We start from the raw sequence: 115,343 nt of genomic DNA, 5'->3' as shown, positions 1-115,343 counted from the left end.
GCTTGATATTTATTTAACAGATGTTCAAAGAAAGGTGCAATTCAAGGATTATCCAGGTGAGCATCCTGTTAAATTTATTCTGAATTTTAAAAAGATTTTTCCAAGTGTCATGGAACTTCTTTTGCCGGTGCTTCCAGATGATGAAAATCTGGAAGAAATGTCTTGGGAGTCGACCAGCGGTGACTTTGAGACTTTCCAAATGTTGTTAACCGGTTGGGGCATTATTGAACTGCGTTTAAAGGCGATTAGCCAGTTTAAAGATAAAGCATTTGCGGATCGTTTGGTTAAACAAGCCCAGCAAAAGCGTAAGGACTATCAAAAGCAGCAGTCAAAACTAAGTACAGTTGAACTGGACTATCTGTTTATGCACGAAATGCATGCACTGATCGATGCAGAACTGGTTGAACTAGGTGAGAAATTCTATTTACCGACACTACGTGAGCTGTGGAAAAGTAAAGTATCAGCTCAAGTTTTGAATGCAAAATTTTAATTTAAGTTTATAGTTTTCATTGCTAAAAATTAGTCCTCCATTCTTGGGGGATTAATTTTATCTGTAGCCTAAGCTTTCCTTCATGATCGGAGATGCTTGGAAATAGCCTAAGCTATATTATTAGATTCTCTTTAACAGGGATCTTCAAAAAATAAACCTTATAAAAATAATGATTCCTAGAATTTCGCCCGAGAACAGAGCAAGATAGCCCACTATTTATCCTAAAGTATTTTCATTGGGCAGTAATTTTAACCTTTGTTTAAAAAATAGGTGAAAAGAATTAGTTTTAGCTAAAAAATATATAAAAATATCAAGCAAATAGCCTGGTAATTCTGTCTATTATTTTTTAATGTATATAAGTTTTATTTTTAGATAAGCTAAAAGTTTAATTGATTAGCTGTGCTTCACAAAAATAGCTAAAGGTTCCAATTTTCCCGAAGATATATCCCAGGATTTTTAAAAATGTCGAATCAGTTTTTAGATTTAATTACTAAACGCCGTACTATTTATGCCATTGGCAAGAATATTGAACAATCTCCTGAACGTTTAACTGATTTAATTCAAACTGCAATTAAACAAAGTCCATCTGCTTTTAATTCTCAGTCTTCACGCGCCGTCATTTTATTCAACACAGAACATGAAAAGTTTTGGGGCATCGTTGCAGATAAATTAAAAAGTTATGCAAAAGACGAAGCAAGTGCAGCAAAAACCACTGCTAAAATGGCCAGCTTCGCTGCTGGTGTAGGTACGGTACTGTTTTTTGAAGATCAAACAGTGGTACAAGCGTTGCAGGAGCAATTCCCGTCTTATGCGGATAACTTCCCCATCTGGGCAGAGCATTCTACTGCGATTGCGCAATTTGCCACATGGACAGCATTACATACTGAAGGCCTAGGTGCATCTTTACAGCATTATAATCCGATCGTAGATGAGCAGGTGCATGCTGAGTGGGACATTCCAGCCAACTGGAAGCTTCGCGCACAGCTGGTCTTTGGTTCAATCGAAGGCGAAACACATGCCAAAGATTATCTTGCGGACGAAGAGCGTTTTAAAATTTTCAAATAAGCCTGAAATTCATATCTGCGCTTAAACAATTTTAAGCGCAGATATTTTAACATCTCGACGAAATCCTCATCAGCATTGCTAAAATTCAGTTAAAATAGCGTGCTAATGCAAATAAATGAGTAATATCGAATGTCGAAAAACACGCAAAATCTATCACCTTTACAAGAACTGATCGCAGAGCAAAAGTTACTTTGTGAAGAAGTAGGCTCAGCTTATGTTGAAGTCACGGGTGATGATGTTGTTGCTGTGGCCGTACATACCTTAAAGCAGGATCCGATAGTTGGTATTCGTAAAAAGCCTGAGACAGCGGAAAATATCAGCTGGTATATTTATGGCGGAGAACCTTCAAGTGAAGATGCTTTTGAAACGATGACCGTACGTGAATTACAGGACATCGCACCAGAAGTATTACCATATCTTGCTCTGGAAACAGGTTTTCGTTTCATGATTGATGCCGATGATTATGAAGATGTCTGGAAAGAAGAAATCTAAATGCTAAAAAAATCATCTTTCATTTGTGCAGGATTGTTATTCTTACTGAATAGCATGGTCTTTGCAGAACCACTTTCACAAAGTGCGTATGACCAGTTTATTTTAGAACAGACTAAAATCGTCAATGAAACCAAGCACATTTTAGATGAAGATGATCCAAAGGCCGATGCCAAAACCCAACGTCAGGCTTTCTGTAATCGACTGAAAGCCTATCAGGACATTCAAAAAGTTTCTGAAGAAAATAACAATCTGGATATGGCGCCCATGATGGCTATGGTCGCCAAAAGTTTTCTTGATCGACAGGATCAGAGCCTGAGTAAATCAGGAATGACCACCACCTTATTCTGTAAAAATAGGGATGTTGAATAGGGCGAGTGGTACTTCTTCTCATCACGCATTAATGAAAATAAAGAGAATATTATTATTTTAATCTTGGCTGGATTTTGACCAAAAAATATCATCTTAAATAAGATGCATCTATCTGTAGGGTTTTTTGTAAAGTTAAACTAAAGTATAAACATGATTGTTACTCATTATCCCGGGGATATATCCGGGAAATAAGAAAATTGATAACTATAATTTAATAATTAAACTTTAATATTTTTCTAAGCTTTGTCGAGAGATCTTTTAATACTGCATAATATTGTTGCTTGATCATGTCACACATAAGCATTATAGAAATGACTTCATAACGAATAGCGTGAATTTTGTCCTCCTATATAAATGAATGGTATTCCAAGCAGGGTAGTGAAGTTATATCTTATATTTATGCTACAAAACTAATCCTGTTGTATTTATAAAATAGCCTAAGTATTTTATATATTTTAGCGGCAAATATCCCTGTTAATTTATTACATGCTCTAAAACGAAAAAAGGAATGTATGTACAAATTTCTGTTATACAAAATAATGGGCTAACTTTGAAAAAGTAGTGGGATGGTAATCTATTTGTTCTAGTATCATCCTTATTCTGAAATTAAAAATAAAATATGGGTGCGATTTCTCTTAATCCCAAGGCTATTTTAAAAATGTATTAGATCGTCTTTTATATTGATGGGGCATTTTTCTTTAATTCAAATTAATAATTAAGCTTTGAACACTTTTAATCTGATGATGAATTTAGCCTAAGCAAATTGATCAACCTGCTACAAATAGCCTAAGTAAATTTTTATTTTAAAAATTTGGCAATTGATTAATTTTCAATATCAACCCACTATTAACATTTAAATCAAGAAATCACGGAATTCTCAAATGATCCTTAACTATCAATTACACCATCATGAAACTTCAACAGTATCTCCAATGATCTTTATTCATGGTTTATTTGGTAGTTTGAGTAATTTAGGAGTATTGGCTCGACATTTTTCTGAACAGAGAACCGTGATCCAAATTGATGTGCGTAATCATGGTCTTTCTGGTCATAGCTCTGATATTAACTATCAGCTCATGGCAGAAGATGTATTGGAAACTTTATCCAGTTTAAATGTTCATAAGTTTGTCGTTGTTGGACATTCTATGGGTGGGAAAATTGCTATGAAACTGGCAGATTTAGCTCGTGAACAGACTGAAAAACTCATCGTGCTTGATATTACACCGATCCAATATCATGAAAGTCATCATGCTGAAATTTTTAAAGCCTTATTTGCAGTACAGCAAGCAAATGTTGCTTCACGACTGGAAGCAGCAAAAATTATGCGTAAATATATTCATGAAGAAATGGTGATTCAATTTTTATTAAAATCCTTTAATAAAGGGCAGTGGCTGTTTAATGTTCAGGCTTTATTTGATCATTATCCAGATATTATGGCTTGGGAAAAGGTCGAAAAAATTAATCGGCCAGCCTTATTTCTGCGTGGTGGTGATTCTTTTTATATCTCAAAACCAGAACATTTTGCAGCAATTAATGAACAGTTTTCTCAGGCAAAAATCGAAGTTATTGAAAATACCGGTCATTGGCTACATGGTGAAAAACCAGATGAAGTCATTAAATACATGCAAGCATTCCTTAATTAAGTAATATTTACGGATGTAATGTATGTACCTGTAATTGACCTTCATGGATCAGTTGATGCGCCATCTCAGCAGTTTTCTTTAAACCGGGCATACGATATTCAGTATGTCCGAAATCTTTAATGGATTTCCAGCGGCCGCCCCAGGTCAAACCCACCGATTCAGCGACCTGACCATATAATTCATAACCGCGCATGGCCCAAGGATCACGTTCTGTAATGACTACTTTGCCATGCCGTTTAAAGGCAATATCTGCAGCCAATCCAAATGCCAAGGTAGGTCCAAATCCCAGCAGATGTTCGGAAATAATGGAAAGACATTTTGATTTTAATAAATCATCATGGCGACGATGGCCAGGTTGACCACGGCTGGCATGCGCCATACCTGAAACACCATCTTGATTGAGCTTCTGTAATAACCGGGTAATTTGACGGGTTGAAAGATTAAGGATTTCAGCAGCACGGACTTGTGTAATACGATGATCTCGAACGTCTTGCAGAACAGCAAGACGTTGAATTTCTTTGTCAGACATAGTGATCAGCATCTATATTTCATATCCAGTCCATGATGTTTAAACCATCATAAACTAGACATTTTTATTGGTGAGAATATAGACATTTTGAATGGTGAGTAACAAGACTGATTTCGTATAATGTATATTATGTTAAATAGAATATCCAAGACTGTGGCCTACGCAACCTCAGTTGTTGCCACAGCTCAGCATCGTGAATCTGCAAAATTATATTCACGATGCTGAGTATCCTAATGAACATATTTTCTGTCATAGCTAATTTGATTTTGAGAATCTGCGGATAACTTTTTATTATCAGAAGACATAATCAATTACCCCAAACAACGTGTTAAATGAAAAGAGATATAGTTTGCAATATTGCTGCTTTTTAAGCTTTGCAATATCTAAAGCATTTTTTTGCTATTTGTTAATTAGATAATTTCACAAAAGTTTTATCTACTTGCTCTTTAGATAAATTTTAATGAATATAATAATTACTAATTTATTCAATAATTTCAGATGTTTGATTAAATATAAAGCTATATCCTAAAAGGACATAAAAGCTATGATAGAAATGGTTGCTCAAAATGTGAGAGATAGAATGCTGTAAACCATAGGCGGTATTCTGTTCTATTAAGATTTAGACAATGGCGGTATCTAGTTTTACTTAAAATCATGTCAATCACAGCTCTATGAATAATTGATAAATCTCGAATGCATTCTGTTATTAAATGTTGAGACCGAATGCATAAAGCTAGAAAGCCTCTAAGATATTTCTAAACTTTGTACAGAAAAAGGGAAAACATGAATAACTATCCTGAAACCCCTGCTTCAACTGAAACTCAAGATCATCAACCTGGTGTGCAAACCAAAATGGATCCTGCACCGGAAGTCATCAAACCGAATTATAAAGGTAGCGATAAACTTAAAAGTAAAATCGCCCTGATCACAGGTGGCGATAGCGGTATAGGTCGGTCAGTCTCGGTCTTGTTTGCCCGTGAAGGTGCTGATATTGTGATTTGTTATCTGGATGAAGATCAGGATGCTCAAGATACCAGAAAGATGGTAGAGGATGCAGGACGGCGTTGTTTACTGATCAAGTGTGATTTACAAGATCAAGATGAAATCAAGAAAATGGTTGAGCAGACGCTTCAGGAATTTAAAACCATTAATATTCTGGTCAATAATGCCGGGGTTCAATATCCGCAGAAAAGTATTAGCGATATTTCTCCTGAGCAACTTTTTAAGACCTTTAATGTGAATATTCTGTCGATGTTTCACTTGACTCAGGCTGTGATTCCGCACATGCAAGAAGGTGACAGCATTATTAATACCACAAGTATTACCAGTTATCATGGACATGATGAACTGATTGATTACTCAAGTACCAAAGGTGCCATCACCACATTTATCCGCAGTCTTTCCACCAGTTTGTTAAAAAATAAAACCGGGATCCGGGTCAACGGCGTAGCACCCGGCCCCATCTGGACTCCCCTCATTCCAAGCAGTTTTGATGAAGAACAGCTCAAAGAGTTCGGTAAACAGACACCCATGGGTCGGATGGGCCAGCCTAGTGAAGTCGCACCTGCGTATTTATTTCTAGCGAGTGAAGAAGCCAGTTATATTTCCGGTCAAGTCATTCATGTTAATGGAGGCAGTATCATTAACGGTTAATTAGAATTTGAAGATAACAGTCAGTGAGAACCGTTATCTTCATTCATTTATTCTTCAGGTTTCCTATCACTTAAAAGATGCTGGTTTTATAAAATAATTTCAACAAATACATGACAGATATTTACCGCCATAGAAACAGGTCATTGTTATAGTAATTTTAGCCAACCTTGATGAGGACAGCAATATGCCTAGAGGTGACAAATCCGCCTATACCGATAAACAAAAACGGCAGGCCGAACATATTGAAGAAAGCGAAAAAGAACGCGGTCATTCTGAGGAGGAAGCCGGACGTATTGCCTGGTCTACTGTCAACAAGCAAGATGGCGGTGGCAAGAAAAGGAAAAAATCCCATTAATAATAGGAAGTTAGGGTAAAATCCTATGTTGAAAGCTCGGCGAAAAACCCTCTCATTACTGCGTATGAGAGGGTTTTTAATCTGAATCTTTAATATGTATTTTCTACGCGCTGTTGAGTCCAAACCGGCCAGAGTTTTTCCAGCGTTTTTTCAAATTTCGAATTATCGGTTTGCCATTGTGGATTTTTATCTTTATCAATAATCAGTGCACGTACACCTTCAATAAAGTCGCCTTGCTCCAACCAGACATCCTGTAGATCTCGCTCCAGTTGCATACATTTTTCCAGCGATAAGTTTTGTCCGGCCTGCTGTAACTTCAGACTCGTTTGCTTGGCCATGACTGGACGTTGCTGCAAGATGACCAGCATTTTATTGGCCCACTCCTGATCGGTGGCGCTACTTGCATGTGCCAAACTCTGTTCGATCTCATCGAGGTTTGGATGGCCAAAATGCTGACTAATCAGATCTGCACGTTTTTGCAACTCGCTTTCTACCGGATGGGTAATGTACGCACTGATGATTTTTTGGATTTCAATCTGATTTAATACCGGTGCAGCAATCAATGCGGTTTCCAGTTCAGCAAAATTTTCACTCGGAACATGATAATCGACCAGATCCAGATATAGCGCATCACTGCTGCTGATCTGCTCCCCTGTCAACGCCATATAAATGCCTACATCATCCAGTCGGGAGAGAAAGTGGGTGGCTCCCACATCCGGGAAAAATCCAATCGCGGTTTCTGGCATGGCAAAGCGTGATTTTTCACTGCTCACTTTAATATGACAGGCTTGAGCCAGACCAAAGCCACCGCCCAGAACATAACCATCCATCATCACGATGACAGCCTTTGGAAAATTGCGCAGTGTGCTCAGCATGCTATATTCAGTGGCAAAAAAATCCTGATATTGGGTATTGCCTGCCTGATAGCTGTCATACAGATAACGGATGTCTCCTCCGGCACAGAATGCCTTGGGACTGTTAGAATTGATCAGAATCGCTTGCACCGCTGGATCATGGCGCCACTGATCTAGTTGTGACTGAATCCCTTGAATCATCCGCAGGGTTAAGGCATTTAAATGACTGGTGCGGTCCAGGCTGATAATGCCTAAACGTCCTTGTACCCGAATCGCTAAATTATTTTCATCACTCATTTTATTTTCCTATTTTTGTTTTATTGATGGGTGAATTTGGCTGGGCGTTTTTCGACAAAAGCCTGCATGCCTTCCTTTTGATCAGCACCGGCAAAAATGGAATGGAATATCCGTCGTTCAAAGCGTAGACCTTCGGCCAGACTGACTTCAAAAGCCCGATTAATTGATTCTTTAATCATCATCACGGCCGTAAGCGACTTTTCAGCAATTTTTTCGGCAGCTTGCAGAGTTTGTTCTAGTAACTCTTCTTTGGCAAAGACACGTGCCACTAACCCACTTTGCTCGGCTTCTTGCGCGCCCATGTGACGTGCAGTCAGACACATTTCCATGGCTTTGGCTTTACCAATCGCCAAGGTTAAACGTTGCGTTCCGCCAATGCCGGGCAATACCCCTAAAGTGACTTCAGGCAAACCAAATTTTGCATTATCAGCGCAGTAAATAAAATCGCACATTAAGGCCAATTCACAACCACCGCCCAAGGCATAGCCACTCACCGCAGCAATTAAGGGCTTACGGCGCTGGGCAATCCGGTCGGCCAGACTGAAAAAATCATCCAGATAAATTTGCGGAAAGTTTAAATCTGCCATTTCTTTGATATCTGCACCTGCAGCAAAGGCTTTTTCCGAACCAGTGATGACAATACAGCCAATCTGCGGGTCTTTTTCCAGCTGATCCAGCGCCTGATTCACTTCAACGATCAATTGATTATTCAAGGCATTTAAGGCTTGTGGACGATTTAAAGTAATCAGCCCGACCCCGTTACGCTGTTCGAGTAAAATAGTTTGCCATTGCATGATAAAAATCCCTTTAAAATTATAAACTACGTGCAATTACCAGACGCTGAATATCGCTGGTGCCTTCATAAATCTGACAAATACGCGCATCGCGATAAATGCGTTCAATCGGAAAGTCTTTCAGATAACCGTAGCCACCAAAAATCTGTAAGGCCTTGGAACAGACACGTTCTGCCATTTCCGAAGCAAAGAGTTTGGCCATAGAGGCTTCGGTTAAACAGCTTTCACCTGCTTCCTTTTTACGTGCAGCAAAATGGACCAGTTGTCGCGCCGCTTCAATTTCGGTGGCCATGCTGGCCAGCCTGAAAGAAATCGCTTGCTGTTCAAAAATCGGTTTGCCAAAGGCCACGCGATCATGTGCATAAACAGTCGCTTCTTCCAATGCAGCGCGGGCCAGACCCACTGCTTGTGCGGCAATGCCGATCCGTCCACCTTCCAGATTGGCCAAGGCAATTTTTAAACCTTCTCCTTCTGCACCGAGTCTTAAACTTTCATGAATGCGGACATCGGTTAAAGCAATCTGACAGGTATCCGAAGCATGCAGACCGAGTTTTTCTTCGACCCGAATCACTTCATAACCGGGAGTGTCGCGTGGGATTAAAAATGCACTCATGCCTTTTTTTTCCGCACTTGGATCGGTCACGGCAAAGACAATAATCATCCCGGCATTATGACCCGAGGTAATAAACTGTTTGGCGCCATTGATAATGTAGTGATCGCCATCTTTGACTGCACGGGTTTTAATCGCTGCAGCATCCGATCCGGTATGCGGTTCGGTCAGGGCGAAAGCACCAATCATTTCCCCTTGAGCCAAAGGTTTTAAAAACTGCTGCTTTTGCTGTTCCGTTCCAAACTTCAGAATCGGCACACACCCCACCGAGTTGTGTACGCTCATGATGGCGGACGTTGCACCATCTGCCGCTGCCACTTCTTCGAGGGCCAGTACATAAGCCAGCGTGCCTGTCCCTGAACCGCCCCACTCTTCTGGAATCAGCATGCCTAAAAAACCTAGCTCACCCATTTGAGACAAGGTCTGTTTAGGAAATATGCCTTTTTGATCCCACTCGCCGGCAGAAGGTTTAATCTGTTCCTGAGCGAAGCTTTTGGCCATATCCTGAATCAGTTGTTGCTCTTCCGTAAATTGCATGGATTCTTCCTTCAATCTCTTTATTCAATATTTTTATTCAATCTGCTGGCTTTGGCTGGTTATGCGGTCTTTACCTGCTGCTTGTTGATTTCCTGATTACGCAGTAAGAAACGCTGAATCTTGCCACTCGGGGTTTTTGGCAATTCTGTGACGAATTCAATTAAGCGCGGATAGGCATGCGCAGATAAACGCTTTTTCACAAACTGGCCTAGTTCTTCTTCCAGATGAGATGAAGCTGTAAAATTATTCGCCAGAATCACAAAGGCTTTAATCACTTCGGTACGTTCAGGATCAGGCACGCCAATGACGGCGGCTTCGATTACCGCATCATGTTCCAGCAAGGCACTTTCCACATCAAATGGCCCCACGCGATAGCCTGAGGTGGTAATGACATCATCACTACGTCCAACAAAGCTCATACTGCCATCAGCATGAATTTCCGCAGTATCACCGGTTAAATAGTAATGTCCAACAAAGGGCGATTTACGGCTTTCTTCATAACCTGAGAACCACATCATTGGGGATTGACTGATATCCACTGCCAGGACGCCCGGAACATCAGCCGTTAATTCATGACCTTGTTCATCGACGACTGCAATCCGGTAACCCGGGCTGGCAAAGCCTGCCGAACCTGAACGGACCGGATGTTGTAGCGCATGATGATTACACACCACCATCCCGACTTCAGTCTGGCCATAATGGTCATAAATTGGTACATCCAGCACTTCTTTAAACCAGCGGATCACTTCCGGGTTTAAAGGTTCTCCAGCACTGCTGACCACGCGCAACTTGCCCCGTAGCTGTGCCATCTGTTCAGCATCTGCTGCCATCATCATGCGGTAAGCGGTCGGCGCACCGGCCAGATTGGTAATACCATATTGCTTGACAATGTCGCAGACACTTTCGGCATTGAAACCACCCTCATAAAACAGGGTCGAGTGTCCGAGCAATAACGGGCCGGTAATCCCATAGTACAAGCCATAAGCCCAGCCCGGATCAGCAATATTCCAGAAAGCATCATTTTCGGTTAGACCGATGGCATTGTGCATATAGCCGGCAAAAGCAATCAGGGCTTTAAGTGGAACTTTTAAGGGCTTGGCCGGTCCAGTGGTTCCAGAGGTAAACATCAATAAAAATGGCTCATCGATACTGAGCATTTCCAGTTCACAACCTTCAGCCTGGCGGTTTAACACAGTCCAAAAACTGAGGTCCTGTGGATAACGCTCTGCCTCGGTTTCAACATGTACGGTGACGATCGTGGGACAAGCACTAAGATTGGATAGTTTCTCCCGATTCGCCAGATCAGTCACTACCAGCTTGCTTTGCGCCAGCTGAATGCGATGTTCAATAGCTTTGGGACCAAAGGCCGTAAATAAAGGTTGATACACTGCACCAATCCGCCAGGTCGCTAAAATGGTAATGATCAGCTCCGGAGTCCGCGGTAATAATCCGGAAACGCGGTCGCCTTTGCCAATGCCTTGAGATTTTAAGAAATTTGCAAACTGGCTGGAATATTTCTTGAGTTCGCGAAAGCTATACTGTTCTTTACGGCCATCTTTACCGTACCAGTGTAAAGCAATTGCATCGGAGTCAGCATGGCGGTCGCAACATTCATAACAGGCGTTCAGCGCCTGCATCGAACCGGACAGATACTGCTTTGCCACTGCATCTAAATCAAAATTTTCAATTGTTTTTTGATAATCTAACATGTTAAACCTCAGCCTGAATTTATCGTTATTACTGACAAAGTATTGTTGATGAAGCGAATCCTTGCTCCATCTGGATATTTTAAGTTTTAAGCAGGTGGCGTGGTGTATTGATGCATGATGCTGGAAAAATCCAGATGCGCATCCCCTTCCTGACAAAGCTGTTGATAGAGTTTCTGCACCATGCTACCCAGAACCACCGGTTGGTCCACCTGTTGCGCTGCATCGACAGCCAGGCCCAAATCTTTAAGCATCAGCTGTGCTGCAAAACCATCGGTATAACCCCGTGATGACGGTGCATTGGCACAGATATCCGGCCAGGGATTATAGATTTCAGAACTCCAGCAACGTCCGGTGGAACTATTGATTACCCCGGCTAGTGCTTGCGGATCAATTCCCAGTTTGGCCCCAAGTGCCATGCCTTCTGCAACAGCAGTCATGGAAATCCCCAGAATCAGGTTATTACAGATTTTTGCAACCTGTCCTGTTCCCACCGCACCACAATGCACCAGATTTTTGCCCATACAGCCAAGGACCGGTTTTACGGCCTCAAAGGTGGCATCGTCTGCACCCACCATAAAGGTCAAGGTACCGTCTTTGGCGCCCAAAGTCCCGCCAGAGACTGGCGCATCGCAGACGCGAATCTGTCTGGCCTGCGCTGCTGCAGCAACTTCCTGAATGGTTTGCGGGTCAATGGTACTGCTGTCGACACACAAACTGCCCGCCTGAAGCACGTTCAGAATACCGTGCTCACCAAGATAAACTTCACGTACATGCTTGGCTGCAGGCAACATGCTGACCACAATATCTGCCTGTTTTGCGGCAGCTTGTGGACTGTCACAAACGATACCGCCCGCTTCGGCAAAATGCTGTAAAGCGACTTCACTCAAGTCATAACCAAAAACCTGATGCCCTGCCTTGAGCAGGTTCTGCGCCATCGAGCCGCCCATGTTGCCCAAACCAATAAATGCAATCTTCATGCTGATGCTCCTTAACGCAGGCTAATCGTGGTATTGACACCGGTGGTTTCCTGGTCATCTTCAAACCATCGGCTGGTAATGGTTTTGGTCTGGGTATAGAACTGCACTGCCTGCTTGCCATAAGGACCTAAATCCCCCAGTTTTGAACCACGCGAACCGGTAAAGCTGAAGAACGGCACAGGTACAGGAATTGGAATGTTAATACCGACCTGACCGATATCAATCTGGTGCTGGAATGTGCGTGCAGTATTGCCATTTTGGGTAAAGAGTCCAACGCCGTTACCGAATGGATTGGCATTAATCAGCTCAATCGCTTGTTCTAAAGTATCAACATGTATGATCGCCAGTACCGGACCGAAGACTTCTTCTTGATAAATGCGCATATCGGTCGTGACCTGATTAAAAATCGTTGGCCCGACAAAATTGCCTTTTTCATAACCCGGAACATTTACATCACGGCCATCCAGCAGCAGTTCAGCGTCCTGTTCAACGCCACTGTTAATTAAGTCTATGACACGGGCTTTGGCACGGGTCGAAATCACTGGCCCAACATCAGTATTCGGTTCATGCCCGGCATTCACCTTTAAGGTTTTGGTTTTAGCCACCAGTTCATCGACCCAGTGCTTGGTGTCCCCGACCATCACGGCCACCGAAAGCGCCATACAACGCTGACCGGCTGCACCAAATGCTGCACCGACCAACGCATTTAAGGTCTGTTCTTTATTGGCATCCGGCATCACCACGACATGGTTTTTCGCGCCCATCATCGACTGTACACGTTTACCGTGCTGGCCGGCCAGATTGTAGACATGCGTACCCACAGCGGTTGAACCGACAAAGGAAATGGCTTTGATGTCACGATGGGTACACAGCAGATCCACCACTTCTTTACCGCCATGCACTACATTCAGCACACCAGCAGGTACGCCTGCCTCAATTGCCAGTTCCACCAGCATCATGGTCGATAGCGGATCCTGTTCCGAGGGCTTTAAGACAAAGGTATTACCGCAGACAATCGCCATCGGGAACATCCACAGTGGAATCATCGCCGGAAAGTTAAACGGCGTAATTCCCGCACAAACACCGAGTGGTTGCTGCAAGGTATAGGTATCGACCCCACGTGCCACACCTTCAACATATTCACCCATTTGTAGTGAACCAATAGAACAGGCATGCTCCACCACTTCTAAGCCACGCTGAATGTCACCTTCGGCATCAGCCAGGGTTTTGCCCTGTTCCGCCGTTAATACTTGGGCAATACTTTTTAAGTTAGTACGAATCAGATCCTGCAGCTTCAACATAATCCGCATACGTGCCTGAATCGGGGTTTGGCGCCAGCTGGCAAAGGCATTTTGTGCGGCAGCAATCGCGGCATTGACTTCTTCTGCAGTTGCAAATGGTACCTGACCCAAAACTTCTTGAGTGGCAGGGTTGATAATATCTTGCCAATGACTGGTTTTTGATTCGACAAATTCACCATTAATGAGGAGTTTTGCGGTGGTGAATCCGGTACTTTGCTGTGGATGATGAATGGCGTTCATGGTCGCTCCGTGCTGGTTTGTTATTGTCGTTGTGTCTGCCTTTACTGGCTGTTTTAAACGTATTATTTTTACGCTGTTTCAGCAGACTAACAAAGAACACTTTGACCACCAATAGAAATTGATGCACGATAGATGTGCAAATATGCACAGGAATTTAACAGGATGTTAAATAAAAAATGAAAGTAGATTGGGATCATTTACGCTTTTTTCTGGTTTTAGCACGTGCTAAAACGCTCACCAATGCAGCACGCTTGATTGGGGTTGAACATAGCACCGTAGCGCGGCGGATTCAGGCTTTGGAAAGTACTTTAGGTACGCAATTGTTTAAGCGCGAAGCCACCGGTTATGAACTGACCTCGGAAGGTCTGGCACTGGTGCCACGTGTCGAAAAGATGGAACAGTCCTTTATCCAGATTGACAAGCGCCACGACCCTTTGCAAGGTCGGGTCCGGATTGGTGCGCCAGAAGGCTTTGGCACGGCATTTTTAGCCCGTCTTTTGGCAGAATTTTCCCAGCATTATCCTTTGCTGACCATTGACCTGATTCCGGTACCGAAAGCGATCAAACTTTCACATCGAGAAGCCGATATTGTGATCGCGATTGACCGGCCCAAATCTGGACCCTATATCATTACTCGTTTGTCTAATTACTGCCTAAAACTGTATGGCAGCCAGCATTATTTACAGCAAAATCCGGAAATTAAAAAACTGGAAGACCTCAAACAGCACCGTTTTGTTGATTATATTGATGATCTGGTCTATAGCACTGCACTATATTCGCTGGAGCGTCTTCCCTTACAGGTCAGTGCCTGTTTTCGCAGTAACAGTATTCTGGCGCAGGAAATTGCCGTGCGTGCAGGTGCCGGGCTGGCTATTTTGCCGAAATTTCTGGTCAATGATAAAAGTGAACTGAAAGAGGTGCTGGGTCATCAACTCAGTTTTACCCACACTTTCTGGATGCTAACGCTGGTCGATCTGCAACATGAACCAAAAATTAAACTGGTCTGGGATTTCTTGCGTAAACAAGCCGATCTTCAGCAAGACCTGTTAATGGGCAGATGAATATTGAACACACTGTTCACTTTGCAAGGCTACGTACTTTAGTTAAATCAACTGAAACAACAACGTATCGATACAGCAAATGAACGTATCACAACATTCCTGACGCTCATGACTTGTTAAATTAACAGTCGATCATTCGCGATGTTTTTTAATGAGCTACAGGAAAATAATATGAAAATCTTGATGGTACTGACTTCACATGACCAGCTGGGCGATACTGGCAAAAAAACTGGCTTCTGGTTGGAAGAGCTAGCTGCGCCTTATTACACCTTTGTCGATGCAGGCGCAGAGGTAGTTTTGGCTTCTCCTGCAGGTGGTCAGCCACCATTAGATCCAAAAAGTAATGAGCCGGATGCGCAAACCGAAACCACCAAACGCTTTGAAGCAGATGAGGTGGCCATGCAGGCTCTTGCTAATACACATAAGTTGAGTGAAGTCTTAAATCAGGATTTTGATGCCGTGTTCTATCCGGGTGGTCACGGTCCATTATGGGATCTAGCCAAAGACCAGAATTCTATTTCTTTAATTGAGCAGACTTTACAGGCAGATAAACCTGTTGCGCTGGTCTGTCATGCACCGGGTGTACTTCGTGAAGTCAAAGATGCCGAAGGCCGTTCTATTGTAGAAGGCAAGACAGTCACCGGTTTTACTAATACCGAAGAAAACGGCGTAGGCCTAACCGATATTGTGCCATTTTTAGTGGAAGACATGCTGAAAGAAAAAGGCGGGAAATATTCCAAAGCTGAGGATTGGCAGGTGCATGTACAGCAAGATGGTTTACTGATTACCGGGCAAAATCCGGCCTCTTCTGCTGCAACCGCAGAAGCTTTATTAAAATTATTAAAATAGAAGTTAATCTAAAATTCATATTAATCTTTTAGATCACTTCTTTTTAAATAAGAAAACCCTGAATGATGCAAGATTATTCAGGGTTTAATTTTTGTATATTCAAAGATTTAGTTTGTTTAAACTGCCGTTGAGGCAATATGCTGTGCCAGTAATTCTCTGAGTTTAAACTTCTGGATTTTTCCAGATGGCGTCATGGGAATATCCTCCCAGATTTCCAAACGTTCTGGAAGATACTGCATAGCCAGATTATGGGTTTTCAGGAACTCTACCAGTTCATTGAAGCTTAAAAGTTGAGCCGGCTCTTTCAGCTTGATGATTGCACAGGCACGCTCGCCCATTCGTTCATCTGCATAAGCCACTAAAGCTACTGTTGCAATATTCGGGTGTTTATAGAGCAATGATTCAATTTCTGCGACCGGAATATTTTCTCCACCACGAATAATCACGTCTTTCTTACGTCCGCAAATCCGGATATAGCCCTGCTCGTCCTGATAGGCAATATCACCAGTATCAAACCAGCCTTCGGCATCCGTATCATTCAAATGTGGACGTTTTAGATATCCGCCAAAATTTGAACAGGTGCGGATCATCAAACGCCCGGATTCATTCACGGCTTTGGTCTGACCTTTTTTATCCACGATCTTGATTTCCACACCTGGCAAAGCGATGCCATCAGTATTGAAAGAGCGTTCATCCTCATCTTCAGGTCGAGTCAGCGTCACCGCACCACATTCGGTCATACCCCAGGCTGATATGACTTTAACACCCAGAGTTTCCCGGGCTTTTTGCACTAATGGACCGGGAATGGGTGCACCGGCACACAGGAAAATTTTTAGTGAATCGACTTTATCATGCTGTTCTGCCACGGTATTGGACAAATCATTCAAAAATGGGGTCGAGGCCATGGTGAAATTCACCTGATGCTGATGAATCAGATCCACGGCTTTGGCTACATCCCAGACATCCTGTAACACCACTTTGGTATTCAGCTGAATTGGCATCATCAGGCCATACATAAAACCGGTCTGGTGCGCCATTGGTGACGCCATTAACACTACATCATTTTCGGTTAAATGCAGACGCTCGGCATAAGGGACAATATTAGAAAATAAGGTGTTGGCGGTATGCATCACGCCTTTCGGTTCACCGGTCGTGCCTGAGGTAAAAATCAGCTGGGTAATGTCATCCGGGCCAGATTCCAGGCTGTCCAGTTCAGCAACTGCTGAAGCATCTTGTTCCAGTCCATGATTAAGTAACAGATGATCAAAATTATTCTCGCCTTCCCCATTAACCACAACTACATGCTTCAAGCTATCCAGCTTGTTTTGCAGCTGATTGGCCAATTGTTCATGATTGAAGTTGCGGAACGTTTTAGGTACAACAAAAACTTTGGATTCACCATGCTTGAGCATGAATTCCAGTTCACGTTCACGGAAGATCGGCATAAGCGGATTGAGTACTGCACCGATACGGCTACAAGCCAGATATAACAAGGTAAACTCCCACCAGTTCGGTAACTGGCAAGACACCACATCATTTTTTTCAACACCGAGTTGTCTCAAGCCCAGTGCAATTTTATTGGTCATGTCCCAAAGCTGCTGATAGCTGAAAGTCTGTTCAGTTTGATTCTCGACTTTAACGCTTACTAAAGCTGTTTTGTCCGGATTCTTTTCTACGGCACTACGTAAAAAATCAAGAATCGTTTGATTTAACCAGTATCCCTGTTTGAGCATGGCCTCTTTTCTGGCCGGGATCAGAACCGCATCGAAATCCATTCGCTTACTCCTCATTATAATTTTAGTTCAGGCCTGTGCTTATTTTCCTTAAGCTGGTACAGCCTTACGTCCTGCCTTATGCCGCGCAATAATCATTTTCATGATTTGTGCTGTTCCATCACCGATCTGGAAACCGAGTACATCCCGCATACGCTGTTCCATCACACCACGGTCATAACCGGCATGACCAAAAGTCAGCAGACATTGATGAATTACATCATAGGCCAGTTTTGGCCCCCACCATTTACACATGCCCGCTTCAGAGGTATGTGGCAGATGATTGTCTTTCAGCCATAAGGTTTGCAGGCAAAGTAAGCGTGCAGCTTCAACCTGAGTTTCGTATTCAGCGAGTGGATGCGAAACTCCCTGAAAAGCAGTCAATGGCTGACCAAAAGCTTCGCGTTGCGCGGCATATTCCCAAGCTTCATCCAGACTCACCCGGGCAACGGCCAAAACCTGTAAACCGATCAGAGCACGAGAAAAATCAAAGCCCTGCATCACCTGCACAAAACCTTTGTTTTCATCCCCTAGACGGTGATTGACTGGCACACGAACATTGTCAAAAAAGATTGAACCGCGACCGATCGCGCGCTGACCATGACAGTCAAAACGTGTGGTACTGATACCCGGTAAATTCATCGGAATCAAGAGCGCTGTCACGCCATGGGCGCCATCTTCATTGGCACCAGTACGGCCAAACACTACAGAAGCATCTGCCTGATCAGCTGCGGAAATTGAGGTCTTTTCGCCGTTAATCACATATTCATCGCCATCACGTTCAATCTTTAAACGTAAATTCGCTGCATCAGAACCGCCTCGCGGCTCGGTCAAGGCAATTGAGAAGATGGCCTCGCCTGCAGTGAGTTTTTTGAGCCAAGGCTCAACTACTTCAGGCTGACCATGTTCAGCCAGAATCTGCCCATTTAGGGAAGCAAGCAGGTTGATATAGGAAAAACTTAAATCCGCTTTGGCAATCGCTTCATGGATAATTCCAGCCGCCAGTCTGCCCATGCCCTGACCGCCGTACTGTTCCGGTAGTTCAGGTGCAATAAAGCCCATTTCCCCCATCTTTTTGACCAGATCACGGTCAAAGACTCGGCTTTGGTCGCGTTCCAGAAAGCCGGGAGCAATATATTTCAGGGCAAATTTTTCTGCTGTTTCTGCCAAAAACTCGAGTTCTTCAGTGATATAAGGATTCTTTTTCATGGAGCAGTCTCCTTATTTGGCATATTTACGGAATTCAGGCTGACGTTTTTCTTTCAGTGCATTGACTCCCTCACGAGACTCCTCAGTATCGTAATAAAGTTTCAGCGCATACATGCCCATGCCAGCAATACCCGCCTGATGTGCGGTATCCATATTGAAACTGCGTTTGGCAATTGCAATGGCAGTCGGACTACGCTGACAGATTTCTTCAGCCCAGGCCTGCACTTCGGCATCCAGTTGATCGGCCGGTACGCATTTATTCGCCAGACCCATTTCCACAGCTTCCTGACCAGAATAACGGCGGCACATATACCAGATTTCACGGGCCTTCTTCTCACCTACCACACGCGCTAAAAATGCCGTGCCATAGCCCGGATCAACCGATCCCATTTTCGGACCAACCTGGCCAAAAATGGCTTTGTCTGAACAGATGGTCAGGTCACAAATGGTTGCCAACACATTGCCACCGCCAATAGCATAGCCCTGTACGCGTGCAATTACCGGTTTAGGTACATCGCGGATGGCGGTATGCAACTCTTCCATCGGTAAGCCGATCGTTCCACGGCCATCATAATTGCCATCGTGTGCAGACTGGTCACCACCGGTACAGAAAGCTTTCTCACCCGCGCCTGCCAATACAATTGCACCCACGTTACGGTCATAACCTGCTTTATTCAATGCCTTGATCAGTTCGTCACAGGTGGTGCCACGGAAGGCATTCATTTTTTCCGGACGGTTAATTGTGATCCAGGCAACACCGTTTTTAACTTCATATAAGATATCTTCAAAATTCATTTTCTTTACATCCTGTACTGTTTTTATCTATCTGATTGAACTGTGTTTATTATGAGATTTAATGATGATGTCCGTTTAACCGTTCATGGTTAAACCGCCAGAAACACTGAGTACCTGCCCGGTAATAAAGCTGGCGTCATCACTCAAGAAAAAGGCAATGGCAGAAGCTAAATCATCCGGCTGACCCAAGCGACCCAGCGGAATGGCACGAATAAAGGCTTCACGTAATTTTTCCGGATTTGATGCACCTTCAGTCACGCCTGCAAGCAAAGCCGTATCGGTGGGTCCCGGGCAAATCACGTTTATTTTGATGTTGTGACGTGAGTGTTCACGTGCCAGCGTTTTAGAGAAAGATAACAAGCCGCCTTTACAGGCCGCATAGACTGCTTCACCTGAAGAACCGACCCGAGCTGCGTCAGAAGCAATATTGACAATACTGCCGGAATTGCGTTCAACCATGCCTTTCAGCACTACAAAATGCATATTCAGCATACCGACCAGATTAATCTGGATCAGTTTTTCCCATTCCTGCGGATTGGTTTTAACAAAAGGTTTAAAAATATCCCAGCCGGCATTGTTGACCAGTCCATCAATTGGACCGAGTTCAGTTTTGGTTTTTTGAACCGCCTGCTCAACCACGTCCATTTGGGTAATATCACACTGAATTGCCAGTGCCTGACCATATTGATTGATTTCATTTGCCAGCTTTTCAGCCGCTTCCAGATTCATATCGAAAATGGCAACTTTGGCGCCTTCCTCTGCCAGACGTCGGCAGGTGGCTGAACCAATTCCGCCTGCTCCGCCTGTCACAATCACAACCTTGTCTTTTAGTCCTTTCATTGCTCATCCCTACGCTATTTTGTTGTCGAATTTAATTGGCTGTTGTTTTAATTCGGTGTGTTTTATCTAAAATAGAAAGAGATTGAATTTATGTCAATGCATTTACATAAAATAATAATTATAAATTATTATTTATATATTTATCATTAACTTAATATTTTTAATTATTCAATGTATTGACCTATATTGTTTTTTGGCTTTAGATTAATTTGAATCCGACTTCACTCTAGGGCCAAATTATGTCTTTTGCATGACAGATAATTTATTCCTTTAAAATTAGGAAGAAAACCTTAGATATTTGACGAGTGAGCGCAATGGAAGTGAGGAGAAAAAGAGAGATTTCCAAACCATAAAACTGATTGACTCAGAATTTAAATAGGAAAATTTCTGCAAAAACACTATGATTTTTAAATCAAATTATAATAGAAACTGGTTTGTGCGAAAAAGCGATAGGTTATACTCTGCGCGGCTCGGCTATTTCAGTTTTGAGGATGTCCAATATTGTGAGTGATACGTTGTCAAAAAAATATGATCAATCCTTATATTCTGCTCATAACCGGCTTTTTTTCCGGCTGTTTCAGGTGGGCAACAGCCTGGACCGCAAGTGCCTCAATGAGCTAAAAATATCTCCAGTACATTGGGCCGTGCTGGGTGCTTTGTCCCGTCCAAAAGTTAAATCAGGAATGTCTTTTTCTGATCTGACCGAATATCTTGGGGTAAGCCGGCAAAACCTGGACGCAGTATTAAAGCGTCTGGAACGTGATGGTCTGGTGGAGCGGGTCATTAGTGAACAGGACCGGCGCGCTAAAATTGTTGCGCTGACGGCTGAAGGCTTGGAAACATGGGACAACTTGCAAGCTGATTTCTTTGATTTTTATGGTCAGGCCTTAAATAAACTGGCCTTTGATGATGTGGTTACCCTGATTCATCTGCTCAATAAAGTAAATGATGGTTTGAAAAGTATTCATCTGCATAAAGAAGCAGATCAGGAATAAACAAATAGAAATTCAGCTTTAATTGAAGAGTATAAAAAAGAGCCTGTATTCAGGCTCTTTTTTTGAAGTTGAAATTATGCTTTTTGTGGATCGTATTGACGGTCTTTGATGAAAATCCCGGACACTGCCCCACACAAGAAATAGGCACCGCCCATAATCAGGAAGCCTAGACCAATTGAACCACCGCTGGCTGCCGCGCCAATAATCGCAGGTGCAAACATGGCGCCAATACGACCTGCATTATAAGCACCCCCTACTGCAGTACCACGAATCGAAGTGGCAAAGCTTTCCGTCATATAAGTGGCATTAATCGCATATGGAATACCATACAGGAATCCAAAGAAAATCAGCAGATAGGCAATGTTATCTGGCGTATTGAATAGCACAATCACGGGCAGGAAAATCGCCGTTCCAATTGCTCCAAACGAAAAGACAGCGCGTCTACCCAGACGGTCTGCAGCAAAGCCCGCCAGAATTTTTCCGAAAATCATGGCTACATAGGTACCAATCATATAGCCTGCCATGGATTTAAAATTCATGTGCAATTCAGATTCCAGATATGCCGGCATCCAGTTGTTTACGCCATAGTAGCCAAATTGCAGAAAACCGGCCGTAAAGATCCACAAAATAAACATTCTGCGATTCGCAGGATCCGCGAAAATCTCTTTGACTGTGCTTTTTTTGGCGGGTTGCTGTGCTGTGATTTCAGCTGGGGCATATAGACGCTGCAAACGTGCACGCTGCCAGGATTCTGGCTCAGGAACCAGTTTCTGGATAAAAATCGCCATAACCGAGGGAATAATGGCAATAAAAAACAGGGTTCGCCAGCCATATTCTGGAATGATCCAGCCTGCCAGTACAGTGGCCACAATATAACCGACGGTCCATCCTGCCTGTAAGGTACCTAAAACCGTGGTGCGATATTCAGTTGGAACATATTCAGCCATGAGCGTATTGGCTGCAATATATAAAGAGCCTATGCCAAAGGCAGAAAGAAAGCGTAAAACAGCAAATTGTTCAAAGTTCTGTGCAAAGCCTAAGGCTGCGGTCAATATGGAAAATACCAGAATCGAAATGACTACGGTACGTACACGGCCCAGACGGTCACAGGCCCAGCCACCCATAAAGCCACCAATCGCCATACCTGCTAAGGTAAAACTGCCTAGTGTACCGGCCTGCAGATTACTGAGACCAAACTCTGCTTTCAGGCTATTTAAACTGAAAGACAGCAGCAACATGTCCGCGCCATCTACCAGTAAAGCCAGAAAGGCGAAAATAAAAGCAATTTGCTGCGTTCGTTTGGTCGTAGGTTTAATCTTTTCTAATTCTCTCGCTAAATCCGTCATATTTAAATCTCTGTTTTCCTATCCTTAGGTTTTCATGATCTTTTATATTTAAAGCTATTCCGCTAATGAATATGCTTTAAGGCTAATCCGTTTTTAATTCACTTGATTGACTCCTTTTTTAATCCTGTCTGGGAGATCGCTTTTTCCTTTTTATCAGTGACCTCTTGTTCTTCGTTCATACTTATATTTGCATCAGGCTAAAGAAAATAAGATGAATATTCATCATTTTAGATGTTTTATTTTGTTATACGAAATTTATTATCATAAAATTGATTGTTCTTTCATTTTCATATAGCTTTAAAAAGAGGGATAAGAACGATATGTCATTTGAATATGATCGAACAGGGAGCGTAATAATGGGTGCCTTAACAGGATTTCGTGTACTGGATTTAAGCCGGATTTTGGCTGGGCCCTGGTGTAGCCAGATTCTGGCTGATCTGGGTGCAGAAGTGATCAAGATTGAAAAACCGGATCATGGGGATGATACCCGTATCTGGGGACCACCTTGGCTTAAAAACAATCACCAGCAAGATACCCATGAATCGGCTTATTACCTGTCAGCCAACCGTGGCAAGCATTCGGTTGCAATCGATTTATCTACACCTGAAGGTCAAAGTATTATCAAAAAACTTGCTGAACAGAGTGATGTAGTCATTGAAAACTATAAAGCCGGTTCGTTGAAACGATATGGGCTGGATTATGAAAGTATGAGTCAGCTAAATCCGCGACTGGTATATTGTTCTATTACCGGTTTTGGCCAGAACGGTCCGCGTGCTCAAGAGCCGGGCTATGATTTTATCGTTCAGGGAATGGGCGGCATGATGAGTGTCACTGGCGAACGTGATGACTTGCCCGGTGGTGGCCCGCAAAAAGCAGGTCTGGCCTTTGCCGATTTGACCACCGGCTTATATGCCGCAATTGCCATTCAGGCGGCTTTGTTGTCCCGTGAGAAAACCGGTGAAGGTCAGTATATTGATATGGCGCTGTTAGATACCCAGGTCGCTTCCCTCTCTGTTCTGGCCATGAATTATCTCACCTCAGGCAAAGTCCCCGGTCGCTTCGGAAATGCACATGCCAATATTGTGCCCTATCAGGTGTTTAAAGCCCAGAAAGGTGAATTTATTATTGCCTGTGGTAATGATCTGCAATTTAAAGCTTTGTGTCAGGCCGTTGGTTTGGATAAGGTAGCAGAAGATCCTCGCTTCTTGAAAAATTCAGGCCGTGTCACACATCGTGAAGAACTGACCACAGTTCTACAGGCTCATTTCTATACTCGACCGGCAAAAACCTGGGTGGATCTGATTCATGCGGTTAAAGTGCCGGTAGGAATGATCAATGATCTGAAACAGACTTTGCAAGAAGAACAGGTATTGGCACGTGATATGGTGATTCAGATGCCACATACCTTAAGTGAAGATTACACCTCAATCGGTTCACCGATTAAACTTTCCAAGACACCGGTAGAATATAAAAAGGCCCCACCTTGTCTGGGTGAAGATACCGATGCCATTTTGAGTCAATATTTAAGTTCTGCTGAAATAGAAGAACTAAAAAGCAAAAAAATCATCCAGCAGCGATAAACCTGCAAGTAGTAAAAAAGGAATCTTTTGATTCCTTTTTTATTTTGACTATGGTCAGATTTTCTATTATTGCTTAACAGGCTTTGTCACTCGGCTGAACAGTACGAGGCAGTTCACGACGCAGAATTTTTCCTACTGCAGACTTTGGTAATCCAGCCACAAACTCAATGTATTTGGGCAATTTATAACTGGTCAGTTGCTGCTTCAGATAAGTCATGACTTCATCTTGGGTCAGAGTTTCATCCTGTTTCACAATAAATGCCTTGGGTACCTGTCCAGACTTTTCATCATCAATACCAATCACTGCACATTCCAGTATTTTAGGATGTTTGGACAGCACGCCTTCCAGCTCATTTGGATAAACATTAAATCCGGAGACCAGAATCATGTCTTTTTTGCGGTCCAGAATGGTGATATAGCCTTGTTCGTCCATACAACCGATATCACCTGTCAGGAAGAATCCATCTTTGGTAAATACCTGTGCTGTTGCTTCGGGTTGCTGCCAGTATCCTTTCATCACCTGTGGACCACGTATGGCGATTTCTCCAGCCTGATTAAGTTCTACAGGTTTTCCTTCATCATTCAGAATCAGAATTTCAGTCCCTGCCAATGGCAAGCCAATCGTGCCACTAAATCGCCGGCTTAAAGGAGGGTTAAAAGTTGCAGTTGGTGAGGTTTCAGAAAGTCCGTAGCCTTCATAAATCTGGCAGCCTGTAACCTCATGCCATAACTCTGCCGTATTTTTCAGAATAGATGCTCCCCCGCCGGTTGTGGTTTTCAGGTTTGAATGATCCAGTTCACGAAAACGTGAATGATGCGCCAAAGCATTAAACATGGTATTCACCCCGGGGAAAACGGTCGGTGGATGTTTCTGGTATTGATCTACCAAAGCATCCAGATCTCTCGGATTTGGAATCAGAACATTGGCGAAACTACGGCTTAAACCATAACTGAACAGGCAGATGGTAAATCCATAAATGTGATACAGCGGCAAGGCACAGAATACATATTCATTTTCAGTGGCATAGCGGTCACCAAAATGGCTGATAAATACGGTACTGTTCTGGGCGATATTAAATAAAATATTGCGATGGCTCAGTTCTGCACCTTTAGAAACACCTGTGGTACCTCCCGTGTATTGCAGAATGACCGTATCTTCCTGATGCTGTACAGGTGTTTTGAAATCAATAATTTCTACCTGATTTATTGCCTGCCTAAAGTCAAAGAACTGTTTATCCGGATATTGTGTTGCCTGACTATAAATAGCACTTTGCTGCTCTTGAATAAAATCCGGCGAATGCGTCGAAATAACATATTTGAGTTGAGGACATTCCTCTAATGCTGTTAATTGCTCCAAAGTCTGTCCAAGGATAATCAAGGCTTCTGCACCTGAATCCTGTAGCTGATGATAGAGCTCGCGCTGGGTGTACATGGGGTTGACATTGACCAGCACATAACCGGCCCGAATAATGGCAAAGGTCGCGATTGGATATTGAATAATATTCGGTAACATCACCGCAATACGGCTGCCAGCAGTCAGCCCAAGACTCTGTAAATAGCTAGCCAGTTTCTGGCTATACACATCGATATCGTGATAGCTGAATTTGCGATCTAGATAGATAAATGCGGTTTTATCCTGAAATTTTACCAAATTCTCAGCAATTATCGTGCTCAGGGTTTTCTCAGGATCTGGCCGGGTAAACTCCGGATTGATATTCCACTTTTTATATTCTTCCATCCATGGCTGACTGCTCATGACTATACTCCTGTCCTGGATTTACAATTATTTTGTATTATTTAAACCATAAGATTTTGATTTTAATTAAATATTTTTACACCACTTTCTGCTGTCTCGATTCAACATACTGGTAGTGATAACCGCTACGAATAAAATGCTGATTTTTATCCCTAAATGAATGGGCATAATCCGGCCAGACCAAAGTCAGCTTGCGACTGACCGGGTCCAGATACCAGCTTTTACAGCTTTCCGATAACCAGACACTACCTTGCGAAAGCTGCTGTAGCTCCTGCATATAGCTATTTTCAGCTTCTTGATCTGCTTCAAAGACCTGAATCTGTTCCTGCTCAAAAAACTGCAAGGCATCCAGCACCAGATCAAACTGGGTTTCCAGAAAATAAAGTGCTGAATTATGTCCACTGCCTGTATTTGGCCCATTCAGGATGAACAGGTTTGGAAAGTTGTGTACGGTCGTTGACTGATAACCCTGCATACCGCTGGACCATTGCTGTTCCAGGCTTAAACCCTGTTTACCCACCACCTTTGCGGCATAGGGTGGACGTGCCGCTTCAAATCCTGTCGCAAATACGATGATATCTGCAGAAAATTTATTTCCAGCCTGGCTTAATACACCGTCTTTCATAACTTCTGCCAATGCTGAGTCTTCAAGTGTGACATTTGGTTTTAGAAAAGTCGGATAATAATCATTAGAAAGCAATAAGCGCTTACAACCAGGTTCATAATTCGGCGTAAGTTTGCGCTGTAATTCAGGATCTGAAATCTGATGTTTTAAGAATTGCAGGCAGTTTTTCTTGACCCGCTCAATCTGGCTTTTCAGATTACGGCGCTGGGCAAAATTGTATTCATTGCCCCAGAACAAGGAATGTCTGAGGGCCGACATACTGTCCGGATCTTTGCGGAAAAGCTGTTTTTCTGACTCAGAATAAGCTCGGTCTGGTCGGGGCAAAATATATGGCGCACTACGTTGCAAGACGGTCAGGCTTTTGGCTGTTTTGGAAATTTCCGGCACAAGCTGGATGGCAGAAGCACCAGAACCCACCACAACGACATGTTGATTTTCCAGATTCAGCTCGTGGTTCCAGCGCGCGGAATGCATCACTTGGCCTTCAAATTCTTCCAGCCCCGGAATTTTCGGGAGATGCTCATCTGCCAGATGCCCGGTTGCGGTAATTAAAATCTCAGCCTGATACAGACCTATAGAGGTGTGAATTTCCCAGATGCGTTCTCGTGCATTCCAGCTGGCCTTTTCCAGTTGGGTATGAAAATTAATATGGGGCCGGATATTTTCCTGATCACAGCATTGAATTAAATAGCGCTGAATTTCTACCCCTTGTGGAAAGACACGCGACCAGTTGGGATTTTTAATAAACGAGAAAGAATATAAATGGGAAGGTACATCACAGGCGACTCCGGGATAGGTATTGTCACGCCAAGTACCGCCCACTTCTGCTGCACGTTCAATGATTTTAAAATCGTGGATGCCCTGCTGTTTAAGGCGGATTGCCATTCCCAAACCACCAAAACCGCTGCCTACAATTAGAATCTTGCTGCGCTGTCCTTTAGCTTGCATTATTTATCTCCTTTAAGGCATATAAGGCTGGATTTTTTGATTCACCGGATATTGTTCTGGATGCTGGCTAAACTGGTTTACCAGTTGCACCACTTCGGCTGGCGCTTCGACATAGAGCGCATGTCCTGAAGAAATTTCGATATAGCGACTGTTCGAAATTGAAGCAAACAGCAGTTTAGCTTGCGCTACAGGCACCATGCGGTCTTCACGGCAAGCCACAATCAACGTCTCTGCACGAATCTCAGGCAAGATCGATGTAATATCAATGCGATAATTCAGTTCACGCTGTTTGGCTGCATCTTGGGAAGGTTTGACAAAGCGTGCCAGATCCAGCACCTGCTGTTCGCTTCGTGCAGACAGATAATCATCGCTATACAGGCAATAATTGACAAAATGAGGCAAGGCCGCAGATTGTTCAGTAAATAACTGTTGCCAGATAACGGTACGCAGTTGTTGCACCGAGCTAGTTTTGGCCCAACCGGCTAACAGGATCAAACGCGCTACGCGCTGTTTTAAACTGGCTGCTACTTGTGCAGCAATCACTGCACCGAGTGAATAGCCGACCACTGTAATGGTTTCATCTTCTGCAACCACATGCTGAATCAGTGCTTCAACTTGTTGGCTAAAATCGGTCACCGCCAGATCGGCTTTATCTGGGGTATGTAAATCAATGGATAAAACCCGTTGATGAATACCCAGCATCGGAAAAATATAACTGAAATGCTTGTCGGTATTTCCACCGGTGCCATGAATCAGAATAATGGTGGGAAATGCAGAACGCTGTCCGACTTCATGAAAAGTAAGCTGCAGATCAGCATAAGGACACTGTTGAGTAATCATGTCTAAATCCATATAGACTCCTGATCTTGTTATTTTATGGTTTATTCAATATCCGAGAATAAATCTCAATATTTGAATTGGGTGAGGATGCAAAAATTATTAAAAAAGACCCACGACACGAGTATCGTGGGTCAAAAGGTTTAATCGAATTTGAACTCTTCAGGTTCAAGTAAAAACAGGCTTTCACCACCTGCCTGAATATTGGCAAAGTGGGTTGAAGTTCTTGGCAAAATACGTGCAAAGAAGAATTGTGCAGTTTTGATCTTGGCTGCATAGAACGGATCAGTATTGCCTTCTTCAATTTTCTGCTGCGCAGTAATTGCCATTTTCAGCCACAAATAAGCGGACACGACATAACCAGAGAAATATAGGTAGTCAACTGATGCTGCCCCAATTTCATTGGCAGACTGTTGAGCCTGCTCCTGAATGGTTCTGGTTAATTTCAGCCATTGTTCAGTCAACTGGCTGACTTGTGCAACTTGCTGGCTGAACTGGACATGTTGCTGATGCTCTTTTACAAAGCCCTGAATTTCATCGGTTAATGCGGTCAGCAAACCCAATTTTGAGCCCAGCACTTTACGCGCCAGCAAGTCAATGGACTGAATTTCAGTAGTTCCTTCATAGAGGCTGGCAATACGTGCATCACGGGCAATCTGTTCCATGCCATGTTCAGCAATATAACCGTGACCACCGAAAATCTGCATACCATGTTTAGCCGCTTCTATGCCGGTTTCGGTCATTAATGCTTTGGCAATAGGGGTTAATAATGCCAGACGGTCTTCAGCTGCTTTCTTTTCTTCCGGGCTGTCAGTGGCTTCAGCGATATCGGCATAGGTCGCCAGATAATATGCAAGTGCACGTGAACCTTCTGCAAACACCTTTTGAGTCAGCAGCATGTTACGTACTGCCGGATGCACGATAATCGGATCTGCAGGTTGGCCTGGCGCTTTCGCACCTTCAAGTGAACGCATCGCCAGACGGTCTTGGGCATAAGCCAATGCCCCCTGGTAAGAAGACTCTGCTGCTGCCAAGCCTTGAATGGCTGTACCGATACGTGCCGAGTTCATAAAGGTAAACATGCAGTTTAGGCCGCGATTTTCAGGCCCAATCAGGAAACCTTTGGCATTATCAAAATTCAGCACACAGGTTGCGTTACCGTGAATGCCCATCTTGTGTTCAAGAGCGCTACATACCACGCCATTACGGGAAGCCACATTACCAGCTTCATCCAGATTGTATTTCGGCACAATAAACAGCGAAATACCTTTGGTTCCCGCAGGTGCATCTGGCAAACGTGCCAATACGATATGCACGATATTTTCAGCCAGATCATGTTCACCGGCTGAGATAAAGATTTTCTCGCCACTGATGCTATAGCTGCCGTCTTCATTTGGCACTGCTTTGGTACGGATTAAACCTAGGTCAGAACCGGCATGAGATTCAGTCAAGCACATGGTTCCAGTCCAGCGGCCTGCAATTAAAGGTACCAGAAACTTCTGTTTCTGTTCATCGCTACCGTGGTGCTCTAAAGTACGCATGGCACCATGGGACAGGCCTGGGTACATGCCCCAAGACCAGTTCGTTGCGGTAATAATTTCAGAAATGGCAATACGGTATAAGGTCGGGAAGCCCTGACCGCCATATGCTTCGTCACCAGTTAATGAGGTAAAACCGAGTTCTACATATTTGTCATAAGCTGCTTTAAACCCATCCGGGGTAGTTACGACGCCATCCTGCAAACGGCAACCCTGCTGGTCGCCTGTCGCATTAATCGGTAGAAGTTCGTTTTGGCAAAAGTCCGCAGCGACTTCCAGATATTGCTCCATAATATCCATAGAAACCTTGTCTGCGAATTTTGCATAGCCCTGATATTTCTGTTCAACGTTTAACAGGTCTTTCAGGACAAACTTCATGTCTTTTAATGGCGCAATATAATTTCTCATCGTAATTCCCTTGTATGAGTTCTAATTTGTATATTTATGACAATTAATTTCATAATACGAAATTATGTTTTAAATCCACTATAATATAATTTAAAGAATAAAATCTAGTCATTCGATGAAATTTCCCATTTAAAAATAAAAAATATACAGGATGAAAAAAGCCATTCATGGTGGAATGGCTTTTCTATTCAGCGACTTCACTAAAGTTGATTAACGTGGAAAAAATTGAGCTAAACGTTGCTGAACAATCTGCTCTGCCTCCTGCATGATATTTTCGATCAGCGCCTGACAAGTCGGAATGTCATGAATCAATCCCATCACTTGACCTGCAGTCAGTACACCAGCATCAATATCGCCATTTTCTAAAGCGAGCTTGCCTTTTAAACCGCTGACATAGGGACGAATCTGTTCAAATTGCAGGTTTGGATCTTCACTCATTTTCACCACAAGATCAGATACCGCATTTTTGGCAACACGGGCAGTATTCCTGAACTGTCGATACAGCAGATGTGTCGCCCTTTCATCATTATCGACATAGAACTGTTTGATGTTTGAATGGATCGGCGCTTCCTTAGTGGCACAAAAGCGTGTACCCATATTGATGCCTTCAGCACCTAAAGCCAAAGCTGCGACCAGACCACGGCCATCAGCAAAACCGCCACTGGCCACAATCGGCACAGTAAGCTGATCCGCAGCGGCAGGAATTAAAATCAGGCCAGGAATATCGTCTTCACCCGGATGGCCCGCACATTCAAAACCATCAATCGAAATGATATCCGCACCGATTCTTTGTGCTGAAAGCGCATGACGGACGGAAGTACATTTATGAATGACAATAATGCCGTGTTGCTTAAACGCCTCAATATGTTCATGTGGCTTGTTGCCTGCTGTTTCTACGATTTTGATACCGCTTTCAATGATCGCCTGTCGGTATTCTGCATATGGCGGCGGATTCACAGCGGGCAATAAAGTCAGATTGACCGCAAAAGGCTGATCGGTCATTTCTCGGCAGCGTGCAATTTCCTTGACCAAGGCTTCAGGCGTCGGTTGAGTCAATGCCGTTAATGTTCCCAAGCCACCTGCATTAGATACGGCACTGGCCATTTCTGCGGTACCGACCCACATCATGCCGCCCTGAATAATTGGATAGCGAATGCCTAAAAGCTCGGTAATACGGGTCTTAATTTTCATAAATGCTCTCCTTAGCATCCGGTAAATTGTGCAGGGCGTTTTTCGACAAAAGCCTGGACACCTTCTTTATAGTCCTGACTGCTCAGAGCCAGATATTGCAGGTTTTGTTCCAGCTCCAGTTGCTGGTCTATGTTATTTTCAGCACTGCGTTGCAAGGCCTGTTTGGTTAAAGCCAGCGCATAAGTCGGCTGTTGAGATAATCGCTGTGCAATGTCGTCGATATAAGCATCAAATTCTGTATCTGGAAGCATTTTCCAGATCATGCCCATTTCGGCGGCCTCTTTGGCATGCACCGGTTCGCCTAGAAAAGTGAGTGCCATGGCACGTGCATAACCGATTAAACGTGGCAACATCCAGGTGCCACCGGCATCAGGAATCAAGCCAATTTTAGAAAAAGCCTGAATAAATCGGGCACTTTCCTTGGCAATGACCAGATCACAGGCCAGTGCGATATTGGCACCTGCACCGGCAGCCACACCATTCACTGCTGCAATCACCGGTTTGGGACTCTGGCGGATCAGGTTAATCAAGGGATTATAGTATTTGGCCAGCGAGCCTTGCGGTGGCAAAGGCACATTGCCGAGCTGTCCAGCACGTTCTTTTAAATCCTGTCCCGCTGAAAATGCCCGGCCATTACCGCGAATCACAATTACCCGAATATTCGGATCTGTATTCCAGTTTTTCAGCACCTGTTGCACTTCCTCATGCATTTGCTGGTTAAAACTGTTGAGTGAATCCGCGCGGTTAAAGCTTAAGGTTGCGACGCCTTGCTGAACCTGAGTTTGAATCGTTTCCCACATCATCAATTTCCTTATTTTTCCGGTATCCCTACAATTAATAGCCTTTATTGACATCTACCTGATGGCATAAATCCAGCCCGAGATTTAAACGTCGGTCATTTTCTAGAATCTGTTCCACCACCACAGACATAGGTGCATGTGAAGCAACATGTGGTGTAACAACGATCTTTTCATGCTGCCAGAATGGATGTTCAGCAGCTAATGGCTCCTGTTCAAATACGTCGACAATTGCGCCACGGAGATGACCTGAATCCAGTGCATTGAGTAGATCCTGCTCGATTAAATGCTGCCCACGACCCACCTGAATAAGAGCAGCGTGTTCAGGTAACTGTTGAAATAATTCAGCAGAAAGAATACCGGTGTTTTCTTCAGTGAGTGGCAGCAGATTAATCAATATCTGGCTGTGGGCCAGGAACTCGGAAAGCTGTTCTTGGCCTACATAGCTTTTGACCTGAGCAATCTCTTTTGGGGAATTGGACCATCCAGACACCTGATAGCCCATGTCGGCAAAACGTTTTGCCACATAACCGCCCATATGGCCAAGGCCCATAATCCCGATCTGGATATGATGACTATAACTTTGACGATACTGTTTCCATAACTGCTGCTTTTGCTGCTGGATCATGCGGTCAAAATAACGCTGAAAATACAGCACACCCCAAAGCAGATAATCAAACATGCCTTTTTGATGATGTGGATCCAGTACCCGGCAGACTGACTGGTCAGATCTAATCTCGTTTAAATTTAAATGTTCGACTCCTGCAGCAATCGAATGAATCAGACCAAGTTCTGGAAGTTGTCGGAGTTTTTCTAGATCTGGAAACCACGAGGCTGCTGTGGTCGCCAGTTCTGCTTCCGGGCTGTCCAATGTACAAAAACTGCCCTCAGGGGCATATTTCTGAAAAGACTTCACCAGAATTGCTTCAATATTCGGCACAGTACTGGATATCACAATCATGATGCATACTCCGTATATTGATGCTCAATCAAAGACAAAGCGGCCTGCCAGGCACGCTGTAAAATCGGTTCAACTAAAGGACTAGCGAACTGCTTGGCGGTTTTAATTCGTACATCTTCACTTGGATAATGCAGTTCGGCACCGCCGCTTAAGGCCTTCACCTGTGCCTGACAGGCACGCTCTAGAAAATAGATTTCATGAAAGGCCCGTGCAATGGTTTCGCCCGCCGTTAAAAGTCCGTGATTGCGTAAAATCATGGCGCGATGGCCGCCCAGGTCCTGAATCAGGCGTTCTTGTTCATCTGTTGAAAGTGCCACGCCTTCATATTCGTGATAGGCCACCTGCTGATAAAACTTCATGGCGTGCTGGGAAATGGGCAGAAGTCCGTGTTTCTGTGCAGAAACTGCTATGCCATCTGCGGTATGCGTATGAATAACACAGTTCAGATGAGCATGTGCTTCATGAATCGCGGCATGGATGACAAAGCCTGCCATATTCACCGGCTTATCCTGTTCATAGCTTTCTACGACCTGCCCTTCATGATTAATCTTGACCAGCGTTGAGGCACACATTTTTTCAAAAGCGACACCATACTGATTAATCAGAAAACAGTCAGGCTGATCAGGGACTCTTAAACTGATATGGGTATCAATTAAATCAGTCATCCGGTAATGCGCAATAATGCGATAAAGCGCTGCGAGTTCACAACGTGCCTGCCATTCAGCATCTGTGACGAGATTTTTTATTGTCATCGTTCCATCCTGGAAAAATATAGCATTTCGATCACTATCTGTTATATCATAATTTTAGAAAAACAGAATATTATTTCATAAGGCGAAATAAGTCATTACAAGGAGTTGATATGCCAATATCACAATTAAACGGACTTGAATATCTCACCGCAATTAAAAATGGGGAAATTCCCAGTTCAGCCATGAGTGAAATTATTCCCATGCGTCTGACCTTGGTGCGCGAAAACTATGTGGAATATGAGGTGCGTCCTGATCAGCGCCATTACAATTTACAGGGTGGTATTCATGGCGGCTTTTGTGCAACGGTTCTAGACAGTGCGACTGGCGCTGCCGTGCATACGACAGTAGATGCAGGTGTCAGTTTCTCGACCATTGACCTGAATGTGAAAATGCTGAAAGCGATGAAAAGCGGCGAAACTTATACAGCTATTGGTGAAGTCATCCGGATCGGGCGTAATGTACTGACCTCAGAAGGCCGAATTATCGATAAAGAAGGTAAAGTTTATGCCTTTGGGTCGGCAACATTATTAGTCACTGGTCGTAAGTAATCATTACACTGATGTAATCAATCCCTGTATGTGCAGGGATTTTTTTATTTTGAAAAAATCCCAATAAAAAATGCCATGCATATCATAGATACATGGCATTAAGGCGATTACTTAAGCTGTTATGCAGCTTCAGGATTTTCAATCACCATCGCCAGACCTTGACCCAGACCGATACATAAGCTGATCACGGCATATTTTTTACCAGTACGCTGTAATTGACGCGCAACAGTTAAAGCCAAACGCGCACCTGAACAGCCCAATGGATGGCCAATTGCAATGCCACCACCATTTGGGTTGACACGCGGATCATCAAAAGCCACATCCAGACCTTTCAGGCAAGATAACACCTGGCTGGCAAATGCTTCATTGATCTCGATAATGTCCATATCATCTAGCGTCAAACCTGCACGTTTTACAGCTTTCTTGATCGCTTCGATTGGACCCGCCCCCATGATGCGTGGCTCAATGCCAGCGGCTGCAGAAGACAGGATACGAGCTAAAGGTTTTAAGCCATACTGTTCCTGAACTTTTTCACTGCCGATAATCAATGCTGCAGCGCCGTCATTGATACCTGATGCATTACCCGCAGTCACCACACCACCTTCGAAAAGCGGTTTTAACTTGGATAATGCTTCAAATGTTGAAGATGGACGTGGATGTTCATCTTCAGTCACTAATTTAGGCGGTAATTTACGTCCTTGTGAAACTTCAATCGGCGTAATTTCACCGTCAAAGAAACCTGCTTCTTTTGCAGCTTGATATTTCGCTTGTGATGCAGCAGCAAAAGTATCTGCCTGTTCACGCGTAATACCAAACTCTTCAGCAACGTTATCACCTGTTTCTGGCATGCTGTGCGCGCCAAACTGGTCGGTGAATTTACGGTTTGGGAAACGTGTACCAATCGTAGTGTCATAGATTTTGGCATCACGTGAATATGCACTTTCAGCTTTACCCATTACAAACGGTGCACGCGTCATACTTTCTACACCACCTGCAATATACAGCTCGCCTTCACCTGCAGTAATAGCACGTGCTGAATCAATTACAGCACCCAGACCTGAAGCACAAAGACGGTTTACAGTTTGACCTGGAACGGTCACTGGCATACCTGCAAGCAGTGCAGCAAAACGAGCCACATTACGGCTGTCTTCACCAGCCTGATTCGTACTACCAAAGATCACATCTTCTACGTCCGCTGCTGGAATACCGGTTTTTTCTAGCAGATTTTTAATGACTGTTGCTGCCAGATCATCTGGACGTACACTTGCCAGACTTCCGGCATGGCGACCGATTGGTGAACGTAAACCATCATAAATATATGCATTTAACATGAGTGTTATTCCTTTAACTTTTTAATTAATGTGTAGTATGAACAAGAGGTAAACCGAGCTGAACGCGGCGGCGCAACCAAGGACTTGGACGGTAACGCTGGTCACGTGTAATCGCAGTCATGCGGTCTAAAATCTTCAGAATTTTTTCCGCACCCAGTACATCGCCCCATTCAATTGGGCCGTATGGATAACCAAGGCCTAATTTCACGGCAACGTTGATGTCTTCTACGGTTGCAACACCTTGCTGGGCAATATCACAGCCGAGATTCACGATCATTGCCAAAGCACGTTGCGCTACAAAGCCGACGCTTTCCTGAATTGTGCTTGCAGTCACGCCATCCAGATTGAAAATAGATTGTGCTGCATTTACCAGTTCAGCTTTGGTCACAAACGTTGGCATTAAAGTACGGTGTTTATTTAAGCCGTAAAGCAGATCAATACAGACTACTTGCTGCGGAGACACCTGATAGCGGACTGCGGCTGAAGTTGCATCTTCACCATAAGTCGCAATCAGAATTAAAGCATCTGCTGAAGGTGCGTCAGTTTGCTCGATCTGGATGTTGAACTGCTGCAGATATTGCTCAAGCGCCTGAAGGTCTTCGCTATATTCTGTGCCTAGCCAAACCGATGGATATTGATCCAGCTTTTCAACCAGTGTTGGAGCTACATCACCTACTTTGCTCCCTGAGGTATAAGCGTAAAAACCTTTACCAGTTTTACGGCCTAGCTGTTTAGCAATAAAACGCTGGCGGGTAATCACGCTTGGGCGGTAACGCGCTTCTTCATAATATTGATGATAAATCGATTCACTCACCGGATGCGAGACATCCATACCGGTCAGATCACCTAATTCAAACGGCCCCATCTTGAAACCGATTCCGTCACGGTAGATCCTGTCAATATCATAAAATGGTGTGACATTTTCATTCAGAATTGCATAGGCTTCGCTACCAAAGGCACGGCCGGCATGGTTAATGATAAACCCTGGAGTATCTTTAGCTTTGACCGGACGATGACCCATTTTAATCGAGAGCTGGGTTAATGCTTCAATAATGTCAGCACGGGTATTAAAGCCTTCAATCACTTCGACCACTTTCATGAGTGGGACCGGATTAAAGAAGTGATAACCGGCAACACGTTCTGGCTGCTCACAGTTGGCAGCGATTGCACTGATCGACAATGAAGAGGTATTAGATGCCAGAATCGCCTCTGGTTTTATCATTCCTTCCAGTTGCTGCATCAGTTTTTGCTTGATTTCCAGATTTTCAATAATCGCTTCAACAATCAAGTCACAATCTTTCAGGTCTTCTAGCTGCTGGGCAGTCGACAGATGAGCAATATCTTCAGCGGCTTTTTCATGGCTGAATTTACCTTTATCTGCCAAGGTATTTAATGTTTTGGCCAGTTTATCCTGTGCCTGTTCGGCTGCCCCTTCTTTGGCATCAAACAGTACCACATCATGACCAGACTGAATCGCGATCTGGGCAATACCTGCACCCATCGTGCCTACACCAATAATACCGATTTTCTGAATCTGAATACTCATGCTTATCGTCCCTGATAATTCGGTTTACGTTTTTCAATAAAGGCCTGCATGCCTTCTTTTTGATCTTCGGATGAGAACAGCATCTGGAAAGACTTACGTTCCAGGGTAAGTCCGGCATTAAGCGGCACATCTTCAGCCAATAAAGCCACTTCTTTGATTTGCTCTAGAGCAATTGGCGGCATTTTCGCTAGGCCTTCCGCCATCTTGATAGCTGTAGCAAGGGTTTCACTGTCTTCAGTCACCTGGGACACCAGACCAATTTGATAGGCTTCCGGTGCAGGCACCAGACAACCCGTCATGATCATTCGCATGGCATGAAATTTGCCCACTGCACGGAATAAACGCTGGGTACCACCTGCACCCGGCATAACACCCACTTTCACTTCAGGCTGACCAAACTGGGCACTTTTCCCGGCAATAATAATGTCCGCATGCATGGCCAGTTCACAGCCACCGCCAAGTGCATAACCATTGACTGCTGCAATCACCGGTTTTGAACACTGTGCAATCGCCTGCCAGTAACGTTCAGTCCGACGTTGCATCATTTGAATGGTTTCAGCATTGGCCAGTTCTTTAAGATCGGCTCCTGCTGCGAAATCTGTTTCACCACCCGTAAGAATAATGGCACGGACATTTTCATCATCATTCAGTTGCAAAAAAGCCGCCGCAAGTTTCTGACGCACTTCTGTATTCAGGGCATTTTTCGCTTCTGGTCGATGAATTTTAACCATCGCTACATGAGTTGAAATTTGTTCTATTTGAACGACCTGTTCCATTAAAAAACTCCATTTATTTTGTATAGCGAAATTTTATTTTATATAAAACTAAGGTTTCTCAAGCTATAAATCAAGGATTTTTAACTCCAGAATTCAAAAAAGTTATTTTTTACTAAAAATAGAGTAAAAACTCTTGTTTAGATGGTTATTTTGTGATTAATTGATTTCGCAATACGGAATTAAATATTTTAAATGCAATCTGATTATCCATTTAAATGAATAATCACCATAAGGCAGAACTTAAAATTAATTTACGAAATCAAATTTTCCAGCAATGAGATGATTTTGATTTAGCGTAATAAAGTGAAAAATCGAATGTAGCCTGATAATAAATACAGCGGCTGTAGCGTTCAGGAGCAAGTCTGTTAAATCAGGAAAACTATGTTTCCGTGAGGAAGAAAAATGGATTTAGCGGTAGCAGAGGAAATGCTACTTTTAATATATAGAGGATATAAGAATGACAAGCGATACCATCGTAACAGGAGACAATAAAACCGATGTCTCCTCCACGGATACCATCAAACAGGCGCCAAAACGTCTATGGATGACGGCTTTTGTCTTTGCTTTTCTGATTTTGCTCTGTGACGGTGCAGATATCGGGATTCTGGCTTTCAGCCTGACCAGTCTGAAAGCTGAATGGGGACTAACTTCTGTACAGGCTGGTGCTTTAGGAAGTTATTCTCTTTTGGGTATGGGGATAGGAGGTTTTATTGGTGGATGGGCATGCGACAAATTTGGACGTGTCCGCGTCATTGTCCTGGCAACCATCGCCTTCTCGATCTTGTCCGCCTACTCAGGTTTTGCGCAGTCGTATACTGAATTTGCAATGTTACGTACCCTGTCCTGCTTAGGTCTGGGCTGCTTGTATATTGCCTGTAATACCTTGATGTCTGAATATGTGCCTACCAAATACCGTACCACAGTGCTGGCAACATTGATGACTGGCTTCACTCTGGGTTCTCTGGTGATTACCATGCTTTCAGGCTGGATCATTCCTGAGTTCGGCTGGCGTATGTTGTATTGGATTACGATTGCACCTTTAGCACTCGGTATTCTCATGCACTTTATGGTGCCTGAACCAGAATCGTGGAAACGTGTTCGGGAAATGAAAAGAACTGGCCAGATCGTGGATAATAATGCGAAAAAAGGCAATCCATATATCACCATTTTAAAAGATAAAACACACGGCAGAATGTTTATCTTATGGTCATTCAGCTCAGGTTTTCTCTTATTCGGTTACTTTGGGGTGAGCAACTGGCTGCCAAGTTATCTGGAAGCGGAATTAGGGATCAAATTCAAGGAAATGGCGATCTATATGATTGGTACTTTCTTGACCATGATATTCGCCAAAATCATTGCAGGTTATGTTGCTGATAAAATTGGTCGCCGTATTGTGTTTGCTTTCGGCACCATGGGAACAGCGCTATTTATCCCTGTCGTGGTGTATATGCATAATGCCGATAACATTGGCGTACTGATGCTAATCTTCGGCTTCCTGTACGGTATTCCATATGCCATCAATGCAACCTATCTAACCGAAAGTTTCCCGACTGGTGTTCGTGGTACAGCGGTGGGCGGTGCATTCAATATTGGTCGTATCGGTGCAATCTTCGCGCCAATTACGATTGGTTATCTTGCGATGCATGGTTCGATCGGTACAGGTCTGTTGGTAATGGGTGCAGCATATTTCCTATGCGGTTTGATTCCTGCCCTGTTTATTAAAGACCGTTTATACGATCCGCAAAAAGCAGAATAAACCCTACTTCGGAAGGCAGGTCAAATCGCTGCCTTCCTCACTTCAAATATTTACAACACGTCAGTATAGAAAGGTCTCCTTTCATTCAGGATTAAAAATTTCTTTAGGGATTAAGAAATGAAAAAATTAGTTTTAGCGACATTATGTGGTATTGCTTCAGCACAGGCATTTTCAGCAGAAGCTTCTGAAGACCGTATGCAATTTCTTGAGTCACAGTTAAAGCAAATCCAGGCAGAACTAGAACAACAAAAAGCCGCGCAACTTGCATTAAAGAACCAGCAGGAACAAGCCAAAGCGCAAGACTCTAAAACGCTGAGTTCAATGGTAGATAATGTCGATGTTTATGGCTTGATCCGCTTTGATGGTGCAGTCGATTTCAAAAGTACTACTGAAGCCCGTGGCCGTACCATTAACCAGATTAATAAAGTACCTTTTACTGAACCGGATTCTGTACGTTCCGATTTTACTGCGGCTGCCAGCCGGATTGGTTTCCTGGCCAAAGATCTAGGAGGCAATCCGAATGTTTCTGCTCGTTTAGAAGCCGACTTCTGGACCAACAATGGTAAAGGCGATGGTGGATTACGTATCCGTCATGCACACTTAAAATACTATAACTGGACGTTTGGTCAGGCCTGGTCATTGATGTCAACACCAGAGATTAGCACTGAAGCTGTCGACTACAGCTTGTTCCTGGGTGGATCAGTCTTACGTACACCTCAGGTGAGCTATGCTTTCAAACTTGATCCGGAAAATACCTGGAATGTCGGTCTGGAGTACATGGCCGGTGGCGATCGTTCTTCTGCCTTACCTGCCTTAAGCACTAAATATGTTCATCAATCAGGCCCTCTTCATTTATTAGCTCAAGGCTTTGTCAATCAAAAGCAAGCGCAAACAGATACAGGTGATATTGAAAAAGTTGGCTGGGGTGTGGGCGTTGGTGGACGTTACCGTTTAGATGATCAAAACTCAATTCAGGGGAACTATTTCCATATGGTCGGTGATCAGCGTATTGCAGCTTTCTTGACTCAAGGTTCAACAACCGATGGTGCTGCCTGGGGTGGCGATTATTCAGTCGATCCAATCAATAATGAACTTTTACTGAATGAGTTCAATAGTATAAATATTGGCTTCACACATAAATTTACGCCGAAACTACGTAGTAGTATTAATGCCAGTGTTGTTGATTTTGATGATTCCAGCGACTATGCACGCGCGAATCCTGAAACCAATAAACGTTTAACGGACTATGTGGCCAACGTGATCTACTCTCCTGTTCCAAAGATTAATCTGGGTGCAGAATATCATCATGGCAAGCGCGAAACCTTTGACAATAAGGAAGCAGATATTTCGCGTATCAACCTTTCTGCCAACTATAGTTTTTAAAGCCTCAGGAGACAAGGATGTCAGCCCAAGGGCAAATTTCACGCCGTTTCATGTTCATGATGGCAATGACCTGTGCACTCTGCGCAGGTTGTAATTATTTTAACCAGCCTTTGATTTATTCTATTGCAGAGGATCTGCAAATTAGTGTAGCTCAGTCTGGCTGGACTGTAGTGCTGACCCAAATTGGCTATGCCACCGGATTATTTTTATTTGTCCCCTTGGGGGATTTATTTGAAAAACGGCTGTATATCTGCAGTTTGATGTTGTGTACCGGACTGGCACTTATTGGGCTTTCAGCCAGTACCAATCTGCATATGTTATATGGCTTTACTCTGCTCGCCTCTTTTTGTTCGATCACCACCCAGATTCTGATTCCTTTTGCCGCCAGCCTGTCGCAACGTGATAAAAGTGCCGAAGTCGTTGGCCTGCTCATGAGTGGTGTTCTGGTTGGTATTCTATTTGCCCGTACCGTGGCCGGACTGATTTCTACTTTATGGTCCTGGCATGCGGTATACCTATTTAGTGGTTGTGCAATTCTTCTGCTAAGTCTGGCCATGTGGTTCCAGTTGCCGAGTGCCAAGAGCCAGTTGCAGATGAATATATTGCAAATTTATCGCTCACTATTTACCTTTGCCCGAACAGAACCCATGCTGATCCGGCGTAGTATGATCGGAGGTTTGGGTTTTGGCATGCTGAGTATTATCTTTACTACCATGACTTTTATTCTGGCTGAAGCACCGTATCATTTTAATGATTTCCAGATTGGTCTCATGGGTATTGTGGGTGTGGTCGGCATCTGGTCCTCTCAATGGACCGGTAAAATGATTGGCAGGCATCGGGAAAAATGGATTGCGCATCTGGCCACATGCGGACTGATTCTGGCCTGGATTCCCTTATTCTTTGCCCAGAATTATTTATGGATTTATATCCTGGGCTTGATTCTGGCTTATTTTGGAATTTCCTGTTTGCATGTCTTGAACCAGAATCTGGTCTATCGAATTTCAATGCAGGCTCGCTCGCGGATTAATGCCATCTATATGACCTGTTATTTTTCAGGTGCCGGTCTGGGGGCATTTTTATCGCTGCATTTATGGAAAAGCTATGGCTGGTCTGCCTGTGTCATTTTAGGTTTTATTTTTGCCGTGTTGATCTTTTTGATTAACTATTATGATTTAAACCAAGAAAGAAATTTAGCCAATATTCAGCCTGAGCCTTAGATACTGTTAAAAACCTTTGGGGTTAAAAGCTTATTTTTTTATCCCGCTTTCTGTACCGAGCATAAATTATAGAGATGATACGCTGATAAAATAGAAAAATTCTTTAAGCCTGTTTAACGTTTCCTTTCTATCTGAAGAGCGGTTGAAAATATTGATATCTTAACTTTTAGAGTTAATTCAATTTACTATTTTCCATTGCGAGATAAACAGGCTTCAATTCAGTTAAAGGTGCAGGTTTTGCATAAAAGAAGCCTTGTAGCAGATCACAACCCTGTTGATAGAGTAAACTGGCTTGACTTACGGTTTCGACCCCTTCCGCGACAACTTCCAGATCCAGCTGATGGGCTAGATGAATAATCGATTGCACAATTGCAGCATCCTGACCATCGAGGGTCAGCTCTTCAATAAAACTACGGTCTAACTTGATTTGATTAATCGGCAAGCGACGCAGATAACTGAGACTCGAATAACCTGTGCCAAAGTCATCAATGGCGACCTGTACACCTAAAGCACGCACTGCTTTCAAAATTTCTATGGTTCGATCTGCACCATTAATGATGACACCTTCCGTGATTTCAATTTTAAGTAATTCCGGCGGTAATTGACTGAGTTCAAGTGCATGTTCAAGCACCTGCAAAAAGCCTGCTCTACGGAATTGCAAAGGAGAAATATTCACCGATACCGTGATCTGGCTATTGTGTGTCTTGTTCCACTCGGCAATATCTAAACAGGCCTTTTCCAATACCCATTGACCTACACTAATAATTTGCCCAGTTCTTTCTGCAAGTGGAATAAAAATCGCTGGGGAAATATAACCCTGCTGTGGATGGCACCAACGGATTAAAGCTTCTACACCTGTTACCAGTCCAGTTTCAGGATGAACCAGCGGCTGATAGAACAGGTCAAAATTTTCTTGATTGATCGCTTCCATGAGTTCCAGACGCAGATTGGTATAGTCTATTTCTGCGACAGGCTGCATTCTGGTTTTTTCATACCACTGCCACATATTACGACCTTGTCTTTTGGCTTCCTGCATCGCCAAAACAGACTGGTAGATCAATTCAGAAGAATGATGGATCGAACTGTCATCTGCCACAATACCAATACTGGCACTTAAATGTATTTTGTACTGATCAACAATAAACAGCATGGAAAGAAGATCAAGAATTTCTCCGGCGATCGCCTCGACTTCAGTATGCTCATCTGTCCCTGAGAGCAGCAAAATAAATTCATCTTCAGCGAAGCGGCATAGCACATTATTGCCTTGAACAAATTTTTGCAGCCGCTCGCCTACAATTTTGAGAATCTGGTCACCCACCAGATGACCTAAGCTGTCATTGATATTTTTAAAATCATCCAGATCTATATACAGCAAGACTAAAGGTTGTGAGCTCTCGTGCTGTGCTTCAAAAATATTTTCCAGAATCTGTTTGAATGCATACTGGTTCGGTAAACCGGTTAAATGGTCATGGGTATGCTGATGCTGAATATATTCTTCGTGAATACGTTGCTGGGTAATATCTTCCTGAATCCCCAAAAAATGGGTGCAGGTTCCTGTCTGGTCAAAAATAGGACCTATAGTTAAACGATTCCAGAACCAGCTACCATCTTTACAGTAACTTTTTATAGTCACCTGAATTTCTTTTTGTTCTTTGACCGCTTGCTTGAGTAATGCAATCTGATCCGGATCAGTATCTGGACCCTGTAAGAAAAAACAGCTTTGTCCTAATACTTCTGCTGCTGTATAACCGGTGAGCTTTAGAAAAGCCGGATTTACATACACCATTAGCCTTTCTTCAGAGACATCGGTAATAAAAAGACTATTCGGACTGGCCTCTACCCCCCGTTTTAATAATCGTAGAGACTCCTTGTTTTCACGCGATACAGTAATGTCTCGGGCAATGCCAATAATACCGGTGACTTTCTGATTTTGAATAATCGGTAAATTGGTCAGATCCAGCCATAAGATATCGCCTGCAACATTATAAATTGGAAGTTCATAATGTTGAGATTTACCTTGCGCCGCTTCTGAAAATGAAACGTTAGCAAGTTCATGGAATTCGGGCGGTATGAAGGCACAATAGTGCTGACCATGGATTTGCGCTTTAGAAAAACCTGTAATTTCTTCGCAAGCAATATTGGTATTAAGCACATGTCCCTGTAGGTCAAGTTCAAAAATAATATCTGGATGATAGGTATAAAATGAGCTGTATTTTTCATTAAGCTCATGTCTTTTTTGACGTTCTTGATCAAGCTCAATTGCCAGAGCAACTAATTTTGCCGCTTGCTGTAAAAGCTGAATATGATGTTCAGTCGGTATTTTCGGTGTTCGATAATAAGTGGCAAACGTTCCGTACAAAATATCTGAAGCATTAATAATCGGCATAGACCAGCAGCTAGACAATTTTTCTGCATTTACCAAAGCACGGTAAGACTGCCAGTTTGGGTCTTTCATTAAATTCGGACTAATGACCAACTGACGTAAGAAAGCAGCTACGCCACACGATCCTTGATTTGGCCCAATTTTCAAATCTTGAATAGCATTACAGTACTCTTTTGAAAAGTGCTGTTTGCCACTTATAACATTTAAAGTTTGGGTGTCATCCTGATAGAGCATAATGGTGACAAGCGCATCTGGAATGCGCGATTCAAGCCACTGGCTAATGACATCGAGGATAGGCTTAAGTTCAGTATGGCGACCAATCAGATTAAAAATATGAAAAATTTCTTGATCATCACAATTATTATTCATTCAGACTATCACCTTCCTTAGCTTCTTAACATTTTAGACTTATTATTAAAATAATCATTAGCAAAAGTTTGTATTTATATCTTTAAAATACGGAAATACGGAAATACGGAAATACGGAAATACGGAAATACGGAAATACGGAAATACGGTCAATATTACGTGTATTTTATAATAATTCTAAAATTTAAAAATCACAGCCGAAGCTGTGATCTAAAACTATACTTTTACTTAATCAGAATATTGCGGACTTATTTTTAGGCTGCTTGTTGACGACTGTCCACTAATTTACAGCCTGTCTGCTGTTGTAATTCTTCAAAGCTTAAGCCATCCACTATTTCAATAACCTGAGCTTGTAGGTCTTTTAATTCAATCACACACAAATCAGTATAAATACGGTTGACACAATGTTTACCTGTTAGAGGATAAGTCAGTTCTTCAACAATTTTTGCCTCACCGTTTTTGGTCACATGTTCCATGCAAACATAGACACAGCGAGCACCCACTGCCAGATCCATCGCACCGCCTACAGCAGGTACAGCATCAGCATTACCGGTATGCCAGTTCGCCAGATCACCATTAATAGCGACCTGAAAAGCCCCCATGATACAGATATCCAGATGCCCGCCTCGCATGATATCGAAAGAGTCGGCAGAATTCATAAAACTGCCACCTTGCAACATGCTTACGAGTTCTTTGCCGGCGTTAATCAGATCATCATCTGCCTGTTCAGGATCACTCAATGCAGCAAAACCTAAAACGCCATTTTCCGAGTGTAGAATTACTCCTTGTTCAGGTTTTAAATAACCTGCTACGCGTGTCGGTAAACCAATACCCAAATTTACAAAAGAGCCGGTTGGAATGTCTTGTGCAACTTTAGCTACAATCTGTTCACGACTACGTTTTTGAATATTCATTATTTAATATCTCCAACCTTGACCACATGCTGTACAAAAATTCCTGGCGTTACAATGATCTCTGGATCAAGTTCTCCCAGTTCCACAACTTGATGGACTTGTGCAATGGTGGTTTTTGCTGCTTTGGCCATGATCGGACCAAAATTCCGTGCTGCCTTACGGTAGGTCAAGTTGCCCCACTGATCTGCCTGATTGGCATAAACCAAGGCATAATCAGCATGTATCGGATATTCCAGCACATAATCTTTTCCATTGATATTACGGGTTTCTTTACCCTCAGCTATTTTGGTACCAAAACCGGTTGGAGTAAAAACAGCTCCTAAGCCTGCACCGGCTGCCTGAATACGGCAGGCCAGATTGCCTTGTGGCACCAGTTCCAGCTCAACTTTTCCGGCTTTATACAGATCTTCAAAGACGGTTGAGTTATTGGCCCGTGGAAATGAACAGATCATTTTTTTAACCAGTCCAGACAACAGCAGATTGGTTAGACCACGATCTCCAGAAGCTGCATTGTTGTTAATAATGGTTAAGTCTCTAGGACCAAAGTCAATTAATGCTTCGATTAATTCTACCGGCTGACCTGCCAGGCCAAAACCACTGGTCATAATGTGTGCACCATCAGGAATTTGCTTAAGTACCGTCTCGATATCCTGCGTGATTTTATTCATCATATTGCTTCCTAGCATGTTCTATCTATATTACGAGTGCAGATTAATCTGCCTTTTGTGGATCAAATAAGCGGTCTTTAATAAAGAAAGCGGGTATCAGGCCGCAAAGAAAATAGGCAATGCCCATAATCAGTAAGCCGGTACCAATTGAGCCTCCTTGAGCAAAATAGCCAATGGTAAGAGGTGCAAACACCGCACCCAGTCGGCCTACGTTATATGCCCCACCCACTGCTGTTCCACGCACTTTGGTGGAGAAGCTTTCTGTCATGTAAGTCGCATTAATACCGTATGGAATACCATAGAGAAAACCGAAAAATAACATCAGCCAGAGGATATTATCCGGCGTATTACCAAAGACAATCACAGGGATAAAAATTGCAGTACCCATAGTGCCGAAAGCAAATACCGCACGACGGCCAATCCGGTCAGCGATAAAACCGGCAATAACTTTGGTACACATCATGATCAGGAAAGTCCCGATCATATACATGGTCATTTCTTTAAACTTGATTCCCAGATCAGTCTCTAAATACGCCGGTAGCCAGTTGCTGACTCCATAATAGCCAAACTGTAAAAATGCGGTACTGAAGGACCAGAGGATAAACATGCGGCGGCTAAGTGCATCTTCAAAAATCATTTTAAAAGTATTTTTTGGTTTTTCCTGCAGAATACCACTGGCTTTTGCATCCAGGCGTGCTTTACGCGCATCTAACCAGGCTTTCGGCTCAGGCACCAAGAAGTACATCGCGAAGGCCAGTACAATTGGAATAATGGCAATATAATAGAGGTATCGCCAGCCAAATTCAGGCAATAGCCATCCAGCCAGAACAGTTGCGACCACCGAGCCTAAAGTCCAGCCAGTCATAAGCGTTGCCAATACTGTAGAGCGATATTTGGTGGGTACATACTCTGCCATGAGTGTGTTACAGGCAATATATAGAGCACCTAGTCCAATCGCAGACGTAAAGCGCAGCCATTTGAACTGATCATAACTTTCTACGAATCCTAACCAGAAGGTTAATGAAGAAAATAATGCAATGGCAATGACGATCACACGAACCCGGCCAAAACGGTCACAAGCCCAGCCACCAAAAAAACCGCCGATAGCCATGCCTGCAAGCGTCCAGCTCCCTAAGGCACCGGCCTGCATATTACTTAATGAAAACTCTTGTTTCAGACTGGTCAGACTGTAGGCTAATAACGCAATATCAGCACCATCAACCAGTAATGCTAAAAATGAGAAAATAAAGGCCAGAATCCAGACTCTTTGCTTGGGTTCGTTTCCACCTTCCACTGGGTGTTGTTGTGAACTGATCGTATCCATAATGCTCTTTCTACTTTTCGGCACTCCTGTGCCTTTTTAAAACGCATATTTCACTTAATTATTTAGGTGAAATATAGAATATTTACTGATCATTACCACACTTGAACAAAGTGGTATGAAGATGATTTTCAAAGTTCTTGATAAATTTTCTCTGCAGAAATCACGTAGCAATACATTGAAAGATGTGATTAAGCACAATTCTTAAACCCGTAAAACAATCTAGCCAGCAATGCTGGCTAGAGGTTGATGTCAGGTTTAGTTGCAAAAGGCTGCAATTCCGGTTTGTGCACGACCTAAAATCAGGGCATGTACATCATGGGTACCTTCATAGGTATTTACCACTTCCAGATTAACCAGATGACGGGCCACACCGAATTCATCGCTAATGCCATTTCCACCCATCATGTCACGGGCCAAACGGGCAATATCCAGTGCCTTGCCGCAGTTATTACGCTTAATTAAAGACGTACCTTCAACTGAAGCAATGCCCTCATCTTTCATGCGGCCAAAACGTAAAGCCACCTGTAAGCCAAGGGCAATTTCAGTTTGCATATCTGCCAGTTTCTTCTGGATCAGCTGATTCGCAGCGAGTGGTCGGCCAAACTGTTTACGGTCCATGGTGTATTGATGCGCGGTATGCCAGCAGAATTCTGCTGCGCCCATCGCACCCCAGGCAATCCCGTAACGGGCACTGTTCAGACAGGTAAATGGACCTTTTAAGCCACGTACTTCTGGAAATGCATTTTCTTCCGGTACAAAGACATTATCCATCACAATTTCACCGGTGATTGAGGCACGTAGACCCACTTTGCCGTGAATTGCTGGAGCAGAAAGCCCTTCCCAGCCTTTTTCTAAAATAAAGCCACGAATGTCACCGACATTGCCTTCAGCAGATACTTCTTTGGCCCAAACTACAAATACATCGGCAATCGGGCTGTTGGTAATCCACATTTTTGCGCCTGTTAAGCGGTAACCACCCTCGACTTTTTTAGCACGGGTAATCATGCTACCCGGATCAGAACCATGATCTGGCTCGGTCAAGCCGAAGCAACCAATATATTCACCGGTTGCTAATTTTGGTAAATACTTTTGCTTTTGCTCTTCAGAACCAAATTCATTAATGGGTACCATCACCAGAGAACTTTGTACGCTGGCCATTGAGCGATAACCTGAATCGACACGTTCAACTTCACGGGCAATCAGACCATAACTGACATAATTTAAACCTGCACCACCATACTGTTCTGGAATGGTTGGGCCTAGCAGACCAAGTTCACCCATCTCACGGAAAATGGCCGGATCAGTTTTTTCATGGCGGAACTGTTCCAGTACACGCGGCATCAGTTTGTCTTGACAGTACGCTGCCGCTGCATCGCGGATCATGCGCTCTTCTGACGTCAGTTGCTGTTCGATTAAAAACGGGTCTTGCCAATCAAATCTAATTTTTGTCGTCATTTTAATATTTCCTTATTTTAAAATTATGAGATTAGGCGGTTGCCTGTTTAATCATTTCACGCGCAATAATAATTTGCTGGATTTGTGTGGTTCCTTCATATAAACGGAACAAACGCACATCACGGTAAAAACGTTCAATTGAATATTCACTGATATAACCCGCTCCGCCATGAATCTGCAAACAGCGATCAGCTACTCGACCACACATTTCGGTTGCAAACATTTTTGCACAAGAGGCTTCAGTCGTAACATTTTGACCAGCATCACGCAGACGCGCAGCATCCAGCACCATACATTTGGCTGCATAAATCTCGGCTTTAGAGTCTGCCAACATACCCTGGATCAGCTGGAAATTCGCAATGGGCTGACCAAACTGTTTGCGTTCCACTGCATAGTTAAGTGCGTCTTCCAGCATACGCTCTGCCATGCCCACGCTATAACCGGCAATGTGCAGACGGCCCTTATCCAGCACACGCATAGCTGTTTTAAAGCCAATTCCTTCTACACCGCCAATCAGCTGATCTTTATGCACTTTACAGTTATCAAAAATTACATCACAGGTATAAGAACCATGCTGACCCATTTTCTTGTCAATTTTACCTAGGCTTAAACCAGGTGTGCCTGCTTCAACTAAAAATGCTGAAATACCGCTAGCACCTTTAATCTCTTGATTGGTACGTGCCATCACGGTAAATGTCGTGGCGCGTGGCGCATTGGTGATGAAGCGTTTAGTTCCGTTTAAAATATAATAATCGCCGTCTTTGACAGCGCTGGTTTTTAAAGCAGCAGCGTCTGAGCCTGAATCCGGTTCGGTCAAACAGAATGAACCAATAATTTCGCCCGTGGCATAACGCGGTAAATATTTCTGTTTTTGCTCTTCTGTACCATCAATTACAATGCCACTTGAGCCAATGCCGTTGTTAGTACCAATTAAAGAGCGAAAGGCAGCCGATGTATGACCTAATTCCATCGCGACCAGAATTTCTTCTTCCATGGTAATGCCTAAACCACCATATTCTTCAGGAATCGTCAGGCCAAACAAGCCCAGCTCTTTCATCTGTTCCACAATATGTTCAGGAATGGCGTTGTTCTCTTCTACTTCATGCTCAAGAGGCACCAGTTCATTTTTTACAAAATCGCGAATCGTTGACAGAAGTTGGTCTAGCATTTCCGGATCACGAATCATATGAATCTCCATGGATATAATTTAGGTAAATTCCTTTACCCTTATTTTTGTTTCGTATTACGAAATAAATAATCATATAAAATCATTTTGAGCAAGTGAAATTATTAAAAATTTTATATTTTAACTAAAAAATGAAATTTTTCTGGTATTCCAGTTAATTTATGTTTAAGATTTAATTTCACGATACGAAATATTTTGATGGATGATTGTTTTATTTATCAGTTTTTTTTGAATAGATAATTAAACCTTTTTTCTTGCTGTAATATTTATCGATCACTGACTCTTTCGGAGAAATCGAAACTTTTTAAATGTGTTGGCTACGTATTAAACCTCAAAAACTAGATGATTTTATATTGTCTTCAAAGTTGGGTAACAGGATTCTTTTCGACCACAAATAATTTCGGCACTTTTTCCTATATTTTATCTTTTGTAGAAGTGTTTTATTTTGTATCGTGAAATTATGTTGCTATCATATTCATTAATTTAACTTTAATTGCCCTGACCATGACAAAAAATAAAACTGGTGAAATTCCCAACTTTGATGAAATCCGTTTAGATCCGATTTCACATATTCATAGAGAAAATAATCCTCAATTTATTGCGTCTATTGCGCGTGGATTGGAAATCTTGCGTTGCTTTTCAGCGACCAATCAATTGCTTGGTAATCAGGAAATTGCACAATTAACCAACTTGCCCAAGCCGACTGTAGCGCGTATTACCAGCACCCTGGTTTCTTTAGGTTATTTAAAACAACTGCCAAATACCACGAAATATCTATTGGATGTTGGTGTATTGGCTTTAGGCTATGCAGCTTTGAGTAATATTTCTGCACGGACTCAGGCTTATCCGTTTATGGAAGAAATGTCACGCTATTCCCAAGCCCCTGTGGCAATGGCTACCCGTGACCGTTTGAGCATGATTTATCTGGAAGTGGTACATACAGAATCGACGCTGACCATGCGCCGCCCTGTCGGTTCGACTTTACCGATTCATAGCAGTGCCATGGGACGCGCCTGTCTGGCAGCGATGGATGTAAAGGAACGCGAATATTTATTTGACGCGATCAAGAAAAGAAACGAAGATCAGTGGCTAACCATCAAGCGTAATCTGGAACGTGCAATCCGTGATTATCAGGATTATGGCTACTGTCTGTCTCTAGGTGACTGGGCAAAAGATGTGAATTCCGTGGCAGTTCCACTAGTTCATCCCAAACATGGAATTTTAACATTTAACTGTGGTGCTCCAAGTTATCTGTTAAACCAAGAAAAACTGGAAAATGAAATTGGACCACGTCTGATTCACATGGTGAATAATATTGCGATGAATCTCAATAACATATAAAAAATTAATCATCAGAGCGACATTAAGTCGCTCTTTTTATTGAATACTCAGTCTACACATCTTCTTACTTTACCCAGAATTTGCCGCAAACCTTTTTTAATGCTGTGAAATAGATAAAGTCCTATTTCAAATAAAAAGATCAAAAATAAACTTCATAACCGATTTAGATAATGCTATAAATATCGTATAGCGAAATTGGATTTTACATTATGGAAGATATAATAAGAGAATCGATGGAGTTTGACGTCGTCATCGTAGGCGCAGGCCCTGCGGGTCTTTCTGCTGCGATCAAAATTCGTCAACTTGCAATTGAAAACAACTTAAACGATCTGTCCGTTTGTGTCGTAGAAAAAGGCTCCGAAGTCGGTGCACATATTCTGTCTGGTGCTGTGCTTGAACCGCGTGCCATGAACGAGCTGTTCCCAGACTGGAAAGAACAGGGTGCCCCGCTGAATGTTCCGGTGACTGAAGATAAAACCTTCTTCCTGCTGTCAGATGAAAAATCACAGGAAGCACCACACTGGATGGTGCCTAAAACCATGCACAATGATGGCAACTATGTCATCTCGCTCGGCAACGTGGTGCGCTGGTTAGGCCAGAAAGCTGAAGAACTCGAAGTGTCAATCTTCCCGGGCTTTGCCGCCTCTGAAATTCTTTATCATGAAGATGGCACAGTCAAAGGCATTCAAACCGGTGACATGGGTATTGGTAAAGATGGCGAACCAACACATAACTTTACCCCGGGTTATGAACTGCATGCCAAATATACGATTTTTGCAGAAGGTTGCCGTGGTCATTTAGGTAAACGTCTGATCCAAAAGTTCAACCTGGACAAGGACGCGGATCCGCAACATTACGGTATCGGCATTAAAGAGCTTTGGGAAATCGATCCTGCCAAGCATAAACCGGGTCTGGTGATGCACGGTGCCGGCTGGCCACTAAATGAAACTGGTTCTTCAGGTGGCTGGTGGTTATACCATGCTGAGAATAACCAGGTGACTCTGGGCATGATCGTAGATCTGTCTTACACCAACCCGCATATGTATCCCTTCATGGAAATGCAGCGCTGGAAAACCCATCCATTGATCAAGCAGTATCTGGAAGGTGGTAAGCGTATTTCTTATGGTGCGCGTGCTGTGACCAAAGGTGGTTTTAACTCATTACCAAAATTCACCTTCCCGGGTGGTTCTTTGATTGGTGATGATGCCGGCTTCCTGAACTTTGCCAAGATCAAGGGCTCACACACTGCAATGAAATCCGGCATGCTCTGCGGTGAAGCGGTGTTTGAAGCGATTGCTGCCGGTGTAGAAAAAGGCGGTGATCTGGCGGTGGCACGTGTAGTGGAAGGCGAAGATTTCTTTGTCAAAGAACTGACCACGTATACCGACAAGTTCAACAACAGCTGGCTGAAAGAAGAGCTGTATAACTCACGTAACTTCGGTCCTGCCATGCACAAGTTCGGTCAATGGATGGGAGGTGCATTCAATTTCATCGACCAGAACATATTTAAAGTGCCGTTCACCCTGCATGATCTGGTTCAGGACCATGCTGCGTTAAAAACCCAGGCAGCTGAAAGCTTCAAGCCGAACTATCCAAAACCGGATGGTAAGCTGACCTTTGACCGTCTGTCTTCGGTGTTTGTATCGAATACTGTGCATGAAGAGAACCAGCCAGCACATTTGAAACTGACCGATGCTTCAATTCCGGTAGAAGTAAATCTACCGACATGGGATGAGCCTGCGCAGCGTTACTGCCCGGCGGGTGTTTATGAGATCATGGAGAATAATGATGGTTCAAAAGGCTTCCAGATCAATGCAGCCAACTGTGTGCACTGCAAGACCTGTGATATCAAGGATCCGTCCCAGAACATCACCTGGGTAACACCGGAAGGTGGTGGTGGTCCGAATTACCCGAATATGTAAGGTAATTCCTGTGAAGAAGAAAAATATATTTATTTCTCACATTCACATACCCAATCTTGAAGCAGTTAGTACTAACACTTCACTTTAATTTTTTAGGTAATCCCAGTTCCCTCGGGAGCTGGGATTAATAAATTTTTAAATAGAAAAATAGAAAAATAGAAAAATAGAAAAATAGAAAAGATTGCATATAGGGTCACAGATAAAAATGGCCTACTCGAAACCGAGTAAGCCATCTTTAAGATTTAAAACAAATGACGAAAAATTTTAGTCATTCTTCTATGGATTATTGCTGAGCCACAAACTTGGCACGCGCTGCATGCAATTTCTTATAGCTGTCAATTAAACGTAGATGACGATCCAGCCCTTCAAGCTGCATGTTGGTTTCGGTCAAACCATAGAAACGGACTGTTCCTTCAATTGAACCTAAAACGGCATCCATACGGGCATCACCAAACATACGACGGAAGTTGTGTTCATAATCTTCCAGTTCCATTTCATCATCCAGAATGACCTCCAGAACGACATTCATGCACTGGTAGAACAGGCCACGTTCAACGGTATTGGTATTGAACTGCAGGAACTGCTCAACCAGATCTTTGGCTTCTTCAAATTGCTGCAAAGCCACATAAATCAGCAGTTTCAGTTCAAGAATAGTGAGTTGGCCCCATTCAGTATTTTCATCGAACTCGATACCGATCAAGGTTTTGATTTCGGTATAGTCATCCTCATCTGCTTCTTCCAGACGCTCAACCAATGCTTCCAATTGTTCATCATTCAGACGGTGCAGATTCAGGATATCTTCACGATATAACAAAGCCTTGTTGGTATTGTCCCAAACCAGATCTTCTACCAGATAAATTTCCGAATAGCCCGGTACCAGAATACGGCAAGCTGTTGCACCTAGATGCTGATACACCGCCATATAAACTTCATGGCCCATGTCTTCCAGAATCGTGAATAATTCCTGAGCTTCGTCCGCATTCGAATTTTGAGCGTTATTAGTGAAATCCCACTCGACAAAATCATAATCTGATTTCGCGCTGAAGAAACGCCAAGACACTACACCGCTCGAGTCGATGAAATGCTCAACAAAGTTATTCGGTTCAGTCACTGCATTGCTGCTAAAAGTTGGTTTTGGCAGATCATTCAGGCCTTCAAAACTACGGCCTTGTAACAACTCAGTCAGACTGCGTTCTAATGCCACTTCAAAGTTAGGATGGGCACCAAATGAGGCAAATACACCACCGGTACGTGGGTTCATCAAGGTGACACACATGACCGGGAACTGACCGCCTAAAGAAGCATCCTTGACCAGAACCGGGAAGCCCTGTTCTTCCAGACCTTTAATGCCTTCAACAATTTTTGGATATTTTGCCAGAACATGCTCAGGCACATCCGGAAGTGTGAGTTCACCTTCCAGAATTTCACGTTTTACCGCACGTTCGAAAATTTCAGACAGACATTGTACTTGAGCTTCAGCCAGCGTATTCCCGGCGCTCATCCCATTGCTCAGGTATAAGTTTTCAATCAGATTGGACGGGAAATAAACGGTTTCACCATCAGATTGACGTACAAATGGCAATGAGCAGATGCCACGAGCCTTGTTCCCAGAGTTGGTGTCATATAAATGTGTACCCAATAATTCATCTTCAGGATCATAAATTTCACGGGTATGTTCATCTAAAACTTCTATAGGTAGTTCGCCATTCGGACCTGGCTGGAACCATTTTTCATCTGGATAATGCACAAATTCGGCATTGGCAATATCCTCACCCCAGAACTGGTCGTTATAGAAGAAGTTGCAGTTTAGACGCTCAATAAATTCACCCAAGGCAGATGCCAGCGCACTTTCTTTGGTCGAGCCCTTACCATTGGTAAAACACATTGGCGACTGCGCATCACGAATATGCAATGACCAGACATTCGGCACGATATTACGCCAAGACGCAATTTCAATCTTCATGCCAAGGCCTGCCAGAATTGCAGACATATTGGCAATGGTTTCTTCCAGCGGAAGGTCTTTACCCGGAATGAAAGTCGTATGATCAGAAGCCAGACTTGGCATTAACAAGGCTTGAGCATCTGCATCGATACTTTCCACTTCTTCAATGACAAATTCAGGACCGGTTTGAATTACTTTCTTGACGGTACAACGGTCGATCGAACGTAAAATTCCTTGGCGATCTTTTTCAGAAATATCAGCCGGCAGTTCCACCTGAATTTTAAAAATCTGTTTATAGCGGTTTTCAGGATCAACAATATTATTTTGCGAAAGGCGGATATTATCAGTCGGAATATCACGTGCTGCACAATATACTTTGACAAAATAAGCCGCACAAAGTGCCGACGACGCCAGAAAATAATCGAATGGGCCAGGTGCCGAACCATCGCCTTTATAGCGGATCGGCTGATCGGCAATCACCGTGAAGTCATCGAACTTGGCTTCCTGGCGTAGATTATCGAGATAATTGACCTTAATTTCCATGTGGATACCTAAATATTCTTATGTGCCGTCACGGACAGATAAGATGCTGAATCTGAATATACAAGCCGGTTCACGGAGGAGAACTTGAATGAAAAATAGAAAATGGTCAGGTTATGCCATTTGACTAAGTGTCTGGATAACGCTGCCGAGAATGGCCGCTATTATAGAATTATTTTATGAAATTGATAATGTTTGTCTGAAATTCTGGCAGATTAAACTAGGCCCTCAGTCTTTCCTGAGCTACAGGAGCATGAATCTACTTCAAGTCATGAATTATATGATCAATCAAGGTTGCGGATGAGGCAGATTTTCACCTGCCTAGTCTGAGATAATCTTAGAAATCATAACTCAGGGCAAATACTGCAAGATTACGCTGCTTGTCAGCATAGCGGTCATAACCGCCAAAGATATATTCACCCGACACACTCAACTGCGGTAAAAGCGCATAACTGAGTCCGGCAGAAGCATAACGAAAGGTAAACTGCTTTTCGGTATCGCCCAGTTCACCGCCCTCATATTTGCCTTCATCGTTAAAATAGCTCCCTGCTGCCGTAACGCTGGCATTCAGGCGATCATTCAATTGATGGCTCAGGTTAAGTGTATAAAAAGTATCGCCCTGATTGGCATAAGCCACATCATAGAGATAGGTTGATACGCTGGCACCGATACTGGTCTGATCATTCAACGTACGACTTACATTTAAACCCAGCTCATTTCCGGTAGTATGCTTGCCGCCCGGATAATAATAGGTTGCGTTCCATAGATCCCAGTCATAATTTTCGCTGCTATGGGTATAACCCACCAGAAAATCATGCTCGAATTTGTCTGAACGATGTCCCTGACGCCCCTGCACTTCTGCATAAGAATATCCAAGCGTAGATCCCCAATATCCGACATAAAAATTGCCGTAAGCTAGATTCAGCCCTGCCTGTACAGCAACGTCGTCATTTTCAGGTGCATTGGTCAAACCACGGGATACATATTTGGATACCACACTCAAGTTTCCGCTTGCTTCTATTTTTTTTACTTCCGCATCATCGGCATAACAGTAAAAACTTGAAACAGCAGCGCAGCCAAACAGCACTGTTTGATTGAATATTTTCATAAAATATAAAATGTATTAAGCAAAGCGGAGATAAAATCGAAAGCAGTCGAGGTTTTATCTCCGCTTTGGGACAAAATTGAAATTCGCTTTACTCCTGCTTTGCTAGACAACAGGAATAAAACCATGATTTAAGCGCGAGGCGCCTTGTAAAAAGGTGCAGATGAAGGCGCAAGAGCAGGCTTGCCACGAATATGGTCTGCCAGTTTTTCAGCGATCATAATCGTAGTTGCATTGAGGTTGCCGGTAATGATCAAAGGCATGATCGAGGCATCAATCACGCGCAGACCCTGCATTTCATGTACGCGTCCATAACCATCGACAACCGCCATGTCATCCTCACCCATTTTACAGCTACACGATGGATGATACGCGGTTTCTGCATGATTACGAACAAATTCATCAATTTCAGCATCTGTTTGTAGATGTTTTCCCGGACTGATTTCTTCACCACGATAGGGATCTAATGCCGGCTGATGCATGATTTCCCGGGTAATGCGGATGGCATCGCGGAATTCACGCCAGTCCTGCTCGGTACTCATATAGTTGAACAGAATACTTGGATGCTCAAACGGGTCTTTGGATTTCAGACGAACACGGCCACGTGACGGCGAACGCATAGAGCCCACATGAGCCTGAAAACCATGTTCATGAATGGCATTGGTGCCATTATAATTAATCGCCACAGGCAGGAAATGATACTGGATATTGGGCCATTCAAATTCGTCGGAAGAGCGGATAAAACCACCGGCTTCAAACTGGTTGCTGGCTCCAATACCTTTACCTAAAAATAACCATTCAGCGCCAATCATCGGCTGGTTATACCACTTGAGTGCCGGATATAAGCTAACCGGTTTTTTGCATTTATATTGCAGGTACATTTCCAGATGGTCTTGCAGGTTTTCACCCACACCAGGCAACTCCTGAACCACAGGAATATCCAGACTTTTTAACAGTTCGGCCGGACCTACACCGGAGCGTTGCAGGATTTGCGGTGAGGCAATTGCACCCGCACATAGCAATACTTCACGATCCGCAAAGACCTGAATCGGCTGTAAGGTATTTTGTCCTTCAAAATATTCCACACCAATTGCCTGATTACGATTAAACAGAATCCGGTTGGTCATGGCGTGAGTAATAATCGTGAGATTATCCCGGCCTTTGGCCATATCCAGATAACCACGTGCTGTACTGGAACGACGGCCTTGCGGCGTTACGGTACGGTCCATCGGCCCAAAACCTTCCTGCTGATAGCCATTCAGGTCATCAGTACGTGGATAACCGGATTGAACCCCAGCTTCGACCATGGCATGAAACAGCTCATTATTACCATTCTTAGGCGTTGCGACTGAAACCGGGCCTGAATCGCCATGATAGTCATTGCCGCCAATATCGCGGGTTTCAGCTTTTTTATAATACGGCAGACATTCGGCATAGCTCCAGTGTTCCAGACCTTTAAGGCTGGCCCACTGTTCCAGATCCATAGCATTACCACGGATATAGCACATGCCATTAATCAGTGAAGATCCGCCCAGACCTTTACCACGGCCGCATTCCATACGGCGATTGTTCATGTGGGGTTCGGGGTCGGTCAGATAGGCCCAGTTATAGCGTCGTCCCTGTAATGGATAAGCTAATGCAGCCGGCATTTGTGTTCTGAAATCTAGACGATAATCTGGTCCACCCGCTTCCAGCAACAGGACCTTTACATCCGGATCTTCAGTTAAACGCGCTGCTAGCACATTTCCTGCCGAACCTGCGCCGATAATAATATAATCGTAATTCATCCAATCCTCCCTTATGCGCTAAATACAGACTGGAAAGGACTAAGTTCAACTTGCACTGACTTGGTCTGGGTATATTGCTGTAGCGTGACAATACCATTCTCGCGACCGACACCCGAATGTTTATAACCACCCACTGGCATTTCTGCCGGTGATTCGCCCCAGGTATTAATCCAGCAAATGCCGGCTTCGATTTGATGAATAATACGGTGCGCACGTGCCAGATTTGGTGTCACGACACCAGCTGCCAAACCATACTCGGTGTCATTGGCACGACGAATCGCCTCTTCTTCTGAGTCATAACTCAGAATACTCATGACTGGACCAAAGATTTCGTCACGGACAATGGTCATGTCGTCACGGCAATCAGTAAATACCGTTGGTAGCACATAAGCGCCTTGAGCAAACTGCTCATCTTCAGCACGGCCGCCACCACACAATAAGCGTGCACCTTCGTTCTTGCCCTTTTCAATATAGCCCAACACTTTTTCCATATGAGAGAAGCTGGACACTGGACCAAAATTGGTTTCAGGATCAAGTGGATCCCCCATCCGGATATAAGGAATACGCTGCAGAATCTTTTCTTCAAATTCGGCTTTCAAGGCTAAAGGTACAAATACGCGGGTACCATTGGTACAGACCTGACCGGAACTGTAGAAGTTGGCCATCATGGCTATATCTGCTGCCAGATCCAGATCGGCATCTTCACAGATAATTAGCGGGGATTTTCCACCCAGCTCCATAGTCACTTCTTTCAGGCTGGAATTCGCAGCTTGGGCCATGACTTTTTTGCCGGTCGCGACACCACCGGTAAATGAAACTTTGGCTATGTCCGGATGTGAAGTCAGATAGCCACCAATTTCACCACTACCGGTTACCACATTAAATACACCATGCGGCACACCGGCTTCAGTATAAATTTCTGCCAGTTTTAGCGCAGTTAAAGGCGTTATTTCACTGGCTTTAAAGATCATGGCATTGCCCGCTGCCAGTGCAGGTGCAGATTTCCATAAGGCAATTTGAATCGGATAATTCCACGCACCAATCCCAGCAACCACACCCAAAGGTTCACGGCGGGTATAGACAAACGAACTGCTTCTGAGCGGGATTTGCTGGCCTTCTAATGCTGGCAAAATACCTGCATAGTATTCGAGTACATCTGCGCCTGTCGCAATATCGACGGTGGATGTTTCACTGAAAGCTTTACCACTGTCGAGACTTTCTAAACGTGCCAGCTCGTCATTACGTTCACGAAGAATAGCGACAGCCTTGTTCAAAATACGGGAACGTTGAATCGCCGTCATTTCTGCCCAGACTTTTTGTCCTTGCTGTGCCGATTCAACAGCGCGATCGATATCATCTCGCGTACATACCTGCACGTCTGCCAGAATTTCTCCAGTTGCAGGATTAATCGTTTGAAACGTGCTATTGGATGTTGCATCGACATATTGTCCATGAATATAAGGACGTTGCAGTTTGAATGTTGTCAATGGAATTTCCTCGCAGGTGGGTTATTTGAGTTGTTGCCGGATATATTCACTACACAGTTCAATCGGCAGTTCTGGGTCAATTTCGCCATTTACCAAAGCACCTCTTAACCAGAATCCGTCAATCAATGCTGCCAAACCTTGAGCAGCTTTCTCTGCCTGGTCTTTACTCAACTTTTTCATGAATTCATATTTAAGGTTGGAATGTAAACGGTAATGATTAATCTGCTGTAAACGATGTAATTCAGGTTGGTGCAAACTGCTAGCCCAGAACGCCAGCCATACTTTCATCGCAGCTTTATCTGTTTGTGGTGCAGCAAAGTTGCCACGCACAATTGCCAGTAAACGTTGTTCAGGTTCGCCATCGACTTTGGACTGCATTTCTGCAACAGATTTACCCAACTGCTGCAATAAGTAACGCATTGTGGCTTCAATCAAGCCATTTTTACCTCGAAAATAATGACTTATGATGCCGGTTGAGACACCTGCCCTCTGAGCAATCTGACTAATTGAAGCTTCTGCAAAACCTAGCTCATTCACTGCAGCTAAGGTGGCATCGATCAGTTGCTGACGACGGATCGGTTGCATACCAACTTTGGGCATAGGACTAACCTGAATAACGGATGTAGCAATAAAAAATCACTCTGCTAGAGCAAATAGCTGAATGATGTAACAATTCATAAACGCTTTTTTAATTGAACGTTCAATTAATAAAAATTATAGTGCCAGCTCACCCTTGATGTACAGCGCAGTTTGTTTTGGATTTGCAAAAGTTTGTAATTAACGAAAACAAGGAAGCTTTACCGCAGGCTTTTGCTTTTAAATCACACTGCACTGTAGATCATCCGGCAACAAAACGATGGTCATGAATTTATGCAAAAGAAAAAAGAAGATATGCAAGATGGTCTGAATAAAGTAGTTTTTTATTTTTCGGCGACACTTATTCTGCTGTTTTCTATCATCACCATTTTATTTAATGAACAAGCTAATCAAGTCATTATTAATATTTTAAACTGGGTCAGTCGTACCTTTAGCTGGTATTACCTGCTGGCGGCAACGCTGTATCTGGTTTTTATCATTTTTATCGCCTGTTCCCGTTATGGCGAGATTAAATTAGGCCCCAAACATTCCAAGCCAGAATTTAGCCTGCTGAGTTGGTCGGCGATGCTATTTTCTGCCGGAATCGGGATTGACCTGATGTTTTTCTCGGTGGCGGAACCACTTTCCCATTATATGAATCCGCCTGTAGGCGAAGGCGAAACCTTTGAAGCTGCGCGCCAGTCCATGGTGTGGACCCTATTTCACTACGGTTTAACCGGCTGGAGTATGTACGCGCTGATTGGGGTCGCCCTGGGTTATTTCAGTTATCGCTACAATTTACCGCTCACCATCCGATCGGCACTTTATCCGATCTTTGGAAAAAGAATTAATGGTCCGATCGGCCATACTGTGGATACGGCTGCAGTACTCGGCACGATTTTTGGTATTGCCACCACCTGCGGGATTGGCGTTGTGCAATTAAATTATGGCCTGCATGTGCTGTTTGATTTACCGGAAAATATCTGGATTCAAGCTGCACTCATCGCTGTTGCTGTGATTATTACTATTATTTCAGTCACTGCCGGTGTCAATAAAGGCATCCGGATCCTGTCTGAAATTAATATCTATGTATCAATTGGGCTGCTGCTATTCATTCTGTTTGTAGGCAATACCGAGTTTTTATTAGCTGCCTTGATTCAGAATTTTGGTGACTATATCAGCCAGTTCCCGAAACTTTCTTTAACCAGTTTCCCTTTTGAACAACCGAAAGAATGGATGAATAGCTGGACCCTGTTCTTCTGGGCATGGTGGATCGCCTGGTCACCTTTTGTCGGTCTGTTTCTGGCCCGTATTTCCCGTGGTCGTACCATTCGTGAATTTGTCACCGGGACTTTGGTTATTCCTCTGTTATTTACCCTGACCTGGTTGTCTATTTTCGGTAACAGTGCTTTATATAGCGTGATTTTTGATGGTAATACTCAACTTGCTACGACAGTTTTAGAAAATCCGGCACATGGTTTTTATGATCTGCTGGCGCAGTATCCAGGCTTTATGTTTACTGCAGGTGTCGCCACCATTACCGGCTTGCTGTTCTATGTGACCTCAGCGGATTCAGGGGCATTGGTATTGGGAAATTTCACCACCAAATTCACTAATATTGAGCATGATTCACCGCGCTGGCTGAGTGTGTTCTGGGCCATTGCCATCGGTTTGCTAACTTTGGCAATGCTCATGGCCAATGGCGTAACAGCATTACAGAACACCACGATTATTATGGGCCTGCCTTTTAGTTTCGTCATTTTCTTTGTGATGGCGGGACTATATAAGTCCTTACGTCTGGAGGATTTTCGACAGGCCAGTACCAGTCTGAATGCGGCACCTGTGGTCGGCAATGTGGATATATTGAACTGGAAGAAGCGTCTAAGCCGGGTCATGCTGCATCCAAGCCTGTCCCAGACCCGGACCATGCTGGACAATGTCTGCAAGCCGGCCATCGAGGCGGTTGCAACCGAGTTAATTGATAAAGGCATTCAAGTCAATATTCAGGAAAAATCACTTGAGGAAGAACCTGAACTGTATCACCTAGATCTGACCATTCAGCTCGATGAAGAAGAAAACTTTGTCTATGAAATATGGCCGGTACGCTATGACACGCCAAATTTCAGTTCACGTGGTAAACGAACCAAACGTTATTACTATCGTCTGGAAAGTTATCTGTTTGAAGGCTCTCAGGGCAACGATCTGGTCGGTTATAGTAAGGAACAGGTGATCAATGACATCCTGGATAAATATGAACGCCATATGATGTATCTGCATATTAACCGGATCAGCCCAGGTAAACGTCCGCTGTTCCCGGATCGTGAAATCTAGGATCTCTCAACTACGGAAGGAATCAATAATGTCAGAAAGTTTGAATGCATTTGCCCTGTTTTTCTCCCTGCTCAATCCTTTTCTGATGAGTATTTATATGCTCGGAATTATCCGTAATTCCGACGCAAGAATATTCAACATGGCATTGATTCAGGGCAGTCTGATCAGCTTTATTGTGTTCATCATTTTTGCAAAAACCGGTGAAGCCTTCTTTAATGAATTCTTGCATGTACGGTTTGAGTCCTTCCAGATTTTTGGCGGTATTATCTTTTTGGTGATTGGCTATCGTTATGTCTTTGAAGGTGCTGATACGATTGGCGTGATGCGTGGAGCGCCCAGTCATCTGGCGGGCACGATTGCCATGCCGTTTATGATTGGTCCGGGCACCATTTCGGCATCTGTGATCACCGGTATACAGCTCAGTTTAATGCAAACCATTCTGGTGATTTTCTTTACCCTGTTTCTGACTTGTAGTCTGCTGATCCTGATGAAATACCTGCATGATCATTTACAGCACAAGTATTCAAACTATATTGACCTGTATGTCGATATTGTAGGTCGTGTTGCAGCGCTTTTAATCGGTACCATTGCCATCGATATGATCGTGACAGGTATTACAGGAATATTAGAAACCTGATAAATCCTTTCTATCGATAAATATAAAGAGCGGGAAATATCCCGCTCTTTTTTTAATTTTTAAATAATTAAAATTTAAATGACACACCGGCATAAGTAGAAAAACCTTCACCCGGCGAAGAACGAGCTTCATCTTTCCCACCGTCGTTAAGGCCTGGAATCACGACCGCAGCATATTTCTCATCGGTGATATTTTTAAAGTTGATCCAGATTTTCCATGATTGATGTTCTGGTGCATAACCTAAGTCAATGCCCCAAATCTGATAGTCGTCACTGAAACGGCTATTGGCATAATCATGCGCCATTTTGGATGCATATTCAGTATTCAGACCAATATAGAGGCCATTATTCAAAGCATAACTCAGTTGAGCCTGATACAGATGTTTAGGGATTCCTGGCAACTGGTTCTTGCCAAACAATGGATCATTTTTATACTGGAAATCGCTAAGCGTATAAGCCTGTTGCAGACGCAGCTCGCCATATCGGGATTCATGCAATGGCGTATCCAGGCTTAGCTCCACCCCTTGATGAATCGTTGGCGTCGCATTTTCTTCTACACCGATTCTTTCCTTTGGTGTATTGGGATCAACAGTATCTCCATAATCCTTAATCATTTCAGAGGTTAACAGTTCATTTTTTACTTTAGAATAATAGTAGCTCAGTGCCCAGTCTCCAAAGCCCGATTGTCCACGTCCGCCCAGTTCAAAGCTATTGGCGGTTTGCGTGTCCAAATAGATTGGCGCACGCACTCGATTTGATGCAGCTCCATTGTCTTTAGGATAATAATAAGGTGAAGACCATGCCATCGCCCAAGGATGTGCCGGCTCAATACTGCGGCTTAAATTGGCAAACCATTGCACAGAGTCATTCGGCTGATAGGTCAACCCAAGTCGTGGTGCAAAATTCCATTCATAACGACTGACTTTAGGATCTACCTCAGGACCTGAATCTGGGTCGGGAAGAATATTTGCATAAGTAACTTCACTTTCCCGATGGGTATACACAGCTGCCAATCCCAGATCTAATTTGAACTGATCATTTAATGTAGTTTCCTGATCAAATTGCAGCACGTTGTCTGAACCACGATAGGTATAGCGGCGGGTAACTGTGTCTACCGGATACGTTTGATTACCAATTTCTGTATTAAATCTTAAAGTTTCAGTAACCCCACTGTCCGGGCGATGAGTGGTGCTACGCAAGGCAATACGCCCCTGATGCTCCAGACCTAGAAACTGATAAGGCCTTTCATACTGGAAGCGCGCTGTAATATCTTCATAATCGACATTAGTACGATAACTGCTTTCACGTAAATCCAGCGGATAATGATGATAAGCCAGACTGCCGGTCAGTTTAGCATCATCCTGTAAATTCCAGGTCGTAGTATTGGCCAACCAGGTACTGCCTGGCTGAATCCGTTTGGCATCTACCGCTAAATTAAAGCTATTCGCTGCTTCAGGATCATTTTTGAGCTGTTCTTGCGTAATACGACCTGGAGTTAAATGCTTGCTCTCACGGTAACGGGCATAAAAACGGGTTTCGATATCCGGACTAATTTGATAGCCCAAATTAAAAGCCAGACCTTTGCCATCGCCTTCAGCATGATCCTGAATCCCATCGAACTGGGTACCCGTCAGCGCCAAATAATAATCCATCTGATCCAGCTTTCGGCCGGTACTAAACTGATATTTCTGATAACCATGACTGCCCATTTCATATTTGAGTTCAGAGCCATCCTGATCAGCGCCAGTCTTGGATTTATAGTTGATTGTTCCACCTAAGGCCAGTCCACCCTGTTTAAAGCCATTGGCTCCGCGATAGACGCCGACATGATCAATCCACCAGGGTTCTAGCAGTTCATACGCTGTACCACCCGGTCCGGTAAATGGAATATCATCAATCAGGACGTGCGTACCGGATGCGTGTGCACCTGAAGTCCGGTTGATTCCTGAGCCACGGATCGATATTTTTGCACCTTCATTCCCTGCAGACTGGGCATAAATTCCTGGCTGTAAACGGAACACATCGGCTGTGGTTGCAAGTCGCTGCTGTTCTAATTGCTGCTCACCAATGAAATTCGTTCCTCCTGAAACCTGAGCCAGCTCTTTCTGATATTGCTGCTGCGGATTGGCATTTTGCTCAGCGCTGATCACAATAGTATTCAGCTGTTGAACATTGTCCGGTTCTACGGCAGTTTCAGCATAAAGATGACCTGAGACAATCGACAGAATCATGAGGCTCAGCGAGCTTTTCTTGAGAGGAATTTTTGTCATGTGCATGGCGATTTTATACAGTCCTGTATAAGTGATTCCGTTTTATGAGAGGAAATCAGTTTAAAAATTATGCTGTAGCATAGATCAACATTGTTATTTTCAGGAGTTATTTTCTGCCAAAAAATTGACTGATCAGCGTATGTTTTTTCATTTTATTTAATCTTTTTATTAAAAATCAACTTGCAAGATCAAAACCACATCCTCACAAGTTCCAAGAACTTAATTTTTAAGTAACTGATATTTAATAATATGTAATTTAATTCTGTACAGATGTATTTCCACTTGGCAAAATGTGATAAGTAGAAAAATTTATAATCGACCAAACCAGTTCTTTAATTTCGAAAGTTGGCCGAAGTTGTATATTTTCTGATTTAAAGTAGACAAGATTAACCTCATCACCTTATAGAAAAATTGAAATCCTTGAGAGAAAAACAATCAATTTTTAAAAATCCTGACGATGCAGAATTTTTAAAAATAATGGACTAAATATATTTAACTATTCGCAAATTAGCTGTAATAGACCTGTCTTTTCTTGGAAAACCGATCCAGCTGTTTCAAGAAGCCTTCAAAATAATCTTTCTGTTTTTCTTCTGTGCGATAGCCGGCGTATAAAGTTCGACGTAAGCCTTCAGGCGCCACACAGTCTAAACGGCGTGATGTCACCCAGCCTTTCTGCTCATATTCATTGACCACCCAATCAGGTAATGCACCAATCCCGCGACCACTTGCCACCAACTGAATCAGCATTTGAGTCAAGTCGGTGGTGCGAATGGCTTTTGGTAGAATATTAGCGGGAATAAACAAGCGCGACATAATGTCCAAACGGTGTTTATCCACCGGATAAGTCACTAGCGTTTCTTCAGCAAGTTCCTGAACAGTAATCTCTTTCGCACGTACCAGTGGATGGGTATTGGATAAAACCAAGCGTGATTCATATTCAAAAATCGGAAAATATTCAATGCCTTTAAGCGCAATCGGATCAGCCGTAATCAGTAGATCAAACTCTCCAGTTTGCAATAATTCATGCGGATTCGATTCAAAACCTGAAGCAAAGTCCAGATCTACATCCGGATATTGCATCCGGTATTGATTGAGTAGCGGCATTAGCCAGTCAAAACAGCTATGACATTCAGAAGAAAAAACAATTCGCCCGGTCTGGCCATGCACAATACGGCTGATATCACTCTGTGCAATTTGAACTTGCGGTAATATTTCATCTGCCAGGTTTAGCAACCGTTCTCCAACATTAGAAAAGCTCACAGGGCGACTACGCCGATTGACTACTTCAACCCCGAACCATTGGTCGAGTTCACGTAGCTGATGTGACAAGGCCGATGGTGTTAAACATAAATCACTTGCGGCTGCAACCAGGGAGCCATGCTCCCGCAGAGCAGTCAGGGTTCTTAAATGGCGGAGTTCTATCATGGAAAATACCGGAAATTCAAAAGACGGATGACACTTGATCTGTCTTAAGCATAACCCATTTCTCTTATTCTATTTAGTTTTTCTCATTTTAAAACCAGAATAATGAGATATATTCACCTATTGGATTAATAGGTTTAAATTTCTATTCCCTCAATTTTTATTAATTTAGTTTTCTTGGTTAACTTAAACATCATTAAAATAACCCATTAAATATCGTTTAAACTTACAGCAGCAACAAGATCGAAAACTAACTCAAGTATAAAAGTTACAGAATAATTTTGCTGCACTCATACAATAAAAATTAGAAAGTATTTTAGAGGATGAAAGACTATGTCGAATCCAATCGATCGAAATGATGAAGAACTCACTGAAGAACAACTTGATCCTCAAGAAAAACAGGATCGTGAGATCCAGCGAGGTCAATTAGGCCTTCATGATCCACAGAGACAACGTGATCAGCTGCGTCAGGAAAGACAGGATGAGGAACAAATTCAGTAATTTTCCCTGAGATGCAAAATAAAAAACTCCCCATTCTTAAAATAGATGGGGAGTTTTTTTTCAGTATTAAAAAGTTATGGACTAGTTTTTCGCATCACCACATCTTATACATCTGATCTAATCTGAACAGCTCACCTTCTTGGATGAGTGCTATTTTACTATTTCGTTTCTGTAGAGGCTTTTGCTTGTAGGGACTGCGCTTGTATTTCTGCCGTTTTTTTCTTGGCCTGAATTTGTGCCGCTATTTCCTGATTTTTCTCAGCAAAACGCAAGCCACCATCTCCGGCGAGACTGGTTTGGCTCATCACCATGCTGCTGCTCAAGATTAAAATCAGCTTAAAAAATTGAATTTTCATGTCTCATCTGCCTTTTTATTCTAATGGTATTAAAAATAAGCAATTATTATTCCAATGTTTTTATGCTTACTTAGATTTTAACTGCACTTTCTATTTTATAGGGATAATCTTCGAAAAAACAGAGTCAATCATCGTAAAAATAGAAAAATCTGCAATAAGAATAAATAGATATTTTGACTACATCTCAGCTCAAATCACATCTGATTTTTTACTTCAGTCAAAAAAAATCGTTCAACAGCTTATTTGGATTATTTTCATTGGCTAAAATATAGTGCAAACACCCAGAGCAATAACAAAAAAAGAATCGCTGTGCAGCATTTCCAGAAAGTGACTGGATGCTTTTCAAGCATAGGGCGTGAAACTGATTTTTTAAATTTGATATCTGGGTGTTTCAGATCATATATAAAGGCTGAAAGTGCTTCATAGCGCTGCTCCGGGCGAATGGAAAGCGCTTTTTTAAAGATTGCGTCCAAGCCATGTGGCAGATCCGGTCGATACTCATAGAGAGGATGATATCGAACCTGCTTTAAGGCCTTTTCGGTCTTGCAGCGCGCGAGGTCCGTCCCATAAGGCAACTGTCGGGTTAATAAATAATAACTCATCACCGCCAGCGAGAACTGATCTGATTTTACTGAGGGTGAGCGTCCAATAAAATACTCAGGTGCCATAAAGGCCAAGGTTCCCAAAGGAACATCTGCGTGTTTGGGATTCAGTTCAACCAGACCTCTGACCGCAGTCGATCCATAATCAATCAGTTTCACTTTCAAGGTATCGGCTGGTTCGAGCAGCATGACATTTTCTGGTCGTACATCCTGGTGCAGCATTTCAAGACGGTGCATGGCATTCAATGCTTTGGCCACCTGCTCAATGATCGGAAGCAACTGCTGTAAAGTTAAAGCAGTTTTATGACGGTGCAGCCATCGGTTTAGGCTTTCCCCTTGTAAATATTCATAACTTTGAAATAAAAACTTCTTGCTGCCCTTATGTGGATAGCATTGCAGCAGATTTTCATGTTTTAAGCGTTTCGATACCCAGTCTTCCAGCTGAAATTGTTCCATCGCTTGCAGGTCATCCTGCACATCGACAGACAAGGTTTTAATAACCAGCTGATTTTGTGTTGCTTCATCATGCGCCAAATAGAGGCTGCTGCGATGATTTTGGTGCAGGATTTTATCAATTCGATAACCTTCAAACAGGTCGCCATGACTCAGCTGTTGCGGAAATAAAACATGGCTCTTGATATGAAAGGATTCCTCATCAGGCAACTGTTCCACTTTAATGATTTGAATGGTGAGATTATCATCACTACCCCGCTTTAAGGCCAGTTCGACTATAGACTTGGCAATGATATCCAGATGTTGTTGCTGTTGCAGCATCTCCGATATGAGCTGCATATCAATAAACTCATAGACACCATCCGTCATCAAGATAAAGAAATCATCTTCACATAATTCAAGCTGCTGATAATCGACATCGATACGATGGTCGGCACCCAGTGCACGACTTAAATAATGTTCTGTTGATGACAGGCAAACGCGGTGATCAGCCGTCAACTGTTCAATGGCTTGTGTCTGAATGCGATAAATCCGGCTATCGCCTGCATGAAAGATATGTGCCCTATTTTGTTTCAAAATCAGTGCACTAAAGGTGCAGATATAACCCCGGTCTTTATCAAAACGTCCGCGGCTTTGCTGGGTTTGTGCATACAACCAGGAATTGGTCGCACGAATGACCCGTGCTGCCGAAGTTTGGGTGCTCCATGCTTCCGAAGTCGAGTAATAATCCGATAAAAAACTGCTGACTGCAGTTTCTGCTGCAATATGACTGACATTGCTGCTGCTGATCCCGTCTGCTATTGCACAGGCAATGCCCTTACTGCTAAGCGCGTGACCTTCAGGAATATAGACCCCATGGAAATCCTGATTCTGTGCTTTGATTCCAGCGGAAGAATATTGCCCGACACTGATCTTTAATTTTTTATTCATTTTAAATACTCAAAAAGGGATCGAATTGATCCCTTTAATCTCAAGACATAAATCATCATGCTCAGATTAGAATTCTTTTTTATCGCCAGTACGTACATGCGTGGTATAGAGCGCCAAACCTGTCAGTGCCAGACCACCCACCAGATTCCCCAGTGCCACCGGTAATTCATTCCACAAGAAATAGTCTGTAATCGAGAAATCACCGCCCATCATCATGGCAAATGGGAACAGGAACATATTCACCACTGAATGTTCAAAGCCCATGGCGAAAAACAGCATGATTGGCATCCACATCGCGATGAATTTGCCACTGACCGTGGTCGACATCATGGCACCAATTACACCGAGTGACACCATCCAGTTACACAGCATGCCGCGGATAAAAATCGTCATCCAGCCAGCAAAGCCATATTCGGCATAGCCCAAAGTCCGGTCTTCCCCAATATGGGCAATTTTCACCCCGACCGCGTTCGGTTCAGCTGCGAAACCCATGGTATAGACTGCGGCCATCAACACTGCCACGGTCAAACATCCAGCAAAGTTACCTAAAAAAACCAGACCCCAGTTTTTTAAAATACGGGCCCACGTCACCCCAGGACGTTTATCTAGCCAAGCCAAAGGGGTCAATACAAATACCCCGGTCAGCAGGTCATAGCCCAATAGATACAACATGCAGAAGCCGACTGGAAATAGCAGCGCGCCAATCAGTGGCACTCCTGTTTGTACCGCAATCGTCACGGCAAATACTGCCGCCAACGCCAGAATTGCGCCTGCCATAAACGCACGAATTAAAACATCACGCGTGGCCATATGAAGTTTTGCCTCACCGGCATCGACCACTTTTTTTGCAAACTCTGCAGGAGCAAGATAAGCCATATTTTTATCCCCTTTATATAAATTACTTACCTGTTTGCAAATAAAAAACGCCTAAGGTCTATTTCAACCCTAGGCGTCTTTGCCTTGCATTATTCAAACAGATCAATTGTGTCATGGCGCCGTTGCCATATTTAATATAGATAAAAGCAAATAGCATGCCATATATTTTAAATGGCTAATAAAAATCATATGAATTATTTTAAAATTTAATCTTTATAATTATATTGGCACAATCTCTGCATTATATATAGCGGTCATTTTTTAAATATAGCTATTGGAGAAGATTATGATTAGCCATCGTCAACAAGTGACAGACATGATTATTTCAGCGAAAGTTTTAAAGTCTATTACATGGGCAGATGTCGCTGAAACAATAGGCCTTTCTAAAGAATGGGTGACAGCCGCATGTTTGGGTCAGATGGCTTTTAATAAAGAACAGGCAGAAAAAATTGGTGAAATATTTGGATTGACTGATGAAGCCATCGCCTGGCTGCAAATCGTACCCTATAAAGGTTCTCTGCCAACTAGCGTGCCGACAGATCCTCTGATTTATCGCTGGTATGAGGTTGTCAGCGTCTATGGTATGACTATTAAAGAACTGATCCATGAAGAATTTGGTGATGGAATTATGAGTGCAATTGATTTCAATATGGATATTCAACGTGAGAATAATCCAAACGGAGATCGGGTGAACGTCGTATTATCCGGAAAGTTTTTACCTTATAAAACTTATTAATCCTCCACCATAAGCATAAAAGCCATTATTAAAATGGCTTTTATTTTATCTGCACTTATTAAATTTATTTATTTTTTTAAAAATCATTATTAAAATATATATAATTTTTTCATCTCAAATTAAACATATAAACTATAAATTATTTTACTTTTATTCGATAAATTCAACCATTCTGTACTTTTTAAATAATATTTTCCTATCCTGAATATATAGCTCATCATTTTATTATTGCGTTAGCAAAAACAACAAAAAGGATATTGCTATCCTTTTTGTCAATTCATTTTATATCAGGGCGTGTTGTGTTATTGCTGTACTTCCGCCAGATGACGTTCAGTCACGGCCTGTTCATATAAACGCTGTTCTTTTTCTTTATGCTCGACAGAGAAACGGATCATCAACACACAACTTGCAGCAATCACCACCAAGCCACCCAGTACCATCAAAGTGGTTTGAATATCCAGCATGCCTTTTAACAGGAAACCCGCAGCCACCGCGCCGACATTGCCACCTGCTCCAATAATACCGGCCACACCGCCCAAGGCATCACGGTCGATAAAAGGCACCAGTGCATAGGTAGCGCCACATGCCATATGGGTAAACAAGGCAAAAATGGTCATAGCCATAATAGCCAAGGTCGCGCTGTTCATTTGCGAAAACAGAATAAGAAACAGACCTTCCAGCATGATCAAGGCAAACAGGACTTTGGTTCGACCATCCAGACCTTTTTGAATCGCAACTTTGTCTGAAACAATGCCACCCAAGGCACGGGCAAACAATGCCAGTAAACCAAAAATCCCGGCAGCCATGCCTGCTTCTTTTAGGCCAAACTGGAAGTTGTCGACAAAGTACAAGGCAATAATGTTATGGATGAAAATTTCAATACCAAAACAGGCTGCATAAGCTCCAAACAAAATCCACACACGGTAGTTACGTGCGGCATGCATCAAGATTGCAAGGCCGCCTTTTTTATCGCTACCAACAGAAATACCTTCAGCACGGAGTTCTTTAAAATTGCCTTGTGGACAGTCTTGGGTGAATTTCCAGTACAGTACACCGACAATGATCATCAGAATACCCGGAACCAGAAGTGCAATTCTCCATCCCATTGCCTGTTCTACACCGAACATCACCAAAGCAGCCAGCATTAAAGGCATCAGGGCTTGAGTCGCACCGCCACCGGCATTCCCCCAACCTGCTGTAGTTGCATTTGCCGTTCCCACCACATTTGGCGCAAACATGATACTGGTATGATATTGAGTAATCACGAAGCTGGCACCGATGGCGCCAATCAATAAACGGAAAAACAAGAAAGATTCATAACTGTTGGCCGACGCCACACCAAACACCGGAATACTGCCAATAATCAGTAAGGCGGTATAGGTTTTACGCGGACCGTATTTATCACACAACGGCCCCACGATCAGACGCACCAGAATTGTAATGGCGACTGCGGCAATATTGATATTGGCGATCTGCTCTTTGGTCAGGCTGAATTCACCGGCAATCACTGGCATTAACGGTGCACAGGCAAACCACGCAAAGAAACAGACAAAAAAAGCGAGCCAACTCATATGGAAGGCCCGCATCGCTGAACTACTGAAGTTAAATAGACTTATTTTTGTTGCTTTATTGAGACTTGTATTTGAAGACATAGCCATTTCCTTACCAGAACTGAACGTATTTAAGTCACTGTGATGCACAAGGCATATCAGTAACGATCAGAACGGACGTCATTGGCCGTCATACAAATGTAGAGTCTTCTTTGACTTTAATTAGATATATGCATAGGTCATGCCAGATTATTTTTAACATAAAATAAACTATTCTTTTATATAAAATAATTTTTATTTCACTTTCAAATTTAGACTTTTCTTTCTTAAAAATAGAGAGAAAAATAGATATCTTCTGAGAAATTATGAGCAAAACAGCGATAGGATGACCTGCCCGGAGTCATTGCTGGTTTAAATCGGTGCAGGGCTGGATCAAATAATTTTTCCCTTTTCAAAATGCAGCAGTTGTGCCTGTAAATACGCCACTTCATCTACATGATGAGTCACATAAATCATGGGTAAATCTGTTTGATGAATCACAATTTTCAGAAAAGGTAAAATCTGGTTTTTCAGCTTTTGATCCAGTCCATTTAAAGGCTCATCCAAAAGTAATAGGTCGGGAGAAGATAAAAGTGCACGACCGATAGAAACGCGCTGTGCCTGTCCACCAGAAAGCTGATGCCCCCGATGCCGAAGTAGTGGCTTTAATTCGAGTAACTCCACAATGTCTTCAAACGTAAATTTCTGCTGACCTTTATTTTTTATATTTAGCTGTTCTGCATATTTCAAATTCTGCATGACATTCAGATGCGGAAACAGTAGGGCTTGCTGAAAAATCAGGGCAATTTTTCTTTGATGAACAGGAATATTCAGTTTCTGCTGATGATCAAATAATATTTTTTGCTGAAAATGAATAAAGCCTTGTGATGGTTTTAATAGCCCTGCAATATTTTTTAAAAAGGTGCTTTTCCCACTTCCTGAGGCTCCCACAATACCAATCAATTGTGTCTGCATATCCAGACTGGCCTGTAGCTGGAAATTTGCGTAATTAAACTGAAAATCACACTTCAGCATCTTAGCCCTCCAATTTACGTTGATACTTCTGCATGATCCAGTAATTTGCAATCAAGGCTGAAAAAGCCAGAATCAAAGATAAAATGACCAAACGCATAGCCATACTTTCTCCATCAGGCTGTTGTAACAGGCTATAAATGGCGATGGGAATGGTACGGGTTTCTTCTGGAATATTGCCAACAAAGGTAATCGTGGCACCAAATTCTCCCAGACTGCGGCTGAAACATAAAATGCTGCCGATTAAAATTCCAGGCAAAGCCAGAGGCAGGCTAATGCTACAGAATACCCGCCATGGTGTGGCGCCCAAAGATCCTGCCACCTGTTCTAACTGCCGGTTGATCATTTGAAAAGACAAGCGAATTGGTTGAACCATTAAAGGAAATGCCACAATCATTGCTGCCAGTACCGCACCTTTCCAGTTAAATATCAGCTGAATTCCCCATTTATGTAGATATTGCCCCAGCATACCCTGATGACCAAATAGCAGGAGCAGAAGATAGCCCAGTACTACCGGCGGTAGCACCATAGGCATCTGCAATATTGCCTCTACGAGAAATTTGGCCCTGAATTCATAACGTGCCAGCAACCATGCCACGGTAATGGCAAATGGCAGGCACACTGCTGTGGCAAAGCCCGCCACTTTGGCTGAAAGCATCAAGGCATTCAATTCTTCTGGTGTAAGCATCATCAGTTATGGAACCTTGAGCTTAAAACCATATTTCTGGAAAATCTGCCTGGCCCTTGGACTCGTCTGGATAAATTCAGAAAATTGGATTGCTGCCTGATTTTTCTGGCCTTGCCGGGTTAAAGCAATCGGATACACAATCGGACGATGTGTACTGGCTGGAAATACTCCCGAAATTCTGACTTTTTTACTCATCAAGGCATCGGTTCTATAGACAATGCCGACCTGACATTCGCCACGTTCTACAAATGCGAGAGTTGAACGAACGCTATCCGTACCGACTATTCTGCCCCGAAGCGGATTCAACCAGCCCAGCCGGATTAAGCTTTGCTGGGCATATTTCCCGGCAGGCACCGATTCCATTTGTCCGGTACATAAATAACCTTGAAAGGCCTGAGCAAAATTAAAGTTGGCTGACATTTTAAAATGATTTTTTTGCTGAACTGGACTAATCAATACCAGTTCATTTAAAAGCAAAGGTCGAATCTGACCGATCTGAATTTTTTGTTTCTTGATCAAATCATTCATCCAGTGCAGGTCTGCAGAGAAAAATAGATCACTGCTGGCTCCCGCTGCAATTTGTTTGGCCAATACCGAAGACGCAGCAAAAACCGGAACGATCTGGATGTCCCGATGCTGTTGCTCATATAATCTGGAAATATCAGTAATCGCATTGGTCAGGCTTGCTGCAGCATATATTTTAACTTTCTCGGCATGCAGAATGGGGCTAGTCAACAGCATGCCAGTGAGTAGAACTTTGAATAAATCCATCTTTCTCATTCTGCGTGGCTTGAATATTGAGAATTGCGACAGGCATTTCAAATCAGCAAACCCTGTACCACTTGCCCAGCCTGGATTTCTGTTCCTGCCGGAATACGGACCAGACAGTTGGCCTGCATCAGATTACTCAACATATGCGACTGTTGTTTTGCCAGGCTCTTGAGCTTTAAAGTGCCCTGATCAAATTCGGCAGCCATTCTTAAAAAGCGTTCACGTGCATCCGCTTTCAAGTCATGCGTCATTACCGCACTAAGCCATGCAGGTGACTGCTTTTGCCCTTGTAAGGCATTCAGTAAAGTTGCCGTATAGATTTGCATCCCGACATACACGGCAGCCGGATTTCCCGGCAACCCCAAGAGATAACAGTAACCTTGATCATCTCGACGATACTTGGCAAATAACATCGGTTTTCCGGGCTTCTGCTTCACTTTCCAGAAAATCTGCTCAAAACCCTGCTCCAGGGCAACAGGACGAATGAAATCATAATCACCCACCGAAACCCCGCCTGTGGTCAATATGAAGTCGTATTGGTTTTTAAGACGATGTATTAACGTTTGCAGCTCATACTCATTATCTGAAACATGCAGAATATCTACGTTTTGACCCTGTGATTGAAACCAGGCCTGAATCAGTGGAGCATTGGCGTCAAAGATTTTTCCGGAATTCAGGTCTTCAATGCTGGAAGCGACTTCATCTCCAGTAATCACAACAGCAATTTTAGGATAACGATAGACTGAAACCTGCTTTACGCCTGCCATGCTCAAAGCTGCAATTGCACCTACATGCAGTTTTTGACCTGCATCTGCCAGACGCTGCCCTTGTGCGATTTCCTCGCCTGCATCACGTATATCCGTATGAGGCTTTAGGTCTGTTGTAATAATGATTTGATTGGCATGGCATTTGACAATTTCCTGACGGGCGACCGTTGTAGTTCCTGCTGGAATCCTGGCACCGGTAAAAATCCGGACCGCCTGACCTGGCCGCAGTTCAATTTCAGTACTTTGCCCTGCCCGAATCTCTCCAATGAGTTCAAAAGTGCTGTGAGCACTAACATTTTCTGCACTACAAAGCGCATAGCCATCTACAGCACTTTGTGAAAACAGCGGCAATGGAATAGCCGAATCAATCGCTTTTGCCAGATAGAGATTCAGAGCCTGAGCCAGCGGCAGGCTTTCAGTTGCCAAGACATGCGTCTGCTCAAGTATCATCTGCAGCGCCTGATCAACAGAAATCAGTCCCGGCTCAGCACCGCAGGCTGAATGCGATAGTACCTGATTCATTGATAACCTCCCGCATGTGGGATATTTTTTTGCACATCAAACAAGTGCACCAAAGCCGGAAGTACCGCGATCAGGGATTCTTTCGCCCCCTGCCGACTTCCCGGCAGGGTCATCACCAGACTGTTCTCAATATAGCCAGCCACGCCACGACTTAATGCCGCATAAGGGGTACGTTTTTGCCCAAAACTACGCGAAGCTTCCATCAAGCCGGGGATTTCCCGTTGCAGCAAAGGTTGCAAGGTTTCGACTGTCAGGTCTTTAGGACCCAATCCAGTACCGCCCACAGTTAGAATCAGCGGATACTGATTTTTCTGCTGTTCAATCAGGGTCAAGAGCTGTTCTGGGCTATCGGAAATAACTTGATAACTTATAGGACCAAAACTGGCTTCTTTTAAAATTTCCAGTACGTTTTGCCCGGCAGTATCCGGCTTTTTGCCTGCTGCAACCGTATCGGACAGCACAATAACTGAAGCCGGCAGACTCTCTTTCAGTACCCGGGTAAAATGCGATTTTCCACCTTTTTTCTGCTGCAATCTGCATTGATCCAGCGACAAATCTTCCGGTTCACAATGCGGTTTCAGCATGTCATACAGGGTCAGACCGGCCAGACTGACTGCGGTCAAAGCTTCCATTTCCACACCGGTTGGTCCAATGGTTTCAACGGTAGCAATAATTTCGATATGTGCATCAAACAGTTCATATTCCACATCGGCACGATAAATCGGTAATGGATGGCACAATGGAATCAGCTCATCGGTCCGTTTGGCACCCAGAATGCCGGCAATGCGTGCTGTTTTCAGGGCATCCCCTTTTTCTGTATTGCCATTACGTAGCAGTTCAATGCAATGTGGCGGTGCATGCAGGATTCCAGTCGCAACAGCAGTACGGTAACTTTCTGCTTTCATCCCTACATTTTTCATGATTCATCCCGGGCTAATTTTAAAATCGGTTTAAAGTGATTCACCTTTATGCCTCCTCATTGGACGCATTTAATTAAATGGTGATTGGCAAGCGTGTGGTGCTACATGGTGATGGTGACAATGCGTATCTTCTGCATGATGAGAGTGATCCGTTTCAGGTGCATGATCTTTTCGGATACAACAGCCTTCGACATATTGACTGCTGCCATCCGTATAAAATTCTTCTTTCCAGACCGGAACCTCATGCTTCACCCGTTCCACAGCTTCCTCACAGGCCGCAAAAGCCTCACGACGATGGGCCGTATAAGCCATAGCAATAATGGCTGTTTCCCCAATCCCCAGTTCACCAATCCGATGCACTACCCGTACATAAGACACCTGGTATTTGGTCTGGATCTGCTGCTCAATTTCACGAATCATTTTTTCAGCCACAGGCGCATAGGCGGTATATTTCAGGGCACGCACGGCTTTCCCCTGATGATGGTTACGTACTGTTCCGACAAAGATGCCGATTCCACCACATTCCGGAAAATGCTGAATACCATCAAAATCCTCCATCTTGAAAGCAGTCTGCTGGATTCGGGCAAATTGTTTTAATGGTTTGAATTGCATCTCAGCCTCCTGCTACCGGCGATAACAGCACCAGCGTACTGTCCCGATTTAAAATACTCTGTCTGGAAATAATGTCTTCACCGATTGCACAGGCGCAGCGTTCCAGCATGGGCTGTATATTGGGATAGATGAATAGCAATTCGTTCAGAACTTCAGAAACCTGAATTTCAGACTTGCATTGCAAACTCAAATCTGCGGGGATTTGTCGTTCAATCGCACCGAAGGCTTCTATTTTGATATGAATTAATTTTTGCTGAGTGAGTGACATATTTATCCTCCAATGCTGTGCATGCTGATTTTTCGGATCGGCTTTTGTATTGGTGATTGCTGGATTTCATGGAAGCCGGCCTCTTTACGCCAGATATAAGCGTGGAGCTTGTGCTGAAATGTTTGTGTGACGAAATGATCCAGCGCCAGTTGTTCGATATCTGCCTTAAGGTTCAGGCCTTGTCTGGCAAATAAACAGTTATAAAATTCGCCTTGGGCATTGAGGCGTAGGCGATCACAATCACCGCAAAATGAATGGGTAATGGTAGAAATAATCCCCAAAGGCTGCCCATTGATCAGATAGCCACGGGCTGGATTGGCGCCTTGTCCTTGAGATACCTGGACATCAAATTCGGTTTTCAGTTGATCCAATATGTCCTGCTCACTGATGACATCAGACGGATTCCATTTCTGATCGCCATCGAGGGGCATAAACTCAATAAAACGCAGTTCTACAGCCTGATACTGTGCCCATTTTACGAGAGGAATAATCTGATTGTCATTGATGCCTTTGATGAGCACACTATTTATCTTGACGGACAACCCTGCCTGCTGCGCGGCAGAAATACCTTGAAGTACAGGCTGTAACTGTTTTTGGGTCAGTTGCTGAAACTGCTTTGGATCAAGACTGTCCAGACTGATATTCAGGTCGTCCAGTCCTGCCTGTTTAAGCGGCTGGGCATAATCTTTTAAATAATGGCCATTGCTGGTCATGGAAATACGTTTAAGGCCAAAGGCTTTCAGCGTCTGTAAGCGGGCAATAAAATGAACGATGCCTTGGCGCATCAACGGTTCGCCCCCCGTCACGCGGATCTGCTCAATCCCGTGTCGCACCATAAACTCGCAAAAAGCATACAGGGCTTCAAAACTGAGCAAATCTTTTTTATTCATCCATTCCGGATGTTCAGGCATGCAATAGCTGCATTTAAAATTACAGCGGTCAGTCACCGAGATCCGCAACTTACGTTTCTGGCGTCCAAACTGATCCTGAAAGATACTGCGAGATGCTAAAACTTTCATGCTGTTCATTGCTGCGGTCCATGATGAGATCTGCACGGTTATTTAACAGTCTTGATTTACTGCCCTATTTCTTCACAATGAATGAGCAATAAGTGTTCCAACTTTGCACAAATTTATTTTTAAATAATATTAATGGATAATATTTGTTCTTTTTTAGTCCGAAATTTTGTTCGAAAAATAAAAAAAAGCAATATTTTGGTGAGCCAGAATATGATGATTCGGCTTTTAGCATTTTAAATGCTAAAGAAAGTTAAGCTGTTGATGCTGCTGTAGCTCGTCAAATGAATTAATACTGTGGAAAAACAGGGCACGATTTTTAAAACTTGCCCGCTGCATATGCATGTCAGCAAAACAGAGTTTTAAACTGTGCTGATCATTTTCAAGATGTTGTATAAGCGTGGGTAAGCTGCTGCGTTTCATCAGACAGAATGGAAACAATGCCTTTTCATTGATTTCAACTACCGCCACTTCACATAAAGAATGTCGTTGCAGAGCCTGATGTAAACGTGAAATGACCTTTTTGGGAATATAGGTCACGTCACAAGGTACGAACAGCACATAATCAGATTGTACATGTGACCAGGCACTCTTCATGCCCATCAATGGTCCATGAAAGCCGGGTTCATCGTCCTGATAAAAGTCGATCGAAGGAATCATCCGTTTATAAATGGAATGATCCCGATGGCTATTGACCCAGACTTTGCTTGCCCGGGACTTCAGTTGCTGATGGATTTTAATCAGCTGGATTTCATCATCAAATTTGTGCAGTAATTTATTGATGCCATTCATGCGCCGCGCTAGACCTCCGGCCAAGATCACCACATCGGTTTCCGGATAAGACACCGTTTTCATCACTCTTCTTTTCATTCTATGTACTCCGTCTGGCAAGCTTTAATCAGGCCTCTAATTTCTGGCAAACACGAACCACAATTTCCTCCGGCTTTTAGACATGCAGTCACCTGTTTTTCATGCGTGATATTTTTATCTTTAATGGTTTGAATAATTCGGTTCTTACCGACCTTAAAACAGCTACAGACCAATGCCCCTTCACTATTTCCCATCGACATGGCCTGACCTGCCAGCAATGCTTTACGATGCAATGCACTCAGACGTTCACGTCTAAACAGGCCAGCCACCCAGTCACGATCTGGCAATAGTGCCGCCGGTGCGATATAAAAACTGGCAATTAACTGGCCATCCTGAAGCACCACACTATGACTGATATGCGCCGTTTGATCTTCGAGATTCAGCCATTCAAAGCTTTCATCATCAAAGGCTAACAGGCTCTTGATCTGCCCGGTGATATCAGAAAAACGGCGCCGGTCTGCCAGTTCATACCGGATGGCCTGAGTGGTTTGAATTTTGCTCCACCACACCGTATTTTTAATCATGGTCTGGATCTGTTGTTCAAAGCCTTCCCGTACATACAGCACGCCCTGCCACTGGGTATAAAATGGCTGGATCATCACTGGAGTATGCTTAAATTCTGGCTCGCCAGAAATCGGGTCAACCACCGGATTCACCACTTTGCCAATCCGCGCATCGGACGCAAACTGGTCGTTCCAGTGAATCGGTGCAAAAATCTGGCCACGTCGCATATTTTGTGAAAATTGCACACGGAGTACACAACTTCCCCAAGCGGATTTCACCTCGACCAGCTCGCCATCTTTCAGGCCATATTTCAGCCCGTCTTGCGGATGCAACTCACAATAAGGCTCGGCACGATGCTGGGATAAACTGGCAGATAATCCGGTACGGCTCATGGTGTGCCATTGATCGCGGATCCGTCCGGTATTTAGGATCAGCGGATATTCAGTAGAAATAGCATGTACCGGATCGGCTGCAACTGTTGGCACCAATCTGGCTTTGCCATCTGCATGGCTAAACTGGCCTTGACTAAATAGTTGACCAACCTGATGAACTTCTTGCTTATCCCAGACTGGCCACTGGATCGGTGCCAGATTATGATATTCTGCAAAACTGAGATGAGTTAAACCTTGCAGGTTGAAATAGCGAAAATTTGGCGTATCTGCGCGTTGCGAAAGTGAACCATTCTGATAGGCAGATAAACGGGCATGTTCCAGAAAAATGTCATGGCTATTGTTAAAGTCAAAACCGCGAAAACCTAAGACCTGAGCCACCCGGGAAATGGCCCACCAGTCTGCTTTGGCTTCACCCGGAGCCGGCAAAAAGGCCTTTTGCCGTGAAATACGGCGCTCCGAATTGGTGACTGTGCCATCTTTTTCGCCCCAACCCAGTGCCGGTAACAGTACATCGGCATATTGCGTGGTATCAGTGTCGAGACAAATATCGGAAACCACTACAAATTCACACTTTTCCAGAGCGCGTTTAACCTGATCTGCATTGGGCAAACTCACGATCGGATTGGTGGCCATAATCCAGATGGCCTTGATTTTTCCGCTTTCCACCGCTTGAAATAAATCTACTGCTTTTAATCCGGGCTGCCGCGCGATGACTGGGCTTTGCCAGAAGTCCTGCACCAGTTGCTGATGCTGCGGGTTCTCCAAATCTAGATGGCTGGCCAGCATATTGGCCAGCCCACCGACTTCCCGTCCGCCCATCGCATTCGGTTGTCCAGTCATGGAAAAAGGTGCCGCACCGGGTTTGCCTATTTTCCCTGTCAATAAATGACAGTTGATAATGCTATTGGCCTTGTCTACTCCTTGAGAGGATTGGTTTACACCCATGGAAAACAGGCTCATGATTTTTTCGGTCTGGGCAAATTTCTGAAAAAATAAGGTTAATTTTTCAATAGCAATACCAGTACGCTTTGCCACGCTTTCAAGTGATGACTCTGTCGAGCTGCTGGCAAGTGCCTGCTCCAGACCTTGGGTATGTTGTGTAACAAAATCCAGATCAGTATAGCCATTTTGCTGAAGATACTGCAACAGGCCATTAAACAGCGCGACATCCTGACCTGGTAAAATCGGCAAGTGTAAATCTGCCGCTTCACAGGTTGCGGTAAAGCGCGGGTCAATCACCACTACAAATAAATCCCGCTCTTCTTTGGCTTTCATGATGCGCTGATAAAGCACCGGATGGCACCAGGCGGTATTGGAACCCACCAAGACCACCATTTCTGTCTGCTCAAAATCTGTGTAGCTGGCCGGCACCAAATCTTCGCCAAAAGCCCGTTTATGTGCCGCTACAGCAGAAGACATGCATAGTCTTGAATTGGTATCAATATTGGCAGTACCAAGATAGCCCTTTACAAACTTGTTCACCACATAATAGTCTTCAGTCAAAAGCTGGCCGGAGACGTAAAAGGCGATGCTGTCACGTCCATACTGATCAATACATTGCTGAAATTTATTGGCAATACTTGAAATGGCATGATCCCAAGTGCTTATTTGCCGCTGTTCTTTTCGACCTGTCATCGGATGCAGAAGCCGGGTTTTTAAGCCAAGTGTATCGGCAAGATGACTGCCTTTAATACACAACTTGCCCAAGTTCGCAGGATGCTGAACATCGCCTTCAATCTCAACCTTTTCACCCATCGGGGTTTGGCTTACGTGCGCGATGACGCCACAGCCTACTCCACAATAAGGACAGGTCGTCTGAGTAGTTTTTATTTGGGATTCAGTAGAGCTATCTAGTTCCATAACCGGAATACTATTCATTGCTGCTGTGCTCCTTAATCATCCAAATTCACGTGTTTCACCAAATCTCTGATATCTAGTTTTTACAGGTTTGATTTAAATATTTTCTATATCTCAAAAGTTTTAATCCTCCCCAACCCTCCTTTAGCAAAGGAGGGAGGTTCCCCTCTTTTTCAAAGAGGGTTTGGAGGAGGTTTATCCGATTACCCTGCCTTTTTTAATGCAAAATCCCGACCAAAAAGCAGTTTGCTGCGGATATTACTAATTGGTGTCTGGTCTGCAATCAGTTCTGCATACCAAGCCCCATCTTCGGTATCGCCAAATAGCACAGCACCAATGACCTTGTCCTGTTGAATGATGATCCGTTTATAAATCTGACGCTTCTCATCATTCAGCACGATATCTTCGAAATCATTAGTCGGTTCAAAATTACCTGCCGAGAATACGTCACATCCGCTGACCTTGAGTTGGGTCGGAACAGTCGGTGCCTTAAAGGTCAGTCGGCCATGTTCAGCCAGGTGCGTCGCACAGATAAAGGCCTGTCCCCATAATGGCTCAACCAATCCAAAGGTCTGGCCACGATGCTCAATACATTCACCAACGGCATAGATACTCGGATCATAGGTCTGCATGGTGTCATTCACCAGCACGCCGCGGTTACAGCGTAAGCCAGCCTGTTCAGCCAAAGTTTTATTTGGTCGGATTCCAACTGCAAAGACCACGAGCTCAGCATCCAGCACTGTCCCGTCTTTTAAACGCAGTTGAGTCACGTGACCATCCATACCGAGCAGCTCTTCGGTGTTGGCTTCGGTAATGATCCGGATACCTTTATCTTCAATTGATTTTTTCAGCATTTGACTGGCTTTCATATCCAGTTGACGATCCATAATACGGTCCATCAGATGCAGCACAGTTACATTCATCCCCTGCTGCTTCAGTCCATAAGCTGCTTCTAGACCCAGCAACCCACCTCCAATCACGACGGCATTTTGCTTGGTTTTGCAGTAATCCAGCATGCGGTTAACATCCTGAATATCCCGGAAGCTCATCACGCCTTCAAGTTCAGCACCTGGAATGGGTGGCACAAAGGGTTTGGAACCCGTGGCGAGGATCAGACGATCATAAGCAACGACTTCACCTTTTTGGGTATGAACCTGCTTACGTGAACGGTCGATAGCGATGGCAGCATCCCCAGCAATGAATCGAATGCCTTTTTCAGCATACCAGTCGGCTGAATGCAGCATAATTTCGGCAAAGCTTTTCTCACCAGACAATACCGGTGACAACATGATCCGGTTGTAATTGCCCCATGGCTCTTCCCCAATCACGGTAATGTCATAACGATCTGGCGCCATATCCAGCAAGTCTTCCAGACAACGCATACCCGCCAGTCCATTCCCGATCAGTACCAGTTTTAAGCGCTCTGTGTTTTGACCATTACTGGAAATATAAGTTTTTTGTGGAGTCGGACTCACCAGAACTTTGCCATTTTCAATTCGGGTTGGAAATACCAGTAATTTCTGCTCTTGTTCTTCCAGACAACGACCGGTCACCAGACTGAAATGCTGCTTGTAAATTGGGGATGCGACTACACGCTCACCTTGCAGATCACCCAGAATGCCACGTGCCATGACATTGGCCAGACTAAACGGATCCTGATTGCTGAGTGCATAAACCCGCTGTTCCTGACCCACGCGAAAAATTGCAATCTGCTGACCTTCAATCAGGGCTGCAACACCGGTATTCGGGGTGATCTCATCCAGATTGCAGACTTCGTACCAGTTCAGTTCGTTCATGTCTTTTAAAATTGTCATTTTCATTCTCCCTGACTGTGGTATTTAGGCTTCAACCACTGGAATACGGTTTAAATCACGTTCAGCTTCTGTCTTTGGACGAATCTGGCCACGTACAGGCGCAAACTGAATATGCGGGTCATTCTGCTCGGCTGCTTTGGCATTGATAAAAGTCTTAAAGCGTTTGCGTACTTCAGGATCTTCAATTGCGGTGCGCCATTCATCCTGATAAGTACCAATCACATGCTGCATACGGCTTTCCAGTTCAGCGGCAATGCCGAGCGAATCATGCACAATGACATCTTTCAGATAGTCCAGCCCACCTTCCATATTGTCACGCCACACACTGGTGCGCTGCAGACGGTCTGCTGTCTGGATATAGAACATAAAGAAGCGGTCGATATATTTGATGAGTGTGGGAGTATCCAGATCCGAAGCGAGCAGTTCAGCATGGCGCGGTTTCATGCCGCCATTTCCGCATACATATAGATTCCAGCCTTTTTCCGTGGCAATGACACCGACATCCTTGCTCTGTGCTTCTGCACATTCACGGGTACAGCCGGATACTGCCATTTTGGTTTTATGGGGTGAACGCAGGCCTTTATAACGGTTCTCCAGGAAAATTGCCAAGCCGACAGAATCATCGACCCCGAAACGGCACCAAGTGCTGCCCACGCAAGATTTCACCGTACGTAAAGATTTGCCGTAGGCATGTCCGGACTCGAAACCGGCATTAATCAGCTTTTCCCAGATTTCAGGCAGTTGATGTACCTGCGCACCAAACATGTCAATTCGTTGTCCGCCTGTGATTTTGGTATATAGGCCATAATCTTTGGCAATCTGACCGATGGTAATCAGGCCATCCGGAGTAATCTCGCCGCCTGCCACACGTGGCACAATCGAATAGGAACCATCTTTCTGGATATTGCCGAGGTAGTAGTCGTTGCTATCCTGCAAACCGGCATGGCTAGGTTTTAGGACAAAGTCATTCCAGCAGGATGCCAGAATATTGGCTACAGTCGGTTTGCAGATATCACAGCCCATCCCATGACCATGTTGCTGGATCAGGTCAGAGAAACTCTTGATTTCATGCACACGAACCAGGTGATATAGTTCCTGACGTGAATAGGCAAAATGTTCGCACAGGTGATTGTTCACCGTGACACCCTGACGCTGTAATTCAGATTTGAGAACCTGCGTCACCAATGGCGCACAGCCACCGCACGCTGTTGCAGCCTGCGTGCATTTTTTCAGTGCCCCCAATGAAGTTGCACCGCCATCAATGGCTGAACAGATATCAGCTTTGGAAACATTATTACAGGAACAGATGGTCGCACTGTCAGGCAACAAATCGATGCCACTGCCACCCGATTTGGAGGTCGACTGATCAAAGCCCGGCATGATCAGGCTTTCCGGTTGTTCCGGTACAGCCAGACCATTCAGCATCATTTGCAGGAGATCGCTATATTCTTTGGCACAGCCCACCAGCACCGCGCCCAGCAGCTTGGCCTTATCTGCTGACACCACGATTTTTTTATAAACCTGCGCGGCTTCATCAGCATAGAAATAGCTCAAAGCACCTGGGGACATGGCATGTGCATCACCAATAGAAGCAACATCCACGCCCATCAGTTTGAGTTTGGTGCTCATGTCGGCGCCAGCGAATGCATGACTCTCTTGGCCCAGTACATGTTTTGCCGCGATACGCGCCATGTCATAGCCCGGTGCAACCAGACCATAAATTTTATTGTCCCAAAGTGCACATTCACCAATGGCATAAATGTCCGGATGTGAGGTCTGGCAATAATCATTAATGATGATGCCGCCACGCTCACCAATCAGTAAACCACTTTGGCGCGCCAGTTCATCACGCGGACGAATACCGGCCGAGAACAGGATGATATCGGTTTCGAGCACGGAACCATCTCCGAACTTCATTACATGCTGAGTGCTGTCACCATCTTCAATACTTGACGTGGCCTTTTGAGTATGTACCTTGACACCAAGGTCTTCAATTTTAGAGCGCAGTACCCGGCCGCCCAGATCATCAATCTGCACCGCCATCAGACGCGGAGCAAATTCTACGACATGGGTTTCCAGATTCAGATCTCGCAGGGCTTTCGCTGCTTCCAGCCCTAGCAAGCCGCCGCCAATCACTACGCCAGTTTTGGCATTCAGACTGGCTGCACGAATGGCATCCAGATCTTCAATAGTACGATAAACAAAGCAATTCTGACGGTCATTGCCCGGGATTGGTGGCACAAAGGCATAAGAACCGGTAGCGAGAATCAACTTGTCAAAACTCAGCACATCACCCTGGCTGGTGGTGACGGTTTTATGGAGCTGATCAATTTCAACCGCTTTAGTATTAAGTCGCAAATCAATGCCATAAGCATCGGCAAAATCACTACGACACAGACTCAGATCCTTGACCGACTTGCCGCTGAAATATTCGGTCAAATGTACCCGGTCATAAGCTAAATGTGGCTCTTCTGCCAAAATGGTCAGATCAATGTCATCACCGGCCTGTTCCAGTACAGATTCGATGAATTTATGCCCCACCATGCCATGCCCAATCATGAGAATTTTCATATCTGCACTCCAACTATTGTTTTTTTAAAGATGATAAAAAGCCGCATATCACGTCTAGGCATTGATATGTCTGCTGATTGAATATGTTGTAAATACCGCAACCCAGCGCTTTGTAATGCTGGAGGAAGGGTTGAAACGCTTGTGCGTTTTGTATTGCTGAACAACTGACCATGTCATTTATCCTGTGCTGAACGAAATACCAATCACACTCCTTGAAAGTGCAATTACGATCAGAACGGGCATCGTTGGCCGTTGTTAGTATTGAAAGTCATCTTTGACGATTTAATAAATGCAGAAATCGTGCCAACTTTTCCAATAAGAAAACGCCTTATTTCAGGCAGATGATCTACCTAAACGCTTCATTTTGATCAGCCATCAGCTGAAATCCCTAAAGCTATGCACTAAATTGAACAGAAAAATAGAATTTTATGCACCAATTTAATGGCATGTTTTTTGCTTTACTCCTGCTTGAATATTCCTTAGGCCTTACTTGAAAATATTCCATGTCCAAATTACGAATTGCTCTTATTGATGATGATCTGGAGCGCGCCCAATTCATCCAGGAATCCTTACTTTCACATGATTTTCAGGTGGTGGCCTGTTTAATCCTGAATGACCTGAATATGGTACATGTTAAGGGTATTCATGCAGATGTGATCCTGCTGAATATGGATCATCCGCATCGGGATATTATTGAAAGCTGTGTCAGCCAATATGAACTTCCGACCGTGCTGTTTACCCAGAACTCCAATAAAGACACCATCAAAAGTGCGATTGATGCCGGAATCACGGCTTATATTGTCGATGGTATTGATCCCACCAAACTAGAAAGCATTCTGGAAATTTCAATTGAACAATTCCGCAAACATAAAAAGCTGCTGAACGATTTAAAAGAAACCCAGGACAAGCTGATTGACCGTAAAGATATCGATAAAGCCAAAGCCCTGCTCATCCAGCTGCATGCCTTAACGGAAGAGCAAGCTTTTGCTTTATTGCGTAAAAATGCCATGAGTCACCGGATTACCATTGGTGAAATGGCCAGACGCTTACTGGATGCACAGAAGCTGTTACTGGGCCAATAAGGAAAAGCATATGTCCACATTAGAAAAAACTGAACTCAATATTGGCTATATTCCTTTACTTGATTGTGTTGCCATTCTCTGGGCTGAAAAACAGGGTTATTTTGCCGAGCAAGGATTAACCATCAATTTAATCCGCGAAGCCTCATGGTCAAGTTTGCGTGACCGTCTGGCCTATGGCTTTCTGGATGCTGCACATTGTCTGTCCGCCATGTTGCCCGCTGCTGCCCTGGGCACAGACCAGTTACAGGTGGCTTTGCAAACCCCTCTAGTACTGAGCGTGAATCAGGCTTTTATTAGCCTGCGCCAAGATCTGTGCTATGAACTCGGTATCCAGCCTGAGGATGATGAACAAAGCACCTCAAAGAAACTGGTACAGGCTTTACAACAGAATCATCCCATCAATCTGGCCTATGTGTATAAATATTCGATTCACCATTACTGCTTAAAAGAATGGCTGGCACTGACTGATCCACAACTGGCCAAGAATATCCAGCTGATGACGTCTCCACCGCCTTCCATGGTAAAAGGAATCGCGGAACAGGTATTCGATGGCTTTTGCGTGGGAGAACCCTGGAATATTCAGGCCAAACTTGAAGGCTATAGTTTTATCGTCGCGGCAAGCCAGAATGTCATTCCAAAAGTTGCCGATAAAGTCTTGGCCATGACCCAGGAATGGGCAGAACAGCATCCATTTACTGTAGAGGCAGTGGTCAAGGCAGTACAAAAAGCGCAGGATGATTTAAAGCAGCGCAGTGATTTATCAGAAGTATGGGACATGTTAGTCGATTATCAGATTATTCAGTTTGAATGTTCCGCCCAGCGGCATGTCTATGACTTTTACAAGATCAAGAATATTATCCGGAATTTTGTTGGGAAAAGTGCCCAACCGAAAGTCGATGATTTTATCTGGCTCCTGCAGCAGATGCAGAAATGGGAAGATATTGAAATGACCGTAGCCGAGAAAAAACAGATTGCAGAACAGTGCATCTATAGTTTGCAAAGCCAGCATGCAGACATTATTGGCTAAATGATGTTACTGAAAAAAGAGGCCTGATTTTTCAGGTCTTTTTCATTGAGTCTATTTTCCAAAAAATGATTAAAAAATCTCTGCATTCTGATCTAACTTCTTGAATATGATTAAGAGTTGTCTGCTAATTTTTGCTATAAAAATAAGTCCTTTTTAAAGTCATTTCAGGATTTGGGATGAAATGGCATCCATTTTGCTTATTTAGTATTACGTTTTATAAAATTTGTAATATTGAGGGGCAACACTATGAGTTACGTTGCACGTGAACTCAGTCAAAGAAATAAATTGCTGTTTGGCTTGGGGTCTTTTTTAATACCAATTTTAATTTGGTGTGCAGTCAGCTACTTGCCATTTATCTGGCATCCACAAGTCCAGATTACTGATTCAGGTAGTGTTGCCTATTTACAGGTCGAAAGTCGTATTGATAAAGACCAGTTTTTTTCTGCTGCTCAGTCTGCGGTAGATCAGGGTCTGGCTCCGCCGCAGGGTATTCTGGTCAACCCGATTTATCTGCCTGCACCACATGAAGTTGCGATTGCACTGGTCACGGCCTTTACCACGGAGCCTGCTCAGGCCAATGCACCCTGGTTTCATGAAAGTCTGTGGCACAGTATCAAGCTGGTCTTTACTGCGTTCTTTATTTCTTCCTTAGTCGGTGTCCCACTCGGAATTTTATGCGGTTTTTCAAACAAGCTATCCCAACTGACCGAGCCTTTTGTTGAATTTTTCCGTTATTTGCCTGCACCTGCATTTGGTGCCCTAGCCGTTGCAATTTTAGGGATCAACGATGCACCAAAAATTGCCATTATTGTGATTGGCACTTTGTTCCAACAAATTCTGATTATTGCCAATACCACACGCTTGGTTGACCGTAGCTTGATTGAAGCCGGTTTTACTCTGGGCACAAATAAACTCAAAAGCCTGCTGCATGTGGTGATTCCTGCCGCCCTGCCTGAAATTTACCGTAATTTGCGTGTACTGCTCGGTTGGGCATGGACTTACTTAATTGTGGCTGAACTGATTGGCAGCACCTCTGGCATTACTTGGTTTATCACCCAGCAAGCACGCTACCAACATTTCGACAATGTCTTCGCTGCAATTTTAATTATTGGGATGATCGGTCTGATCTGCGATGTCGTCCTGATGAAAATCGGTCAACGTTTATTTAAATGGAAAGCGGGAGCACACTAATGACACAGCTTGAACATACTGATGCATTTGATTCACGTCACTATTTTGACAAGATTTACCAACGTCCCGTGATCTTAGAAGCAAAACAACTCACACAAAAGTTTAAACATGGCAAAACAGAACGCACGGTCTTAAATGCATTAGATCTCAAAATCCATAAACGTGAATTTATTTGTGTGATTGGACCCTCTGGGTGTGGTAAATCGACCTTTAGCCGTGTGGTTGCAGGTTTAGACCCATATAGTAGTGGTGAGATTTTAGTGGATGGCACACCGATTACAGGCCCAAGTCCTGAGCGTGGCATGGTGTTCCAAGGCTATACCCTCTTTCCGTGGAAAACTGTCAAAGAAAATGTAATGTTTGGTCCAAAAATGAAGGGCCAAAGTCATTCAGCAGCCGAAGCCCAAGCACGCGAGTGGATTAACATCATTGGCTTAGAAAAATACGAAAATCAATATCCACACCAACTGTCAGGTGGGATGAAACAGCGTGTCGCCATTGCCCGCGCCTTAGTCAATGAACCGAAAATTCTGCTCATGGATGAACCTTTTGGTGCACTTGACCCACATACGCGCCAAAAAATGCAACGTCACTTAATGGATCTTTGGAAAAACATCGACATTACCATCATTTTTGTTACCCATGATATGGACGAAGCCATTCTACTTGCCGACCGTATCGTGGCACTGAAAGCCAACCCAGGTGAGATTAAAGAAATTATTGAAGTCGACTTGCCACGCCCACGTCATCCTGACCTCATGCTGACACCTGAGTTTAAAAGCTTACGTCAACGTGTCGATCAATTGGTGCATGCCGAAGAAGATGAACTTGATCCTGCTTTGGCAGATTTACCGGTGATTCCTCGTATGACCAAAGTCAGTACTAGCAAGTAAGTGAGATCAATATGGCTTACCTCTATTTAATGATTGCAATTGTGGCAGAAGTGATTGCGACCTCTGCTTTAAAAGCATCGAATGGTTTTAGCCAATGGATTCCATCCACGATCACTGTCATTGGCTATCTGATCGCAATTTACTTTCTAGCGCTCACCATGAAAACCATCCCCGTGGGTATTACATATGCCCTGTGGTCGGGTGCAGGCATTATTTTGATTTCATGCATTGGTTGGATTTTCTATAAACAGCATTTGGACACGGCAGCGCTGATTGGGCTGTCCTTTATGGTGCTTGGCATCGTCATTATTAACGTCTTTTCAAACAGTACTGAAATTTAAGCAGACATTAGTAAATTCACAAGGCACGCATTGTTCCACACCATACGTGCCTCATTTTAGGGGGTAACATGAGCATTCAAACGATTGAAAAAGATTTCAGTGAAATTCCTGTCATTGATATTTCAGGGTTGTACAGTGCAGATCCTGCAGATCAACAACAGGTTGCGATAGAACTCGGCAAAGCGGCTGAGCATGTCGGTTTTTTATATATTAAGGGTCATCGCATTCCGAGAGCACATATAGAAGCATTACAAGCCCAAGCTAAAGCATTTTTCGCCTTACCCTTTGAAGAAAAAATGCAGTATTACGCCGGCAAATTTGGCATTAAGCATCGTGGATATGTGCCACCGGGTGAAGAACGTGTTGAAGCGATTGATCGTCCTGATTTGGCAGAATTACCCAACAAAACAGACAATAAAGAAGCTTTCGATTTGAGTTGGGATTTACCTGATGATGATCCTGACGTGATTGCTCAAAAACCGATGCATGGCTCGAATGTATGGGCCGATCTCCCGAATTTTAAGCAAGATGTTAGCGCTTATTATGAAGATGTGATTGCCTTAGGACGTGTGCTGCTGCGCGGTTTTGAATTGGCCCTTCAACTTGAACCCGATGCGCTTAACCGTTTAGTCACACGACCCACCTCTCAACTACGTTTAATGCACTATCCACATGATCTAGAAGCAGAAGATATCTTTGGTTTTGGTGCACATACCGATATGGAGCTGTTCACCATCTTGTTACCTACTGCAGCAGGACTCGAAGTGGTGAACTCTAAAGGTGAATGGATTGATGCACCTCCCATTGAAGATGCATTTGTGGTCAATATTGGCGACATGATTGAAGCCTTAAGTGGCGGTCGCTTTACTGCAACCTCTCATCGTGTTCGTAAAGTCCGTGATGAACGTTATTCATTCCCGCTATTCTTTGCTTGTGACTATGATGTCGAGATTAAACCGTTGCCTCAATTTGCAACGCCAGAAGCTTTAGAGAAATATCCGCCTGTGATTGCAGGTCAACATCTATTTGAAGTCAGTGCGCAAGGCTTTCGTTATATGCGTGAGATGGTCAAACGTGGCGAAATTCAACTGACTGGTCCAAATGTCCATTTTGGTAAACACAATTATGATGACTTAGGAGCATAAGTGATGCCTGTATTTGCTTATGCCGCACATGCGCCTAAGCAAGCACTTCAACCTTATCAGTTTGAGTTTAACGACTTAAACCCCGATGAGGTTGAAATTGAGGTCATGTACTGTGGCTTATGCCACTCTGACCTCTCTATGCTTGATAATGATTGGCAACAAACACAATATCCTTTCGTTCCGGGTCATGAAGTCATTGGACGTATTTCAAAGCTTGGTAGCACGGTAAAACATCTAGTCCCCAATCAAGTGGTCGGTTTAGGTTGGCAATCGGGTCATTGTCAAACGTGTCATCCTTGTTTGTCGGCCAAACCTAATCTGTGCAAACAATCTGAATCCACGATTGTAGGACGTCATGGTGGCTTTGCGAGTCATGTCCGTGCGCAAGCCTCTTGGGTGATTCCTATTCCTGAAAATATGGATCTCCAAAGTGTTGGACCATTACTCTGTGGTGGTTTAACGGTATTTACCCCTTTACTGCAACATGGTATTCAAGCGATTCATCATGTGGGCGTGATTGGTATTGGTGGCTTAGGACATATTGCAGTGCAACTTTACAAAGCTTGGGGCTGCAAAGTCACTGCGTTTAGTTCAAACCCTGCAAAATATGATGAACTAAAACAATTAGGTGCAGACCAAATCCTTTCCTCGACTCAGCTTGATGATATTCCCCCACAAAATTTTGATCTGATTGTGGATACGGTCAATCAAGCACTCGATTGGGATGCATACATTCGCTTATTGGCTCCTGAAGGAAAGTTTCATGTGGTCGGTTTGGTCGAAGCTCCTCTTAAAATCTCAAGCTTTCAGCTAATTGATCAACAAATTAGTCTAACAGGTTCACCCACAGGTACACCGATTGCCATGCATCAGCTCCTCGATTTCTGCTCACGTCACCATATACAGCCCTGGGTGGAGGAATTTCCCATCTCGAAAGTCAATGATGCGATTGAGAAGTTACGTCAGGGGAAACTGCGCTACCGTGCTGTCATCAATATGCAGGAGTTACATAGATGAATCATGCTGTTTTGCTTGAATCAAATGAAGTACCCATTGAACATCTTGCGCTACAAACTCGGCATGTTTCCGGTTTTGTCGACTTTATGGCGAGTAATGGCCGCTATATTTGGGCCACCAATCAGGATGTCTTACAAAAGTTTTCGGCTCAAGACAATCAGGTGGTGGCTGAAATTCAAGTGCCTAAGGCTGCAGGAATTCCGGTGTGTGCATTTTCAGCAGTATGGGTGGCGAGTCTAGAAAATCAATCCATTTATAAAATAGATCAGATTAGTAATGAAGTTTTAGCCATCATTCCGACGGGTCTTGCGGATTTAACGGGTGAATTTAGTTTGGCGGCATCCGATGATGCCATTTGGGTGGTCTCCGCAGAAGGATTACTCACCAAAATTGCACCGTGTCGCGGTCAAATTGAACAACATATTGAAGTCTTACCGAGCTCTTATAATGTTTGCTATGGTGCAGGTGCAATTTGGCTCACCAACACTCAACACGCCTCCGTACAACGGATTGATCCTTTCTTAAACCGTGTAACACATGTGATTGATGTTGATGAAACCCCTTGGTTTATCTCGGCCAATGATCAATATGTGTTTAGCCTTAATCAAAAGCATGGCACGGTTTCAAAAATTGATGCTCTCTCCTGTGAGTGTGTTCAAACCATTCAACTCCCTGAACATGCACGTGGCGATGGTGGGGATATTTTTGCATCTAAAAACAGACTTTGGGTCAGAACGACAAATCTATTGTTAATCGAAATTGATTTGATTTCTGGCAAGATTTTAAGGCAGATCACTGCACAAGAGAATGCTGGAAGTGGTGCGGTAATGCAGTGTGGTGATGTGTTATGGGTCACTGCACATGATATTGAGAAAGTTTGGCTGATTGAAGCATGAACTTCGCTTAAATCGTGAGTCATAAAAAAGGGCTAAAAAGCCCTTTTTTATCAAGCTTAGATGGATTATTCAGCTTGTGCAGCATTGACCAAATGTGGATAGATGGTATTTTCGACAACAGGGCTTTCTGAATAAATTCCGACACGCATATTGAACTTGTTGACGTTATAAGAAGAACCATACAGTGAGTCCAAGCCATCACCTTTAACAAAGACTTTTTTATTATCTTCTAAATCGAGCAAGGTCGTACCCGCCATCAGGTTTTCAAGCTGTTCAGGTTTAATCTCGGCACGATCTGCCATGATTTTAATACCATCTGCACGTGTCGCAGGGTCTTCAAGATATTTCACAATCTTGTCCCACACCACGATCAATTTGGTCCACTCATCTTTACGTTTTTCAATGTTTGGCAAGTTCACCGAAAGAACATCGTAAATTAATCCCGGTGTTTTGCTTGAATCATAAATGACTTTAGAACCCGGTACAGCTTTAAGGGCCTGTAAACCAAATGGATGCCAAAGCGTGATCGCATCAATCCCTGGTGTATTAAAGACTTGTGATAGTTCTTGGGTCACCGCATTAACGACTTTGACTTTGCTCGGATCTTGACCTTCATTCTCCATCGCGGTGGTAAAGAACAATTCACTGACCAAGCCTTTCTCGAATGCAACGGTTTTCCCTGCAAGCTCTTTAACAGACTCAATGCCCGGTTTCGCAATAATGATATCATTTCCGGTCGACATACTATTGACCAAAATAATGCTCCCGTTCACACCTTGTGAAGACAGCATAAAGTTATCGCCATTGGCGACACTCGCCCCATCAATTTTGCCTGCCAAAAAGGCTTGAATTGATGCGTTATAGTCGGAGAACCATTCAAGTTGTACATTTAAGCCTGCCTCCTCAAACCATCCTTTTGCCTTTGCCACTTCCCAAGCGAGTGAACCCGGCCATTCACTATAGGCGATACGGATCGGAGCAGTACTTGAATTGACTGCTTTTGCTTCAGTTGTGGTATCTGATGATTTGCTACAGCCTACGAGAATTAAGCTTGAAGCAACCAACACAGAAAGAGATAATTTTTTTAACATACAGCCCCCTTAACGAAAAAAGGCCTTTCGATACGAAAAGCCTGTATAAAAAAGATTATGGTAAAGATTGTACAAGTTCGGGATAAATGACCCCATCTACATCGACTTTTTGGGTATATACACCATTTTTAAAGTTAAATTCATTGACGTGATAGCTTGAACCATAGAGTGAATCAAAGTTGTTCGATTTTTCAAATACCTTTTTATTGGCTGCCAAATCCAATAAATGCGTCCCTTCAATAAACTGTGCATACTGATCGGCTTCAAGACCAACGCGTTTTGCCATAATGGCTAAGGCATCAGGACGTGTGGCTGGATCATTAATATATTTCACCGTTTTATCCCACACTTGAATGATTTTTTTCCATTCTTCTTTGTGTGCAGACAAATGCGTCATATTGACCGTTAAAGTGTCATAAATCAGACCAGGTTTATCTTGAGAGGAATAAATAATCTTGGAACCTGCAACGGCTTTCAAGGCTTGATTGGCCACCGGCTGCCATACCGCAATCGCAGCCACATCAGGACTTGAAAAGACTTGTGGTAGTTCATTGGTGACCGCGTTGACCAAGTTCACATCAGTATGTGCAATACCCGCATCGCTTAAAGCCGTATTTAACAAGTGATGATCAACTAAGCCTTTTTCGACCGCAATTTGCTTGCCCTTTAGTTCTTGAATCGAATTTATGCCATTTTTAGCAATAATGACGTCATTCCCGGCTGAATAATCGGTCGCCATGATCATGATGCCCTTGGTACCACCGGATGCAATCACCAAGTTATCGCCATTGGATACCGAAACGGCATCAAGTTGATTGGCCGAAAAAGCACTCATCGATGCTGAATAATCGAACCACTTAAACTCAACATTGATCCCTGCCTCTTGAAAGAAGCCTTTTTCAATCGCGACTTGCCATGCCACCCACCCCGGCCAATCACTGTAACCGATCGTAATGGGCTTGGTATTCACGCTGCCTTCAGCTTTGGCTTTTGGTTCCGGTACTTTGGCTGTATTGTCACAGCCTGCTAATAAAATCGTGGTCAGTACAGATGCTGACAACAAGGCTTTTTTAATCATCGTGCGATTTCCCCTATGCATGCGCATTTAAACTTGGTATTGCTGACTTTTTTAGATTCGATATAGGCGCGCCAACCACCAAAATGGCTAATATCTGTTGCATCCTCTAAGGCATAGCCTTCACAAATAAAACCTTTGACCCATGTGCCATCGCTGAGCTGTACATTGCCAATCCCGAGTGGTGCCGGTACTTCAGCGACAATGTCGCCAAACAATGCACGTGGAATGTCCCAGACCTCGACTTCAATTGAACAACCTTTAGCGCTGTATTGCAGGCCGGGTTTTGGCGGTGTGGTATTTTTTAATGCATACAGTTTGTAATGCGAAGTAGTCCGGGTCTGCTTGATCAGGGTGCCACCGCGTGTGGTCAGCTGAAAATTCAGCGGCATTCCGCTTAGATGTGCACCGACGACAGCCAGTTTGACGCTGTGACCCGATGAGATTTCAGTTGTTTTTTCATAGCTAAGTTCAGATGTGCCTAACTTTAACTGGCTCGCCTGCTGCCATTTTTGCCCGAATTTGGCCAGTGCTTCATCCATCCAGGCTGGTGCAATAAAGGTCACGCCCGTTGGCAAACCATCGGCACGAATGCTATTGGGTAGCGCCAAAGCCGAAAGATCGGCAAAATTGACAAAATTGGTATAAGCGCCCATGTGACTGTTTTTTACCAGAGGGTCCGCTTCTACTTCTGTAATGCGATAAATGGTAGGTGCGGTAGGCACCATCAATGCATCATAATCCGTCAAGGTATTTTGAATGATACGGCTCAGGCGGGCGCGTTCATATTCATCCTGCATGGCATCGACCGCACTGAACCGGTCTGCCTGCGCTATAATCTGGCCAATTACCGGATGGGTCTGCTCACGTTGCACCATTTTTTCCACGGCACTGGTACGTTCAGCCACCCAAGAGCGGTTGTAAAGTGCAGTCGCCAGCTGTTGAAATGGAACAAAATCAATCGGCTCAACCGTATAACCCAAGCTTTGTACACGTGCGATCGCCAGCTGGAATGCTTTTTCAGTTTCAGCATCGCCATAAAATTCCAGTGTATCCGGAATGGCAATTTTCCCTTTTGAAAATTGGCTCGGTACATTTTGAGGATGTACCCGGGAATAATCATCGCTAGCATCATAGCCTTGCATGACTTGCGCCACCTGCCAGGCATCATCCACCGTTAATGCAAAAATCGAAATCACATCGATGGTGCGACAAGCCGGAATCAGGCCTGTAGTCGAAAACCAGCCTTTGGTCGGTTTGAGTCCGACAATGTTATTGTGCCCTGCTGGTATACGTCCTGAACCTGCAGTATCTGTACCCAGTGAAAATGGTACTAATCCATTGGCTACCACCACGCTGGAACCCGAACTCGAACCACCACTGATATATTCAGGATTAAAGCTGTTCTTCACCGCGCCGTATGGGGAGCGCACACCGACCAGACCCGTCGCAAACTGGTCCAGATTGGTTTTTCCCACGACAATCGCGCCGGCAGCTTTTAATTTGGCTACTGCTGTTGCATCGGAAGTCGCCAGATAAGCTGCCTCTTTACATGCTGCTGTGGTATAGAACCCTGCAACATCAATATTGTCCTTGACTGCAAATGGCACCCCATAAAGTGGCAAGCTTTCAATATCTGCACCAGTCAATGCATCAATTTGTGCCTGTAATTGTGCTGCTGTCGCAATTGATATCCAGGCATGATCGTCATTATTCAACTCGGCTACATACTCAATCAGGTCACTAAGCTGGATATTGTTATTCTGGTAGGCGTGTTGCCAGTCCTGTACAGTCCATAAGTTGTGCACAGCTGTTCTCCTTAAGTGTGTTCGGTATTTTGTGGAATGGGCGGCATGACGGCATCCATCAGTTCGAGATGGCCTTTAATCACGCCTTTCAGTGCAATAAATTGTTCGCTAATTTCTTTCAGATCACTACTCGCGCCCTGCATCAGCATGACTTGCAAAATTTTTTCATCATCCAACTGGATATGAAGTGAATTGATCACTTGCGCCAGATACTGCTGCTGCAGATCGACCAGCTGACTGCGCAGAGGTTTCAGGCTGACGTCGTAGAGCAAGGTGAGTGTGCCGACCATGACTTCATCGCGAATCACCAGATCATCAATCAGGTGGCGGTTAATCATGTCGACAATGGCCTGTGAACGGCTTTCATAATGCTGCTCGACAATTTTTTGGTCCATCGCATGTAGCGTGGTTTCTGGCACGGTAATACTGATCCGTGCCAATTTTTGTTTAGGCACGATGTTGATCCTTGGGTTGGTATTGGGAAGACTGTTTAATGTGAAAGCCTGCGCGTACGCTGAGCAGCTCAACCAAAAAGTGAAGCCATGGATGCATTTTTTTATTTGATGTCGGATTGTTCATGTGCATCTCCTGTAAATATTACAAAACCAAAATTTCGTATTACTTAGGAAAATGCAGAAAACGTGCCAATTTTTAGTTATTTGGATAAGGTGAATAAACTTACATAAAAGGGCAAAAAAAAGCCCCATAACAGTGAGATGGGGCTTGTTCTAAAGCAAAAGTAAGTTTTGTATTTCACCGGTTTATTCCATTTTGATTGCTCATGTCCTTGCTATTCTTTTTATACATGAATGGTTAACCGATGTTTGTGCTTATGAGTGATCAAGTGTATTGCTCTCCTCTATTTATGTTGTATATAAATAAATGCATTAAGCGTGCCACAATATAAAATAGAATAGATTTAAGCAGAATACTTTTAAAATCGATCACATACATATATAAACCAGAATAAGGATGATTTAATTTTATTAAGTGCGGCTAAAAAATAGCCCATTTTGCACCATTGGGGTTCGAGAGTGCATCAAAGTGTGGCTAGATTTGCTTTTTGAACTTGCCCAATAAGTTTACCACTTTTGATGTATATCAATTTAGTTTGAGGCTTATAGTTTCTAGATACATAGTATTGAGAATTTAACTGTTCGGTGGAAAATATATTTAAATTGAGAAAAACCCTCCATATAGGTTCTTTTCCAAACAATATTTATCTACAATTAATCTAATAATTAAACAATTGTTCTTTAAAACTATATTAAGGGGAAAAGTGATGAGCCGTGGCTCTGAGTGGGGACGTTGGGACTTACATGTCCATACAAAAGGTACAGCCAAAAATGATAAATTTGGGGATATTTCTTTTGAAGACTACTGTGTTCAGCTTTTCAGAAAAGCCTTAGAACGAAATATAAAAGTTATTGGTATCACGGACTATTTTAGTGTTGATAATTATAAAGAAGTAAAAAAGTTCCAAGCGGAAATTGATTCTCGTAGTGAATTTGATAGTGATGAAAAAGCTCTTATATCTAAAATTTTGTTGATACCCAACATGGAGTTAAGAATTTCACCAACAACAAGTTCAAGCACTTTGATTAATTTGCACTTAATCTTTAACCCTCTAGCAATTGAGAAAATTGAGAATCAAATATTAAGTCAAATTAAAATGGCACATGGTGATGGAAACAAATATCCTCTTAATGAATTCGGGCTCAAAAGTCTAGGACGTTTATACCTTTTAGAGCATCAAAAAGATGATGAAAAATTAGCACTCAAGAAAGGGATTGAACAGTTTTGCATTCCTCACACCACATTAATCGAAGTTTTTGAAGTAAACAAAAATTTAAGAAATGAAGTACTCGTATTTGTTGCAAATGGTGATGATGGTGTTTCTGCTTTAAGAGGACACGAGGATCTTCTACAGCAACAAGATGCATCCGTTTATAGCCTTAGAAATTCTATTTATCAATTAGCAGACGGTTTATTCTCTGCAAAACCTTCGGACTATAGATATTTTTTAGGAAAAGGTAGTGAATCCCCTGAGGGAATAATTTCAAAATATCGCTCACTCAAACCGTCTATTCATGGTAGCGATGCTCATTGTCTCGAAGAGTTATTCGAACCAAAAATGAATCGTTATTGTTGGATCAAAGCTGAACCAACTTTTGAAGGTTTAAAGCAAATTATTCATGAACCTGAAAGTCGTGTTCATATCGGACAACATTGCCCTGAAATAAAAAACTCATATGAAGTAATAGATTATATCGAGTTAAATAATACTAATGTTGCAAACGAAAAAATTTACTTTAATGGTAATTTAACTTCTATCATCGGTGGGCGATCATCAGGTAAGTCCACCCTATTACAATGTCTAGCAAATAAATTAAAACCTACCGCACTAAACTCCCTTGAACAATCTCAGCATATTGATGAGCTTTGTTCAAATTTTAGAATTATTTGGCAAGATGGTAAGGAGGATTATAGTAGACCCATTGAATATTTTTACCAAGGACATATGTATTCAAAGTCAAAAGATCAAGGTATTGAAGATATAGTTAAAGACTTGATACAGCAAAAAGACAATAAGCTTTTCTCTAAATTTAAAGAACAAAGTGATTTTTTACGACATGAAATTTCAGGAAAAGTATCTACTTATTTTTCAATTTTAAGCTCTTTAACTGACTATCAATCACAATTGACACAGAAAGGTAATAAGGATGATATTCAAAATCAAGTTAATGAATTATCCATACAAATCCAAAATAATGATATTGGAAATATAACTCAAGAAGAAATGGCAAGTTTTAATGCTTCGAATGAAACTTTGACAATTCTTAATAAAAATCTTGAAGGTCTTATTACTTTTAAAGAACTACTTGAAGATAAGCACAGTTCTGATTTCTATCAACTGTTAAACCCATTTGAACTTAGTTTAAATTATGTGCTAGTAAAATCACACTTTGAATCTTTTGCAAGTGAAATAGAAAAATTTACAGCTACTCAATTTGAGCAATTCAAAAAGCTATCCCAGAAAACTATTTCTGATCAGATCCTAAAAGTTGAACAAGAAATTTTAAGTATCAAAAGTACTAACATATTTCAAAAAGTCGAAGTCTATCTAAGGTCTTCTGACGCTATAAAACCATTATTAGAAAGGCTAAATATTGAAAAAGCTAAGATTCAAGAAATTGATGATATTTTAGAAAAAATTGCTGAATTAAAAAAATCTTTGGAAAGTCTGACAACTGAGTTTCAACGTACAATTTGGTTATCAATGTCCAATGTAGCTTCCGAATTAATACAGGCTATATCATCAATTACAATCAGCCAAGATCTACAAATAATTGCAACGAATATATTTGATAAATTCAAGTTCAATGAATTTATCAAAAAAACAATTAACCAACAGCCTGAAAAAGCCAAGCTATTTGCTGAAATGCAAGTTACTTCTCAAATAGAACTATTAGATAAATACCATGAAATAGTAGAATCCTTAGAAGAAGGAGAAGTTCGTTTTAGAGGTGGTACTACTTTAGAAACATTTACTAAAGAATTCTTTGATAATTCATGGTTTAAAATAAAATTTGACGTGATTTATGATGGTGACAACTACAATGAAATGTCACAAGGCAAGAAAGCTTTTGTAGTGTTAAAAATGACTTTAGATTGTAGTGAAAGTAAGTGCCCTATTATCATCGACCAACCTGAAGATGACTTAGATAATCGAGCTATCTATTCAGAATTGGTTACTTTCCTAAAACAAAAGAAAAAGGAAAGACAAATTATTCTTGTGACTCACAACGCAAATGTGGTGGTAAATGCAGATAGTGAGCTAATTATTGTTGCCAATCAACATGGGACTCATAGTCCAAATATGAATAATCATAAATTTCAATATAAAGGCGGTAGTATTGAGTCCTTAGATTTCAACCCATCTTGCTCATCAACTTTAGGTCAAAAAGCAATTAAATCTCATATTTGTGAAATTCTTGAAGGTGGAGATAGAGCGTTTAAATTACGAGAACAAAAATATAATTTAGCTTCATAAAGAAAAAAAGACCGCGTAGGCGGTCTTTTTTATACCTATCTCATTAAGCCACTGGCGCCAACGTAAACAACACCTGCCCCGTTTTTACCGTCTGCCCTTTTTCAATGGTAATTGCTTCAACCTTCATGCGTTCAGGTGCAATAATCGGAATCTCAATCTTCATTGCTTCAATGACTGCAAGCGTTGCACCTTCTTCGACAATATCGCCCGACTGACATTCAATTTTCCAAATTGAACCCGGCATATGTGACTCAACAGCACAACCGCCTTCAGGCACTTCAACACCTTCGCCATCATCCACAGCATCTAGGCTTTCAGATACATATTCCGCAAGCCCTGCTTCATGCCAGCGACGACGTTCAGCATCAAAGTTGGCTTGTTGCACCGCTTTAAATACAGAAATCGACTCTTGGTTTTCCGTTAAGAAGTCATTGTATTCTTTCAGGTTGAGTACACCTTCTTCAATGCGTAATTTTAGACGACCGGCTTTAAAGTCTTCACGCATGTGCATGAGTTCAGCTTCAGACACTTCATAGAACTTAATCTGGTCAAAGAAGCGAAGTAACCACGGCATACCTTGCTCAAAATCAGGGTTTTTACGGTAGCGTGACCACATTTGTGAGGTACGACCGACAAACTGATAACCACCCGGACCTTCCATACCGTAGACACACATATACGCACCGCCGATCCCCACAGCATTCTCAGGCGTCCAGGTCCGCGCAGGGTTATATTTAGTGGTCACCAAACGCTGACGTGGATCAAGCGGGGTTGCCACAGGCGCACCTAAATATACATCGCCCAAGCCCATGACCAAATAACTCGCGTTATAGACCACATCTTTCACGGCTTGTTTGTCTTTTAAGCCATTGATACGACGAATAAATTCGATATTGTCAGGACACCACGGTGCATCAGGGCGCACAGTTTGCATATAACGTTCGGTTGCGAGTTGGGTTTGTGAATCTTCCCAAGCAAGCGGTAAATACACAGTACGTGATGGCACTTGCATCTCAGTGACATCAGGCAGTTGCTCTTCTGCGAATTGAAGCATACGCAATAAATCAATCTGATCGAGCTGGGTCGAATCAAAATGGATTTGCAGCGAACGAATGCCCGGTGTCAGGTCAATAATGCCTTGAATATTTTGATCTTTGACCCATTGCACCAGCGCATGAATACGGAAACGCAAGTTTAAATCTAAAACCAGTTCGCCATATTCCACCAACATATAATTATTACCGGCAGGACGATACACCACATCAGGCGTACCATTTTGACCTTTTAAAGTATCTAAAATGGCAGATTTTAAGGTGCTGATTTCAGGATAGAACGACTCATCAAATGCCACAGCTTGCGTATCTTCAGCAGTTAATTGCGCATGATATTTTTCATTCAGCAATTTCGCTTGATGATAGCTGACAGGCACAAATTTGACTTTATCACCTGCTTTAAGCTGACCCAATTTCCAAAGCTCAGAATTGATCACCACCGCAGGACACACGAAACCACCAAGGCTTGGGCCATCTGGACCTAAGATAATCGGCATATCACCCGTAAAGTCGATCGCACCAATGGCATAGGCATTGTCATGAATATTGGATGGATGCAGACCCGCTTCGCCACCGTCCTGACGAGCCCATTCTGGTTTTGGACCAATCAAACGAATTCCGGTACGGCTGGAGTTGAAGTGAATTTCAAACTCGTTGGCAAAGAAGGTATCAATGTCGTTTTTGGTAAAGAAATCAGGCGCACCATGTGGACCGTACATCACCGCAATTTCCCAAGAATTGGAAAATGTTGGGATTTGATCTTCATTTAATGCTTTGACTTCATCGGATGTAAATGCTGTGATTGGAAGCATATCGCCAATCAGTAAATTACGCCCTGCATGACCGCCAAACTGACCTAAAGTGAAGGTTGCTTGTGAACCCAAATATTCAGGCACATTTAGACCGCCTTTAATCCCGATATAAGTACGGCAACCTGTGGCGATCTTGCCACATTTAAGTACCTGACCTTTACGCACATTCACGGTTTGCCACATTGGGACAGCCACACCATCTAAGGTCGATGGCATATCACCACCTGCAAGCACAATTTGGCTATCGCAATGGAATTTTAAGCTTGGGCCTTGTAGGGTACATTCGAGCCCTGCGGTATTCGGTGCATTGCCCAACAATTGGTTTGCGACATTTAAAGACAGCGGATCAATAGCACCTGATGGTGGCACACCGACATCCCAGTAGCCCAAACGACCTGTGACATCTTGCACGGCGGTTTGAATACCAGCTTGTAACACTTCGATTTTTTGGGTTTTCCACTCAAAGGTATTTAAGAAGCGTGTGGTTTGCGTGCCTGCTTTAAAGACCTCACCCTCAATAATGTTTTGCAGATATTCAAGATTGGTTTCAATGCCGGCAACCGAAGTTTTAGCCAAAGTATCCGTCATGGCTTGAATGGCAGAATCACGAGAATCGCTTGTGACGATAATTTTGGCAATCATCGGGTCATAGAACGACGAGACATTGGAGCCGGTTTCTACCCAAGTTTCATTACGGGCATTGGCATCAAACGCAACATGCGTTAAAAGCCCTGCACTTGGTTGGAAGTTTTTGATTGGATCTTCGGCATATAAACGCACTTGAATCGAATGACCTTGCGACTCAAGTTTTGACGTTGGAGCAACCCAATCACCACTGCCTAAGGTCACCATCCATTCCACAAGGTCCACACGAAAGACTTGCTCAGTGACACCATGTTCCACTTGTAGACGGGTATTCACTTCCAAGAAATAGAATTCTTGGGTGTCGGTATCCATCACAAATTCAACCGTACCAGCCGAGCGGTAATTCACTGACTGCATCAATTGAATCGCAACGTTTTGGATATAAGCACGTTGTTCATCTGTAATGTGTGGCGCAGGTGTTTCCTCAATCACTTTTTGGTTACGACGTTGCACCGAACAATCACGCTCGCCTAAAGCTAAAACTAAGCCATTGCCATCACCAAAGATTTGCACTTCGATATGACGCGCATTTTGCACAAATTTCTCGAGGTACAAGCCTGCATCTTTAAAGTTCGCTTGCGCTAAATACGACACGGTTGTGTAAGCATCTTTCAGCTCTTCAGCATTCCACACCAAACGCATACCAATACCACCACCGCCAGCGGTACTTTTGAGCATCACAGGATAACCGATACGTTCCGCTTCAAGCAGTGCTTCAGCTTCATCAGCGAGTAATTGACTACCCGGCAATAACGGCACATTGGCTTGAATTGCCAATTCACGTGCAGTATGTTTGAGACCAAAAGCTTTCATTTGCTCGGCATTTGGTCCCAAGAATACAATGCCTTGAGCTTCACACAGATTACAGAATTCGGCATTTTCAGAGAGGAATCCATAGCCCGGATGAATCGCTTGCGCACCGGTATGTTTGGCCACTTCTAAGATTTTATCGACATTCAGATAGCTTTGGCTTGCAGGTGCATCACCAATGAATACCGCTTCATCGGCTAAAGTGACATGCAATGAATCACGGTCGGCTTCAGAATAGACTGCAACAGATTGAATGCCTAATTTTTTAAGGGTACGAATGACACGACATGCAATTGCACCACGGTTGGCGATGAGAACTTTATTAAACATTTTTATACCTCGCCTTCACGAACAATCAGTTGAATTTTGGTTGGGTTGTAGGCATTACATGGGTTATTCAGTTGTGGGCAGTTGGAGATCAGTACGATCAAATCCATTTCGGCCTTAATTTCGACATATTTGCCCGGTGCAGAAATACCATCATCAAATTTCAGGTGACCGTCACTTGTGACAGGCACATTCATAAAGAAGTTAATATTCGGCCCAATATGACGTACGTTTAAACCATGCTTCTTCGCAATCGGATGTTGTGACAATGCAATCATGAAATTGTTACGGCAACTGTGCATTGGATATTTATCATGCGCATAACGAACCGTGTTACTTTCACATGAACATGCACCGCCTAAAGTATCGTGGCGACCGCAGTTGTCATCATGAATACTCGCAATTTTATTGCCAAAGTTGGTATATAAAGTCGTACCTTTTTCTAGATAAATTTGACGGTTCATCGCCAAAGTATCAGTTGCGCTATAACGCTCTTCAGGGTTATGTGCGGAAATAAACAAAGTATCCACCGCTTGATTACCTTCAAGATCAACAATACGGAAATACTGGCCTTTTTTGACTTCACACATCCATGCTTCACCGGCAGGACAAACTTCGCTAAGTACTGATTTTTCTAGATTTACGAGTGCAGTCATGATCATTCCCCTTAAGCAGTTAAAGCGTAGTAGCGGTTATTATTTTGAAACGCACGCTGATTTTGCGGGCATGAGTCACGGCAGACATCTGTCTCGCCTAAAGGTAATGCTTTAAAGAGTGAGAGTTGAATATCAGCAGGTGCATATTCAGTCGAATTATCTAGAGCATGTGGCGCACTCGATAAAAACACCAAGCAGTCCATTTCAAAACGCAATTCAATTACTTGATCAGTATTGTCAGATACGACATAAGACAAGTTGCCGTTGTCATCCGGTGCAACTTTTGAAAATAGGTTTAAGCTACTACTAAGATCCGTCGCCGATAAGCCAAATTTGGTCATCTCTAAAAGCAAGCTGTCTTTACCGTTGCGGTACATGTCGTTACGCGCATCTTGGAAGCTTTGCTTGCCAAACTGTTGTTCGATTTGCTGTGCGGTACTTGGCGCACAAAAGGCATCATTCCAACCATGGTCATCTTTAACAATCGAGATCATCGCACGACCTAAATCAGACGCCAAAATGTGCCCTGTACTTAAAAATGCGCTGTGTTGACCTTTTAAGCTGTCTGGCATGTTATAGGCTTCAAGCTTATCTTCGCTATTCACACAAAACAGTGAAACATTGGCATTTGCGCCTAAAGATTTAAGTTGTAAAACTGCGCCACGCTGGATGCGTGCTGACCAGTGGTGTCCACCCGGTAAACGTTCAGTCCAGAGGACTTGATCTTCGTGATAAGTAGTTGTGCTCATATGCATCCATCCCAATCTTGTACGGTTTACCTCCCGGGCTTTTATCCCTCCGTGTAGCTTGAGCTTGAAACTTAAGCCGTGAACTCTCGGTCGCAGACCTACATGAATCTTCATGTATCGGAACCCTAGATCACTTTATGATTGAGTAGATAGATGCAAAGGACGTGCCAAACTGGTAATACTATTTTTTATATTCGTAATACTTTTTTTTGAGATGGAACTGATCAATTCAGGTGCAAGACTCTGCAAAAAGCATCAAGATGTACCAAAATAAAAAATCCCAGCTAAGACTGGGATTGTAAAATCTAGAGATGAGAACTCAATCAAACTATTTAAGCTGTAGAGTTATTTACTTAAAATTTCATGCAGCATATTACGTAGCCATTGATGGCTGGTTTTATGATGACAGGACATATGCCAATACTGCTTTACGGAATAGGTCGGGAACGCAATTGGCGCATTAAAGATCTTGAGATTGCCACGTGATAACAGGACTTCACTCAAATAATAAGGCACGGTCGCAATCGCATCGGTTTCCTGCACTACCAGTCCGACTCCCAGATAACTTGGCAGACGCATTAGAATGTCACGCTTAAGTTCCAGATTCAGCAATTCATTTTCAATATGGTAATGCCCCATCCCGGCATCAATATCGATATGCGTTTCACGTAAATACTCTTCGGTCGTGATGCTGTCACCCGTGAGCCGCGGATGATCTTTCGCCGCGATCACTACATAATATTGCTCAAACAGTTTCTGCTGATAAAAGCCATTCTCCAGATTTGGCAAGAAGCCCAAAGCCAGATCAATCTCGCCATTGGCCATTTGATAGCTGGTTTCTGACGTAATCGGACGCACATTCAGACGGATATGGGACGCATGCTGCTTCAGATACTGTGAAATTTTTGGCAACAGTACCAGATGCGATACATCAGTCATTGCCAGTGTAAAGCGCTGCTGTGAAGTGACCTGATCAAAATTGATAGTAAAGTTATTAATGGCTTCAACTTTGCTCAGTGCTTCGCTGACCAAGGGAAAGAGCTGTTTGGACAGGTCTGTCGGCAGCATTTCATTGCCAATACGTAAAAATAAAGGATCACCATAATGCTGGCGAATTTTATTCAGCAGATTGCTCACCGCTGGCTGGCTCATATCTAAATGATCGGCTGCCTGAGATACGTTTTTAAATTTATAGACATAATAAAAAATACTGAGCAATTTACAGTCAAGTTCAAACACAGAAATACATTTCCTTTAACTTTCTCATCATTCGGACAGGTCTTTCATCCGTATAAGTTCATTTATGGTCAGATTAAAATATAACACTTTGCCACTATTTTCAGGATTAAACTCGCTGTAATTTTCCATAAAAAATACTTTTACCAGATGAATAAATTCATTAAAAAGTATTCCAGTGCAAAATTTACAACCAGTTTGCTCAGGTCAGTTAAACATTTAAATCGTATGCGATATACTCAGCCCCACCGAATAAATGGTAAAAATACAGAGAAATCTTATATGTTTCAGGATAAAAAGCTGGTCTGTTTTGATCTAGATGGTACGTTGATTGATTCTGTAGGCATCTGGAATCAGGTAGATGCAGCCCTGATTGATGAGCTCTCCAACAGAAAAGTCGTTTTACATGAGATTCAGATTCAGCAACAGCGCGATCTTCAACTTACCGCCTTGAGACATATGTCAGATCCTTATCTCGAATATTGTGGATTTTTAAAAGAACAATACGGTTTTGAACCAGCTAAAGAAGAAGTAAAAAATCGTCGTTATAGTATTTCCCGACATTTTCTGGATTATATCGTCGAGTTAAAACCTCAGGCAGACCTCCTGATTCAGGCTTTAAAACAGCAACAGATATCACTGGCTTTGACCACCACCACCAGTTTATTCAATGTACAGCGCTATCAGGATAACAATCGAAATATTAATTCTAAAATCAGCTTTGAGGATGATTTTGCCTTGATTCTCACACGTGAAAATGTCCAGAACATTAAGCCGCATCCCGAAGTTTATCTGAATGTTTTGCAAGCCTTTAACCTTCGACCTGAGGAATGTCTAATTATTGAAGACTCGTTAGTCGGTGTAGAAGCAGCAAATCATGCGGGCATCGAGGTGGTGGCAATTTATGATCAGCACTCCGCTCATGAAATAGATTTGATCAAAGCCAAAGCAAATTATTATGTCGAGGATTTTGCTGAATTATTAAGTTTTATTCAGTAAAAACACCCACTAAAAAAGATGCCATGAAACATCCTTGTTCATGACATCTTGAATACTATTTGTGGCCTAAAAATCTTATTACCTATTTGGCTTTTTTATAGATTGAGCCTGAACCAACCAGATTTCCGGTTTTCTCATCGATTGCGAAATCGACCATACCTGCACCTGCGTTCAACTGAAGCATACCATTTTCATTCACTGCAGCGGGCATTGGATTCTTTTTCTCGGTTTTACCGGTTTCCTTATCTTTGATCGTATTGGTAATCAGATAATTTTCACCATTTTTCGAAATGACCAATACATTTTCAAGTTTTGGATTTTCCAGCGTATTTTTCCAGTTTCCTTGATAATCTGGAGCTGGTGCTTCTGTGAGGTTACAAGCAGTTAAAAGCAGTAATAATGAGATGCCTGAAAAAAATTGAAGATATTTCAAAACTGAGACCTTGATTGTGACAACGCGGCCATTATAGGGACAACCCTCTAGAGCTTAAGCAGGTTGTTGTAGGCAAAGCGTTTCAGCAGTACCGTATCTGTTTTTCTTTGGTGATTTTTTTGAAATATCTCTCCATACTTCATTCATAAAAATGGATGATTCAATTTCTACTAAAACGACAAAAAAGCAAAAAAGGCCTCAATAGACCATGTAAATCTATTGAGGCGTAGCAAACGGGTGAATACCACACATTAAAAATTAGGGCATGATTTTGGATTTAAAGTAGCTCAATGCAGATTTAGCAGAGTGGGTTTTTTCAATAATCTGTGCAGTCCAGTGATTCGGCAATGAACATTTGGCCAGACGCACCCAAACAGTAGAAAACTGTTTTATAAAGCTCGCTTCATTATAATGAATGCCATATTCAGCACACAGCGCTTTTACTTTCGGCGCCACCTGCGCATAGCGATTGGCTGGCATGTCCGGAAATAGATGATGTTCAATCTGATGGCTCAAATTACCACTCAAAATATGCAGCCAGTCCGTCCCGGTAAAATTACTCGAACCACGAACCTGGCGTAAATACCACTCAGCACGGGTTTCATTGTCGGTATTGTCCATCTCAAAAGTTTCAGCATCTTCCGTAAAATGACCATTAAAAATCACCGCAGACGCCCACAGACTACGAATTACATTGGCTACAGCATTTCCGGCAAACACAGGAATGGCATTCGGGCCAGCAATCACTGGAAAAAATACATAATCTTTTAACACCTGACGGCGCATTTTTTGACGCAGTGGAGCCGCTTCTTTCCAAACTTCTTTCCAGGTTTTGGTTTTATAGGCAATCACATCTTCCAGATGCAAGCGTTGCAGGCCGACATACCATTCAAAAAACACCATTAACTGCATGCCCAGTGGAATATTCAACAGGAAACGTGGTTCCCATTTTTGGGATTCACTGACCCGAATCAGGCCATAACCGACATCATGATCCATCCCGACAATATTGGTATAGGTATGATGAATATAGTTATGGGTATATTTCCAGTCATCTCCTGTGGAAATCGTATCCCAGTCATAGGTGGTTCCGTTCAGGGTCGGATCATTCATCCAGTCGAACTGACCGTGCATGACATTATGTCCCAGCTCCATATTTTCCACAATTTTGGAGATGCCAAGCAGCCCTGTCCCTGCCAGCCAAACCGGTGGCAACCAGCCAGCAAACATCAACATGCCTCGGGATGCAATTTCGCTATAACGGACAAAATTACGGATTTTATAAATATAATTGGCGTCTTTTTCACCCAGATCGTCCATGACCTCGCGGCGGATCGCATCGACTTTAGCACCAAACTCCTCAATCTGTTCAGGACTGAGAAATTGCGACTTACTGTGTCGTTTAAAATCAATTTGCATATTCATGGGAGCACCTTTTTATTCGTTTAATACTGGCTTATAAATTAATAACGACTGGACTCATCGCCTGGGAAATACAAAGTTTAATCTGGGTGTTATTGCCATGATCAACCTCACCGGTCAGGACATTACGCACCGAGCCACTGACTTTGGTACAGGAACAGGTATTACAGATTCCCATCCGGCAACCATGAGCAGGACGCAGGCCTGAATTTTCAGCGCTTTCCAGCAAGTTGGACTGAGCCTGAAACACTTGCTGCGATCTTAAAAACTGTACTGGCTGCGCCTTAATTTTTTCATCGACCACAATCTGGAAATATTCCGAATGAAAATTGGATTTCAAATCCAGTTTTTCTACAATTCTAAGTGCAGCCTTCATCATCCCGGCAGAGCCACAGGCATATATTTTTCGTTCTGCAACATCTGGCACCAGTTTTTGCAATAATCTTTGATTCAGATGCTGTTGCTGTTCCCGTGTATTAAAATGATGATATTTCAAGTTTGGATGCATTAAAGCCAGGGTTTTCAATTCAGCATGAAAGGCATCATCGCGAGTAAAATAAATCAGGTCGATCTGTTCCAGGGACTGGATCACTGCTTTTTGCAGCAAGGAATATATTGCAGTAATACCACTGCCGGATGCCAGAAATAAGGTTGGCTGGCTAGAGTTTTGCAGTATAAAGTCACCTTGCGGCTGCGAAATTTCAATGACAGCCCCGATTTGCATCTGGCTCAAGGCGCGTGACACTTTGCCTTGCTGTTTCACCGCAATAATCAGATCACCATTTTTTAATACCGTCACCACAGAATAATATCGCTGATGACGTACACCATCGAGTCTTATTGTTACTGCAATATGCTGGCCAGCCTGAAATGACCTGGCTTTAAAATTATGATTCGGGCGCAAGTGAATCTTGAAAAAGTCAGGACTGATGGCCTGAATGCCCATAATGGCCGCTTTAACTTTTTTAAACGCCCAGGTTGGATGGATTTTTTCACCAATAAAATCAATGAAATCTTCACGAACCCAATGCGGCTGATAGGTCGGCATACTTGTCATTTTTATCCCCTTATCCGCAGACAGTAATATTAATGTACAACTGTCTATTTATTATGTTGTCAGCATAAAGCGTTTTATAATTCAGACCATATCAATACAGGTCAAATTATGTGCTTATCAAACATAATAGAGCTTTTTGTCGGACAATATGAAGCAAAAGCATCTGCTGAAACTATAGTTTTTAGAAAAAGGGATTTTTATACCTGTTAATTCTGCTAACTCTATATAAAAAGCTGACTTTTATAGGGAAATCAATTCTGAGTGATTTTTTTGCTTGTGAGATCGTCATGCGATACATTATTTGTCATCTCTAGTAATTTGAATTGATAACATAGCATCCTTAAATTGCTAACCGTATATAAGAGGTGGTTCCACTTGTTTGAACAACTAAAAGCGTATTTATAAGTGATATTCCGCTCTAGTTAAGCCACCTTGTTTTGTTGGGGTAGCTGATCATAGTAAAACTCATTTGGTGTCATTTTGTCTAG

At 43.3% G+C, this 115,343-nt stretch carries 95 protein-coding genes and 1 riboswitch (1 of these 96 running past the window's edge); of the genes, 31 read left to right on the top strand and 64 right to left on the bottom strand.

The window, feature by feature from the left end; translation table 11 throughout:
* The 5 genes from FTT73_RS03630 to FTT73_RS03610 all read left to right on the top strand — a co-directional run.
* On the top strand, window positions 1–490 hold the 3' portion of the coding sequence (locus FTT73_RS03630; RefSeq protein WP_100355114.1) for a hypothetical protein. It extends 2 nt beyond the left edge of the window; 490 of the gene's 492 nt are visible here — the last part of the coding sequence; the start codon is cut by the window's left edge — 1 of its three bases falls inside, at window position 1; the stop codon is at window positions 488–490.
* A 462-nt stretch (window positions 491–952) separates the two neighbouring features.
* Entirely contained in the window at window positions 953–1,555 is a 603-nt protein-coding gene (locus tag FTT73_RS03625) for a nitroreductase family protein (RefSeq protein ID WP_180000770.1), read from the top strand.
* 129 nt (window positions 1,556–1,684) lie between these two features.
* Window positions 1,685–2,047, top strand: coding sequence for a hypothetical protein (locus FTT73_RS03620; protein ID WP_005171032.1), 363 nt, complete (start codon window positions 1,685–1,687; stop codon window positions 2,045–2,047).
* On the top strand, window positions 2,048–2,416 hold the full coding sequence (locus tag FTT73_RS03615; RefSeq protein ID WP_180077448.1) for a hypothetical protein: 369 nt from the start codon (window positions 2,048–2,050) through the stop codon (window positions 2,414–2,416). It begins immediately after the preceding gene.
* A gap of 881 nt (window positions 2,417–3,297) precedes the next feature.
* On the top strand, window positions 3,298–4,059 hold the full coding sequence (locus tag FTT73_RS03610; protein WP_180191026.1) for an alpha/beta fold hydrolase: 762 nt from the start codon (window positions 3,298–3,300) through the stop codon (window positions 4,057–4,059).
* Window positions 4,060–4,066: 7 nt separating this feature from the next.
* Here FTT73_RS03610 and FTT73_RS16295 read toward each other — a convergent pair whose 3' ends face one another.
* Window positions 4,067–4,600: a M15 family metallopeptidase gene (locus FTT73_RS16295; protein WP_257220451.1), complete on the bottom strand. Its 534-nt coding sequence runs from the start codon at window positions 4,598–4,600 to the stop codon at window positions 4,067–4,069.
* 771 nt (window positions 4,601–5,371) lie between these two features.
* Here FTT73_RS16295 and FTT73_RS03595 point away from each other — a divergent pair.
* Both FTT73_RS03595 and FTT73_RS03590 read left to right on the top strand, forming a co-directional pair.
* Window positions 5,372–6,241, top strand: coding sequence for an SDR family oxidoreductase (locus FTT73_RS03595; RefSeq protein WP_180191025.1), 870 nt, complete (start codon window positions 5,372–5,374; stop codon window positions 6,239–6,241).
* A 184-nt stretch (window positions 6,242–6,425) separates the two neighbouring features.
* Window positions 6,426–6,596 carry a hypothetical protein gene (locus FTT73_RS03590; protein WP_180191024.1) on the top strand — a complete coding sequence of 57 codons (171 nt, stop codon included), beginning with the start codon at window positions 6,426–6,428 and terminating at the stop codon, window positions 6,594–6,596.
* 89 nt (window positions 6,597–6,685) lie between these two features.
* Here FTT73_RS03590 and FTT73_RS03585 read toward each other — a convergent pair whose 3' ends face one another.
* From FTT73_RS03585 to FTT73_RS03560, 6 genes are all read right to left on the bottom strand, one after another.
* Window positions 6,686–7,747 carry an enoyl-CoA hydratase/isomerase family protein gene (locus tag FTT73_RS03585; RefSeq protein WP_005096872.1) on the bottom strand — a complete coding sequence of 354 codons (1,062 nt, stop codon included), beginning with the start codon at window positions 7,745–7,747 and terminating at the stop codon, window positions 6,686–6,688.
* 20 nt (window positions 7,748–7,767) lie between these two features.
* Window positions 7,768–8,541 (bottom strand): enoyl-CoA hydratase, encoded by a 774-nt coding sequence (locus tag FTT73_RS03580; protein WP_005096874.1) that lies wholly within the window; start codon window positions 8,539–8,541, stop codon window positions 7,768–7,770.
* A 19-nt stretch (window positions 8,542–8,560) separates the two neighbouring features.
* The gene (locus FTT73_RS03575; RefSeq protein WP_180191023.1) at window positions 8,561–9,688 is read right to left on the bottom strand and encodes an acyl-CoA dehydrogenase family protein; all 1,128 of its coding nucleotides are present in this window, start codon (window positions 9,686–9,688) and stop codon (window positions 8,561–8,563) included.
* A 59-nt stretch (window positions 9,689–9,747) separates the two neighbouring features.
* A complete protein-coding gene (locus FTT73_RS03570) occupies window positions 9,748–11,397 on the bottom strand; it encodes an AMP-binding protein (RefSeq protein ID WP_180191022.1) in 1,650 nt (549 codons plus the stop codon).
* Between the two features lie 86 nt (window positions 11,398–11,483).
* Window positions 11,484–12,374, bottom strand: a complete 891-nt coding sequence (gene mmsB / locus FTT73_RS03565; RefSeq protein ID WP_180083291.1) for a 3-hydroxyisobutyrate dehydrogenase — start codon at window positions 12,372–12,374, stop codon at window positions 11,484–11,486.
* Between the two features lie 11 nt (window positions 12,375–12,385).
* A complete protein-coding gene (locus FTT73_RS03560) occupies window positions 12,386–13,915 on the bottom strand; it encodes a CoA-acylating methylmalonate-semialdehyde dehydrogenase (protein ID WP_005170980.1) in 1,530 nt (509 codons plus the stop codon).
* Between the two features lie 176 nt (window positions 13,916–14,091).
* On the opposite strand from FTT73_RS03560, the gene FTT73_RS03555 reads away from it, so the two are divergent.
* Together FTT73_RS03555 and FTT73_RS03550 are read left to right on the top strand one after the other, a co-directional pair.
* On the top strand, window positions 14,092–14,976 hold the full coding sequence (locus FTT73_RS03555) for a LysR family transcriptional regulator (RefSeq protein WP_180191021.1): 885 nt from the start codon (window positions 14,092–14,094) through the stop codon (window positions 14,974–14,976).
* A gap of 171 nt (window positions 14,977–15,147) precedes the next feature.
* The gene (locus FTT73_RS03550; protein WP_005100372.1) at window positions 15,148–15,825 is read left to right on the top strand and encodes a type 1 glutamine amidotransferase domain-containing protein; all 678 of its coding nucleotides are present in this window, start codon (window positions 15,148–15,150) and stop codon (window positions 15,823–15,825) included.
* Between the two features lie 116 nt (window positions 15,826–15,941).
* Here the strand turns inward: FTT73_RS03550 and aliA are convergent, their stop codons facing one another.
* The 4 genes from aliA to FTT73_RS03530 all read right to left on the bottom strand — a co-directional run bounded on the left by aliA (window position 15,942) and on the right by FTT73_RS03530 (window position 20,441).
* Window positions 15,942–17,600, bottom strand: coding sequence for a cyclohexanecarboxylate-CoA ligase (gene aliA, locus FTT73_RS03545; protein ID WP_180191020.1), 1,659 nt, complete (start codon window positions 17,598–17,600; stop codon window positions 15,942–15,944).
* A gap of 48 nt (window positions 17,601–17,648) precedes the next feature.
* Window positions 17,649–18,806 carry a cyclohexanecarboxyl-CoA dehydrogenase gene (gene aliB / locus FTT73_RS03540; protein WP_180191019.1) on the bottom strand — a complete coding sequence of 386 codons (1,158 nt, stop codon included), beginning with the start codon at window positions 18,804–18,806 and terminating at the stop codon, window positions 17,649–17,651.
* Between the two features lie 12 nt (window positions 18,807–18,818).
* Window positions 18,819–19,601 (bottom strand): 2-ketocyclohexanecarboxyl-CoA hydrolase, encoded by a 783-nt coding sequence (gene badI / locus FTT73_RS03535; protein WP_101162355.1) that lies wholly within the window; start codon window positions 19,599–19,601, stop codon window positions 18,819–18,821.
* A 75-nt stretch (window positions 19,602–19,676) separates the two neighbouring features.
* On the bottom strand, window positions 19,677–20,441 hold the full coding sequence (locus FTT73_RS03530; protein ID WP_180191018.1) for a glucose 1-dehydrogenase: 765 nt from the start codon (window positions 20,439–20,441) through the stop codon (window positions 19,677–19,679).
* 503 nt (window positions 20,442–20,944) lie between these two features.
* Between FTT73_RS03530 and FTT73_RS03525 the strand changes: the two genes are divergently transcribed.
* Window positions 20,945–21,436: a MarR family winged helix-turn-helix transcriptional regulator gene (locus FTT73_RS03525; protein WP_064101545.1), complete on the top strand. Its 492-nt coding sequence runs from the start codon at window positions 20,945–20,947 to the stop codon at window positions 21,434–21,436.
* 74 nt (window positions 21,437–21,510) lie between these two features.
* On the opposite strand, the gene FTT73_RS03520 is transcribed toward FTT73_RS03525, so the two are convergent.
* Window positions 21,511–22,782 carry an MFS transporter gene (locus FTT73_RS03520; protein WP_004730944.1) on the bottom strand — a complete coding sequence of 424 codons (1,272 nt, stop codon included), beginning with the start codon at window positions 22,780–22,782 and terminating at the stop codon, window positions 21,511–21,513.
* 356 nt (window positions 22,783–23,138) lie between these two features.
* Here FTT73_RS03520 and FTT73_RS03515 point away from each other — a divergent pair, with 356 nt between their 5' ends.
* Window positions 23,139–24,362, top strand: a complete 1,224-nt coding sequence (locus FTT73_RS03515; protein WP_180191017.1) for a CaiB/BaiF CoA-transferase family protein — start codon at window positions 23,139–23,141, stop codon at window positions 24,360–24,362.
* 73 nt (window positions 24,363–24,435) lie between these two features.
* On the opposite strand, the gene FTT73_RS03510 is transcribed toward FTT73_RS03515, so the two are convergent.
* From FTT73_RS03510 to FTT73_RS03475, 8 genes are all read right to left on the bottom strand, one after another.
* On the bottom strand, window positions 24,436–26,118 hold the full coding sequence (locus tag FTT73_RS03510) for an AMP-binding protein (RefSeq protein ID WP_180191016.1): 1,683 nt from the start codon (window positions 26,116–26,118) through the stop codon (window positions 24,436–24,438).
* 76 nt (window positions 26,119–26,194) lie between these two features.
* Entirely contained in the window at window positions 26,195–27,691 is a 1,497-nt protein-coding gene (locus FTT73_RS03505) for an NAD(P)/FAD-dependent oxidoreductase (RefSeq protein WP_180191015.1), read from the bottom strand.
* Between the two features lie 12 nt (window positions 27,692–27,703).
* Window positions 27,704–28,543, bottom strand: a complete 840-nt coding sequence (locus tag FTT73_RS03500) for an alpha/beta fold hydrolase (RefSeq protein WP_004280298.1) — start codon at window positions 28,541–28,543, stop codon at window positions 27,704–27,706.
* A 128-nt stretch (window positions 28,544–28,671) separates the two neighbouring features.
* Complete coding sequence (locus tag FTT73_RS03495; RefSeq protein WP_004280299.1) at window positions 28,672–30,474, bottom strand: acyl-CoA dehydrogenase C-terminal domain-containing protein; 1,803 nt, start codon at window positions 30,472–30,474, stop codon at window positions 28,672–28,674.
* Between the two features lie 210 nt (window positions 30,475–30,684).
* A complete protein-coding gene (locus FTT73_RS03490; protein ID WP_004280300.1) occupies window positions 30,685–31,665 on the bottom strand; it encodes a nitronate monooxygenase family protein in 981 nt (326 codons plus the stop codon).
* 11 nt (window positions 31,666–31,676) lie between these two features.
* On the bottom strand, window positions 31,677–32,465 hold the full coding sequence (locus tag FTT73_RS03485) for an enoyl-CoA hydratase-related protein (RefSeq protein WP_017397916.1): 789 nt from the start codon (window positions 32,463–32,465) through the stop codon (window positions 31,677–31,679).
* A 34-nt stretch (window positions 32,466–32,499) separates the two neighbouring features.
* Window positions 32,500–33,423, bottom strand: coding sequence for a glyoxylate/hydroxypyruvate reductase A (locus tag FTT73_RS03480; protein WP_005266398.1), 924 nt, complete (start codon window positions 33,421–33,423; stop codon window positions 32,500–32,502).
* Window positions 33,420–34,175, bottom strand: a complete 756-nt coding sequence (locus FTT73_RS03475) for a class II aldolase/adducin family protein (protein ID WP_005266397.1) — start codon at window positions 34,173–34,175, stop codon at window positions 33,420–33,422. Before FTT73_RS03475 ends, FTT73_RS03480 begins: the two co-directional genes overlap by 4 nt.
* 110 nt (window positions 34,176–34,285) lie before the next feature.
* Between FTT73_RS03475 and FTT73_RS03470 the strand changes: the two genes are divergently transcribed.
* Window positions 34,286–34,723 carry a PaaI family thioesterase gene (locus FTT73_RS03470; protein WP_005266396.1) on the top strand — a complete coding sequence of 146 codons (438 nt, stop codon included), beginning with the start codon at window positions 34,286–34,288 and terminating at the stop codon, window positions 34,721–34,723.
* Window positions 34,724–34,842: 119 nt separating this feature from the next.
* On the opposite strand, the gene FTT73_RS03465 is transcribed toward FTT73_RS03470, so the two are convergent.
* The 3 genes from FTT73_RS03465 to FTT73_RS03455 are packed head-to-tail and all read right to left on the bottom strand — an operon-like array spanning window position 34,843 to window position 38,376.
* On the bottom strand, window positions 34,843–36,054 hold the full coding sequence (locus FTT73_RS03465; protein ID WP_005266395.1) for a 3-oxoadipyl-CoA thiolase: 1,212 nt from the start codon (window positions 36,052–36,054) through the stop codon (window positions 34,843–34,845).
* A 25-nt stretch (window positions 36,055–36,079) separates the two neighbouring features.
* Window positions 36,080–37,600, bottom strand: a complete 1,521-nt coding sequence (locus FTT73_RS03460; RefSeq protein WP_121979789.1) for a 3-hydroxyacyl-CoA dehydrogenase — start codon at window positions 37,598–37,600, stop codon at window positions 36,080–36,082.
* A gap of 2 nt (window positions 37,601–37,602) precedes the next feature.
* On the bottom strand, window positions 37,603–38,376 hold the full coding sequence (locus FTT73_RS03455) for an enoyl-CoA hydratase (RefSeq protein ID WP_121979790.1): 774 nt from the start codon (window positions 38,374–38,376) through the stop codon (window positions 37,603–37,605).
* A gap of 457 nt (window positions 38,377–38,833) precedes the next feature.
* On the opposite strand from FTT73_RS03455, the gene FTT73_RS03450 reads away from it, so the two are divergent.
* The 3 genes from FTT73_RS03450 (at window position 38,834) to FTT73_RS03440 (ending at window position 42,732) form a co-directional block, all read left to right on the top strand.
* Window positions 38,834–40,132 (top strand): MFS transporter, encoded by a 1,299-nt coding sequence (locus FTT73_RS03450; protein ID WP_180191014.1) that lies wholly within the window; start codon window positions 38,834–38,836, stop codon window positions 40,130–40,132.
* A 117-nt stretch (window positions 40,133–40,249) separates the two neighbouring features.
* A complete protein-coding gene (locus tag FTT73_RS03445; protein WP_180191013.1) occupies window positions 40,250–41,515 on the top strand; it encodes a DcaP family trimeric outer membrane transporter in 1,266 nt (421 codons plus the stop codon).
* Window positions 41,516–41,532: 17 nt separating this feature from the next.
* On the top strand, window positions 41,533–42,732 hold the full coding sequence (locus FTT73_RS03440; protein ID WP_005266389.1) for an MFS transporter: 1,200 nt from the start codon (window positions 41,533–41,535) through the stop codon (window positions 42,730–42,732).
* Window positions 42,733–42,904: 172 nt separating this feature from the next.
* Here the strand turns inward: FTT73_RS03440 and FTT73_RS03435 are convergent, their stop codons facing one another.
* The 6 genes from FTT73_RS03435 to FTT73_RS03410 form a co-directional block, all read right to left on the bottom strand.
* Window positions 42,905–45,484, bottom strand: a complete 2,580-nt coding sequence (locus FTT73_RS03435) for an EAL domain-containing protein (protein ID WP_180049420.1) — start codon at window positions 45,482–45,484, stop codon at window positions 42,905–42,907.
* Between the two features lie 254 nt (window positions 45,485–45,738).
* Complete coding sequence (locus FTT73_RS03430) at window positions 45,739–46,398, bottom strand: 3-oxoacid CoA-transferase subunit B (protein WP_005096908.1); 660 nt, start codon at window positions 46,396–46,398, stop codon at window positions 45,739–45,741.
* Window positions 46,398–47,069: a 3-oxoacid CoA-transferase subunit A gene (locus FTT73_RS03425; protein WP_004730985.1), complete on the bottom strand. Its 672-nt coding sequence runs from the start codon at window positions 47,067–47,069 to the stop codon at window positions 46,398–46,400. The genes FTT73_RS03430 and FTT73_RS03425 overlap by 1 nt, the downstream gene beginning before the upstream one ends.
* A 40-nt stretch (window positions 47,070–47,109) precedes the next feature.
* Window positions 47,110–48,390: an MFS transporter gene (locus tag FTT73_RS03420; RefSeq protein WP_004646972.1), complete on the bottom strand. Its 1,281-nt coding sequence runs from the start codon at window positions 48,388–48,390 to the stop codon at window positions 47,110–47,112.
* 255 nt (window positions 48,391–48,645) lie between these two features.
* The gene (locus FTT73_RS03415) at window positions 48,646–49,845 is read right to left on the bottom strand and encodes an acyl-CoA dehydrogenase (protein WP_005096909.1); all 1,200 of its coding nucleotides are present in this window, start codon (window positions 49,843–49,845) and stop codon (window positions 48,646–48,648) included.
* Between the two features lie 31 nt (window positions 49,846–49,876).
* Window positions 49,877–51,031 carry an acyl-CoA dehydrogenase family protein gene (locus FTT73_RS03410; protein WP_005096910.1) on the bottom strand — a complete coding sequence of 385 codons (1,155 nt, stop codon included), beginning with the start codon at window positions 51,029–51,031 and terminating at the stop codon, window positions 49,877–49,879.
* Window positions 51,032–51,535: 504 nt separating this feature from the next.
* On the opposite strand from FTT73_RS03410, the gene FTT73_RS03405 reads away from it, so the two are divergent.
* Window positions 51,536–52,372 (top strand): IclR family transcriptional regulator, encoded by an 837-nt coding sequence (locus tag FTT73_RS03405; RefSeq protein WP_005096911.1) that lies wholly within the window; start codon window positions 51,536–51,538, stop codon window positions 52,370–52,372.
* A gap of 209 nt (window positions 52,373–52,581) precedes the next feature.
* Window positions 52,582–54,294: an electron transfer flavoprotein-ubiquinone oxidoreductase gene (locus FTT73_RS03400; protein WP_180077870.1), complete on the top strand. Its 1,713-nt coding sequence runs from the start codon at window positions 52,582–52,584 to the stop codon at window positions 54,292–54,294.
* Window positions 54,295–54,577: 283 nt separating this feature from the next.
* Here FTT73_RS03400 and FTT73_RS03395 read toward each other — a convergent pair whose 3' ends face one another.
* The 5 genes from FTT73_RS03395 to betI all read right to left on the bottom strand — a co-directional run bounded on the left by FTT73_RS03395 (window position 54,578) and on the right by betI (window position 61,755).
* Complete coding sequence (locus FTT73_RS03395) at window positions 54,578–56,779, bottom strand: OsmC domain/YcaO domain-containing protein (RefSeq protein WP_005096913.1); 2,202 nt, start codon at window positions 56,777–56,779, stop codon at window positions 54,578–54,580.
* Window positions 56,780–57,113: 334 nt separating this feature from the next.
* On the bottom strand, window positions 57,114–57,884 hold the full coding sequence (locus FTT73_RS03390) for a hypothetical protein (RefSeq protein ID WP_005096914.1): 771 nt from the start codon (window positions 57,882–57,884) through the stop codon (window positions 57,114–57,116).
* 128 nt (window positions 57,885–58,012) lie between these two features.
* Window positions 58,013–59,668, bottom strand: coding sequence for a choline dehydrogenase (betA, locus tag FTT73_RS03385; RefSeq protein ID WP_005096915.1), 1,656 nt, complete (start codon window positions 59,666–59,668; stop codon window positions 58,013–58,015).
* An 11-nt stretch (window positions 59,669–59,679) separates the two neighbouring features.
* Window positions 59,680–61,155, bottom strand: a complete 1,476-nt coding sequence (betB, locus tag FTT73_RS03380; protein WP_180191012.1) for a betaine-aldehyde dehydrogenase — start codon at window positions 61,153–61,155, stop codon at window positions 59,680–59,682.
* A gap of 21 nt (window positions 61,156–61,176) precedes the next feature.
* On the bottom strand, window positions 61,177–61,755 hold the full coding sequence (betI, locus tag FTT73_RS03375) for a transcriptional regulator BetI (RefSeq protein WP_005096918.1): 579 nt from the start codon (window positions 61,753–61,755) through the stop codon (window positions 61,177–61,179).
* A 270-nt stretch (window positions 61,756–62,025) separates the two neighbouring features.
* On the opposite strand from betI, the gene FTT73_RS03370 reads away from it, so the two are divergent.
* Window positions 62,026–64,062 (top strand): choline transporter, encoded by a 2,037-nt coding sequence (locus tag FTT73_RS03370; protein WP_005096920.1) that lies wholly within the window; start codon window positions 62,026–62,028, stop codon window positions 64,060–64,062.
* A 28-nt stretch (window positions 64,063–64,090) separates the two neighbouring features.
* On the top strand, window positions 64,091–64,699 hold the full coding sequence (locus FTT73_RS03365; protein WP_005096921.1) for a MarC family protein: 609 nt from the start codon (window positions 64,091–64,093) through the stop codon (window positions 64,697–64,699).
* A gap of 67 nt (window positions 64,700–64,766) precedes the next feature.
* On the opposite strand, the gene FTT73_RS03360 is transcribed toward FTT73_RS03365, so the two are convergent.
* Window positions 64,767–66,974: a TonB-dependent receptor domain-containing protein gene (locus tag FTT73_RS03360; RefSeq protein ID WP_180191011.1), complete on the bottom strand. Its 2,208-nt coding sequence runs from the start codon at window positions 66,972–66,974 to the stop codon at window positions 64,767–64,769.
* A gap of 501 nt (window positions 66,975–67,475) precedes the next feature.
* Window positions 67,476–68,393, bottom strand: a complete 918-nt coding sequence (locus FTT73_RS03355) for a LysR family transcriptional regulator (RefSeq protein ID WP_005096924.1) — start codon at window positions 68,391–68,393, stop codon at window positions 67,476–67,478.
* A 330-nt stretch (window positions 68,394–68,723) separates the two neighbouring features.
* Between FTT73_RS03355 and FTT73_RS03350 the strand changes: the two genes are divergently transcribed.
* Window positions 68,724–68,891, top strand: a complete 168-nt coding sequence (locus FTT73_RS03350; protein WP_004280333.1) for a hypothetical protein — start codon at window positions 68,724–68,726, stop codon at window positions 68,889–68,891.
* A gap of 158 nt (window positions 68,892–69,049) precedes the next feature.
* Here the strand turns inward: FTT73_RS03350 and FTT73_RS03345 are convergent, their stop codons facing one another.
* From FTT73_RS03345 to FTT73_RS03330, 3 genes are all read right to left on the bottom strand, one after another.
* Window positions 69,050–69,247 carry a hypothetical protein gene (locus FTT73_RS03345; RefSeq protein ID WP_004646985.1) on the bottom strand — a complete coding sequence of 66 codons (198 nt, stop codon included), beginning with the start codon at window positions 69,245–69,247 and terminating at the stop codon, window positions 69,050–69,052.
* Between the two features lie 254 nt (window positions 69,248–69,501).
* On the bottom strand, window positions 69,502–71,232 hold the full coding sequence (locus FTT73_RS03335; RefSeq protein ID WP_180191010.1) for a bifunctional protein-serine/threonine kinase/phosphatase: 1,731 nt from the start codon (window positions 71,230–71,232) through the stop codon (window positions 69,502–69,504).
* Between the two features lie 66 nt (window positions 71,233–71,298).
* The gene (locus tag FTT73_RS03330; protein ID WP_004280337.1) at window positions 71,299–72,108 is read right to left on the bottom strand and encodes a formate/nitrite transporter family protein; all 810 of its coding nucleotides are present in this window, start codon (window positions 72,106–72,108) and stop codon (window positions 71,299–71,301) included.
* Between the two features lie 286 nt (window positions 72,109–72,394).
* On the opposite strand from FTT73_RS03330, the gene cynS reads away from it, so the two are divergent.
* Window positions 72,395–72,844, top strand: a complete 450-nt coding sequence (gene cynS / locus FTT73_RS03325) for a cyanase (RefSeq protein ID WP_004646988.1) — start codon at window positions 72,395–72,397, stop codon at window positions 72,842–72,844.
* Between the two features lie 302 nt (window positions 72,845–73,146).
* Here the strand turns inward: cynS and FTT73_RS03320 are convergent, their stop codons facing one another.
* From FTT73_RS03320 to nirB, 13 genes are all read right to left on the bottom strand, one after another.
* On the bottom strand, window positions 73,147–74,496 hold the full coding sequence (locus FTT73_RS03320) for an MFS transporter (RefSeq protein ID WP_005170866.1): 1,350 nt from the start codon (window positions 74,494–74,496) through the stop codon (window positions 73,147–73,149).
* Between the two features lie 330 nt (window positions 74,497–74,826).
* Entirely contained in the window at window positions 74,827–75,468 is a 642-nt protein-coding gene (locus FTT73_RS03315; protein WP_180191009.1) for an ATP-binding cassette domain-containing protein, read from the bottom strand.
* Between the two features lies 1 nt (window position 75,469).
* Window positions 75,470–76,153, bottom strand: coding sequence for a molybdate ABC transporter permease subunit (gene modB, locus FTT73_RS03310; RefSeq protein WP_034609008.1), 684 nt, complete (start codon window positions 76,151–76,153; stop codon window positions 75,470–75,472).
* A 6-nt stretch (window positions 76,154–76,159) separates the two neighbouring features.
* Window positions 76,160–76,924 (bottom strand): molybdate ABC transporter substrate-binding protein, encoded by a 765-nt coding sequence (gene modA / locus FTT73_RS03305; RefSeq protein WP_180191008.1) that lies wholly within the window; start codon window positions 76,922–76,924, stop codon window positions 76,160–76,162.
* Between the two features lie 47 nt (window positions 76,925–76,971).
* Window positions 76,972–78,213 carry a molybdopterin molybdotransferase MoeA gene (locus tag FTT73_RS03300; protein ID WP_180191007.1) on the bottom strand — a complete coding sequence of 414 codons (1,242 nt, stop codon included), beginning with the start codon at window positions 78,211–78,213 and terminating at the stop codon, window positions 76,972–76,974.
* Window positions 78,210–79,133 carry a bifunctional molybdenum cofactor biosynthesis protein MoaC/MoaB gene (gene moaCB, locus FTT73_RS03295; RefSeq protein ID WP_180191006.1) on the bottom strand — a complete coding sequence of 308 codons (924 nt, stop codon included), beginning with the start codon at window positions 79,131–79,133 and terminating at the stop codon, window positions 78,210–78,212. Before moaCB ends, FTT73_RS03300 begins: the two co-directional genes overlap by 4 nt.
* A gap of 69 nt (window positions 79,134–79,202) precedes the next feature.
* Complete coding sequence (locus tag FTT73_RS03290; protein WP_180191005.1) at window positions 79,203–79,745, bottom strand: molybdenum cofactor biosynthesis protein MoaE; 543 nt, start codon at window positions 79,743–79,745, stop codon at window positions 79,203–79,205.
* Between the two features lies 1 nt (window position 79,746).
* Window positions 79,747–80,013 carry a MoaD/ThiS family protein gene (locus FTT73_RS03285; RefSeq protein WP_180191004.1) on the bottom strand — a complete coding sequence of 89 codons (267 nt, stop codon included), beginning with the start codon at window positions 80,011–80,013 and terminating at the stop codon, window positions 79,747–79,749.
* A gap of 2 nt (window positions 80,014–80,015) precedes the next feature.
* Window positions 80,016–81,041: a GTP 3',8-cyclase MoaA gene (moaA, locus tag FTT73_RS03280; protein WP_180191003.1), complete on the bottom strand. Its 1,026-nt coding sequence runs from the start codon at window positions 81,039–81,041 to the stop codon at window positions 80,016–80,018.
* Between the two features lie 231 nt (window positions 81,042–81,272).
* A complete protein-coding gene (locus FTT73_RS03275; RefSeq protein ID WP_180191002.1) occupies window positions 81,273–81,899 on the bottom strand; it encodes a molybdenum cofactor guanylyltransferase in 627 nt (208 codons plus the stop codon).
* On the bottom strand, window positions 81,896–84,673 hold the full coding sequence (locus tag FTT73_RS03270; RefSeq protein ID WP_180191001.1) for a nitrate reductase: 2,778 nt from the start codon (window positions 84,671–84,673) through the stop codon (window positions 81,896–81,898). The genes FTT73_RS03275 and FTT73_RS03270 overlap by 4 nt, the downstream gene beginning before the upstream one ends.
* 182 nt (window positions 84,674–84,855) lie before the next feature.
* Window positions 84,856–86,466, bottom strand: coding sequence for a nitrite reductase small subunit NirD (gene nirD / locus FTT73_RS03265; protein ID WP_180191000.1), 1,611 nt, complete (start codon window positions 86,464–86,466; stop codon window positions 84,856–84,858).
* 24 nt (window positions 86,467–86,490) lie between these two features.
* Window positions 86,491–89,037, bottom strand: a complete 2,547-nt coding sequence (gene nirB, locus FTT73_RS03260; RefSeq protein WP_218955683.1) for a nitrite reductase large subunit NirB — start codon at window positions 89,035–89,037, stop codon at window positions 86,491–86,493.
* Window positions 89,038–89,540: 503 nt separating this feature from the next.
* Here nirB and FTT73_RS03255 point away from each other — a divergent pair.
* The 8 genes from FTT73_RS03255 to FTT73_RS03220 all read left to right on the top strand — a co-directional run bounded on the left by FTT73_RS03255 (window position 89,541) and on the right by FTT73_RS03220 (window position 96,629).
* Entirely contained in the window at window positions 89,541–90,119 is a 579-nt protein-coding gene (locus FTT73_RS03255) for an ANTAR domain-containing response regulator (protein WP_004280362.1), read from the top strand.
* 10 nt (window positions 90,120–90,129) lie between these two features.
* Window positions 90,130–91,146: a CmpA/NrtA family ABC transporter substrate-binding protein gene (locus FTT73_RS03250; RefSeq protein WP_180190999.1), complete on the top strand. Its 1,017-nt coding sequence runs from the start codon at window positions 90,130–90,132 to the stop codon at window positions 91,144–91,146.
* A 246-nt stretch (window positions 91,147–91,392) separates the two neighbouring features.
* The gene (locus FTT73_RS03245) at window positions 91,393–92,337 is read left to right on the top strand and encodes an ABC transporter permease (RefSeq protein ID WP_180190998.1); all 945 of its coding nucleotides are present in this window, start codon (window positions 91,393–91,395) and stop codon (window positions 92,335–92,337) included.
* On the top strand, window positions 92,337–93,230 hold the full coding sequence (locus tag FTT73_RS03240; protein WP_005222134.1) for an ABC transporter ATP-binding protein: 894 nt from the start codon (window positions 92,337–92,339) through the stop codon (window positions 93,228–93,230). The genes FTT73_RS03245 and FTT73_RS03240 overlap by 1 nt, the downstream gene beginning before the upstream one ends.
* Window positions 93,231–93,241: 11 nt before the next feature.
* Window positions 93,242–93,571 (top strand): multidrug efflux SMR transporter, encoded by a 330-nt coding sequence (locus FTT73_RS03235; RefSeq protein ID WP_004894887.1) that lies wholly within the window; start codon window positions 93,242–93,244, stop codon window positions 93,569–93,571.
* Between the two features lie 68 nt (window positions 93,572–93,639).
* The gene (locus FTT73_RS03230; protein ID WP_004894890.1) at window positions 93,640–94,716 is read left to right on the top strand and encodes an isopenicillin N synthase family oxygenase; all 1,077 of its coding nucleotides are present in this window, start codon (window positions 93,640–93,642) and stop codon (window positions 94,714–94,716) included.
* Between the two features lie 3 nt (window positions 94,717–94,719).
* The gene (locus FTT73_RS03225) at window positions 94,720–95,733 is read left to right on the top strand and encodes an NAD(P)-dependent alcohol dehydrogenase (protein WP_180190997.1); all 1,014 of its coding nucleotides are present in this window, start codon (window positions 94,720–94,722) and stop codon (window positions 95,731–95,733) included.
* Entirely contained in the window at window positions 95,730–96,629 is a 900-nt protein-coding gene (locus tag FTT73_RS03220) for a hypothetical protein (protein ID WP_004894896.1), read from the top strand. The genes FTT73_RS03225 and FTT73_RS03220 overlap by 4 nt, the downstream gene beginning before the upstream one ends.
* Window positions 96,630–96,694: 65 nt before the next feature.
* Here FTT73_RS03220 and FTT73_RS03215 read toward each other — a convergent pair whose 3' ends face one another.
* The 5 genes from FTT73_RS03215 to FTT73_RS16290 are packed head-to-tail and all read right to left on the bottom strand — an operon-like array spanning window position 96,695 to window position 101,182.
* Window positions 96,695–97,720 carry an ABC transporter substrate-binding protein gene (locus FTT73_RS03215; protein ID WP_005222139.1) on the bottom strand — a complete coding sequence of 342 codons (1,026 nt, stop codon included), beginning with the start codon at window positions 97,718–97,720 and terminating at the stop codon, window positions 96,695–96,697.
* A 55-nt stretch (window positions 97,721–97,775) separates the two neighbouring features.
* Entirely contained in the window at window positions 97,776–98,798 is a 1,023-nt protein-coding gene (locus FTT73_RS03210; protein ID WP_005266351.1) for an ABC transporter substrate-binding protein, read from the bottom strand.
* The gene (gene atzF / locus FTT73_RS03205) at window positions 98,795–100,603 is read right to left on the bottom strand and encodes an allophanate hydrolase (protein ID WP_005266350.1); all 1,809 of its coding nucleotides are present in this window, start codon (window positions 100,601–100,603) and stop codon (window positions 98,795–98,797) included. Before atzF ends, FTT73_RS03210 begins: the two co-directional genes overlap by 4 nt.
* Window positions 100,604–100,614: 11 nt before the next feature.
* Complete coding sequence (locus FTT73_RS03200; protein WP_004280384.1) at window positions 100,615–101,058, bottom strand: CopG family ribbon-helix-helix protein; 444 nt, start codon at window positions 101,056–101,058, stop codon at window positions 100,615–100,617.
* Window positions 101,051–101,182 carry a hypothetical protein gene (locus tag FTT73_RS16290; RefSeq protein ID WP_004647016.1) on the bottom strand — a complete coding sequence of 44 codons (132 nt, stop codon included), beginning with the start codon at window positions 101,180–101,182 and terminating at the stop codon, window positions 101,051–101,053. The genes FTT73_RS03200 and FTT73_RS16290 overlap by 8 nt, the downstream gene beginning before the upstream one ends.
* Before the next feature lie 703 nt (window positions 101,183–101,885).
* Here FTT73_RS16290 and FTT73_RS03195 point away from each other — a divergent pair.
* A complete protein-coding gene (locus FTT73_RS03195; RefSeq protein ID WP_005266349.1) occupies window positions 101,886–104,657 on the top strand; it encodes a TrlF family AAA-like ATPase in 2,772 nt (923 codons plus the stop codon).
* Between the two features lie 43 nt (window positions 104,658–104,700).
* On the opposite strand, the gene uca is transcribed toward FTT73_RS03195, so the two are convergent.
* From uca to FTT73_RS03175, 4 genes are all read right to left on the bottom strand, one after another.
* Window positions 104,701–108,306 carry an urea carboxylase gene (gene uca / locus FTT73_RS03190; RefSeq protein WP_005266348.1) on the bottom strand — a complete coding sequence of 1,202 codons (3,606 nt, stop codon included), beginning with the start codon at window positions 108,304–108,306 and terminating at the stop codon, window positions 104,701–104,703.
* Between the two features lie 2 nt (window positions 108,307–108,308).
* Complete coding sequence (locus FTT73_RS03185; RefSeq protein ID WP_005266347.1) at window positions 108,309–108,959, bottom strand: urea amidolyase associated protein UAAP2; 651 nt, start codon at window positions 108,957–108,959, stop codon at window positions 108,309–108,311.
* Between the two features lie 11 nt (window positions 108,960–108,970).
* Entirely contained in the window at window positions 108,971–109,708 is a 738-nt protein-coding gene (locus FTT73_RS03180) for an urea amidolyase associated protein UAAP1 (RefSeq protein ID WP_180190996.1), read from the bottom strand.
* 28 nt (window positions 109,709–109,736) lie between these two features.
* Window positions 109,737–109,848: riboswitch (guanidine-I (ykkC/yxkD leader) on the bottom strand.
* A 205-nt stretch (window positions 109,849–110,053) separates the two neighbouring features.
* Window positions 110,054–110,947, bottom strand: coding sequence for a LysR substrate-binding domain-containing protein (locus FTT73_RS03175; RefSeq protein WP_004280389.1), 894 nt, complete (start codon window positions 110,945–110,947; stop codon window positions 110,054–110,056).
* Between the two features lie 279 nt (window positions 110,948–111,226).
* On the opposite strand from FTT73_RS03175, the gene FTT73_RS03170 reads away from it, so the two are divergent.
* Window positions 111,227–111,943 (top strand): HAD family phosphatase, encoded by a 717-nt coding sequence (locus FTT73_RS03170; protein WP_180190995.1) that lies wholly within the window; start codon window positions 111,227–111,229, stop codon window positions 111,941–111,943.
* Between the two features lie 82 nt (window positions 111,944–112,025).
* Here FTT73_RS03170 and FTT73_RS03165 read toward each other — a convergent pair whose 3' ends face one another.
* From FTT73_RS03165 to FTT73_RS16170, 3 genes are all read right to left on the bottom strand, one after another.
* Window positions 112,026–112,376 (bottom strand): hypothetical protein, encoded by a 351-nt coding sequence (locus FTT73_RS03165; protein ID WP_180190994.1) that lies wholly within the window; start codon window positions 112,374–112,376, stop codon window positions 112,026–112,028.
* Between the two features lie 258 nt (window positions 112,377–112,634).
* Window positions 112,635–113,801: an acyl-CoA desaturase gene (locus FTT73_RS03160; protein ID WP_005096944.1), complete on the bottom strand. Its 1,167-nt coding sequence runs from the start codon at window positions 113,799–113,801 to the stop codon at window positions 112,635–112,637.
* Between the two features lie 31 nt (window positions 113,802–113,832).
* Window positions 113,833–114,855, bottom strand: coding sequence for a flavin reductase family protein (locus FTT73_RS16170; protein WP_005096945.1), 1,023 nt, complete (start codon window positions 114,853–114,855; stop codon window positions 113,833–113,835).
* Window positions 114,856–115,343 lie beyond the last annotated feature (488 nt).

The sequence above is a fragment of the Acinetobacter sp. YH01006 genome, assembly GCF_013420445.1.
In the GTDB taxonomy this organism is placed as follows: domain Bacteria; phylum Pseudomonadota; class Gammaproteobacteria; order Pseudomonadales; family Moraxellaceae; genus Acinetobacter; species Acinetobacter pseudolwoffii.
The sequence above is the reverse complement of the archived record's forward strand: the minus strand, read 5'-3'. Positions and strand labels throughout refer to the sequence as shown.

Coding starts and splice junctions, on each gene's coding strand:
- FTT73_RS03625 (WP_180000770.1), top strand. CDS start 953: ATGTCGAATCAGTTTTTAGATTTAATTACTAAACGCCGTACTATTTAT.
- FTT73_RS03620 (WP_005171032.1), top strand. CDS start 1,685: ATGTCGAAAAACACGCAAAATCTATCACCTTTACAAGAACTGATCGCA.
- FTT73_RS03615 (WP_180077448.1), top strand. CDS start 2,048: ATGCTAAAAAAATCATCTTTCATTTGTGCAGGATTGTTATTCTTACTG.
- FTT73_RS03610 (WP_180191026.1), top strand. CDS start 3,298: ATGATCCTTAACTATCAATTACACCATCATGAAACTTCAACAGTATCT.
- FTT73_RS16295 (WP_257220451.1), bottom strand. CDS start 4,600: ATGCTGATCACTATGTCTGACAAAGAAATTCAACGTCTTGCTGTTCTG.
- FTT73_RS03595 (WP_180191025.1), top strand. CDS start 5,372: ATGAATAACTATCCTGAAACCCCTGCTTCAACTGAAACTCAAGATCAT.
- FTT73_RS03590 (WP_180191024.1), top strand. CDS start 6,426: ATGCCTAGAGGTGACAAATCCGCCTATACCGATAAACAAAAACGGCAG.
- FTT73_RS03585 (WP_005096872.1), bottom strand. CDS start 7,747: ATGAGTGATGAAAATAATTTAGCGATTCGGGTACAAGGACGTTTAGGC.
- FTT73_RS03580 (WP_005096874.1), bottom strand. CDS start 8,541: ATGCAATGGCAAACTATTTTACTCGAACAGCGTAACGGGGTCGGGCTG.
- FTT73_RS03575 (WP_180191023.1), bottom strand. CDS start 9,688: ATGCAATTTACGGAAGAGCAACAACTGATTCAGGATATGGCCAAAAGC.
- FTT73_RS03570 (WP_180191022.1), bottom strand. CDS start 11,397: ATGTTAGATTATCAAAAAACAATTGAAAATTTTGATTTAGATGCAGTG.
- mmsB (WP_180083291.1), bottom strand. CDS start 12,374: ATGAAGATTGCATTTATTGGTTTGGGCAACATGGGCGGCTCGATGGCG.
- FTT73_RS03560 (WP_005170980.1), bottom strand. CDS start 13,915: ATGAACGCCATTCATCATCCACAGCAAAGTACCGGATTCACCACCGCA.
- FTT73_RS03555 (WP_180191021.1), top strand. CDS start 14,092: ATGAAAGTAGATTGGGATCATTTACGCTTTTTTCTGGTTTTAGCACGT.
- FTT73_RS03550 (WP_005100372.1), top strand. CDS start 15,148: ATGAAAATCTTGATGGTACTGACTTCACATGACCAGCTGGGCGATACT.
- aliA (WP_180191020.1), bottom strand. CDS start 17,600: ATGGATTTCGATGCGGTTCTGATCCCGGCCAGAAAAGAGGCCATGCTC.
- aliB (WP_180191019.1), bottom strand. CDS start 18,806: ATGAAAAAGAATCCTTATATCACTGAAGAACTCGAGTTTTTGGCAGAA.
- badI (WP_101162355.1), bottom strand. CDS start 19,601: ATGAATTTTGAAGATATCTTATATGAAGTTAAAAACGGTGTTGCCTGG.
- FTT73_RS03530 (WP_180191018.1), bottom strand. CDS start 20,441: ATGAAAGGACTAAAAGACAAGGTTGTGATTGTGACAGGCGGAGCAGGC.
- FTT73_RS03520 (WP_004730944.1), bottom strand. CDS start 22,782: ATGACGGATTTAGCGAGAGAATTAGAAAAGATTAAACCTACGACCAAA.
- FTT73_RS03515 (WP_180191017.1), top strand. CDS start 23,139: ATGGGTGCCTTAACAGGATTTCGTGTACTGGATTTAAGCCGGATTTTG.
- FTT73_RS03510 (WP_180191016.1), bottom strand. CDS start 26,118: ATGAGCAGTCAGCCATGGATGGAAGAATATAAAAAGTGGAATATCAAT.
- FTT73_RS03505 (WP_180191015.1), bottom strand. CDS start 27,691: ATGCAAGCTAAAGGACAGCGCAGCAAGATTCTAATTGTAGGCAGCGGT.
- FTT73_RS03500 (WP_004280298.1), bottom strand. CDS start 28,543: ATGGATTTAGACATGATTACTCAACAGTGTCCTTATGCTGATCTGCAG.
- FTT73_RS03495 (WP_004280299.1), bottom strand. CDS start 30,474: ATGAGAAATTATATTGCGCCATTAAAAGACATGAAGTTTGTCCTGAAA.
- FTT73_RS03490 (WP_004280300.1), bottom strand. CDS start 31,665: ATGAAAATTAAGACCCGTATTACCGAGCTTTTAGGCATTCGCTATCCA.
- FTT73_RS03485 (WP_017397916.1), bottom strand. CDS start 32,465: ATGTGGGAAACGATTCAAACTCAGGTTCAGCAAGGCGTCGCAACCTTA.
- FTT73_RS03480 (WP_005266398.1), bottom strand. CDS start 33,423: ATGATTGTGATATCCAGTACTGTGCCGAATATTGAAGCAATTCTGGTG.
- FTT73_RS03475 (WP_005266397.1), bottom strand. CDS start 34,175: ATGACAATAAAAAATCTCGTCACAGATGCTGAATGGCAGGCACGTTGT.
- FTT73_RS03470 (WP_005266396.1), top strand. CDS start 34,286: ATGCCAATATCACAATTAAACGGACTTGAATATCTCACCGCAATTAAA.
- FTT73_RS03465 (WP_005266395.1), bottom strand. CDS start 36,054: ATGTTAAATGCATATATTTATGATGGTTTACGTTCACCAATCGGTCGC.
- FTT73_RS03460 (WP_121979789.1), bottom strand. CDS start 37,600: ATGAGTATTCAGATTCAGAAAATCGGTATTATTGGTGTAGGCACGATG.
- FTT73_RS03455 (WP_121979790.1), bottom strand. CDS start 38,376: ATGGAACAGGTCGTTCAAATAGAACAAATTTCAACTCATGTAGCGATG.
- FTT73_RS03450 (WP_180191014.1), top strand. CDS start 38,834: ATGACAAGCGATACCATCGTAACAGGAGACAATAAAACCGATGTCTCC.
- FTT73_RS03445 (WP_180191013.1), top strand. CDS start 40,250: ATGAAAAAATTAGTTTTAGCGACATTATGTGGTATTGCTTCAGCACAG.
- FTT73_RS03440 (WP_005266389.1), top strand. CDS start 41,533: ATGTCAGCCCAAGGGCAAATTTCACGCCGTTTCATGTTCATGATGGCA.
- FTT73_RS03435 (WP_180049420.1), bottom strand. CDS start 45,484: ATGAATAATAATTGTGATGATCAAGAAATTTTTCATATTTTTAATCTG.
- FTT73_RS03430 (WP_005096908.1), bottom strand. CDS start 46,398: ATGAATATTCAAAAACGTAGTCGTGAACAGATTGTAGCTAAAGTTGCA.
- FTT73_RS03425 (WP_004730985.1), bottom strand. CDS start 47,069: ATGATGAATAAAATCACGCAGGATATCGAGACGGTACTTAAGCAAATT.
- FTT73_RS03420 (WP_004646972.1), bottom strand. CDS start 48,390: ATGGATACGATCAGTTCACAACAACACCCAGTGGAAGGTGGAAACGAA.
- FTT73_RS03415 (WP_005096909.1), bottom strand. CDS start 49,845: ATGACGACAAAAATTAGATTTGATTGGCAAGACCCGTTTTTAATCGAA.
- FTT73_RS03410 (WP_005096910.1), bottom strand. CDS start 51,031: ATGATTCGTGATCCGGAAATGCTAGACCAACTTCTGTCAACGATTCGC.
- FTT73_RS03405 (WP_005096911.1), top strand. CDS start 51,536: ATGACAAAAAATAAAACTGGTGAAATTCCCAACTTTGATGAAATCCGT.
- FTT73_RS03400 (WP_180077870.1), top strand. CDS start 52,582: ATGGAAGATATAATAAGAGAATCGATGGAGTTTGACGTCGTCATCGTA.
- FTT73_RS03395 (WP_005096913.1), bottom strand. CDS start 56,779: ATGGAAATTAAGGTCAATTATCTCGATAATCTACGCCAGGAAGCCAAG.
- FTT73_RS03390 (WP_005096914.1), bottom strand. CDS start 57,884: ATGAAAATATTCAATCAAACAGTGCTGTTTGGCTGCGCTGCTGTTTCA.
- betA (WP_005096915.1), bottom strand. CDS start 59,668: ATGAATTACGATTATATTATTATCGGCGCAGGTTCGGCAGGAAATGTG.
- betI (WP_005096918.1), bottom strand. CDS start 61,755: ATGCCCAAAGTTGGTATGCAACCGATCCGTCGTCAGCAACTGATCGAT.
- FTT73_RS03370 (WP_005096920.1), top strand. CDS start 62,026: ATGCAAAAGAAAAAAGAAGATATGCAAGATGGTCTGAATAAAGTAGTT.
- FTT73_RS03365 (WP_005096921.1), top strand. CDS start 64,091: ATGTCAGAAAGTTTGAATGCATTTGCCCTGTTTTTCTCCCTGCTCAAT.
- FTT73_RS03360 (WP_180191011.1), bottom strand. CDS start 66,974: ATGCACATGACAAAAATTCCTCTCAAGAAAAGCTCGCTGAGCCTCATG.
- FTT73_RS03355 (WP_005096924.1), bottom strand. CDS start 68,393: ATGATAGAACTCCGCCATTTAAGAACCCTGACTGCTCTGCGGGAGCAT.
- FTT73_RS03350 (WP_004280333.1), top strand. CDS start 68,724: ATGTCGAATCCAATCGATCGAAATGATGAAGAACTCACTGAAGAACAA.
- FTT73_RS03345 (WP_004646985.1), bottom strand. CDS start 69,247: ATGAAAATTCAATTTTTTAAGCTGATTTTAATCTTGAGCAGCAGCATG.
- FTT73_RS03335 (WP_180191010.1), bottom strand. CDS start 71,232: ATGAATAAAAAATTAAAGATCAGTGTCGGGCAATATTCTTCCGCTGGA.
- FTT73_RS03330 (WP_004280337.1), bottom strand. CDS start 72,108: ATGGCTTATCTTGCTCCTGCAGAGTTTGCAAAAAAAGTGGTCGATGCC.
- cynS (WP_004646988.1), top strand. CDS start 72,395: ATGATTAGCCATCGTCAACAAGTGACAGACATGATTATTTCAGCGAAA.
- FTT73_RS03320 (WP_005170866.1), bottom strand. CDS start 74,496: ATGTCTTCAAATACAAGTCTCAATAAAGCAACAAAAATAAGTCTATTT.
- FTT73_RS03315 (WP_180191009.1), bottom strand. CDS start 75,468: ATGCTGAAGTGTGATTTTCAGTTTAATTACGCAAATTTCCAGCTACAG.
- modB (WP_034609008.1), bottom strand. CDS start 76,153: ATGCTTACACCAGAAGAATTGAATGCCTTGATGCTTTCAGCCAAAGTG.
- modA (WP_180191008.1), bottom strand. CDS start 76,924: ATGGATTTATTCAAAGTTCTACTCACTGGCATGCTGTTGACTAGCCCC.
- FTT73_RS03300 (WP_180191007.1), bottom strand. CDS start 78,213: ATGAATCAGGTACTATCGCATTCAGCCTGCGGTGCTGAGCCGGGACTG.
- moaCB (WP_180191006.1), bottom strand. CDS start 79,133: ATGAAAAATGTAGGGATGAAAGCAGAAAGTTACCGTACTGCTGTTGCG.
- FTT73_RS03290 (WP_180191005.1), bottom strand. CDS start 79,745: ATGCAATTCAAACCATTAAAACAATTTGCCCGAATCCAGCAGACTGCT.
- FTT73_RS03285 (WP_180191004.1), bottom strand. CDS start 80,013: ATGTCACTCACTCAGCAAAAATTAATTCATATCAAAATAGAAGCCTTC.
- moaA (WP_180191003.1), bottom strand. CDS start 81,041: ATGAACAGCATGAAAGTTTTAGCATCTCGCAGTATCTTTCAGGATCAG.
- FTT73_RS03275 (WP_180191002.1), bottom strand. CDS start 81,899: ATGAAAAGAAGAGTGATGAAAACGGTGTCTTATCCGGAAACCGATGTG.
- FTT73_RS03270 (WP_180191001.1), bottom strand. CDS start 84,673: ATGAATAGTATTCCGGTTATGGAACTAGATAGCTCTACTGAATCCCAA.
- nirD (WP_180191000.1), bottom strand. CDS start 86,466: ATGACAATTTTAAAAGACATGAACGAACTGAACTGGTACGAAGTCTGC.
- nirB (WP_218955683.1), bottom strand. CDS start 89,037: ATGAAAATTCTCATGATTGGGCATGGCATGGTGGGGCATAAATTCATC.
- FTT73_RS03255 (WP_004280362.1), top strand. CDS start 89,541: ATGTCCAAATTACGAATTGCTCTTATTGATGATGATCTGGAGCGCGCC.
- FTT73_RS03250 (WP_180190999.1), top strand. CDS start 90,130: ATGTCCACATTAGAAAAAACTGAACTCAATATTGGCTATATTCCTTTA.
- FTT73_RS03245 (WP_180190998.1), top strand. CDS start 91,393: ATGAGTTACGTTGCACGTGAACTCAGTCAAAGAAATAAATTGCTGTTT.
- FTT73_RS03240 (WP_005222134.1), top strand. CDS start 92,337: ATGACACAGCTTGAACATACTGATGCATTTGATTCACGTCACTATTTT.
- FTT73_RS03235 (WP_004894887.1), top strand. CDS start 93,242: ATGGCTTACCTCTATTTAATGATTGCAATTGTGGCAGAAGTGATTGCG.
- FTT73_RS03230 (WP_004894890.1), top strand. CDS start 93,640: ATGAGCATTCAAACGATTGAAAAAGATTTCAGTGAAATTCCTGTCATT.
- FTT73_RS03225 (WP_180190997.1), top strand. CDS start 94,720: ATGCCTGTATTTGCTTATGCCGCACATGCGCCTAAGCAAGCACTTCAA.
- FTT73_RS03220 (WP_004894896.1), top strand. CDS start 95,730: ATGAATCATGCTGTTTTGCTTGAATCAAATGAAGTACCCATTGAACAT.
- FTT73_RS03215 (WP_005222139.1), bottom strand. CDS start 97,720: ATGTTAAAAAAATTATCTCTTTCTGTGTTGGTTGCTTCAAGCTTAATT.
- FTT73_RS03210 (WP_005266351.1), bottom strand. CDS start 98,798: ATGATTAAAAAAGCCTTGTTGTCAGCATCTGTACTGACCACGATTTTA.
- FTT73_RS16290 (WP_004647016.1), bottom strand. CDS start 101,182: ATGAACAATCCGACATCAAATAAAAAAATGCATCCATGGCTTCACTTT.
- FTT73_RS03195 (WP_005266349.1), top strand. CDS start 101,886: ATGAGCCGTGGCTCTGAGTGGGGACGTTGGGACTTACATGTCCATACA.
- uca (WP_005266348.1), bottom strand. CDS start 108,306: ATGTTTAATAAAGTTCTCATCGCCAACCGTGGTGCAATTGCATGTCGT.
- FTT73_RS03185 (WP_005266347.1), bottom strand. CDS start 108,959: ATGACTGCACTCGTAAATCTAGAAAAATCAGTACTTAGCGAAGTTTGT.
- FTT73_RS03180 (WP_180190996.1), bottom strand. CDS start 109,708: ATGAGCACAACTACTTATCACGAAGATCAAGTCCTCTGGACTGAACGT.
- FTT73_RS03170 (WP_180190995.1), top strand. CDS start 111,227: ATGTTTCAGGATAAAAAGCTGGTCTGTTTTGATCTAGATGGTACGTTG.
- FTT73_RS03160 (WP_005096944.1), bottom strand. CDS start 113,801: ATGAATATGCAAATTGATTTTAAACGACACAGTAAGTCGCAATTTCTC.
- FTT73_RS16170 (WP_005096945.1), bottom strand. CDS start 114,855: ATGACAAGTATGCCGACCTATCAGCCGCATTGGGTTCGTGAAGATTTC.